Here is a 115,343-nt window from a genome sequence, read left to right as displayed (position 1 = left end):
TCTGCCAGACCCATGATTTCCTGTTTGAACTCCGGCGCCAGCATCCCGCTCATTGCCTGTTTGATTTCATCAATCAGGCTGTAGATAACGGAATAGTAACGCAGATCAACGCTTTCGCTTTCAATCAGGCGGCGTGCTGATGCATCCGCACGGACGTTAAAGCCGAGGATAATCGCGTTTGATGCCGCAGCCAGTGTGGCGTCAGTTTCGGTAATACCACCGACACCGGAACCGATAATTTTCACTTTGACTTCGTCAGTTGACAGTTTCATCAGTGAATCGGTGATAGCTTCACAGGTACCCTGTACGTCTGTTTTCAGAACGATGTTCAGTTCAGAAACCTTACCGCTTTCCATGTTCGCGAACATGTTTTCCAGTTTGGCTTTCTGCTGGCGTGCCAGTTTCACATCACGGAATTTACCCTGACGATAGAGTGCCACTTCACGGGCTTTCTTCTCGTCACGGACAACAGTCGCTTCATCACCGGCAGACGGTACGTTGGACAGACCCAGGATTTCCACCGGCATGGACGGACCCGCTTCGGTGATATCCTGACCCAGTTCGTTACGCATCGCACGGATACGACCGTATTCAAAGCCGCACAGGACGATATCGCCTTTGTTCAGTGTACCGCTCTGTACCAGGATAGTCGCGACCGGACCACGGCCTTTATCGAGGTAAGATTCAATAACCACACCGCTCGCCATACCGGCGCGCACAGCTTTCAGTTCGAGAACTTCAGCCTGCAGCAGGATAGCGTCGAGCAGATCGTCGATACCGGTCCCTTTCTTCGCGGAAACACTGATGAACTGAGTGTCACCACCCCACTCTTCAGAGAGAATGCCATACTGAGACAGTTCGTTACGTACGCGATCCGGATCGGCTTCCGGTTTATCCATTTTGTTCACCGCAACCACAACCGGCACACCCGCTGCTTTCGCATGCTGGATAGCTTCGATAGTCTGCGGCATCACGCCATCGTCCGCTGCAACCACCAGAACAACGATATCCGTTGCCTGCGCACCACGGGCACGCATAGAGGTAAACGCGGCGTGTCCCGGCGTATCCAGGAACGTGATAGCACCTTTATCGGTGGTCACATGGTATGCACCGATGTGCTGGGTAATACCGCCCGCTTCGCCGGAGGCGACTTTGGTGGAACGGATATAGTCCAGTAATGAGGTTTTACCGTGGTCAACGTGACCCATGATGGTCACAACCGGCGCACGTGGTTCAGCCTGTGCTTCACCCATGTCACGGTCGTTCAGGATCGCTTCTTCCAGCTCGTTCTCACGGCGCAGGATAACTTTGTGACCCATTTCCTCGGCAACCAGCTGTGCGGTTTCCTGGTCAATCACCTGGTTGATAGTCGCCATCGCGCCCATCTTCATCATGGTTTTAATGACCTGAGAACCTTTCACCGCCATCTTGTTGGCTAATTCACCAACAGTGATGGTTTCACCGATAACCACATCACGGGTAACCGCTGCAACCGGCTTGTTAAAGCTCTGCTGCAGTGAGCTGCCTTTACGCTGTTTCTTACCGCGCGGCAGTTGCGCGCGGGCTTCTTCGCGATCGGCTTTCTCAGAGTGACGGTTATTTTTCTTCTGGCGGACGTTTTTCGCGCCGCGGCTGCGGCCGCGGTTATCGCCTTCAACTTTCGCATCACTTTCATCTTCCGCTTCACGGGCGTGAGCAGAGGTGGTGGTGTGATAGTCCGCGCTTTCTGTTTCTTCGCTGACAGGAGCAGACCATTTCTCGCCGTTTTCTTCGGCCAGACGGCGCGCTTCTTCTGCAGCACGTTTTACTTCAGCTTCAAGTTTGCGCTGCTGTTCTTCTTCAGCTTTGCGTTTGATTTCAGCGGCTTCGGCTTCGCGGCGCACTTTTTCGCTGTTTTCCCGGCTATCCGCCGGGGCTGATTTCGCTTTATTTTCTTTCACGTTATTCTTTTCCGCTGCTTCACGCTTAGCCGGTTCTGCCGCTTGTTCAGTTACTTTCGCTGCTGCCGCTTCGCGTTTTGCCTTTTCTTCAGCCTCACGTTTGGCTTGCGCCTCTTGTTTAGCTTTTTCTTCGGCTTCACGACGGGCCTGCTCTTCAGCTTCGCGTCTTGCCTGCTCTTCCGCTTCACGCTGTGCCTGCTCTTCCGCGGCTTTTGCCTGTTCAGCGGCATCGCGGTTTACATATGTGCGTTTTTTGCGGACTTCAATATTAACCGATTTGCTCTTGCCACCGGTTACCGGAACACTCAGCGTACTGCGAGTTTTGCGCTGAAGTGTTAATTTACCCGGCTGACTTGCCCCGCCCTGTTCGCGGTTCAGATGGGCCAGCAGGGCCTCTTTCTCTTGCTGGGAAACGTTATCAGACGCCGTTTTTTTGATGCCGGCATCAGCAAACTGCTGTACCAGGCGCTCTACGGAAGTCTGAATTTCGTCTGCCAGTGATTTTACCGATTCTGTCATGCTGCTCCTTCCCGCTACAAATTAAGATGCATCGTCGCCAAACCAACAGATATTACGTGCTGCCATAATGAGTTCACCTGCTTTCTCATCATTCAGACCTTCGATATCTGTGAGGTCATCGATACCCTGCTCTGCGAGATCTTCAAGGGTACAAATACCACGGGAAGCCAGGGTGAATGCCAGTGTGCGGTCCATGCCTTCAAGGTTTAACAAATCATCCGCCGGTGTGGTACCTGACTGGCTCTCTTTCTGTGCCAGTTCGAGCGTTGTTAAAGCGGCTTTTGCACGTTCGCGCAGAACTTCAACGGTTTCCTCTTCGAGGCCGTCGATTTCCAGAAGTTCGCTGACCGGCACATACGCCAGTTCTTCCAGTGTGGAGAAACCTTCTTCCACTAATAAAGTTGCGAAATCTTCATCGATGTCGAGATGCTTAACAAAAGTTTCAATGGAAGCGTGTGCTTCCGCCTGGTGTTTCGCGTTAAGTTCCTCCGCAGTCATGACGTTCAGTTCCCATTTGTCATCACCACGATGTTTTTTCAGCAGTTGTGCAGCGAGACGCACATTCTGGCCGTTACGGCCAATGGCCTGTGCAAGGTTGCTGCTTTCAACAGCAACGTCCATTGTGCATTTGTCTTCATCGACAACAATGGATGCAACATCTGCCGGAGCCATTGCATTAATCACGAATTGCGCCGGGTTGTCATCCCACAACACGATATCAATCCGCTCGCCGCCCAGCTCACCGGAAACGGCCTGAACGCGGGCGCCGCGCATTCCCACACATGCCCCGACAGGGTCGATGCGTTTGTCATTGGTTTTCACCGCGATTTTCGCACGGGAACCGGGATCACGGGCAGCCGCTTTAATTTCAATAATCTCTTCGCCGATTTCCGGCACTTCGATTTTAAATAATTCGACCAGCATTTCCGGACGGGAGCGGGTCACAAATAATTGTGCACCACGGGCTTCCGGACGAACATCATACAGAACTCCGCGGATACGGTCACCCGGACGGAAGTTCTCACGCGGCAGCATATCTTCGCGCATAATGACCGCTTCCGCATTATTCCCCAGATCGAGAGTAATGTTTTCGCGGTTCACTTTTTTCACCACACCGGTGATGATTTCGCCCTGCTGCTCGCGGAACTGATCAACCACCATCGCACGCTCGGCTTCACGTACTTTCTGCACGATAACCTGTTTTGCGGTCTGAGTGGTGATACGGTCGAAGGTGACAGATTCAATCTGATCTTCGATATATTCGCCTAACTGAATGCCCGGCGTTTCATAATCAGCCGCTTCCAGTGTGATTTCACGGGTCGGCTGAGTGACTTCTTCTACCACCATCCAGCGGCGGAAGGTATCAAAATCACCGGATTTACGGTCGATTTCAACACGAACATCAATTTCCTGTTCGTATTTTTTCTTGGTGGCGGTTGCCAGCGCAGTTTCCAGAGCCTCAAAAATTTTCTCACGAGGAAGCGATTTTTCGTTAGAAACTGCCTCAACAACAGCCAGAATTTCTTTATTCATCCTAGTTGCCTCTTTTGAACTTTATATTAAAAGTGGGGTACCAGGTTAGCTTTCTGGATGTTGCCAAGTGCGAACACTTCGTCTTTGCCATCCACTGTAACCGTGATCATTTCACCGTCAACGGCTTTGATAATACCCTGCCATCTGCGACGGTTCTGCATTGCGATTCGTAACGTCAGTGAGACTTCCTCACCGGTAAACCGCTGATAATGTTCTGCCGTAAATAACGGACGCTCCATACCCGGAGACGAAACCTCAAGGTTATAAACGGTTGTAATAGGATCTTCAACATCAAGAACGGCACTGACCTGGTGGCTCACGTCCGCGCAATCATCAACAGTGATACCCTCTTCACTATCAATAAAAATACGCAGTGTTGACACGCGGCCGCGGATAAACTCCACGCCGACAAGCTCAAAACCGAGTGCTTCGACAGGTGCAGTGACCATCTCTGTTAATTTCTGCTCTAATGTGGACAAGACCACCCCCGGGACATAAAAAAAGGGCATAACGCCCAGTATCTCTGTTGACTGATAACAAAAAACCCCGAAATTTCGGGGCTTTATGCAACTGGACCCTGTGTACATCACACTTCTTAATCTTTTTTCCAAATCAGGGATAACGTAAGAGTTGTTGATACAATCAACATTGGAAAAAACGATTTGTTATAAAGAAGTGGTTGCGGGAGCCGGATTTGAACCGACGACCTTCGGGTTATGAGCCCGACGAGCTACCATGCTGCTCCATCCCGCGTTCGAAACGTGAAAAATTCTACGCTGATCACCTGCAAAACGCAAGTGTGAAACTAAATGGTGCCGAGGACGGGACTTGAACCCGTACGCCCGTTTTGTAGGCACTACCACCTCAAGGTAGCGTGTATACCAATTTCACCACCTCGGCACTGAACTGCTCTTTTTTACGGGACTGACTGATGGTGTGTATCAATCCCGTTTAAAACTTTCTACTTCAGACTTGCAACAATCAGCGCGGAATATCGCTGTTAGGAGCTGCTGGTGCTGCGGGAACATCTGTTTTCTGTTCTGTCTGCACCGGCTGAGCGAGATTATCAAACTTGCTGCCTGTACCGGTTTTATTGCTGGTCATATTGCCCAGGATTAAACTCAGTACAAAAAACAGTGTTGCTAAAATGCCTGTGGTACGGGTCATGAAGTTACCTGAACCCGAAGAACCAAACAGTGTTGCAGATGCGCCTGCACCGAACGAAGCACCCATGTCCGCACCTTTCCCCTGCTGCATTAAGATCATGCCGACTAAGGCGATCGCAACAAGCAAGAAAACGACTAAGAGAGCTGTATACATAAACGTGTACCTATTCCTCGTACGGTATACCGACTGATTCGGTATCAATCTGCACACTCACCGGTAAACCTGATTACCTTACTGAGCGGGTCAGAATACTAACCAAACAAACGCACGCGCGCAAGTCTATTTTGAGCCCGGCGCATCGGTTGCGGAAAAAAACAACAATAAGGTCCGGATTCTGACAGAGCCGGGGGAAAACCGCAATCAGTTTTTCCGGCTCTGCCATACACATCATAAATAATTACACGCGTTTCACCGCGTCTGCGATGCGGTTTGCCATTGCAGTGACCTGCGCTTCATCCTCCCCTTCCACCATCACACGGATCAGTGGTTCAGTACCGGATTTACGCAGCAGCACACGGCCTTTGCCGTTCAGCTCTTTTTCCACTTCCTGCGCCACACGGATGACTTCCTCGCTTGCCAGCGGGTCGTGCTGACCGGCAAAACGGACGTTCACCAGCACCTGCGGCAGCAATTTCATGCCGCTGCACAGATCGTGCAGGCTCATGTTGTTGCGTACCATGGCACTCAGCACCTGAAGACCCGCCACAATGCCGTCACCGGTGGTGGTTTTATCCAGCAGGATAATGTGGCCGGAGTTTTCCGCCCCCAAACGCCAGCCTTTTTCCTGGAGTTTTTCAAGCACGTAACGGTCGCCGACTTTCGCGCGCTCAAACGGAATACCCAGCTGTTTCAGCGCCAGCTCCAGCCCCATGTTACTCATCAGTGTGCCGACAGCACCACCGCGCAGTTGTCCCTGACGCAGTGCTTCGCGGGCGATGATAAACAGGATCTGGTCGCCGTCCACTTTCTCACCCAGGTGATCCACCATGATCAGGCGGTCACCGTCACCGTCAAACGCCAGACCGACGTGTGCGCCTTCAGCGAGAACACGTTCCTGTAACTGACGGACATCCGTTGCACCACATTTTTCGTTAATGTTGATACCGTTCGGATCACAGCCGATTGCAATGACTTCCGCGCCCAGTTCACTCAGGACGTTCGGTGCAATGTGATAGGTTGCGCCGTGTGCGCAGTCGATCACCATTTTCAGCCCGTTCAGGCTCTGCTCGTTCGGGAATGTGCCTTTACAGAATTCAATATAACGACCGGCGGCATCCACAATACGGTTTGCACGCCCCAGTTCGGCGGATTCCACACAGGTCAGTGGTTTTTCCATTTCGGCTTCAATCGCTTCTTCCACGTGATCCGGCAGCTTGGTGCCGTCAATGGAGAAGAATTTGATGCCGTTGTCATAATACGGGTTGTGAGAGGCGGAGATAACAATACCCGCTTCGGCACGGAAAGTTCGGGTCAGATACGCGACCGCCGGTGTCGGCATCGGGCCGGTAAATGAGGCGGATAACCCGGCGGCGGCAAGCCCGGCTTCCAGGGCGGATTCCAGCATATAGCCGGAAATACGGGTATCTTTACCGATAATAATTTTACGTGAGCCGTGACGTGCCAGCACTTTTCCGGCCGCCCAGCCCAGTTTGAGCACAAAATCAGGGGTAATCGGGCTGTCACCCACTTTTCCGCGGATGCCATCAGTACCAAAGTATTTGCGATCACTCATTGTCGTTTGTTTCCTTCGCTAAACGGGTTGCTTCCACCACTTTCATGGCCTGGACAGTTTCTTTCACATCATGGACACGGATAATCTGCACACCTTTCATCGCGGCAATCACCGCACAGGCCACGCTGCCGGCAACCCGTTCATCCGGGGGAATATCCATCAGCTGGCCAATCATAGATTTTCGTGACATACCGGCGAGAACCGGTAATCCCAGGTGATGAAACAGGTCTAATTTATCCAATAACTGATAATTATGCGCCAGTGTTTTCCCGAAACCGAAGCCCGGATCGAGAATTATGTGATTTTTTTCAATGCCGGCCGCCAAACAACGCGCCACCTGTGCTTCAAGGTACGTATATACCTCACGCACCACGTTCTGATAGTGCGGTGCCTGCTGCATGGTACGCGGTTCTCCCTGCATATGCATCACACAAACCGGCAGACCGCTCTGTGCCGCCGCCTGTAAGGCCCCCGGCTCACTGAATGACCGGATATCATTGAGAATATGAGCCCCTGCATTTGCGGCTTCGCGGATCACCAGCGCTTTTGAGGTATCCACTGAAATCCAGACATCTGACTCACGGGCAATCGCTGTCACAACCGGGATAACCCGCTCCGCTTCCTGCTCCGGACTGACTTCCGCCGCGCCGGGACGGGTGGATTCACCGCCGATATCAATGATCGTCGCGCCTTCCGCAATCATTTTCCGGGCATGTTCCAGTGCTTTGGCGGGGGTGTTATGTGTACCACCGTCTGAGAATGAATCCGGGGTCACATTGAGGATCCCCATCACCTGCGGCGTTGTCAGTGAAAGTGTCTGACCGCGTGCGGTAAGTTTCATAATCCGGCCTTCTTACTGTTTATTATTTCAATCGTGAGGTGATTGTAATGCCTGACTCCGGCGGGATAAAGATATAAAAAAACCCGGCAGATTTTCCGCCGGGTTTTTCACATTACTGCTTCATACCACTGAATGATGAATTATGACTGCTTGTTGTCGTCTTCAGACGGCGCAGCATTGTTGTCATCTGATGATTCAGGTGCTTCCTGAACCGGAACCTGGTTACTGCTTTCCGGCGGACGGGTATCCGCTTTCGGCTTGTCACCTTCCCAGCCCGCTGGTTCACGGACCGGCACACGGTTCATCAGATCATCAATCTGTGGTGCATCAATGGTTTCATATTTCATTAATGCATCTTTCATGGTGTGCAGGATATCGAGGTTATCCATCAGGATCTGACGCGCACGTTTGTAGTTACGCTCAATAATCCCGCGGATTTCCTCATCGATAGTCCGGGCAGTTTCATCAGACATGTGCTGTGCTTTTGACACAGAACGGCCTAAGAATACTTCACCGTCTTCATCCGCATACAGTAACGGCCCCAGTTTTTCGGAGAAGCCCCACTGTGTCACCATGTTACGGGCAATGTTCGTTGCCACTTTGATGTCATTGGATGCGCCTGTGGACACATTTTCCGGCCCGTAGATAATCTCTTCCGCCAGACGACCGCCGTACAGGGTGGAAATCTGACTTTCAAGTTTCTGACGGCTGGCACTGATCTGATCCCCTTCCGGTAAGAAGAAAGTCACACCCAGCGCACGTCCGCGCGGAATAATGGTCACTTTATGGACCGGGTCATGCTCCGGTACCAGACGACCGATGATCGCGTGACCGGCTTCATGGTAGGCAGTCGAGGCTTTCTGCTCTTCTGTCATCACCATAGAGCGGCGTTCCGCACCCATCATGATTTTATCTTTTGCTTTTTCGAACTCGACCATGGTCACAACGCGTTTATTACCGCGTGCCGCAAACAGCGCAGCTTCGTTCACCAGGTTAGCGAGATCCGCACCGGAGAAGCCCGGTGTACCACGTGCCAGCACAGACGGTTCAACGTCCGGTGATAACGGCACACGGCGCATATGCACTTTCAGGATTTGCTCACGGCCGCGTACATCCGGCAGACCGACCACGACCTGACGGTCGAAACGACCCGGACGCAGTAACGCAGGGTCAAGCACATCCGGACGGTTGGTTGCCGCGATAACGATAATACCTTCGTTACCTTCGAAACCATCCATCTCAACCAGCATCTGGTTCAGTGTCTGCTCACGTTCATCATGACCACCGCCCAGACCCGCACCACGCTGACGGCCGACGGCGTCGATTTCATCGATAAAGATGATACATGGTGCGGCTTTCTTCGCCTGTTCGAACATATCACGGACACGGGACGCACCCACACCCACGAACATTTCGACGAAGTCAGAACCGGAAATGGTGAAGAACGGGACTTTCGCCTCACCGGCAATGGCTTTTGCCAGCAACGTTTTACCGGTACCCGGCGGCCCCACCATCAGAATACCTTTCGGAATTTTACCGCCGAGTTTCTGGAAGCGGCTCGGCTCACGCAGATACTCCACCAGCTCGCCGACTTCTTCTTTGGCCTCATCACAACCGGCCACATCCGCAAAGGTGGTTTTGATCTGATCTTCAGTCAGCATGCGAGCCTTACTTTTGCCGAAGGACATCGCACCTTTACCGCCGCCGCCCTGCATCTGGCGCATAAAGAAGATCCAGACGCCGACTAACAGCAGCATCGGGAACCAGGAAATGAAAATGGTTGTCAGGATACCCGGCTCTTCCGGTGGTTCACCGACCACAGTGACGTTTTTGTTCAGCATGGTGTTAAGCAGCTGATTGTCCTGCATCGGCAGGTACGTCGTGTATTTGGAGCCGTCTTTTTTACTGACGTTAAGATCACGATTGGAAATACGGACTTCGCGCACCTGATCCTGTGCTAACTCAGTGATGAAGGTAGAGTAGTCCACCTTACGACTGTTTGAATCGCCTGGGCCAAAACTCTGGAACAACGACATCAGCACTACTGCGATGACCAGCCAGAGAATTAGGTTTTTCGCCATGTCACTCAAGGGATTAACCTCTTATTACATCTGTGTTAACAAATAACGCACAGGGTACTACACTTTCCACCCTGTCGCTACAATGTATACTTCACGCGATCGGGCCCGCGAAGCATCGGGTTTACGGATTTTCACTTTCGTGAACAGGGAACGAACCTCCCGGAGGTACTCGTCAAAGCCATCTCCCTGAAAGACTTTAACAATAAAACTGCCCCCCGGTGCCAGAACAGAACGGCACATATCAAGTGCCAGCTCAACCAGATACATCGCGCGCGGAATATCAACAGCCGGTGTTCCGCTCATATTTGGTGCCATGTCTGACATAACAACCTGGACTTTTTTATCCCCCACGCGCTCCAGCAGAGCATTGAGCACGTTTTCGTCACGGAAATCGCCCTGAAGGAAATCCACGCCGACGATGGGATCCATCGGTAACAGGTCACAGGCAATGACACGCCCGGACTGACCGATGTGATTAACAGCATATTGTGACCAGCCGCCGGGTGCAGCACCCAGATCCACAATAGTCATGCCCGGTCTGAAAATATTATCGCCCTGCTGAATTTCTTCGAGCTTAAACCAGGCACGAGAGCGAAGCCCCTTTTTTTGCGCCATCTGAACATATTTATCACTAAAATGTTCCTGTAACCAGCGCCCGGAGCTTGCTGAACGTTTTTTATTGGCCATTGTGTTTTCCGACTAACCTGTTATTTCTGACTCAGTTTTTTCGCATAACCGGACAAAAGTCCCGTTACCGCAGACAGTACTCCTCACCTAATGATGGTGATAAGCATGATATGGCGGTAGAATACACCGTTTTCAATAGTTATTAAGCAAAAAAAACGATGAACCTCACTAAAAAACAAGTCCAGCACCTGAAAGCGCTCGCTCATCATCTGAACCCGGTTGTCATGATTGGCAACAACGGGCTGACTGAAGGCGTACTCGCAGAAACGGAAGTCGCTCTTACACATCATGAGCTTATCAAAGTTAAAATCGCGGGCGAAGACCGTGAAATGAAAACCTTGATCGCTGATGCGATTGTGCGTGAAACCGGTGCTTACAATGTGCAGATTATCGGTAAAATTCTGGTGCTCTACCGTCCGTCGGAAGCCCGGAAGATCATTTTACCTAAATGATAATTGCATATTTATAAAAAAATGCCACCGGCAGATGATTTCTGACGATATCGTCCGGCCGGTGGCATTCCTTTCAGATTTTCTTCCTATCCCGGCAGCCTCAGCGCTCAGCCGCCCGAATGTAAAGTTCAGTAAAAACGCCTTTCACTGCATTTTTCTGATGAAATATCCGTATTGTGCTGTTTTTTTACGGCACTGCTTACAGGTATTCCACATTGATGACTTCATATTCCACTTCACCGCCCGGTGTCTGGATAACAACCACGTCATCCACCTCTTTGCCGATAAGGCCGCGGGCAATCGGGGAGTTCACTGACAGCAGGTTTGATTTGATATCAGCCTCATCATCACCCACGATGCGGTATGTCTGCTCTTCATCCGTTGCGACGTTAAAAACGGTCACCGTCGCACCAAAAATAATCCGGCCATTATTGGTCATTTTGGTGACATCAATCACCTGCGCATTGGAGAGCTTGGCTTCGATCTCCTGAATACGGCCTTCACAGAAGCCCTGCTGCTCACGGGCTGCATGATATTCTGCGTTTTCTTTCAGATCGCCGTGCTCGCGGGCTTCCGCGATATCAGCGATAATTTTCGGACGGCGCTCATTTTTGAGAAATTCTAATTCTTCACGCAGTTGGTCTGCGCCGCGTACCGTCATAGGGATTTGTTTCATTCTCTACCTCTGAATCATTCCTAAGTAATAGTCATATCATCCTGATTAAACGATAACAGTACCTTATGCGCCTTATGTGGCACACTACTATTAAGTAAAACCATGTAAATCTGCGCTGATACGGCCATCGCACTGCGGATGCTGTCAGCGCGGTTGACGCGTTGTCCGCGCGGGCTGAACTGAAATCCTGTTCCGGTATTCTATCCCGGAGCGCAATGCGGGTCATCGTTTACTTTTACCGGTCCGTGGCTTTAGTATAACGGGCTCTCACCCCGTATTGTGATGGATAGGTCGCTCAATGAATGTTTTTACCCGGCTCACGTATGCAATGGGATTGTCAGTATTACTGGCCGCCGGTGCGGCAGCCACCCCGGTCGAACAATATACCCAATATCTGCCTGCCGGTACAAACCTGGCAATGATTGCACAAAGGGTGGGTGATTCTCAGCCAATCGTGGAATATCAGGGGCAGCAGATGGCACTGCCCGCCAGTACCCAGAAAGTGGTGACGGCGCTTGCCGCATTGTTGCAGCTGGGGCCGGATTTCCGCTTTACCACCAGTCTGGAAACCAAAGGGCATGTTGAGGGCACCACCCTGAAAGGGGATTTAATCACCCGTTTTACCGGTGATCCGACCCTTACCCGTCAGCAGATCCGCAATATGGTCAATGAGCTGCGCAAAGCCGGGGTACAGGCCATTGACGGTGACCTGGTGATCGATATCTCTGCCTTTGCCAGTCATGATAAAGCACCGGGCTGGGTATGGAATGATTTAACCCAGTGCTTCAGCGCCCCGCCGGGTGCCGCGATCATCGACCGCAACTGCTTTTCAGTAACACTGCACCCCGGTGATAAACCCGGTGATACCGCCTATATCCGCACGGCGGATTATTATCCGGTCACGATGTTCAGTGAAGTCAAAACCCTGGAGCGCGGCTCTGCCGAAGGCCGTTTCTGTGAGCTGGATGTGGTGCCGGGTGAACTGAACCGCTATACCATCACCGGCTGTATGAATCAGCGCAGCGAGCCGCTGCCGCTGGCATTCGGTGTCCAGAACGGCGCAAGCTACGCCGGGGCGATCGTCAAAAATGAACTGATCCACGCCGGGATCACCCTGAGCGGCACTGTCCGCCGCCAGACCCACCCGGAACAACCGGGTACCGTGCTGATACAGACCCAATCCGCCCCGCTGCATGCCCTGCTGACCAAAATGCTGAAAAAATCCGACAATATGATTGCCGACGAAGTTTTCCGCACCATCGGGCGCAGCTATTATGGTGTGCCGGGCACCTGGCGTTCCGGCCAGCAGGCCGTCCGTCAGGTACTGAAAGAGAAAGCCGGTATTGATATGGGTAATACCGTGATGGTGGATGGCTCCGGATTATCCCGTCACAACCTGATCACCCCGGCGACCATGATGGAAGTGCTGCAGTTTATTGCCAAACATGATGATCAGCTGCAATTTATCAAAATGCTACCGCTCTCCGGTTATGACGGCACACTGCAATACCGTGGTGGTCTGACAGAAGCGGGCGTTAACGGCAAGCTCTCCGCCAAAACCGGTTCATTGCAGGGCGTCTATAATCTGGCCGGCTTCCTCACCACCGCCAGCGGACAGCGTATTGCGTTCGTGCAGTTTATTTCCGCTTATGCCGTCCCGCCTGCCCAGCAGCGCAGCCGCCGTGTGCCGCTGGTTCGCTTTGAAGGGCATTTGTATAAGGATTTATACCGGAATTACTGAGTTGCTGAAAACTAACGACAATAAAAAACCCGGCGTATTCACCGGGTTTTTCTTTGCTCAGGATTCTGACGATTACTTCTTCCAGATGAACTCGACACCTTCTTCGTCGTCTTCATCCCAGTCGTCGTCCCAGTCATCATCTTCTGCCTGATCAAGCTGCTCTTTGTGGTAATCGTCCCACATAAAGTCCACTTTCGCATCCGCAGCCGGGACTTCAGCAACCGCTTCGCGGGCATGGGTATTGAGGAATTCCATCAGATCCCAGCACAGTGCTTTCACGCCTTCGTGATTGACCGCAGAGATCATATAGAATTTTTCTTCCCAGCCGAGGGCATCGGCGATCGCCTGAGCGCGGGTTTTCGCTTCTTCCGGATCAATCAGATCGACTTTGTTGAAGACCAGCCAGCGCGGCTTCTCAGCCAGCTTCTCACTGTATTTTTCCAGTTCACCGACAATGATCTTCGCATTTTCCACCGGATCACTTTCATCCACCGGGCAGATGTCGATCAGGTGCAGCAGCACGCGGCACCGTTCCAGGTGTTTCAGGAAACGGATCCCCAGACCGGCACCATCAGATGCGCCTTCGATCAGTCCCGGGATATCCGCGACCACGAAGCTCTGTGAGTTATCCATCCGCACCACACCCAGGCTCGGCACCAGTGTGGTAAACGGATAATCCGCCACTTTTGGTTTTGCCGCAGAGACAGAACGGATAAAGGTGGATTTACCGGCATTCGGCATTCCCAGCATCCCGACGTCAGCCAGCAGCATCAGTTCCATCATGAGTTCGCGGGTTTCACCCGGGGTACCCATAGTGCGCTGACGCGGTGCGCGGTTAACAGAGGATTTAAAGCGTGCGTTACCCAGGCCGTGAAATCCGCCCTTGGCAACCATGTGACGCTGTCCGTGCTGCAACATGTCCGCCAGTATCTCATTGGTGGTCATATCGCGCACACGGGTGCCTACAGGCACGTTAATCGTGATATCGTTGCCCCGTTTACCGGTACAGTCACGACTCTGGCCGTTTTGACCCCGCTCAGCACGGAAGGATTTTTCAAAACGGTAATCAATCAGGGTATTGAGGTTTTCATCGGCCTGAAGGTATACATCACCGCCATCACCGCCGTCTCCGCCGTCTGGTCCGCCTTTCGGAATATATTTTTCGCGACGGAAGCTCACGCATCCGTTGCCGCCATCTCCTGCCACAACCAGGATTTTAGCTTCATCTACAAATTTCATTACTTTTCTCCGTAACGTTGCCGTGTCCGGACTACCGGTTCAGTATGACCCGGGATGACGTTTTACGCATATAAAAAGCCCTGCAAAAGGTTTGCAGGGCTTTCGGACTCGGTTAAGACGTGAAAAACTTATTCAGCTTCGATGCTGATGAACTTACGGTTTTTCGGGCCTTTAACTTCGAATTTTACTTTTCCGTCAGCTAACGCGAACAGAGTGTGGTCGCGACCGCAACCTACGTTGCTGCCTGCGTGGAATTTAGTACCACGCTGACGAACGATGATGCTGCCTGCTAATACAGCTTCACCACCGAAACGTTTTACACCCAGACGTTTTGCTTCAGAATCGCGACCGTTTCGAGTCGAGCCGCCAGCCTTTTTGTGTGCCATTGATCTGCTCTCCTATTAACTTAAGCGATACCGGTAATTTTAACATCAGTGAACCACTGACGGTGGCCCTGCTGTTTCCGGCTGTGTTTACGACGACGGAACTTAACGATTTTAATTTTATCGCCGCGACCGTGTGTAACCACTTCAGCTTTAATTTTAACACCTTCAACGACTGGAGCGCCGATCTTGATGTCTTCACCATTTGCAACCATCAGGACCTGGTCAAACTCAACAGTTTCACCTGTTGCGATGTCCAGCTTTTCCAAGCGAACGATTTGACCTTCGCTGACCCGGTGTTGTTTACCACCACTTTGGAAAACCGCGTACATATTAACTCCGCTTTCCGCACACCCCATAAAATTTGATTCTCAGAGTGCACTATAAAATTATTCACAATAGGGCGCGGATTTTACGCAAAAATGCCGCAAATGACAAGTGCTGAAAACGATCTAATGGTAAAAAAACGTCACTTTACAGATACCCGTTTATTTGCAGCTTTTTTACAGTACAATCATAAAATATAAAAAAACGCTGCTATCATAAACCATTACCTTTGATCGGGATGTCAAAAACAAGGTTAAAGCAAGTCATATGAACTCAGAACAAATAATCGCGCTGACGGCGGATGATATGGCCGCTGTCAATCAAAAGATTCAAAAACAGCTGACCTCAGACGTATCACTTATCAACCAGCTGGGTTACTACATTATCAGCGGCGGCGGGAAACGGATCCGCCCGATGATCGCTGTGCTGACCGGACGGGCTCTGGGCTATGACGGCGACAAACATATTCAGGTGGCAGCCCTGATCGAATTTATTCATACCGCCACCCTGCTGCACGACGATGTGGTGGATGAATCTGATATGCGCCGCGGCAAACAGACGGCCAATGAGGTGTTCGGCAACGCCGCCAGTGTACTGGTCGGGGATTTTATCTACACACGATCCTTTCAGATGATGACGGATCTGGATTCCATGCGTGTGCTGAAACTGATGTCAGAGGCGACAAACGTGATCGCGGAAGGGGAAGTGCTGCAGCTGATGAACTGCAACGATCCGGATATCAGCGAAGCGGATTACATGCAGGTTATTTACAGCAAAACCGCCCGTCTGTTTGAGGCCGCCTCACAATCTGCCGCGATCCTGGCCGGTGCCACACCGGAACAGGAAAAAGCATTGCAGGATTACGGCCGCTATCTCGGCACCGCGTTTCAGCTGATCGATGATGTTCTCGATTATGATGCGGATAACGCGACACTCGGTAAAAATACCGGGGATGATCTCGACGAAGGCAAACCGACACTGCCGCTGCTCCACGCCATGCACAACGGCAATGCAGAAGAATCCGCACTGATCCGTCAGGCCATTGAACAGGGTAACGGGCGTCATCTGCTGGAACAGGTTCTGGCAGCCATGAAGCGCTGCGGCTCCCTGACTTACACGTATAACCGTGCCGAAGAGGAAGCCGACAAAGCTATCGCAGCCCTGTCCGTACTGCCGGATTCACAGTACAAAGACGCGCTGGCTGGTCTGGCTCATATCGCCGTCCGCCGCTCCGCCTGATCACAGCGAAAAAAACGGGATCCGCGAGGATCCCGTTTTTTATTCCGGTTTTTCGTCCCGCTCCCGGCTGCCCGGAAGTTCCTGTGCATCAAGATGCTGGATGAGTTTGGCCAACCCTTCCCGCAGAATGAACGTAACAATTTTTTCCCGTTCCTCTCTGGTCAGCTGATAATAGGCTTCCACCCAGATCAGAAACGCATCCTGCCGTTTCGCCTGATAGCTGGCGCTGTTGTCACATGCATGCAGGATCGCCTGAACTTCATCCGGCAAACTATCGACACTGTATTCGACTGCTTTTCCCTGCACGCCGCGCTTGCGCCGCTGATGCCAGCCTTCCCGTCTCGCCATCAGGTTGACACCTTGAGGAGATGATGGCAAGCCCGCCAAACCAACCAATTCCTTCGCGGAATACCATTCTTTTTTCATCTTTTCTCCTGCAACCCATTTTCAGCAAAAAATCGGCAATTTCCGTGCTTAAACTGCGTGAATTTACCGGGCACTTTCCTAAAAATGACAACTGCTTTAGCTACACTGAATTTATTTAACAGCTTCCGGATTGATGCCGATTTTTACGAGTTCATTTGACAAACACAAGGATAAAACATCATCTTTTTGTGAATAATCGGCATATTTTATTACAACGACGGTAAGTACTGACAACATGACCGTCGGGCAGAAAATGAGATCCGGCTCAGTGCTGCTGTTGACGTATCACGCCTGATAACAGGTAAAAACCACTTTTGTTTCATCAACAAACTCCTTATGTTGAGTAAGTAATTGTGCTTACTTGATTCATTCCTTTGTGTTGCCGCCAAATGTTCATTTGGTTTCTTAATTCTGTAACAGAGTTCAAAAAAGATATTTTTAAGAAAAAATTTAAGAAAATATTTAGAAAAATAATGGTATTTTATTTTCTTAATAACGAATTGAATTCATCTTTAATGTAACGACAACTCGTTATTTATACCACTAACACAACATTAATCTGAAATAAAAAGGACGCAATATATGGATTCCGGTAAATCTGACTGGCACCCTGCTGATATTATTGCTTCGCTGAAAAAACGGGGGACAAGTATGGCTGCCTTGTCGCGCAATTCGGGACTCAGCTCCTCAACACTCGCCAACGCGATTGTCCGCCCGTGGCCGAAAGGTGAATGGCTCATCGCAGACTTTCTCGCCATTCATCCGTCAGAGATTTGGCCCAGTCGTTATTTTGATTCTATCACAGGTGAATTATTAGATAGGAAAAGAAGAATGAAGGTAACTAAGTAATTTCAATATATAATCATAAAAATAATAAAACCGCTAATAATGATTAGCGGTTTTATTTACGGGCCGAAAAAATAAATACAACTAATTAATAATTCAGCTGTTAATAAATTTCTCACCAAGAGCAATATCGGCTTTCAGCACATCCAGCATGCCGTTCAGCGCTTTCTCTTCGTATGCACTGAGTGAACCGATGTCCAGACGCTTCTCAACACCGTTCTTGCCCAGCAGCACCGGCTGAGCAAAGAAACGGGCGTATTTGCCGTCACCTTCGGTATAAGTGCATTCCACCACATTGCTCCCGCCCTGCATGGCGCGAACCAGTGACAGGCCGAAACGCGCAGCGGCCTGGCCCATAGAGAGCGTAGCGGACCCGCCGCCGGCTTTGGCTTCCACCACTTCCGTACCGGCGTTCTGAATACGTTTGGTCAGGCTGTCAATTTCCGCATCACTGAAGCTGACACCCGGGATCTGAGACAACAGCGGCAGAATGGTCACACCGGAGTGACCACCAATGACCGGCACTTCCAGTTCCTGTGGTTTTTTCCCTTTCAGTTCCGCCACAAAGGTGTTGGAACGGATAATGTCCAGCGTGGTCACGCCGAACAGGCGATTTTTGTCATACACACCGGCTTTTTTCAGCACTTCTGCCGCGATCGCCACCGTGGTGTTCACCGGGTTGGTGATAATACCGATTAATGCTTTCGGGCAGGTTTTGGCAATTTTTTCCACCAGATTACGGACGATCCCCGCATTCACATTAAACAGATCAGAACGATCCATGCCGGGTTTACGGGCCACACCGGCAGAAATCAGGACAATATCCGCACCTTCTAATGCAGGGGTAGGATCCTCTCCCGCGAATCCGGTGATCCGGACATCAGTCGGAATATGGCTGAGATCTTTTGCCACACCCGGTGTGACCGGTGCGATATCATATAAAGTAAGATCTGAACCTGAAGGAAGCTGGGTTTTAAGAAGAAGGGCGAGAGCCTGACCAATACCACCTGCTGCTCCGAGAACTGCAACTTTCATCCTGAGACTCCTTAACTTGGGACGGTTAGCACGATTGCGCATCGGGCGCGAATCCGTGCATGAGGGCTGTGAATACAATATTTTAACAGACTGATTGCATATTCACGCATTTAAATCTGTTTGTCTATTGTTATCCATTCTAAACAAATCGCTTATCTGTTAATGAGATAAGGAACACTATTTTGACAATTATTTTACTTTAAGCGCACTTATAGTCATGTGCGTTAATATACCGATGCGTAACTGATAACAACCTCATTTAATTAACAATATATTTACCTCCGGTGATAACCCGGTCAGAGCCATAAGCAATGTCAATTACGTGAGCTGATCACCCGTTTTGACCATTAATGCGGTTTCCCCCGGTCAGACCACAGGGTTTAATTTGCATAAAAATGCATTTTTCCGCATAATAATAAAGTTCGTATCCAAATTTGCAGGAAAGACTATGCGCGCACCTTCTAAACAGGAAGATCTGATCAAGGCGTTTAAGGCGCTGTTGAAAGAAGAGAAATTCAGCTCTCAGGGGGAGATCGTCACTGCCCTGCAGGAAGAGGGCTTTGAGAATATTAACCAGTCCAAGATTTCCAGGATGCTGACCAAGTTCGGTGCTGTCCGCACCCGTAACGCGAAAATGGAAATGGTTTACTGTCTGCCTGCGGAACTGGGCGTTCCGACAGCCACCAGCCCGTTAAAAAACCTGGTGCTGGATATTGATTACAATGACTCGGTGGTGGTTATCCGTACCAGTCCGGGCGCAGCGCAGCTGATTGCCCGTCTGCTGGACTCCATCGGTAAATCCGAGGGCATTCTCGGCAGTATCGCCGGAGATGACACTATTTTCTCGACACCGGCCAAAGATTTCACCACAGAACAGCTTTACGAGGCGATTCTCGCCCTGTTCGAACAGGAACTGTAATCCGCCGTCAATCATAAAAAAACCGCGTGGCACTGATGCACCACGCGGTTTTTTATGTCTTCTCAGATTACTTCAGCTTTTCCAGCAACTTATCGTGGATACCGCCGAAGCTGCCGTTGCTCATTACCAGGATATGATCCCCCGGCTGTGCATGTTCAGCCACCATATTGACCAATGTATCCTGGTCACCGGTCCAGTATGCCGGTTGTACACAGCGCTCGGTAATATCACTGACCAGCCACGGAATATTCGCCGGCTGGAAGATAAAGACTTCATCCGCACGCCCCAGCGCAGGCGCGATATCATCTTTGCTGATCCCCATTTTCATGGTGTTCGAACGCGGCTCCAGAACCACGAGGATGCGGGCCGTACCGCCGACTTTACTGCGCAGCGCCTGTAATGTGGCCAGAATCGCGGTCGGGTGATGCGCAAAGTCATCATAAACACTGATACCGTTCACCTCACCGCGCAGCTCAAGGCGGCGGCGGGCGTTGATAAATTTGCCCAGCGCACAGCAGGCTTCCGCCACCGGTACACCAACGTGATGTGCGGCAGCCACCGCCATCAGGGCGTTCTGCATATTATGCTCACCCACCAGTCCCCAGGTCACACGACCGCTGATTTCACCGTCATAGCGCACATCAAACTCAGCGCAGTCATTGGTGACTTTCTCTGCCTGCCAGCGGGCGTTGTCGCCGGTGTACTCTTCCTCACTCCAGCAGCCCATACTGAGCACCTGTTTCAGATTAGCATCCTGCGCCGGGGCGATAATTTTGCCGTCACCCGGTACCACGCGCACCAGATGATGGAACTGTTTTTCAATTGCGGCGAGGTTTTCAAAGATATCCGCGTGATCAAACTCGAGGTTGTTAAGCAGCAGCGTACGCGGGCTGTAATGCACGAATTTTGAGCGTTTATCAAAGAATGCACAATCATATTCATCCGCTTCGATAACAAAGAACGGGCTGTTACCCAACGTGGCGGAAACATCAAAGTTCCCCGGGACACCGCCGATCAGAAAGCCCGGCTGATAGCCGCAGTCTTCCAGAATCCACGCCAGCATACCGGCGGTGGTGGTTTTGCCGTGAGTCCCGGCAACCGCCAGCACCCAGCGCTCCGGTAATACATGGTCATGCAGCCACTGCGGACCGGAGGTGTAAGGGATCCCCTGGTTCAGCACCGCCTCAACACACGGGTTTCCGCGTTTCATGGCATTGCCGATCACCACCATATCCGGGCGCGGCGTCAGCTGAGCCGGGTCGTACCCCTGAATCAGTTCGATCCCCTGCTCTGTCAGTAAATCACTCATCGGCGGGTAGACATTCTGATCCGAACCGGTCACTTTGTGCCCCTGTGCGCGGGCCAGGATAGCCAGGCTGCCCATGAAGGTACCGCAGATACCGAGAATATGAATATGCATTATTTTTTATCCAATAGCATGACGTTGGTCACTATTCTAACCATCTCTCAAAAGAACTGAAACGGATTAGCCTATCAATTATGATTTTCTTTGGCTAAACTTGCACCCGCGTTTACGGGCAACCGCTTTCGTAATACTTTTATTTCACCCACTTCAGGACGTACGTCATGAAAACATTAGGCGAATTTATCGTCGAAAAACAGCAGGACTTTTCTCACGCCACCGGAGAACTGACTGCACTCCTCTCCGCGATTAAGTTAGGCGCTAAGATTATTCACCGTGATATTAACAAAGCCGGGCTGGTTGATATCCTTGGTACTAATGGTATCTCTAACGTGCAGGGCGAAGTCCAGATGAAACTGGATCTCTATGCCAACGAGAAACTGAAAGCCGCGCTGAAAGCCCGTGGTGAAGTTGCCGGTATTGCCTCCGAAGAAGAAGACGACATTGTTGTTTTTGAGGGCGGCCGTGCGGAAAACGCCAAATATGTGGTTCTGATGGATCCGCTCGACGGCTCATCCAACATTGATGTGAATGTGTCAGTCGGTACTATCTTCTCTATTTATCACCGTATCACCCCGCTGGGCCAGCCGGTCACCGAAGCTGACTTCCTCCAGCCGGGTAACCGCCAGGTCGCTGCCGGTTATGTGGTGTACGGCTCTTCCACCATGCTGGTTTACACCACCGGCAACGGTGTTCACGCCTTCACCTATGACCCGTCTCTGGGTGTGTTCTGCCTGTGTCAGGCCGATATGAAATTCCCGGAAAACGGCAAAATGTATTCCATCAACGAAGGGAACTACATCCGTTTCCCTGTCGGCGTGAAAAAATACATCAAATACTGTCAGGAAGAAGATCCTGCGACAGATCGCCCGTACACCACCCGTTATATCGGCTCTCTGGTAGCGGATTTCCACCGTAACCTGCTCAAGGGCGGGATCTACATCTACCCGAGCACCGCAAGCCATCCGAACGGCAAACTGCGCCTGCTGTACGAGTGCAATCCGATGTCATTCCTCGCGGAACAGGCAGGCGGTAAAGCGAGTGACGGTAAAAACCGTATCCTCGATATCATTCCGGAAAAACTCCACCAGCGTTCGCCGTACTTTGTCGGCACCCGCACCATGGTCGAGAAAGCAGAAAGCTTTATGGCGGAATTCCCGGACGAAAACGGGAAGTAACCAACAGTAAGAGAAGGAAAAGGCGGTATACCACCGCCTTTTTTTCGTTATAATATCCGCCACGCTATTTGTTCTGAAGATTAAGGAATCCGTTCATGAGCCTGAATAATGTTCCGGCAGGTAAAGAGCTGCCAGAAGATATCTATGTCGTTATCGAAATCCCTGCCAACGCAGATCCGATTAAATACGAAGTTGATAAAGAATCCGGCGCACTGTTTGTTGACCGTTTCATGTCAACCGCCATGTTCTACCCGTGCAACTACGGTTACATCAACCACACCTTATCTCTGGATGGTGACCCGGTAGACGTGCTGGTCCCGACGCCGTATCCGTTACAGCCGGGTTCAGTGATCCGCTGCCGTCCTGTCGGCGTGCTGAAAATGACCGACGAATCCGGTGAAGATGCCAAACTGGTTGCGGTTCCGCACACCAAACTGAGCAAAGAATACGATCACATCAACGATGTGAACGATCTGCCTGAGCTGCTAAAAGCACAGATCACCCACTTCTTCGAGCACTACAAAGATCTCGAAAAAGGCAAATGGGTGAAAGTTGACGGCTGGGAAGATGCCGCCGCCGCTAAAGCTGAAATCATTGCTTCTTTCGAACGCGCCGCGAAAAAATAATCCGCAGTCCGTTTCAGAGACAAAAAAAACCGCTGTTTTCACAGCGGTTTTTTTATTCACAGGGAAATCATTCGCTTTCCGGGTCTTCTGCCTCGTGCCGTTTCAGCCAGTCACCGCTGTTTATCTTCACCAGTCCGTCCACCGGACGCTGATATAAGTAAATCCAGGCACTGCCGTAAGGCGTTGAAACCAGTTCACGCCGGTAATCCTGACCATCTTTTTTTAATTCATCCAGCTCAGTCAGGATCGACGAGGAGATCCGGTACACTTCACATTCGATCGAACCGGTTCCCGGTACCACCGCAGGATAGTGTCCCAAATCATACAGGTCATAGCCTTCAAGCGTATATTCTCCCAGCAGGGCGGCATAGGTCATCCAATGATGGTTGCCCTGTTTCTGCCGCAAACTGCCATAAACGATCACTCGCATATATTAAAACTCAAACTGATAAAGCAGATCGATCGCCTGGTTAAGACCAGACACCGCTTCCAGATATAACCTGGGCATTAACCTATAGCGTAACGTTAAGGTTGCTAAAGAGTCAAATATACCGACACCATATTTTACCTGCAGATCATTGGTTATCTTACCGCTGACCACAACCTGCGACTTATCGCCCACGCCCTGGGTATCCAGTGCCAGATCCGAAATACCGAATGTTTCACCAATTTTTCCGACTAACTGCCCGCTTTGTGCCACCCCGAGACTGATAAGCATGGATGTCATCTGCGAACTGTCTGCATCACCGGAATCCAGCCCCTCACCACGCAACAGGTAAGAGAGCGCATTTTCCTGGGACATGGCCGGATCTGAAAATATTTCCACTTTCGGTCTGTCAGCAAGCCCGGTCACGCGGACACCCGCAATCACACCGTTGGCGGTGTTATCCGGGTTACGGATCGCTTCCAGATTAAGGAACGGCTGGTCAGCCGGACCGGAGAACAGGATCTGACCTTTGCGCACCAGCAGATCCTGCCCGTAAGCATGGAAGCGCCCTTGCGGAATATCCACCTGTCCGTTAAGTCCCAGTCCCTGTTTATCCTGAGCGACTTTCAGATCCCCGGTCAGTCTTGCTTTCAGGCCGAAGGCATCCAGCAGAACATCATCACCGATATGGATCCGCAGATTACTCAGGATCGGAATGCTGGTCTGTTTCTCACGGATTGGCTGTAAGTTGTCATCCAGCATCACTTCGTCGGATGTGGCGCTGACAGCGGAATCCGGGACTTCATGCACGGTAATCCGCGCCCACGGAATATTCACCGTCCCGTCCAGTTTCAGCATCGACGGTGTCGCCTCAAAGACCAGATCCGGGCTGACATCAATCCGGATCATCGGCGGCAGGGAAACGCGCAGTCTGTCACCCTGCGCGAAAATCTTCGCACTCCAGGCATCCATTCTGCGCCAGTCCGCGTTACCGCTGAGGTTGAGATACCCTTCCGGCGTTTTGATGTTTCCGCTCAGATCAGAACGGGCGCCATCGAAATTAACCGTCAGCCCGCCGGTCGTGATATCAAACGGCAGCAGACGACCGCTGACCGCGAGATCCGATAATCCCAGCTGACCAAACAGCAGCGGCGACGCGGCATTACCGCCCAGACGCAGGCCTGCATTCAGCCGTCCGGTGGCTTTATCGCCTTTGCCCAGCAGCGGTTTCAGCAGATCCAGCGAGATATTATCGATGCCGACATTCCCGCTCAGCTGGCGGCGTTTCTCCAGATCAGAAATCTGGACACTACCGTTAATCTTCCCGTTACCGGCGATAGCAATCAGCCACTGAAGATTGAGTTTGCCGTTCTTCATGGCGGCGGTCATGGTCAGGGTGTCAAATGCGACCGGCAGATTTGTGCCGTCGAGATTCTGCACCACTTTCACGCCGTTGCCTTTCAGAGATGCATCCACCACCGGCTGTGAACCGTCCGCAAACCAGCGGACATTGGCATTACCGCTGAATACACCGTCCAGCTGGGTATCCTGGCCGAGGAACGGTTTAATCATCGCCAGATCAAAACGTTCAAGGGCAACCGATGCATTACCGGAAGCCCCGGCAGTGATCGGTTTCGGTACACAGATTCGGGCATCCGGATTCACCCAGCAATGGGTGCCGATGGTCACTTCCTGTTTTTCATTCAGATAGGTCAGCGCCATTGCCTTGCTGAGTGACCACTCACCCACCGGTGTGTCAAAGCGGGTATTATTCAGCGTCCCTTTCCAGGTTTCGGTTTTGCGGTCAAACCCGCCGTTCAGCATCAGCTGTGCCGAGACCGGCTCGCCTTTCATGGTCAGTTTCAGCTGGTGCTGTGCTTCGGTGCCTTTGGCATTCAGGGTCAGATTGCTGATCACCAGATCAGCCTGTTTCAGCTGATTCACGGTCACATCCAGCTGACCTTTGATCTGCTCTGCGGAGGTGATATCCCCTTTGATTTTCGCATTCGCCACCGACAGATCGTTCTGCCATTTCAGGTTGCTGACGGCCAGATCGGCGAGGATCTGTGGTTTTTCCATATTACCGCGAACATTGAGCTTCCCTTTGATGGTTCCCGCCAGCCCCGGAACCAGGCCGCCGAGCGCCGGTGCATTGATATCCGCATCCAGCTTCCAGTTATCCGCCAGCTCGCCCCGCACGTCCAGTTTATTGTTGCCCAGCGCCAGTTTCAGATCCGGGATCGTCCACTGACCGCCCGCGTTACCTTTCACATTACCGCGCGCTTTCAGCGGATAGGTCTTCACTTTACCGTCAAGGGTGATATCCGGGATTTCAAGCTCCCAGTTACCGCCGTACAAACTGCCCCGGGTACTGATTTTGCCGTCCACTTTGGCCGGCCACTCCGGATAGGCTTTCGCCGTGTTCAGGCCGGAGAGCGTCAGGACAGCCTGCCAGCTGATGGCTTTCTGCCAGTCCGCCACCCCGGTCACTTCCGCAAAGCCCTGTAACGCATTCAGGCGCAGCCGGGTGAGATTGAGCTGTTCAGTATTCCCTTTCGCATCCAGGGTCAGCAGCGCAGGCGGGATGTCCTTTCCTTTGATATCCGAACGCAGGGAGAGATCGTAACCGCTCACTTTTCCGTTAAGGCGCAGTTTCACGCCATCAAGCTGATAATCCGCCTCACCGGTCAGCGGCCAACTGACTTTCTGACTCTCCAGGGTCAGCAGCAGCGGCAGATCGGCCTGCGTCAGGTTGGTCTGTGCATCCAGCGTGGCATTGACCGGCCCTTTCAGTGCCAGCACCAGTTTCAGCTCATCCAGCAGCCCGCCGTTCAGGGTAAGGTCGAGATCCTGCCCGCTGAATTCCTCAAAATCACGGACATGACCTTTCACCGACAACGCCACCGGCCATTTTTCACTGAGCGCCACTTCCCCGCTGACCACAATATTGCCCTGCGGTGCATCCGCAGACAGATCGCTGAGGGTCAGCACCTGACCTTTGTTAAACAGCGCCAGGTGCAGGGAATTGAGCGTTACCGGCGTATCACCGCTCACCTGCCAGTTCTCACCGGAAATACCTTCCACTGAAATATTCAGCGGCAGAATAACCTCCGGCAGTTCTGCCAGCATCGGCTGAGCAAAAATCTCACTGATGGTTTCACCTAACGGCTTCTCCGGTACATCCGTTGCCGGTGCCGGTTCTTCTGCCGCAGCCGGATCACTTTTCGGCAGCACAACGGAAAGGGCATTAATCACCGTGGGTTTCAGGGTCAGCTGGTCGCCCTGCCAGGTCATGGCGGTGCGGAAGGTGTCCAGATTTACCGCCATATCGTCCACGGTGACCTGTGTATTGGTCACGGAGAGAGAATCCAGGAATATGGTCAGTGGTGCATTCAGCTCCGTCAGCGGCTCTGACGGCGGGGTTTCTTCTGACGGCGGCAGTTTTGCCGTATCAACAGCAACCCGCGTGCCATCCGTGCTGAGGTTTTCAACGCAGAGTGTCATGTCTTTCAGGCAGCTCAGGCGCAACGCCAGGTTCACCTTATCCACGCTGACATCAATACCCGGCATGGTGTATTTCACCTGCTTCAGGGTCAGATTACGCAGATCCCCCTCAACCTGACCAATAGCCAGGCCGGAAACCACACGTGGCGCCAGATTCAGCGCAAAATGCAGGCCGGACTGTGTGCCCAGGACCCAACCGAGTGTGCCGCCAATCAGCAGAATGAGTACCAGCAGAATGATTGCCGGCCATTTCAGATACTTCAGCCATTTCATCAGAGTTCTGCCCCCAATCCGATATAAAACTGGATATTTTTCGTCTGGTCATCCCCGACCGGTGCCGCAAGGTCAAATTTGATCGGCCCGACCGGTGATGCCCAGCGTACCCCGACACCGGCACCGGTTTTGAAATTACTCCGCTTGATATCATTCACCACTTCACCGCTGTCCACAAATACCGCACCCCACCAGTCGCCGGTCACGTTGTACTGGTATTCCAGCGAACCGACCACCATCCGCGAGCCACCGGTCAGTTTGCCGTCAGCATCCTCCGGTGAGATTTTGTTGTAACGGTAACCCCGGATACTGCCGTCGCCACCGGCGAAGAAACGCAGATCCGGCGGGACCTTGTCGAAATTATTGGTTTCAATCCAGCCGAGATTGCCGCGCATCACAAAACGGTGCCCATCCCACGGTGTTCGTATCCAGACGTTACGGGCACGGAAAATGGAAAAATCCACATCCGAGCCCCACATTTCATTGGAAACATCCACTGAGTAGCGCTGACTGTCCCCCCACGACGGCATCATCCCGCCCCGCGAACGGACACGGCTGACATTCACCCCCGGATAGAGCAGCATAGTGGTGTTGGTGATATCCGCCTGGGTAAAGTGACTGAGACTCCAGCGCATATTGATACCGTACTGCCAGCCGGTGGATAAATCCCAGTTACGGGAAACACTGACTGTCGCGGTATCGGCTTTGGTATCGTTCAGATCGGTACGCTTATACCCGCCGGAGACGGCGTAGTACTGCTCAATCGGATTAACCTTCAGCGGGATACGGTATGAGGTATCAATGATCTGTTCCGGGGCGGACAGGCTGATACTGGAGGTCAGACTGTGGCCTCTTGAGTTCACCCACGGCTTATTCCATTTCGCCTGAACACGCGGCCCCACATCGGTGGCAAAACCGCCGCCCAGCTCAACGAAGTTTTGCGCACGCGGCGTAAATGAGGCGTCCATAGTCAGATAATCGCTGTTATCCTCCCGCGCTTTTGCAATGTCCGGGGTGACGATAGCGGACTGAAACCAGCCGGTTTCCGCCAGCAGACGGTTAAATTCCGCCAGCTGTTCCGAGGTGTAGTAATCGCCCTCTTTAAACGGTACCAAACCTTCCAGATAGGCATCGCTGATTTGCGAGCCCTGGTAATTCACTTTACCGAAACGGTATCGTTTGCCGCTGTTGAATACAAAATCCCAGTAAGCCGCATGACGGGAAAGCGCAATACCGAGCTGGCTTTTTTCCATCTCGGCATCAAAATAGCCGCGTTTTAAGGCAAGCCCGGATAATCCGCTTTTAAAACTTTCATACTCGCCGTGATTGACGACAGTCCCGGTTTCAGGTGTATTTTTAGTAATGAATTTTTTGAATGCGGGATCCGTTTTTGCCGCACCTTCGATATCCACGGTCACCCCGGCAATTTTAACCGGTTCCCCCGGGACGACACGGGCATACAACACCGGACGCGCAGGCGGTGCGTTGTCCTGATAATCAAAGGTGATCACCGGCTCATAATACCCCAGCGGACGAAGCCCTTCTTTGATGGCTTTTTCCACCCGGGCACGAAAACGGCCGTCAGCCACGACTTCATCGGTCGTGATAGTGGAAAGCTGGACTCTTGCATTTTTTTCAAGTTGCCCGTCGAGCCCTTCCACTTTTAAGCGAAGATTTGCACTATAGGCCAGAGGGGATGTGAGAGACACAGCGACAACACAAACAAGAGGGTACCGGATCACATCAACTCCTGAATTTCTGAGATTTGACTGAGATAAATGAAAATTATTTGAAGTTTACTATAGATACATAAGATAAATAACCTGAAATCTGCTGATAATGCACCGATTATTCTTAAACAGGAGCCACCGCAAATGACACAAAACACTACTCAATACCCGCAGGATACTGTTGTATCTCCTGTTTCTGCCGCCGATGCACTGCCTGACAGCGCCGTGGCACTGACCATCAGCCCGCGCCATACCGTAACCGGCCATGATGTGAACCATGTACCTGACGGCTTTGATACCGCGTATTTCGCCATGGGCTGCTTCTGGGGCGTGGAGCGCCTGTTCTGGCAGCAGCCGGGCGTATACAGCACCACCGCCGGTTATACAGGTGGCACAACAAAAAATCCGACCTATGACGGTGTCTGCACCGGCAACACCGGTCATGCTGAAGCTGTCCGCGTGGTCTACGACCCGTCCGTTATCAGCTACGCCGATCTGCTGCGTCTGTTCTGGGAAAACCACGACCCGGCACAGGGCATGAAACAGGGCGGCGATATCGGCTCACAGTACCGTTCGGCAATTTACACTCAGTCTGACAGCCAGCGCGTGCAGGCACTTGCCTCGCGTGAGCAGTACCAGCAGGCCATGAATGAGAATCACGACAGCCGCAGTATCACCACGGCTATCCGCCCGCTCGGGCCGTTTTATGTGGCGGAGGATTACCACCAGCAATACCTGGATAAGAACCCGGAAGGCTACTGCGGACTCGGCGGGATCGGTGTTTGCCTGCCGCCTTCGCTGAGAAACTAGCCGCTTTTCCCCTTCCGGTGCTATACTGCACATCCGCGCACAGACAAATTGGATGTTCTGTGCGCCTTTCTTTTTTAATATCCGATACTTACGCTCTATATATCTAAAATAACCGGTCGCCACGCATAATCAACAACAGCGCGCCCAGAGGCAATCGTGCCGGCCATTCGGAACTTATATGTTAAATAGTTTATTAATCGTCCTGTTACTGTGCGCGATCAGCGCATTCTTTTCGTTATCTGAAATATCACTGGCCGCCTCGCGGCGTATCAAACTCAAAGTCATGATTGACGAAGGCAATACCAATGCCGCCCATGTGCTCCGTTTGCAGGAAGCACCGGGGATGTTCTTCACCGTGGTGCAAATCGGCCTGAACGCCGTGGCGATCCTCGCCGGTATTGTCGGTGAATCCGCCTTTTCACCGGCGCTGCGCACCCTGTTCGGTAATTTTATGGCTGATGCCGCCGCACAGCAGCTCGGTTCAGTACTGTCATTTATCATTGTGACCTCCATGTTTATCCTGCTGGCGGATCTGACTCCGAAACGTCTCGGCATGATCAAACCGGAAGCGGTCGCCATCCGGATTGTCCAGCCGATGCGTTTTTGCCTGACGGTACTGCGCCCGCTGGCCTGGTTGTTTAACGGGTTATCCAATCTGTTCTTCAAATTATTCAAAATTCCGCTGGCGCGAAATGAAGATATCACCTCAGATGATATTTACGCGGTGGTGGAAGCGGGCGCGGTCGCCGGTGTGCTGCGCAAGCAGGAACACGAACTGATCGAAAACGTGTTTGAGCTGGAATCCCGTACCGTGCCGTCCGCCATGACCTCCCGTGAGAGCGTGGTCTATTTCGACAAGCAGGAAAACGAAGAGAGCATCAAAGAGAAGATCTCCACGCAGCCGCACTCGAAATTCCTGGTGTGCGACGGCGGGCTGGATCATGTGCTCGGTTATGTCGATTCCAAAGATCTGCTCAACCGCGTGCTGAACGGCCAGAGCCTGAATCTGCACGAAGGTGTCCAGATCCGCCCGGCACTGATGATCCCGGATACCCTGAGCCTGTCAGACACGCTGGAGAGCTTTAAGAATGCCGGGGAAGACTTCGCTATCATTCTGAATGAATACGCCATGGTGATGGGTGTTATCACTATCAATGACGTGATGATTACCCTGATGGGGGATCTGGTCGGTCAGGGACAGGAAGAACAGATTGTCGCCCGTGATGAAAATTCCTGGCTGATTGAGGGCGGTACCCCGATTGAGGATGTGCAACGGGTGCTGGATATCGACGATTTCCCGGATGACAGCAACTACGAAACCATCGCCGGGTTCCTGATGTACAAACTGCGCCGCATCCCGAAACGGACAGATTCCGTGAAATTCTCAGGCTACAAATTTGAAGTGGTGGATATCGATAACTACAAGATTGACCAGCTGCTGGTCACACGTATTGCGGATACACCGGTAATGCCGCGTCCGTCAGCGGCGGAAAGCAGTAAAGAGGGTCAGTCTGACGTGGCACACGGCGAACAGCACCAAAAACCGTAAAACTAACCCTTCTTCAATCAGTCAGGTATTGTGATTTATGCCAGCTGCGCCTGCAGCAACGATACCTGCTGATTAATTTCACTCATTGCACTCAGATGGCGTTTGTCTCTGATTTTCGGCGGTAAAATCTTGCCATAGTCAAATTCAAACGCGCCCATTCCCTGTATATACAGGCGGCCGCGGAATAAGGTTTTCACGTAGCGGGCGATCTGAGCCGGGTTGTAACGGGCGAAAATTTTCATCGTACTTATGTCCTCCCCTTTACCTTTTCTTTCATGCCTAAGGTATGACTCAATTCTACCACCCGGGTTCATTAATCAAATGATTTAATCACTATTTTTACATAAAATGACACTTCACTACGATTTACTTCACAAATCAGAGTGAAAATCGATCACTGTCACACTATAACAGCGGAATAATAACCTCATAATTACTATAAGTTTTATAAATAATGTGAGGCTGAAACACCGGGATTAGTGTCAGCAGATACGGAATGTAACAGGCGGGAAAAAATCAGTGTAATTTGCATAACCATGCAAATTACACTGTTATTCAGGAATAAAATGGCAGTCAGAAACTGCTGACGCGGAATCCCGGGTTTATCAGCGATTCACGCGGTGTATAGTCGAGCGTTTTTCCGCTCCAGTCCGTGATATGTGCCCCTGCAGCAAGAGCAACGGCGTGTCCGGCTGCTGTATCCCAGATGTGGGTCGGGTTGAAACGGGGATAGAGCTGGGCTTTACCTTCCGCCACCAGGCAGAATTTGAGGGATGAGCCGATAGCACGGGTTTCATGCGGCCCCAGCTGCTCCAGATAATCCGCCAGTTCCGCATCCTGATGTGAGCGGCTGATCACCACCATCGGCAGATCCGTGTTCACCACTTTGATCGCCATCCGCTGCCCGCCCCGCTCACGCCAGGCGTGTTTGCCTTCTGCCAGATAGAGCACATCCGGTACCGGGGCATACACCACGCCCATTACCGGTATACCGTCAGAAATCAGGGCAATATTGACCGTAAATTCACCGTTGCGGCTGATGAATTCTTTGGTGCCGTCGAGCGGGTCCACCAGCCAGTATTGTGTCCAGTGCTGCCGCTCAGACCATGGCTGCGGATCTTCCTCTGACAGCACCGGGATGTCCGGTGTCAGGGCTTTCAGTTCCTGCACAATAATGTGGTGCGCAGCTAAATCCGCAGCGGTCAGGGGGGAGTTATCCGCTTTGGCGGAAATGGTCAGTGTGTCGGGATGATGGTAGATATCCATGATTGCATCGCCCGCCCGCCGGGCCAGCAGACAAATTTGATTGAGCATCCTTCACCTCTTTCACAAAACGGTTAGTGAGTCGCGTAATCCTGTTCACGTCTCCGGAGACCTGAGTATAGAAATAAAAATGGCCGGTGAAAACCGGCCATTTCGCATATTCTGTTATTGCTGACAAAGAGAGATTACAGGATCTCCAGCAGCTCCACTTCGAATACCAGTGTGCTGTACGGCGGGATCGCTGCACCGGCACCGCGCTCACCATAAGCCAGGTTGCTCGGGATATACAGTTCCCACTTGGAGCCGACCGGCATCAGGGTCAGTGCTTCAATCCAGCCTGCGATCACGCCGTTTACCGGGAATTCAGCCGGTTCACCGCGCTGTACAGAACTGTCGAATACAGTACCGTCGATCAGACGACCGGTGTAGTGAACACGGACACGGTCAGTACGGGCCGGGATAGCTCCGTCACCCTGATTAATGACAGAGAACTGCAGGCCGCTTTCTGTAGTGGAAACGCCGTCTTTCTTCGCGTTTTCTTCCAGGAAACGTATCCCGTCTTTGACCAGTTCAGCCTGTTTTTCATTGCGGACAGCATCAGCACGCTCATGCATTTCACGCAGGGCACGATGCAGAACATCCACCGCCACCGCCGGCTGGTTATTTTCCAGTGCATCGGTGATACCGGCCAGGATAGCTTCCGGTACTAATCCGCTCAGCCCGGATTCCTGTAATTGCTGGCCGATTTGTAAGCCGATTCCGTAGCTTGCCTGTGCTTCCATCGTGTCAAAAGTCGGTTGTGTCATGAGAGATACCTGAGTAATAAGTAAGACAGACAAGCATAACAGCAGGATGTACCCCGGTAAACCCGATAATCAGTGAAAGCTGATGCAACACGGCGATTCCCGGAAAACAGCGCAATCAATTTATAAAACAGGACTAATTCCGAATAATTTCAGTAAGTCTGCTGCTACACTGGAACAATACCGGATGATAATGATTCATGCTGAACAGCGGGAGATTATGATGAGACTACTGCCAAAGCGCCATTTTTACGCTATCGCCGCCATTGCGCTGATTGTCATGCTGATCCTGTTTTTCTGGCCCGCTGCACAGAAACCACCGGTGACCGTTCCGCCTCAGAATATCACGCTGACGCCACCGGCTGATCCGCTGGGTGATCTGATCGCTGAGCAGACCGGCACACCACCGGAGACATCATCCGGTATCCCGGATTTGCCGCTGCCGGATAATCTCCCGCCCGGCGCACTGAATACCGAACCAGCCCCGCAACCGGAGACCACAACGCCTGCTGCTGAACCGCCGCCTTCTGCCCCTTCCGCCCCTTCCGCCCATTCCGCCCATTCCGCACCGGACAGACAGCTCGTGGCACAACAGTTTACGGTGAAAAAAGGTCAGACGATTGCGCAGGTATTCCGCAGCAAAGGTTTACCGGTGGATGATTTATTCCGGATGACCGCCGCTGAAGGCCCGCAAAAACCACTGAATCAGGTAGAAGCAGGGGATAAAATCCGGGTGATTTACGGGAAAGGAAAAACCATTTCAGAGCTGAGAATTGATAAGGCTAACGGGCAGTCCGCCACCTTTAAACGACAGAAAGACGGCAGTTACCGCCGCTCTTAATCTCTGTGTTTACCGCATAAAAAAAACGCTGGCCTGAGCCAGCGTCTTTCAAAGATGTTTACCGTGTAATCAGCGATTACTCAGCAACAATCTTCACATTCAGTTCTGCAAACACGTCGCTGTGAACCTGGAAGTGAACTTCGTGATCACCCAGAGTACGCAGAACGCCGTTTGGCAGACGAACTTCGCTTTTCGCCACTTCAACGCCTGCTGCAGTTACAGCATCAGCGATGTCACGGGTACCGACAGAACCGAACAGTTTACCTTCGTCACCCGCTTTGGAAGACAGAGTCACAACGCCCAGGGCATTGATTTTTTCTGCACGAGCGTGTGCTGCTGCCAGAACGTCAGCTAATTTAGCTTCCAGTTCTGCACGGCGCGCTTCGAAGAATTCGATGTTTTTCTTGGTTGCAGGAACTGCTTTACCTTGCGGTACTAAGAAGTTACGTGCATAACCAGATTTAACATTTACCTGGTCGCCCAGGCTGCCCAGGTTTGCTACTTTATCAAGCAGAATAACTTGCATTACCTTATCCTCTTAAAGTCATTAATGGACTGTGCCGATTACTGATGACGATCAGTGTAAGGCAGTAAAGACAGGTAGCGTGCACGCTTGATAGCACGAGCGAGCTGACGCTGATATTTCGCACTGGTACCGGTGATACGGCTTGGTACGATTTTACCACTTTCAGTGATGTAGTTTTTCAGCGTAGCGATGTCTTTATAATCAATCTCTTGAACGCCTTCTGCGGTGAAACGGCAGAATTTACGACGACGGAAATAACGTGCCATATGGCTAGTCTCCAGAATCTATCAATTCAATATGTTCGGCATGAAGAACCAGTTTCGATAATCCATTTCGCCCCTGATGGGTGCTGATGAATCCCTGAACGGTTATCTGACTGCCGACCGTTATACTGCGAGTAATGGTTTGGATCGTCTGTCCGCTGGCAACCACGGGCATTCTGCACCATGCCTGCCGGGTGAGTCCGGCTTCCTGCTGTTGTGAGCGGTGCTCAAGCACAAACTGACAATGCGGAATTCCGGCCGGGCTGACTTTCCGGATGGGTTCCCTGCACACTGTGCCGGATAACACCAGACGGTTAGCGGACACCGTTATTACTCTTCAGTTTCCTCAGCTTCATCATTTTCTTCAACGTCGTCAGACATGTCGCGCGGGCGACGTTCGTCTTTCGCTTTAACCATTGGAGAAGGTTCAGTCACCGCGTGCTTAACGCGCATAACCATGCTGCGGATAACGGCATCATTGAAGCGGAAAATAGTTTCCAGCTCGTCAATCACTTCCTGCGGAGCTTCAACGTTCAGCAGAACGTAGTGTGCTTTGTGCAGTTTGTTGATTGGGTAAGCCAGTTGGCGACGACCCCAGTCTTCGAGACGGTGGATCTGACCTTCTGCGTTAGTAATAGCAGTTTTATAACGCTCGATCATTGCCGGTACTTGTTCGCTCTGGTCCGGATGAACCATGAAGACGATTTCGTAATGACGCATTAGTAGTGCTCCTTACGGATTATTAGCCTCCTGTCCGGGCAACCGCAACCCTGAGAGGCAAGGAACTTGTTTAAGTGCGGCTGAAAAATTTGACGCATAACTATACTCATACCCGCCTCAAAAGACAAGGTAATAAGTGTGTGATGCGGGATTATTTTCCGCGCTGACGCACAGCCTCAAACAGGCAGACGCCTGTTGCCACCGAGACATTCAGGGAGGATACCGCCCCGGCCATCGGAATGCTGATCAGTTCATCGCACAGGTCGCGGGTCAGGCGGCGCATGCCTTCTCCTTCCGCACCCATCACCAGCGCCACCGGGCCGGTCATTTTGCTCTGATACAGATCATGAGTCGCTTCACCGGCCGTGCCGACAACCCAGATATTTTCGTCTTTCAGCTGGCGCAGTGTGCGGGCCAGGTTAGTGACACGGATAAGCGGTACACTTTCCGCCGCGCCGCACGCGACTTTTTTCGCTGTCGCATTCAGCTGTGCGGAGCGGTCTTTCGGAATGATCACCGCATGCACACCGGCGGCATCTGCGGTACGCAGACAGGCACCGAGGTTGTGCGGATCGGTCACACCGTCGAGCACCAGCAAAAACGGTATTTCATGCTCTGCCAGCAGATCAGGCAGATCCTGCTCCTGATACTGACGGCCGCCTTTGACTTTGGCAATAATGCCCTGATGAACAGCCCCTTCGGTCTGGCCGTCCATCCACTGACGGCTGGCCACCTGGACGCGGATACCCGCGGCTTCCAGAGCATGCACAACCGGAGTCAGACGGCGGTCTTCACGCCCTTTTAAGATAAAGACTTCAAGAAAACGGCTGGGATCACGCGCCAGCAGAGCATCCACGGCGTGGATACCATAAATAATTTCACTCATAACGTTCCGTTTGTTGCGGGACAATAAGCGTAATGAGGCGGTAACGCCTCATTACGGGAAGAGATAAACCAAAGGCGGTTACTTCGCGGCTTTTTTCTTCGCGCGTTTCGCCTTTATATTGGCCTCGATTTTTTTGGTCCGGGCTGATTTTTTGCTTTTCGGGGCTTTCGGGCCGTCCTCTTTTTTCTTCTTGCGGAACGCGCTGTCCGGTTCGAAGTTTTTGTCGCGGCGCGGATCCCCTTTCTTACCGTCCCGGCGCTTGTCCCCGCGTTCACCGGTTTTTGCCCGGGTTCTCGCGGTTTTGCCTTCATTACGGGCACGGCGGGTGGTTGAAATCAGCGCGAAATCAATGGTGCGCTCATCCATGTGTACTGCTTCCACCCGGATTTCAACTTCATCACCCAGGCGGTATACATTCGAGGACGATTCACCAATCAGACGCTGACCGACATTATCGTAGCGGTAGTAATCGTTATCAAGTGTTGATACGTGTACCAGGCCATCGATAAACAGATCATTAAGACGGACAAAGAAACCAAAGCCGGTCACGCTGGTGATAAGCCCGGTAAAGACATTCCCCACCTGATCCTGCATAAAGTCGCACTTCAGCCAGTCCGCCACATCACGGGTGGCTTCATCGGCACGGCGCTCCGTCATGGAGGTATGTTCACCGAGCTGGAGCATACTCTGCATATCATAATGCCATGCACCGGTCTGTGATTTCGCCTCGCCGCGCTCTTTTGCCAGCAGGTACTTAATCGCACGGTGCAGGCTCAGATCCGGATAACGGCGGATAGGTGAGGTAAAGTGGGCATACGCCGGTAACGCCAGACCAAAGTGGCCGCGGTTATCCGGATCATAAATCGCCTGTTTCATCGAACGCAACAGCATGGTCTGTAACAGCTCATGGTCAGGACGCTCCGCCACTTCCAGCATGACACGGGCGTAATCTTTCGGCTCCGGTGTCAGACCGCCCGGCAGCGTCAGCCCCAGCTCATTAAAGACGGTACGCAGATTGATGACGCTGTCTTCTTTCGGACGATCATGCACACGGTACAGCGCCGGTTCGTTGTTTTTCTCAACAAAGCGTGCCGCCGCAACGTTCGCCATGATCATGCACTCTTCGATCAGTTTGTGTGCATCGTTGCGCAGTACCGGCTCGATACGCTCAATGCGTTTTTCCGCATTGAAAATAAATTTCGCTTCTTCGGATTCAAAGGCAATCGCACCGCGCTCATCACGGGCTTCCGCCAGTGCTTTATAGAGTTTGTGAAGTTCTTCCAGGTGTTTGACCAGCGGCGCGTAGTGTTCGCGCAGCTCTTCATCCCCTTCGAGGATTTTCCACACTTTGGTGTAGGTCAGACGGGCGTGGGAACTCATTACCGCTTCATAGAAACAGTAACCGGAAAGCTTACCTTTTGCCGAAATGGTCATTTCACACACCATACACAGGCGATCAACCTGCGGGTTCAGTGAACAGACCCCGTTAGACAGCACTTCCGGCAGCATCGGCACAACCTGTGACGGGAAGTAAACCGAGGTTCCCCGGCTGCGGGCTTCGTCATCCAGCGCCGTCTGCGGACGCACATAATAGCTGACGTCAGCAATCGCCACCCACAGACGCCAGCCGCCGCCGCGTTTGGCTTCGCAGTGTACCGCGTCATCAAAGTCACGGGCATCTTCGCCGTCGATAGTCACCAGCGGCAGGTCGCGTAAATCAACACGGCCTTTTTTGGCGGATTCCGGTACTTCCTCGCGGATATCCGCGACCTGGCGTTCCACCTGTTCAGGCCAGGTGAACGGAATTTCATGTTTGCGCAGGGCAATATCCACCGCAATACTGGTGCCCATTTTCTCGCCCAGCACTTCAGTGATAACCCCGAGCGCCTGCACGCGCTTGCCCGGACGGCGGGTCAGTTCCGCCACCACGATATTCCCCATCCGTGCGCCGTTAATCGACTCTTTCGGGATCAGAATATCAAAGCACAGGCGGCTGTCATCCGGCACGACAAATCCCATGCCTTCTTCGGTAAAGTAACGGCCGACAATCTGGCCGGTTTTTGGCTCAACGACACGCACAACGCGTGCTTCGCGGCGGCCTTTGCGATCAGCTCCCATCACCTGAACCAGGATCACATCCCCGTGGATGCATAATTTCATCTGATCCTGCGGGATGTAGAGATCGTCTTTTTGTCCTTCGACACGCAGGAAACCGAAACCATCACGATGGCCGATCACGGTGCCTTTAATTAAATCAAGACGTTCCGGCAGTGCGTAGCACTGACGACGGGTAAAGACCAGCTGCCCGTCACGCTCCATGGCGCGCAGACGACGGCGCAGGGCTTCCTGAGCCTCTTCACCGCTGATCCCCAGTTCCTGAGCGATATCGTCGCGGCTCACCGGTTTGGTGTGGCGGCGGACGGTTTCAAGAATAAATTCACGGCTCGCGATCGGGGATTCGTATTTTTCCGCTTCGCGCTCACGGTAAGGGTCGTTTGATTGTTTTTCCACTGACATTGTATCCTCCGTGGTTTCTGAACGGCGTTATTCGTCCGTCAGTAACAATTTATAAAGATGCTGATTGTCCTGCACCATATCAGCGAGCGTGTGTTTATCCAGTTCCTGTAAGAACTCCCGGATGGCTTTATTCAGTACCGACTTCAGCCGGCAAGCCGGGGTAATGTGACAAAATTCACCGCTGCAGTTCACCAGTGTTAACGGCTCGAGCGCGCGGACAACCTCACCGATACCTATAGTATTAGCAGGTTTTCCCAGGCGGATCCCGCCATTTTTGCCGCGAATCGCCTCGACATAACCCAAATGGCTCAATTGGTTAATTATCTTGACCATATGGTTACGGGATACGCCGTAAACGTCCGTCACTTCCGTAATACTGGTCATTTTACCATCAGGAAGTGACGCCATATAAATCAGCGCCCGCAAGCCATAATCTGTAAAACTGGTTAACTGCACATTTTACCCCGGAAATTCTGTGAACCCGTACGGGGGAACACATGATAAGTAATGGATAATCATTATGTGTGTCTTTTGCTTATTAAGCAAAATTTGTCGTTAAAAACGCCGGGGTTCCTGTCATTACACAGTCAGAAATCCCGGCGTCAGAAAACAAAAGGCCGGACAAACATGCCCGGCCCTGACTGGTATCACCTGAACGATCTTATGCGTCGAACGGGTCGCGCAGGATCATCGTTTCAGAACGATCCGGACCGGTTGAAATAATATCAACAGGAACACCTGTCAGTTCTTCAATGCGGCGGATGTAATCCAGTGCAGCCTGAGGCAGTGCTTCGCGGGTCTTCGCCCCGAACGTGGTTTCAGTCCAGCCCGGCATCACTTCATAGATTGGCTCGATGCCTTCCCAGTTATCCGCAGCCAGTGGTGTGGTTTCAATGATTTCACCATTCGGTAAACGGTAACCGACACACACTTTCACTTCTTTCAGACCATCCAGCACATCCAGCTTGGTCATGCAGAACCCTGACAGGGAGTTAATCTGCACAGCGCGGCGGATAGCAATGATGTCCAGCCAGCCGCAACGGCGGCTGCGTCCTGTGGTCGCACCGAACTCCTGGCCTTTGGTACGCAGGTATTCACCGGTTTCATCAAACAGTTCGGTCGGGAACGGACCGGCACCCACGCGGGTAGAGTAAGCTTTGATGATACCCAGGACATAATCCACATAACGCGGACCTAAACCGGAACCGGTGGCAACACCGCCGGCAGTGGTGTTTGAGGAGGTCACATACGGATAGGTACCGTGGTCGATATCCAGCAGTGTACCCTGCGCGCCTTCAAACATCACCAGCTCACCGTTAACGGTGGCTTTGTACAGCAGATCAGACACATCCACAACCATACCGGTCAGGATATCCGCCACTGCCATGATTTCGTCCAGGGTTTTCTGATAGTCAACCGCAGGCTCTTTGTAGTAGTTCACTAACTGGAAGTTGTGATACTCAAGGATTTCTTTCAGTTTCTGAGCGAAGGTCTCTTTATCGAAGAGATCACCCACGCGCAGACCGCGACGGGCAACTTTATCTTCGTATGCAGGCCCGATACCGCGCCCTGTTGTGCCGATAGCTTTCGCGCCGCGTGCTTTCTCACGGGCATTATCCAGCGCAACATGATAAGGGAGGATCAGCGGACATGCTTCAGAAATCAGCAGACGCTCACGCACCGGAATACCACGCTCTTCCAGTGCAGTCATTTCTTTCAGCAGTGCATCGGGTGCGAGTACAACACCGTTAGCAATGATGCTGACGACGTTTTCGCGGAGAATACCTGACGGAATTAAATGCAGGACGGTTTTCTCACCGTTGATAACCAGAGTGTGACCCGCGTTGTGGCCACCTTGATAACGAACAACATACTTAGCCCGTTCAGTCAGCAAGTCGACGATTTTGCCCTTGCCCTCGTCACCCCATTGGGTGCCCAATACGACAACGTTCTTACCCATTTCGTTTTTACCTGGTTGCTTAAAAAAGGATTCTAGCATCTCATGACCGCCCTTTCAGCACTTTTTATCCACTTTATGAAAGTCACCTGATCAATGTCCATAATAAAGCCCGCCTAAGCGGGCTTTCTTCATCAGAGTGCGACCATCAGCATGCTGACGATTTTTCAGTACCGGTTATGCGGTTACCGGACTTACTGGCCTGAAGCCGGACGCAATGATGTCGGTGCCTTCATGTAACGGAAGAAATCCGTATCCGGGCTTAACACCATAATGTCGTTGCCATCGGGTTTGAAGCTTTGCTCATAAGCACGCAGGCTTCGGATAAACGCATAGAAATCCGGGTCCTGACTGAATGCATCCGCAAACAGTTTAGCGGCTTCCGCATCACCCGCACCACGCAGGGAGAGTGACTGGCGCTCCGCTTCGGCCAGGATTTCAGTACGGGTTTTATCTGCCACCGCACGAATCTTCATGGCTTCTTCCAGACCCTGTGAGCGGTGACGACGTGCCACAGCTTCACGTTCTGCACGCATACGCTGGAAGATAGCTTCGGAGACTTCCGCCGGCAGGTTAATCTGCTTGATACGGACGTCCACCACTTCGATACCTAACGCCGCCATACTGTTCGGATTCACCTGAGGCTGTGCGCCTTTGGTTTCTTCCTGAACACGCGCTGCCGCATCGGCAATAGCGTTATCAGCATCAGTTGCCTGCGGATCGTTACCGGAGCTCCCTTCGTTCAGTGCATTTTTGACTTCCGTCGTTAATGTACCGCGGGAATCCGTCACAATCTCTTTCACGCTCAGACGACCGAACTCAGAACGCAGACGGTCACTGAATTTACGCTTCAGCAGGTTTTCAGCCTGATTAATATTACCGCTGTTTGTTGCGAGATAATACAGGCTGAAATCACTAATCCGCCATTTCAGGTAAGAATCGACGATCAGGTCTTTGTTTTCGTTTGTCAGGAAACGGTCAGCCTGGATATCCAGTGTCTGGATACGGGCAGGCAGCATTTTCACTGTTTCAATAAACGGTACTTTCAGGTGCAGACCCGGTTCATAGACAATCGGTTTGTTCTCCGCATCACGCAGAACTTTACCAAAGCGCAGCACAATACCGCGCTCGGTCTGCTGAACGGTAAAGACAGACGCATACAGAACGCCTAAAACCAGAATAACAATAACGGCTAAATACTTACGCATGATTATTGTCTCCCTGTGCGTTCAGTGTTACCACGGATACCCGAACTGCTGAGATCATACGTGTTGTTGTATTCAGCGGGTACATTCGGATTCCGGGTGCTGTTTTGTGCCTGACGGCCTGCCGGTGCCTGTGTTGCCGGTGCGGATGATGACGAGGCAGCGGCTTTCGCCGGTGCAGTCTGAGAAGCAGCTCTCTGCTCACGCATAATCTGATCCAGCGGCAGCACCATCATGCTGTTGCTTTTATCATTGGCAATCACTTTACGGGTATTGCTCAGCACACGTTCCATTGTCTCAATGTACAGACGTTCACGGGTGATATCCGGTGCCGCACGGTATTCCGGCAGCATTTTCGAGAAGCTGGCCACTTCACCGCGCGCTTTCAGCACGATACTGGCTTTATACGCCTGTGCGCTTTCGATCATGCTTTGCGCGTTACCTTTTGCCAGCGGCAGAACTTCGTTCGAGTACGCTTCCGCTTCACGGATGGACTGCTGTTCGTTTTCACGCGCGGCAATCACGTCATCGAATGAGGCCTGGACTTCAGCCGGCGGACGGGCTTCCTGGAAGTTGACGTCGACAATCGCAATCCCCATTTTATAAGGTCTGATTGTCTCTTCGAGAACTTTCTGGGTTTCGTTACGGACCACGGTACGGTTCGCCGTCAGGATTTTCTCCATGGTGAACTTACCGATAACCCCGCGCACCGCACTGTCCATCGCCTGACGCAGACTGTTGCCCGGGTTGGTGACGCTGAAGAGATACTCTTCCGGGTTCACAACCTGGAACTGGACGTTCATATTGACGCGGACGACGTTTTCGTCAGCCGTTAACATCATGCCGTTGGTCGCCAGATCCTGGACGGTCGCCACATCAACCGCAGTGACGCGATCAATGAATGTCGGTTTCCAGTTCAGACCCGGCTGAACCACATGACTGAATTTACCGAAACGGGTAACCACGCCTCGTTCCGTTTCTTTAATCGTATAGAAGCCGGTTGCGGCCCAGACAACAACAATGGCGGCAATGGCGAGACTGATAATTCGTCCGCCGGCAAACTGTACCGGAGGACGATTGTTTCCGCCGGACTGCCCGTCATTATTATTTCCGCCTTTACCGCCACCCAGACCACCGAGTTTTCTGCTCATTTTCCGGAACAGATCGTCGAGATCAGATGCCCCACGGTTCCGGCCGCCTTTGTTACCGTCGGAGTTGCCGCCTTTATTGCTGCTCCCCCACGGGTCGCGGTCCTGTCCGTTATTACCGGGCTGATTCCACGCCATGCCTTCGCTCCACTCTTTTATGATCGGTTTTTCAGGGCTAAGAGCACAAAAACGCGCTCTCAATCAATATATTACGCCGCTGATAATCAGATAACGTAATCGGCTAACTGTTGTTCCTGCTTGCAGAGGCGGCGCCAGTCAACAATGGGCAGCCTGATTTCAAGGCAAATCCGGCCATCATCATCAAGCCACTCACGTTCAATCGCCTGAAGCTGATAAAAACGGCTGCGCAGACGGCCCTCCGAAGGAGGCAGACACAATTCCAGGTGTGCGATCTCACCGGAAAGGCGTTCCGTCAGCGCCCGGAACAACAACGGGATCCCTGCTCCGGTCTGTGCTGAAAGCCAGACCCTGACCGGCAGGTTATCCTCATTTCTGTCGATACGCGGTTCGAAATCGTCCAGCATATCGATTTTATTCATCACTATCAGAACCGGAATTTCATGTGCATCAATCTCTTCCAGAACTGTATTAACCGCATGAATATTTTCATCCACACGGTTATCCGCCGCATCCACCACATGAAGCAGCAGTGTCGCTTCGCGGGTTTCCTGCAGCGTGGCTTTAAATGCCGCCACCAGGTCATGCGGCAGATGGCGGATAAACCCGACCGTATCCGCCAGCACCACCGTGCCGACATCATCGACATCAATCCGCCGCAGGGTTGGATCGAGTGTCGCAAATAACTGATCCGCCGCATAGACTTTCGCATCAGTTATGTGATTAAACAGACTGGATTTCCCGGCGTTGGTGTAACCGACCAGAGACACCGTCGGAATATCCGCTTTGCTGCGCGCCTGACGGCCTTGTCCGCGCTGGCGTTCCACTTTTTCCAGACGCCCTGAAATCTGTTTGATTTTATCCCGCAGCATCCGGCGGTCGGACTCAAGCTGCGTCTCACCCGGCCCCCGCAGACCAATCCCGCCTTTCTGGCGTTCAAGGTGCGTCCAGCCGCGAACCAGACGCGTGGAAAGATGGCGTAACTGCGCCAGTTCCACCTGTAATTTACCTTCATGTGTCCGTGCCCGCTGGGCGAAGATATCGAGGATAACCCCGGTTCTGTCAACCACCCTGCACTGGCATAAACGCTCGAGGTTGCGTTCCTGCGCCGGACTTAAGGCATGGTTAAAGAGCACCACATCGGCGTCACTTTCCATGACAGCATCGGCAATCTCTTCCGCTTTACCTTCACCCGCAAAATATTTCGGGTGCGGGGCACTGCGGCTGCCGGTGACTATCTGAACAGGTGTCACACCCGCGGATGTCACAAGGGATTCAAATTCACTGAGATCATCAGTGTTCTTATCCTGTGAGAAAAACAGGTGGACCAGTACGGCCCGTTCACCGCCTTCATACCTGTCAAACAACGGCAGAACCTCTCAGGCTGAGTGAAAAACACGCAGGAAAAAACACAGGTAAAGTCTCCCTACCTATGTTTTCCCGCGATTGATAACTGCACACTGACTTATTCAGCGCCATCAGTATCCTGTTGCGCACCACCGTTACCGGCTGACTGGTGGTAATTGCTGCCGCCGGTCCCCGGGTTTGCGCCACCGCTGTGGTGAGAAACCGGACGGGAAGGTACGACGGTAGAGATCGCGTGTTTGTAAACCATTTGGCTGACCGTGTTTTTCAGCAGAATAACAAACTGGTCGAATGATTCGATCTGACCCTGCAATTTAATACCGTTGACCAGATAAATAGAAACCGGAACCCTTTCGCGACGTAATGCGTTCAGGAACGGATCTTGCAAAGATTGCCCCTTAGCCATTCTGTATTTTCCTTATTTTGTTGTTTTTTAAATGAAACCCAAACCGGGTTCGAAAAATAACTACTCAAAAACTTTCGTAACCCGTTAATTGTACACAATCAACGGCGCTATGCACGAAGAACCTGCATAACGGCTTTAAGAGATTGTTCAGGCTGTTCACTGTCAAGCCACTGAACGCCTTCCCAACCCCGCAACCACGTCATCTGCCGCTTGGCAAGCTGACGGGTGGCGCAAATGCCCCGATACACCATGTCATCATAACTGATTTCACCGGCCAGATATGACCACATCTGGCGGTAGCCGACACAACGGATCGACGGCAAATCCGGATGAAGATCCCCGCGCTGATACAGCGCACGGACTTCGTCCTCAAAACCGGCTTCCAGCATCATCTGAAAGCGCATCTCAATGCGCTGATGCAATATTTTACGGTCTGCCGGTGCAATGGCAAACTGATAAGCATTAAAGGGCAAATTTTCCCCGGCCGTTTCCGTCAGTTCTGTCATCGTTTTTCCGGAGATATAATAGACCTCCAGTGCCCGGCTGAGCCGCTGCGGATCATTCGGATGGATCCGCGCCCCGGCGACCGGATCAATCCGGCTCAGTTCATCATGGAGAACCTGCCAGCCTTCCTGTGCCGCCCGCGCCTCAATCTGTGCCCGGATTTCCGGGTCAGCGGACGGCAGCGGCGATAATCCTTCCAGCAACGCCTTGAAATACATCATGGTTCCGCCGACCAGCAGCGGAATTTTTCCCTGCGCGGTTATCTCATGCATTGCCGCCAGCGCATCACGGCGGAAATCGGCGGCGGAATAGGCCACTGATGGATCGAGAATATCAATCAGCCGGTGCGGGGCGAGGGCCAGCTCGGCAGCATCGGGTTTTGCGGTCCCGATATCCATCCCCTTATAAATCAGTGCGGAATCTACACTGATGATTTCCACCGGCAGGTGCTGACGCAGTTCAATCGCCAGCGCGGTTTTTCCTGAAGCCGTCGGCCCCATCAGAAACAGGGCAGCGGGTTTATGATGATTCTGTTCACTCATGACGTAATGCTGCAACGACCTCAGTTAAATCAATTAATTGCACTAAATCTGACGGCGGTCTGCGCACCAGTTGCGGGCACAGCCGTTCCACATCGGCCAGCAGCTGCACTGCCTGCGCTTTGCTCTGAACCGCCGGTTCACTGACCAGCATCTCTGCCAGCCGCGAGGCAATGGCGTTTTCATCCGCCTCCGGGTTATCAGCCAGAAAACGCAGTAATTCAGGGATAAGATGCGGTAAATTTTGCTGACGAAGCGGTAACGATACCGTACGAATCGTCGCTTTTCCACGGAAAACTGAGCCTTCTATGCCGAAAGTACGCAATACCCCGGCAAACCGCGTAAATGTCTCACACTCCTGTGCATTTAACGCCATCTGAAGCGGGATCATCAATGGCTGGGATTTCAGTCCCTGCTCTCCCGGGATCAGTTGCTGACAACGCAGATAATGTGATGCTTTGCTGAGGGAAAACAGCGCAATACCGGCATCTGTCTCAATTAACGCATAACACGGCGGATAAAGCGTAAGGATTTTACCAAAACTTACACGCTCACTTTTTTCCGTCACCGGCTCACTTGCGGCGCTGATCCGGTTTTCTGACAGAAAAGTACTTTTTTCCGGAAACAGCTGCGGCTTAGTTTCTGCCGGTGTCTGCATCAGTGACTGATATATTCCGGCTTCTTTCGGGCTGTATCCGGGTTTATCCGCAGAATATGCCGGTTTTCCGCTGCTGCGGCTGCTGTGAGACGCGCCGCCCCCGGTGGTTTCCCGGTGCGGCGGCGGTGTGAGTACGTCCTCACGCTCAAACATATTTTTACCGGCTGCCGCACGGTTTTCCGGCACATGCTGCGTCTGCGGCGCTGACGGATCCGGTTCAAACAGAGAGACCGGCTGCTCATGCTGTTTCAGCACACTGAGCACCGCCTGGTAAATAAAGTCATGCACCAGCCGCGCCTGATGAAAACGCACTTCATGCTTGGCCGGATGGACATTCACATCCACCTGACGCGGATCGATGGTCAGATAGAGAACATAAGCCGGTTGCTGATCGCCGCTCAGCCGGTCTTCATAGGCCTGACGGATGGCGTGGTTGATCAGGCGGTCACGCATCATCCGCCCGTTAACATAGCAATACTGTAAATCCGCCGGGCCGTTGTAATCTGCCGGTGAGGCCACCCAGCCGCGGATCTCCAGCGCTTCGTGAGTCCAGGTTACCGCCAGCGCCTGCTGCATAAAAGCCGTACCGCAGATAGCCCCGAGACGACGCTCCTGCTGATCATCCGCTTTAACCGGCCGGTACTGGCGCATCAGTTTGCCGTTGTGGGTGAGATTAATGGCCACATCAAAACGGGACAGCGCGATACGCCGCACCACTTCATCAATATGACCGAATTCGGTTTTTTCAGTACGCAGAAATTTGCGCCGCGCTGGCGTATTAAAAAAGAGATCCAGCACTTCCACGGTACTGCCCGCCGGATGCGCCGCCGGTTTCAGCGTCACGTCCATTTCACGCCCTTCGGCATACGCCTGCCAGGCTTCATTCTGCTCACGGGTGCGGGAGGTAAAGGTCAGGCGGGATACCGAGCTGATACTGGCAAGCGCCTCACCGCGGAACCCCATACTCATGATGGCTTCGAGATCGTCAAGTGTGGCAATTTTACTGGTGGCGTGACGGGCCAGCGCCAGCGCCAGCTCGTCTTTGGCAATACCGCAGCCGTTGTCACGGATACGGATAAGCTTTTCACCACCGCGCTCAATATCAATATCGATACGGGTGGCACCGGCGTCCAGGCTGTTTTCCACCAGTTCTTTCACCACCGATGCCGGGCGCTCAACCACTTCGCCTGCGGCTATCTGGTTTGCCAGCTGCGGCGGTAAAATCCGGATCGCCATAATTGCCCCCGTTCTCCTGTTATTTGGACGGTGCTGCCTGTAACGGATTCGCGGTAAAATATGCGCGTAATCCGCCGTGGATCGCGGCAGCGACCTGTTCCTGGTAAGTATCGGATCCTAACAGCTGTTCTTCAGTGCTGTTACTGATAAAGCCGGTTTCCACCAGAATGGACGGAATATCCGGTGAACGCAGCACCCCGAGGCTCGCGTGCTCCGGCGTGCTTTTGTGTACTTTGCCTATCTGGCGCAGCTGACGGATCACATCCTGCGCCACGGCATAACCGACGCGCTGAGAGTTACCGAACTGCAGATCCAGCACCGCCTGGCTGAGATACGGATCGGCACCGTTTGCCAGTGCATCACCGGCACCGCCGAGCAGTTCGGATTGTTTCTCGCTCTGTTCCAGCCAGTTACCTAATTCGTTGTTTGCCCGCCGGTTGGAAAGCACCCAGACTGATGAACCGGTCGCGGTGCGGTTTGGTGCGGAATCCGCATGGATAGACACCAGCATGTTGGAGCCGAATTTACGCGCCACTTCTGAGCGCCCGGCCACCGAGATAAAATAATCGCCGTCACGGGTCAGTACCGGTTTGAACATCGGGTCATCTTTCAGACGCTTTTCCAGCTTGCGGGCGATACTGATAGTGACATTTTTCTCTTTCAGCCCGTTCTGACCGATAGCGCCCGGGTCTTTCCCGCCGTGTCCGGCATCAATCGCCACCACGACCTGACGACTGTTTTTAGGCAGTTTGCCTGTCGGTACCACCGGAATTTTTGCCTGTGCCGGTGCGGCGGCCGGGGTGGTTGCTGCCGGAGCCGCACTGCCGCTGTTCATGCGCAGCGGTTTACCGGTTGTGGTGGTGACCGGTTGTACGGCAGCCACCGGGGCGGCGGTATAACTGTTTTTGCCGGTCAGGGTGATAGTCAGGCCGCTGCTATCCGCAGCATCACGGAAACTGTTTTTATCCGCCAGTTCCAGCACGATACGCTGATGCTGAGCATCCGGCGCGCGGCTCTCTCTGACCACTTTAATCAGCCCGTTATTCAGATTGATCGGCAGACCGGTAATTTTCTGCGGCTGACGGATGTCGATCACCAGACGCTCCGGGTCATGCAGCGGAAACAGTTTATATTGCGGTTTGCCGTCAAAACTGAGCTGTAATGTGCCCTGAGAGCCGTTGTTGCTCACATTGATGTTCGTCAGGGACGCCGCGTTTCCGGCTGCACTGAACAGCAGGCTCACGCTGAAAAACAGCGCCGTCAGCCATGAAACGGCAGCCACATCAGATTTCCGTGTCAGATATGCATTCATTATCGGTAATTCCTCACATCTCCGCTAACTTATCCAGGAGTTCTTCACCATAAGGGGAACGGGCGGCAAAACGGGCTTCCCGTCCTTCCCCATCATACCGTAAGTGCAATTCCAAATCTGCATCCGGCAGAAAACCGGCCCCTTTTTGCGGCCATTCGACCAGACAGACAGTGTTTTCCCCGAAATAATCGCGGATCCCCATAAACTCCAGTTCTTCCGGATCCGCCAGGCGGTACAGGTCAAAGTGATAGACCGGGCGCGGTGAAAGCTCATACGGCTCAACCAGGGTGTAAGTCGGGCTTTTCACATGGCCGGGATGCCCCAGCGCCTGAAGAAAACCGCGGCTGAAGGTGGTTTTTCCGGCGCCCAGATCGCCGAAAAGATGCAGGACAAATCCGCGCTGACTCTGCTGTGCCAATGCACGGCCGAGCGCGACAGTGGCAGCTTCATCTGCCAGCGTAAACAGACGTTCTTTCATTCTCGTTGTCGTCACAGGTTATTTTATTGAAATAATTGAGCGTGTAATCCGTTAAACATACCACATTCCGGTGATATACCTGCATAACGGCGTGCAGAAAAACGACAATAATGCACAGTTTTTGTGCCGGACGGTCTGTGATAAACTCCGCACCATTCACCATCACACCTGCAATGTAAGTAAACACTCACTAATGAGCACTCACCCTGATTTACACCAGCTTGCCACCCGGATCAAACAATGGGGACGCGAACTCGGCTTTCAGCAGGTCGGTATCTGCGATACGGATCTCAGTGCGGAAGAGCCGAAGCTGCAGGCATGGCTGGATGCGGGCTATCAGGGAGAGATGGACTGGATGGCGCGCCACGGCATGATGCGCGCGCGCCCTCATGAACTGCTGCCGGGTACGCTGCGGGTGATCAGTGTGCGGATGAACTACCTTCCGGCCAAAGCATCCTTTGCCGCTGTACTGCAAAACCCGGAACAGGGTTATATCAGCCGTTATGCGCTGGGGCGTGATTATCACAAGCTTCTGCGCCAGCGCCTGAAGCAGCTGGGAGAGCGGATTCAGGCTGAGTGTGATGAGCTGGCTCTGGATAATACCTTCAGTTACCGTCCGTTTGTTGACTCAGCGCCGGTACTGGAACGCCCGCTGGCAGCCAAAGCCGGTCTTGGTTGGGTTGGTAAGCACTCACTTATTTTAAACCGTGAAGCCGGTTCCTGGTTTTTCCTCGGCGAGCTGCTGATCAACCTGCCGCTGCCGGTTGATACCCCTGTTGAGGAACAGTGCGGCCGCTGTGTTGCCTGCATGACCACCTGTCCGACTCAGGCGATTGTCGCGCCTTATACTGTCGATGCACGCCGCTGCATCTCCTACCTCACCATTGAGCTGGAAGGCGCTATCCCCGAAGAATTCCGTCCGCTGATGGGAAACCGCATTTACGGCTGTGATGACTGCCAGCTTATCTGCCCGTGGAACCGTTTTTCACAACTGACAGACGAGGCGGATTTCTCCCCGCGCAAGCGGCTGCATACACCGGAACTGCTGGATCTATTCGCCTGGGATGAAGCCACTTTCCTGCGGGTGACAGAGGGTTCCGCTATCCGGCGCATCGGGTATCTGCGCTGGCTGAGAAACATCAGTGTCGCGCTCGGCAACGCACCGTATGAAGATAAAATTATTATTGCGCTGACAGAAAAAACCGGACTGGCTGACTGGCTTGATGAGCATATCCGCTGGGCAGTTACCCGTCAGTATGCAAAACGGGGTGAATCAGCTATTGAAATACAGACTTCACAACAAAAACGCCTGATCCGCGCCATTTCCAAAGGTTTACCGCGCGACGCCTGAACCCGCCTCATCATCCCGTTAAGTTATCCACAATGTTCAGTGTTGTGAATAATATAAAAAGACCTTGCCTATCAATGTGAAGAAAAAATACAAGAGCGCTGTCACACAATTCACATAAATTAAATTAACATATAAATATCAATATATTAAATATACGACCGTTCGGTATTTCGCGGGATTCTGTGATTCAGCCGTCAAAATCAGCCTGTGGATAACTCTGTGCAGAAAAGTGTGTCAGAACCGCCGGGATGTGAATAACATGCCCCGCTGCGCTGTGGATAAAAAATGACATCCGGACAAAAAAATTGTCCCTGTTTGACTTAATCACCCCATGAAAGGTGATGAAAAGCAGAAACTGACATAAAGATAGTGCAGAAAGTGCCGGTGGTAATCTTTCACTGTCTGAATAATCACCGCTGGTGATCGTTCATCTGCCCTTCGTCAGAGAGGGCGAAAATTCTATTTCACCACGCCGGGATTAGCAAGTCTTTTCCCTGTATTTACGAAAAAAAGTCATCTAACCGATTAAATTATCAGCAAAAGTTCAGTGTGTCCGGTTTTAGGCTGCGGATACCTGTGAGTGATGATTATTTGCACCGCACAGCAATTTTCCCGGCAGAACCGGTAACAGAAATCACGCAAAGGATTATTCAGAAAATAATGTTTGGGGGGACTGAAGAGAAGAAAAAGATTGGAGCGGGAAACGAGACTCGAACTCGCGACCCCGACCTTGGCAAGGTCGTGCTCTACCAACTGAGCTATTCCCGCATCACAACGGTATATATCCGGCTATCTGAAAATTGGAGCGGGAAACGAGACTCGAACTCGCGACCCCGACCTTGGCAAGGTCGTGCTCTACCAACTGAGCTATTCCCGCGTCACAACCGGTATATTACCTGACAATCTGCAAAATTGGAGCGGGAAACGAGACTCGAACTCGCGACCCCGACCTTGGCAAGGTCGTGCTCTACCAACTGAGCTATTCCCGCATATTTTGCAATTTGCCCGCACCGCTTTCGATTGAAAATCTATCTCGGTACGGGGAGCGCATTATACGAAAAATTCATTTTCTGGCAAGCCCTCCGGCGCGAAAAAATGAATTTTTTTGTTCAGATGCCGATAAAACCGGCAAATATGCTATAAAACACGCAATCCGAACTAATATTAACCGATCGGCGGCTGAAAATCAGCCCCCGTTTTTTATCACAGACGGATAAAGGTTTCGCGGTAGTAAGCCAGTTCCGCAATTGACTCACGGATATCATCCAGCGCCTGATGGGTGTTTTTCTTGGTGAAGCCGTCCAGCACTTCCGGCTTCCAGCGGCGGGCCAGCTCTTTCAGGGTGCTGACATCCAGGTAACGGTAGTGAAAATATTGCTCGAGAGCCGGCATATAACGGAACAGAAAACGGCGATCCTGACCGACGCTGTTACCGCAGATAGGAGAAACCCCCTGCGGCACCCACTGTTCCAGAAACGCGATAGTCGCCTGCTCGGCCTGTGCGTCAGAATACGTGCTGGCGCGGACACGTTCAATTAACCCGCTGGCACCGTGTGTGCGGACATTCCAGTCATCCATCAGGCCTAACTGTTCATCAGACTGATGTACCGCCAGAACCGGGCCTTCCGCCAGAATATTCAGGTTTGCATCCGTCACAATGGTGGCGATTTCGATAATCCGGTCACGTTCCGGGTCAAGTCCGGTCATTTCCAGATCGATCCAGATAAGGTTCTGTTCACTTTTAGCCATGTTGTATCCTATAGTTACCTGAGTATCCGCCTGTTTTTTGTTCACACGGATTGAATGATGACGGGTAAAATGAATGGTGTATCATAGCGCGTAATCCGCCCTGCCGCGAGTCACCCCGGCGGGCACTTTCTTCTTTACGTGGTGTCAAAACAGACGAGGTTTCGTTGGCTAAACAAAAACTTTCCAAAGGTCAGGTACGGCGTGTTCAGGCAAACCAGCAGCGCAAACTGCGCAAAGAGAACCGCCCGGAGCCTGAAGACAGCCTGTTCGGTGAGGCTCAGGAAGGACAGGTAATCAGCCGTTTCGGGCAGCATGCGGATATTGAAGCCGCAGACGGCTCGGTACAGCGCTGCAACCTGCGCCGCACCATCAAATCACTGGTCACCGGTGACCGTGTGGTCTGGCGTGCTGCATTGCAGAATAACGAAGAAGGCCGTGTTAACGGCATTGTTGAGGCGGTGCATGAGCGAGAGTCGGTACTGACCCGGCCGGATTTTTATGACGGTTTAAAACCGATCGCCGCCAATATCAACCAAATCGTGATTGTTTCCGCGATTTTACCGGAACTATCACTCAATATTATTGATCGCTATCTGGTCGCCTGCGAAACACTCGGTGTGGAACCGCTGATTGTCCTCAACAAAATTGACCTGCTGAATGACGAAAGCCGCGACCAGGTCAATGATTTAATGAATATCTATCGTAATATCGGGTACCGTGTGCTGGAAGTGTCCGGCCACACCAACGAGGGGATTGATGCACTGACGGCGGCACTTGCCGGACGTATTTCCATTTTCGCCGGACAATCCGGTGTCGGAAAGTCCAGCCTGCTCAATACATTGCTGCCGGAAAACGCCGATATCCTGGTGAATAACGTTTCTGATGTTTCCGGGCTGGGTCAGCACACCACCACCGCCTCACGGCTGTATCATTTCCCGCACGGCGGGGATGTGATCGACTCACCGGGAGTGCGTGAATTCGGGTTGTGGCACCTGACACCGGAACAGGTCACGCAGGGATATACCGAGTTCCGCGATTATCTCGGCGGCTGTAAATTCCGTGACTGCAAACACGGGGATGACCCGGGCTGTGCGCTGCGCGACGCTGTGGAGAACGGCGAAATCAGTGCGGAACGCTTTGAAAATTATCACCGCATTCTGGAAAGTATGGCACAGGTCAAGCCACGCCGTAATTTTACGGCCGGTGAAGACTGACAAGCGCAATAAGCACAGGTACAATAGCCCCCTTTTGTTCAGAATTCGCCGGAAAAACCGGCAGATAACAAACAATACCAGAGGTCGATGTGCTGGATACTCTTAAAATAAAATTACAATATTTGCTGCCTAAACAGTGTCTTACTCAGCTGGCAGGCCGCTTTGCCAACAAAAAACTTGGCTGGCTGACGCAGCTGGCGATCAAAGCATTCGCCAAAGCCTACAACGTGGATATGCAGGAAGCGAAAGAGAGCGAGTTTATCGCTTACAGTACCTTCAATGAGTTTTTTATCCGCGCGCTGAAAGAGGAAGTCCGTCCGATCGTGCAGGGCAGTGAAACCCTGGCGCTGCCGGCAGACGGCACCATCAGTCAGCTGGGGCTTATCCGTGACGATCAGATTTTACAGGCCAAAGGGCATAATTACACCCTGGAAGCCCTGCTCGCCGGAAACTGGCAACTGGCGGATCAGTTCCGCAACGGGCAGTTTGTAACCACTTACTTATCTCCGCGTGATTACCACCGCGTGCATATGCCGTGTGACGGTCATCTGCGCGAAATGATCTATGTCCCGGGCGATCTGTTCTCCGTCAATCCACTGACCGCCGCGAATGTACCGAACCTGTTTGCCCGTAACGAGCGTCTGATCTGTGTGTTTGACACGGATTTCGGCCCGATGGTACAGATTCTTGTCGGCGCCACGATTGTCGGCAGTATGGAAACTGTCTGGTGCGGTATGGTCACACCGCCGCGTGAAGGGATTGTCCGCCGCTGGACTTACCCGGCACACGACAGTGTCTGTGCGGTAAACCTGAAAAAAGGCGAAGAGATGGGCCGCTTTAAGCTCGGCTCCACCGTGATCAACCTGTTCCCGGCGGATACCGTTGCACTGAACAGCGCACTGGCAAACGGCGTTTCCACCCGCATGGGTGAACTGCTGGCCACCCGCATCACCGCAGATGATGCCGCCTGCGCGGAAGAAAGCCCTGTAAGTCCGTCACAACCGGACACCGCTGCCACTCACTGAGGACTCTCCCCTGTGCGCCTGATTATCTCATTTTTACTGGCGGTTTTTCTTTTCTCCCCGCTGACAGCGGTATATGCGGCATCGGACATCAACGAGCCGCAGATCCGCCAGGAACTGAAGCGGATTGAGAGCAGCAAAGATCCGAAAGATATTGAGATGGCGCAGGCGTTACAGGCGACCCTGAACTGGCTGGCAGACAGCAAAGCCGCAAATGAGCGGGCACAGAGCTATCAGGACACCATCGATAACTTCCCGAAGCTGGTCAGGGCGTTACGCCAGCAGTTGCTGGAAGAGAGTGATTCCCCGGCCAAAATTCTGACCACCCGCCCTATCAGCGACCTTGAGCAGCAGGTTATTCAGCTCAGCGGACAACTGCTGGAGCAGGGACGGCTGTTACAGCAGGAGCAGGACAAAAACCGCGAAATCAGCGATTCCCTGACTCTCCTGCCCCAGCAGCAGTCCGAAGCCCGCCGTCTCCTGAATGAAGCCACCTCCCGCCAGCAGGGACTGGCAACCCCGCTGACCCCGCTTGCCGAGGCTCAGGCCATACTGGCCGCCGCAGAAGTCCGGGCGCGCAAAGCAACGGTCAATGAGCTGGAACTGGCACAACTTTCTGCCAATAACCGCCAGGAACTGACCCGTATCCGTCTCGAACTGCTGCGTAAACGCTATCAGCGGCTGGATCTCGAACTTCAGCAGCTGCGCAGTGTGCTTAACGGCAAACGTCAGCAGAAAGCGGAACTGGCGCTGGAGCGCACCGAACTGCTGGCCGAACAGGCCGGTGATTTACCGCCGTACCTGAAAGAACAGATTGATATCAACCGCGAGCTGTCGCAGGTACTGAATGATCAGGCCGCGCACATGAGTGATATCGGGGAGATGCAGCGCCAGGCGGCGACCGATATCCAGAAAGCCCGCCAGGTGCTCAGCACTATTCAGGAGCAGGCACAGTGGCTGAACGGCTCAACCGCGCTGGGAGAAGCCCTGCGCGCCCAGCTCAGCCGCCTGCCGGATATGCCGAAACCGCAGCAGCTGGATAAAGAGATCACCGACCTGCGTGTTGAGCGTCTGAAATATGAAAATATGCTCGATGCCCTGTCCGGCAATAATAATGAGCCGGATACGTCACAGACAGCCTCTCTCCCGGCGGATCAGGCCTCGCTCTATCAGCAACTGATTCAGAACCGCAAAGAACTGCTCGGCTCCCTGCTCTCCGGTTACGATACCGAAATTCTGGAGCTGACCAAGCTCAAAGTGACCACCAGTCAGCTCAGTGATGTACTGATTGAAGTCCGCGACGACACCCACCGCTATCTGTTCTGGGTGGCGGATGCCACACCGGTTTACCTCAATTACCCGATTGAAGTACTGACCAGCCTGACCAAACTGCTGTCCCTGGATACCCTGGCGCAGCTCGGCGGTGCATTTAAAACCATGTTCTCGTGGCAGAACAAAGAGATTTCACTCTATATTATCAGCACCCTGCTGCTGGCGATTTTCGGCCTGAACTACCGCCGCCATTATCAGGCATTCCTGGACAGAACCAGTCAGCGCATCGGTAAAGTGACACTGGATCGCTTCTCTATCACGCTGCGCACTCTGTTCTGGTCTGTACTTGTCTCCCTGCCGCTGCCGGTGCTGTGGTCAGCTATCGGCTACGGGTTACAGAATGCCTGGCAGTACCCGATGGCAAAAGCGATCGGTGACGGTGTCAGCGCCACCACGCCGGTGCTGTGGCTGTTTATGTTCTGTGCGACCTTTGCCCGGCCTAACGGGCTGTTTATCGCACAGTTCCGCTGGCCGGAAGCCCGCGTTAAACGGGCAATGCGTTTCTATCAGCTTTCTATTTTTGTCATTGTGCCGCTGATGATGGCAATGACCACTTTTGAATATTTCAATGACCGGGAGTTCGCCCCGACACTCGGCCGCCTCTGCTTCCTGCTGCTGTGTGCCGCACTGTTTATCATTACCAGCAGCCTGCGCCGTGCGGGGGTTCCGCTCTATCTTGACCGCCACGGCAGCGGCGACAATGCCGTCAGCAAAGGGATGTGGTGGCTGCTTCTGCTGGCTCCGGTTGTGGCAGCGATTGCCGCTCTGCTCGGCTATCTCGCGACCTCACAGGCGCTGCTCGGCCGCCTGGAAACCTCGGTCGCCATCTGGTTTATGCTGCTGGTGATCTATAACATCATCACCCGCTGGATGCTGATCCAGCGCCGCCGTATCGCCTTTGAACGCGCCAAACAGCGCCGTGCTGAAATCCTGGCCCAGCGGGCAAAAAGTGATGATGACAGCGGCGTCAACAGCAATGCCAACAGCGCGGAAGGTGTGATTGATATTGAAGAGCAGGTCATTGACCTCGATACCATCAGTGCGCAGTCGGTCGGGCTGGTCCGCTCCATCCTGACCATGATTGCCCTGGTATCCTGTATTCTGCTCTGGTCTGAATTGCACACCGCCTTCTCCTTTATGGAAAATATCCGCTTGTGGGATGTCAGCAGCAGTATCAACGGCGTGGATACCCTCCAGCCCATCACGCTCGGCTCTGTCTTTGTGGCTATTCTGGTGATTATCATCACCACGCAACTGGTGCGGAACCTTCCGGCACTGCTGGAACTGGCGCTGTTACAGCATCTGGATCTGACACCCGGCACCGGTTACGCCATCACTACCCTGACCAAATACGCGATCACACTGGTCGGCGGAATTGTCGGCTTCTCACTGATCGGCATTGAATGGTCGAAAATGCAGTGGTTTGTTACTGCAATGGGTGTCGGGCTGGGCTTTGGTTTACAGGAGATTTTCGCCAACATTGTTTCCGGCCTGATGATCCTGTTCGAAAAACCGATCCGTATCGGCGATACCGTGACTATCCGTGACCTGACCGGCAGCATCACGCGCATCAACACCCGCGCCACCACGCTGACAGACTGGGACCGCAAAGAGATTATCGTTCCGAACAAAGCCTTTATTACCGAGCAGTTTATCAACTGGTCGCTCTCGGATACCGTCACCCGTATCGTCCTGACCATCCCGGTCCCGGCAGAAGCCAATCCGGAGCAGGTCACTATTCTGCTGCTGATGGCGGCACAGGACTCGGCAATGATTCTGGATACGCCAAATCCGGAAGCTTACCTGGTTGATTTACAACAGGGTATTCAGATCTTTGAACTGCGCGCCTATGCCGCTGAAATGGGGCACCGCCTGCCGGCGCGTCATGAGATCCATCAGAATATCCTGCGCAGCTTCGCGGAAAACAACATTATTCTGCCGTTCCCGCCGTTTGAAGCGCGGGTGGATATGGTGGGGAATATTCTGCGCAGCGGCACCAAAAACCTGTCGGGCCGTAACCCGTCACGGAAATCAGGGGCGTTGTGATATCACAGACAGTGATCCATACCGCCGTGGTGTGAACAAGTGCCGCGTCCTTTCGGGGCAGAATAAGAGCCGTCTCTGCAGACGGCTTTTATATTCGGGTCATAAGTAATATAACCGAATGCACCGATAATATCGTACATTTTTTCCGACAGAAGATGAGTAATAATCTGAATGCGGACAACCTGAACTTCAGATGTTATTTCTGAGATTCCTACTGACAATAAAACCATACTTTAATCGTCAACCAGAATATCTTTCACTTTTTCAGCTATTTTCTGATTTATTTACCTCATTTAATAACAGGTTTTTTTCATCGCCAGATTTATTAACCACTCGTTCGAACTGAGATAAACTATGTATTCAATCTGATAATAACGCTGATTTTAATATGCCGCTGTCCGGAGGCCTCATCCGGAAATGATCATTGCACATACCCCCAGTCGAAAAAGCAAAAAAACACATAAAAAAAATAAAAACTATCTTATTGATTTAACTTTACTTTTTAAGTAAAAACTCAGTAATAATACCATGATTTATTATTATATCTGTATCTGACACATATCCCTTTCAGGTATATTCTCAGGCAGAATTTAATTTTATGAAGTTAATTCAATTATCTACCCATAAACAAAGTGTATTTTTGCAAAAAATTTAAGGTGATGATAGAGTTTAATTAAACGCTATCATTTTTATACCGGCAACGACCAAACCTACAACCACCTTACAAGAAAAACGATATGGAAATTAAAAATATTTTAACGGATAGTGTCAAATCGCTTGGTATCATGGCATATATTGATAACTCAGAAAAAATGTTAGAGGAATTCAGTTGGTTGTATAAAAGCTGGATTTACAGTGGTTGTTATCATTCCTCTGATTTACTTATAGTACATCACCCGGAAGTGGAACAATTTTTACCTAAAGAACCTGGTGTTATTCTTATTCCGTGCCTGCCACACGCTACAGCAGGGACACCTTTTGAAGGCTATCATTATTTTAATTCAATTGGCTGTCTTTCAGGTGAACATATTGATGATATTGCAGCTCAGTATCCCTGGCTCCTGAGAACAGATGCAGATATCTTCCTCACCCCCAAACTGGCCGATTTTCGCCCCAATTTTCCTGTGCACGGACGGGGGAGATATCACATCGATGATGATTTCAAAGAAAAAATGCTGGATTTCTGCCAACGGCACGGCGTTAAACACTTTGGTCATTTCGGCTGCGGCAGTTCTCTGATGTCTTCCTCTGAACTCATGATTCCTTTTTTACGCCGCCAAATATACTGGTGCCGGCAATTAATGGATGAGTTTGGTAAAGACCCAAAAAACTGGGGAGAGTGGCCCGGCTGGTTTCGTGGAGTGACGACCATGTATGCCGCAGAAATAGCCGCAAATGAAGATTACTGGAACATGCTGTATAACGGGTATGAGCGCATTCTGGATATTTCATGCAGTGATAATTATCCGATTGATTCAATGACTTTTCATATTCATGCGGTGCATAACTCTAACTACTTTTCTAAATTTAAACTGCGTGACGGAGCGTATCAGTCAATAGATCCTGACACACTGGATCGCAGTATTATCCCGCAATATTGCCACTGGCTGGCGGTAGCATCAGTTGAACAGGTAAAACAGGAAGCGAATTATCCCTGGTAAGCCACCGGGGAGAAAATGTTCCCCTGAATGAAAAGGCCAGCCGGGTGTGATTAGCGCTTATTCAGGTAAAAACCGCCGGGATAATAACATCCGACGGTTTTTTGTGCAGCGGAATATAACACTTACTGCTGATATAACCGGCGCAGATAATGAGCAACCGCGTCATCCGCATTAGAGCCAATCACTTCCATCTCCGGCAGAATATCTTTCAGGCGCTGATGTGCTCCCGCCATAATGCAGCCTTTTCCGGCCATTTCCAGCATCTCGCGGTCATTCATACCATCACCGAAAGCAATACAGTCATTCAGGCGGTAGCCCAGAGATTCTGCTACCTGCTGCAGCGCTTCACCTTTTGAAACCCCCCCGGCCATCACTTCCAGGCAACTGCGCAGCGAGAAACTGACATTCACTCTGTTACCGAAACGCACACGGATTTTGGCTTCCAACGCGACAAGTTTCTCGTGGTCATCACAGGTGAAGTAGACTTTGCAGACCTGATCCACCGGAAAATCATTGCGGTCGAACAGCTCATACATAAAAACAGATTCCTGAAAAAACGCTTTCTGTTCCGGGCTTTCCCGGTTGATCATCCAGCCGTCACCCCGGTAATAGTTGGTGAGGATATCCGGATTATCAAACTCCATCAGGCACAGCTCGCGGACCACATCCGGGTCCACATCATGACTGAATACCAGTTCGCCTTTGGTGTTGTGTACCCGCGCGCCGTTGGAGGTGATCATAAACGCATCAATCCCCAGTGCATCACGGATCTGCGCCACATCCACATGATGGCGACCGGTGGCAAACACAAAATGCACGCCTTTATTGATGGTCAGCAGGCGGAGGGTTTCCTTGGTGTAGGGGGTTAAACTGTGGGCAGGTGATAATAACGTTCCGTCTAAATCTGAAGCAACCACATGATACATATGCAAATTCCTGAAAATTGATTAGTGGAGTCCGAAAAAATGACAAATCGCATTGAGCGCGACAGCGCGCAACGCGTCTTCTTCGAACAGGATCTCGTGATAAGCTCCCTCAAACGTCAGAGGCATATGTTCTTCTTCTTGTCCTGTCCGGGCTTTACGGCGGTTTTCGCAGAAAGCCAGCAACTCCCGATTGTCCACCACCTTATCTTCTGATGCCATCAGCACCATCAGCGGGGTGTTTATCTCTCCCGCCTGCGCAATTATTTTCTGCCCGATATCAATGCTTTCGCGTAACCAGTGATACGTGGGTCCGCCGAGACGTAAAGCAGGATAATCAGCATAACAGCGCAGGTAACGCCGGTACCGCGGGTAACTGTGGGTCAGCATGTTGATTAAAAACGGCAACGGCTGCCACTTCCCGGTTGATACCGCATACTCATTGCGTTCCGACGGCCGTTTATCGGCCCGGTTCACAATCATATTCGCCAGCCACATCGGCATCGGTAAATTGATGCCGAACATCGGGGCACATAATACTGCAGCACGGAAGGTGTCCGGCTCGCGTAACAGATAACCGCTCAGTATCGCACCGCCCATCGAGTGTGCCAGTGCATAGCGGTAAGCGTAATTTTTCTCCGCCAGCGCGATGCCGGTGAACTGAGAAAAATCATCAATATAGTCGTCAAAACGCTCGACATGGCCTTTTTGCGGATCATCCAGCATCCGCCCGGAAAGCCCCTGCCCCCGGTGATCCATAATAAAGACATCAAAACCGAGGTGGAAAAAATCGTACAGCACTTCCGGATATTTGACGTAACTTTCGCTGCGCCCGGAACTGATCACCAGCACTTTGTCATGGGCAGGATCAGTAAACTGCACATAACGGATAGTGACATCATCCGTGCCCTGAAATGTCCGCTCATCCCGCCGGTTCCAGAAATCAAGTAACGGACCGTTCACAAAGGCAGAATATTCCGCTTCGCGTTCCAGCCAGCTTGCTTTCAGGGTATCCGGTGGCAGCATAGGGTGCTCCTTTAGTCGTCAAATCCGGTGAGATGTTCGCGGATAAGGGCCATAAATGCATCGCCGAATCGTTCCAGTTTCCGCTCTCCGACGCCATTTATCAAGAGTAAATCATTTGCCCTGACCGGGCATTGTTCCGCCATTTCAATGAGTGTGGCATCGTTAAACACCACAAACGGTGGAATATTTTCCTCATCCGCAATGGATTTGCGCAGTTTACGCAGTTTTGCGAACAGTTTTTTATCGTAATTACCACCGTAACTGCGGGCAGTCTGACGCGGTTTGATATTCTGGATCCTCGGCACCGCAAGTTGCAGCGGCACCTCGCCGCGCAGAACCGGGCGGGCGGATTCGGTTAATTGTAACGCAGAATAATTGGCAATGTTTTGCGTTATCAGCCCTAAGTGGATCAGCTGACGCAGCACACTCACCCAGTGTTCCTGGCTTTTGTCTTTGCCGATGCCGTAAACCGCGAGTTTGTCGTGTCCGTATTCGCGGATCCGCTGGTTATTTGAGCCGCGCAGCACATCCACAACATACCCCAGACCAAAACGCTGCCCGGCGCGGTAGATACAGGACAACGCCTGTTGTGCCTCAACCAGCCCGTCATACTGTTTCGGCGGATCCAGGCAGATATCGCAGTTGCCGCACGGTGTCTGGCGGTTCTCGCCAAAGTAATTCAGCAATACCAGGCGGCGGCAGGTCTGCGCCTGGGCAAACGCTCCCATGGCATTCAGTTTGTGCTGTTCGATATCTTTTTGCGGCCCGGCCGGTTTTTCATCCAGACAGCGGCGCAGCCACGCCATATCCGCCGGGTCATAAAACAGAACCGCTTCCGCACTGACCCCGTCACGACCGGCGCGGCCGGTTTCCTGGTAATAGGATTCAATATTGCGCGGGATATCGAAGTGCGCGACAAACCGGACGTTGGATTTGTTAATTCCCATCCCGAACGCCACCGTGGCGACCACGACCTGTAAGTTGTCCTTGAGGAAGGCATCCTGAACCCATTCACGCTGTGAATTATCCAGACCGGCATGGTAGGCCGCGACACTCAGCCCGCGTTTTTGCAGACGGGCGGCAACATCTTCCACTTTATTACGGCTGTTACAGTAAATAATGCCGCACTGGCCTTTCTGACCACGGACAAACATCCACAGCTGATCAAATGCTTTATATTTTTCCACCAGCGTGTAGCGGATATTCGGGCGGTCAAAGCTGCTGATGTGGATCAGCGGATCACTGAGGCGCAGCCGCGAGCAGATATCAGAGCGCGTGGTGTTATCGGCGGTGGCTGTCAGGGCAATGACCGGCACACCCGGCAGATGCTGGCGAAGCTCGCCTATCGCGCAGTATTCCGGCCGGAAATCGTGTCCCCACTGGGATATGCAGTGTGCTTCATCCACCGCCAGCAACGACGGCTGCCACTGCTGTAACTGACGGATAAAGCTGCCCATCAGCAGGCGTTCCGGTGCCACATACAGCAGTTTGATGCGGTTATTGTGACAGCCTTCCAGTACCTTCTGCTGTTCCTGCGGGGTCTGCGCCGAGTTCAGATAACCGGCTTCCACCCCCAGCAGGCGCAGCTGATCGACCTGATCTTTCATCAGGGAAATCAGCGGTGACACCACCACTGTCAGCCCCGGCAGCATTAGTGCCGGAATCTGATAACACAGTGATTTTCCGCCGCCCGTCGGCATGACCACCAGACAATCGCGTCCGCCGGTGACGGTACCGATAATATCGGACTGTCCGGCACGAAATTGCTGATAACCAAAGACCTGGCGCAGGATAGCGTCAGCGTCGGGCAGGGTATTGATGACTTCGGCGGTAGACACGCAGCTCCTCAGGTGAAACAGAAATCCGGGCAGTGCATTCTGCCGGTAAAAAGATGCTTCTATGCTAGCTCAGTTTGCCATCAGATAACAGACTATCCGCACGGACGGTGATAATATTCGATCAGTGCTGAGTTTTTTTGCGTACAGCTGCTGGTGTAATTTTGTGATGCACGTTACACTTTCACATCTTTTTAACGTCTTTACCGCCATCCGGCGTATCGCAGGCGATCACATTTTACGAATAATTAATTAATGACGTGATTAATCACGCTGTAACTATATAATTTCAATATGATGTGATGACAATGCGCAACATGATCACACCGGCAGGTATCTTCTTTTCTTTTTCTTTCAGACTTGGACTATCATGAGCCAGCAACAGACCGTAAAAGGCGTCCTTTGTGCTCTCGGCGCTTACTTTATCTGGGGTATTGCCCCGGTGTATTTCAAACTGATCCAACAGGTGCCTGCGGATGAGATCCTGACACACCGGATTATCTGGTCATTCTTTTTTATGATCCTGCTGATCACCGTGTCACGCCAGTGGCCGCGTATCCGCCAGATTATCCGCCAGCCGAAGAAAATCATGATCCTCGCGCTGACCGCCTGTATTATCGCCTCAAACTGGCTGATCTATATCTGGGCGGTGAACCACAACCATATGCTGGAAGCGAGCCTCGGGTACTTTATTAACCCGCTGGTGAATGTGCTGTTCGGGATGCTCTTTCTCGGTGAACGTTTCCGCCGCCTGCAATGGTTTGCGGTGTGTCTCGCCTTTACCGGCGTGCTGATCCAGCTCTGGCAGTTCGGCACCGTGCCGGTGATCGGGCTGAGTCTGGCCATGACATTCGGTCTGTATGGTCTGCTGCGTAAAAAGCTGGGGGTGGATGCCCAGGCCGGTATGCTGGTAGAAACCCTGTGGCTGCTGCCGGTTGCCGGTATTTATCTGCTTTTCTTTGCCAACAGCGCCACCAGCAATATGACCATGAACAGCCTGACGCTGAATCTGCTGCTGATTGCCGCCGGGATTATCACCACCGTGCCGCTGCTGCTGTTTACTGAGGCCGCTAATCATCTGCGTCTCTCCACGCTCGGCTTCTTCCAGTATATCGGCCCGACCCTGATGTTTGTGCTGGCGACCACCGCGTATGGCGAGGCTATTTCCGCCGAACGGCTGATCACGTTCGCCTTCATCTGGGCAGGGCTGATTGTCTTTACCCTGGATGCGCTGTACACCCAGCGACACCGCTACAAAAAAGCGTGATATCCTGTAAGACAGCGCCGGATGTGCCGGTGCTGTCACCGGGAGGATAACGATGGACTGGATCACGCATCATCTGGCGGTACTGCACGACCACCCGCTCTGGCTGCTGGCCATTCTGTTTGTTATCGCCCTGAGCAAATCCACGATTATTCTTTCCTCCGTCCTGCCGCCCGCCTCGGTCATGCTGATGACGGTGGTGACGCTGGCATTTCCGGTCGTTCCGGTGGTGATTATCTGGCTGGTAATTACGCTGGGTGCCGCTTGTGGTTCGATGATTTCGTATTATCTGGGGCGTCTGATTGTCACCCGCAACTATTTTCCCGGGCTGATGGCGAAATACAAAACCGCCCTCGGCAAAGCCCAGGCGCGGCTTCAGACCAGCGGGCTGCTGATCCTGTTTACCTCACGGTTTATTGCGGTGCTGCGCTATCTGATCCCGATGGCGGCCGGCTTGCTGCGTTTCACACAAACCCGCGTGCTGGTGACCTGTCTGCTGTCCGCCGGGGTCTGGACCGCCCTTTACATGCTGATTGCAAAGGGCATTGAGTTTACATTTTTCTGAGGAAGGCGGTTACAGCCAGTTCTTGCGTTTGAAATAAAGATACGGCGCGAGTGCAGCGGCAACCATCACCCCGATCGCGGCAGGATAGCCCAGCGACCAATCCAGTTCCGGCATAAATTTGAAGTTCATCCCGTAGCTGGATGCCACCAGTGTCGGCGGCAGGAACACCACGGATACCACTGAGAAGATTTTGATAATGCGGCTTTGTTCGATATTGATAAAGCCCATTGCCGCCTGCATCAGGAAGTTCACTTTCTGGAACAGGGATTCATTGTGTGGCAGCAGGGATTCGATATCGCGCAGGATCTCACGCGCCTGCTCAAGCTGATTCGCGGGCAGACGGGTACGGCGGACCAGGAAGTTCAGCGCACGCTGGGTATCCATCAGACACAGACGGACTTTCCAGCCGATATCTTCCTGTTCAGCCAGGGCAGACAGGGCTTTATCAAACTCATCATCCTGTTTGCCTTTCATTATCGCCCGGCTGAGTGTTTCCAGATGACTGTAGATATTTTCGATTTCATCCGCGAGCTGCTCGATTTTGGTTTCAAACAGATCCAGCAGGATTTCGTAACCGTTGCCGTCCTGCATGGTCTGTTTGCGCGCGCGCATACGGTACAGACGGAATGCAGGCAGTTCCCGCTCACGCAGCGTGTATAAACGCCCGTCGCGCAGGGTAAATGCCACCGTGGAGTTTCCCGCGTGGTCGTCCGCATCTTCGTAATAGAAAAAGGAGTGGACGTGCAGACCGTCATCGTCCTCAAAGAAACGCGCGGAGGCTTCGATATCATCCAGTTCCGGGCTGGTTGCCAGTTCCTGGTTGAACTGGGTCTGGATCAGCTGCCGTTCATGCTCTTCCGGTTCCGAAATATCCACCCACAGCGCATCTGTCAGGGCGTCGCCCTCTTCTAAATCAAGACGTTGCAAACGCTTATTATCAACTTTAAATGCGCTCAGCATGGTGTGCGGCCTCCGGAAACGAAAGGAAAAGAAAAAGTGTGCGCATGTTATGCGCAGATGAAAAAGAGTGTCAACCGGTTATTCCCCGGTTAACACTTTACTCTGCGGGAAATCAGGGTTTTTCCAGTTTGGCGTAGGAGGCCACCAGCCATTTGATCCCTTCACCCTGGAAAGCTATTTGTAAGCGGGTATGCTCACCGTTTCCTTCCATATTGATGATAGTGCCCTCGCCGAATTTCGGATGACGGACACGCTGCCCGAGGGTGTAACCACTGTCATTGGCGGTGATCGGTGTGCCGAGCCGCTGATGGTTGACCGGGCGGGATACGGTGGCACGCAGGCGCACTTCCTCCACACACTCCGGCGGCAACTCACCGATAAAACGGGATGGCCGGTGATACACTTCTTTGCCGTACAGACGGCGGGTTTCGGCATAGGTCAGGGTCAGTTTCTGCATGGCGCGGGTCACGCCGACATAGGCCAGCCGCCGCTCCTCTTCGAGACGACCGCTCTCTTCCATCGACATCATGCCCGGGAACATGCCCTCTTCCACCCCGACGATAAAGACCTGCGGAAACTCCAGCCCTTTGGCGGAGTGCAGTGTCATCAGCTGGACGGCATCCTGATAGCGGTCCGCCTGACCTTCGCCGGATTCCAGCGCGGCGTGGGACAGAAATGCCTGTAACGGCGTCAGCCCTTCATCAGCATCCTGATAGCTGAACTGATTGGTTGCGGTGACCAGTTCCTCTAAGTTTTCGATCCGCGCCTGGGCTTTTTCCCCTTTTTCCTGCTCGTAGTGTGCCCGCAGACCGGAATCGCGGATCACGCGGTCAGTCTGCACATGCAGCGGCATGCCATCGGTTTCCTGTGCCAGCAGATTGATCAGTTCGAGGAAACGTCCCAGCGCGGAGGCAGCGCGTCCCGCCAGTGCTTTTTCTTCCAGCAGCACACCGCAGCTTTCCCAGAGGGTCAGTTCCCGCTCACGGGCAGTCTGACGCACCACGTCCAGTGTGCGGTCGCCGATCCCGCGTGTCGGGGTGTTCACCACGCGCTCAAATGCGGCATCGTCATGACGGTTTGAAATCAGGCGCAGATACGCGAGTGCATCTTTGATTTCCTGGCGCTCGAAGAAGCGCTGACCGCCGTAAATACGGTACGGTAATGCAGCCTGTAACAGTGCCTCTTCCTGTAAACGGGACTGGGCGTTGCTGCGGTAGAGAATCGCGCAGTCCGCCAGCGCACCGCCGTTCTCATGCCACTGTTTAATGCGCCCGACCACATAGCGTGCTTCATCCAGATCATTAAAGGCACAATACAGGGAGATAGGTTCGCCGTCCTCGCCGTCCGTCCAGAGGTTTTTCCCCAGCCGGTCGCTGTTGTGCGAGATCAGGGCGTTCGCCGCTTTCAGGATATTGTTGGTGGAACGGTAATTTTGTTCGAGGCGGATAGTGGTCGCGCCCGGGAAGTCTTTCAGGAAGCGCTGGATGTTTTCCACCTGCGCCCCGCGCCAGCCGTAGATAGACTGATCATCATCACCGACAATCATCACTTTGCCGGTATCACCCGCCAGCATACGCACCCAGGCGTACTGGATGCTGTTGGTGTCCTGGAATTCGTCCACAAGGATATTGGTAAAACGGTCGCGGTAGTGCTGTAAAATCGCCGGTTTGTTGAGCCACAGTTCATGTGCGCGCAGCAGCAGTTCGGCGAAATCCACCAGCCCGGCACGATCACAGGCTTCCTGATACGCCTGGTAGATCCGCAGCCAGGTGGCTTCCACCGGGTTGCCGTAGCTCTCAACATGCTGAGGCCGCAGCCCCTCATCTTTTTTGCCGTTGATATACCAGCAGCCCTGCTTGGCCGGCCACTGTTTTTCATCAAGGTTCATGGCTTTGATCAGGCGGCGGATCAGGCGGATCTGGTCGTCACTGTCGAGGATCTGAAAATCCTGCGGTAATCCGGCATCAAGATGATGCGCGCGCAACAGGCGGTGTGCCAGACCGTGGAACGTTCCGATCCACATCCCCCCCTCACTGGTGCCGACCAGCTCTTCAATACGGTGACGCATTTCCGCCGCCGCTTTGTTGGTAAAGGTCACTGACATCACGGAAAACGGAGACGCATTCTCCACTGCCAGCAGCCAGGCGATACGGTGCACCAGCACCCGGGTTTTTCCGGAACCGGCACCCGCCAGCACCAGCATGTTTGAGCGGGGAGCCGCCACCGCTTCGCGCTGTTTATCATTAAGGCTTTCAAGCAGATAAGAGACGTCCATAATTTCCATCAGTGTTTTGTGCGGCAGCGCCGCGAAAGAAAAAGCGGCTTCCGGACAGCCGGATCCGGAAGAACTGGTTTTTTATACAGATAAAATTATAACAGTCCGGTTAAAGAATCCAACTGTGTAATTTCAATATGCGGCAGCAGGCGGGTTTCCGGGTCGTGATAAACATCGCGGCCGTCGAGGTTGATCCAGCAGGCCTGCATACCGCTGCACAGCGCACCTTCCACATCGGTATTCAGGTTATCACCGACATGCAGAATATTTTCTGCCGGGAGAGCCAGCCGCTGCGCCGCCGTGCGGTACATATCGCAGAACGGCTTGGCGCGCCCGTCAGGACCGGCTTTGAGAATAAAAGCAAAATAGTCCGCCAGCCCGCATTTCTCCGGTTCCATATTGCCGTTGGTGATCGCCACCAGCGGGATTTTTGCCGCCAGCGCGGTCAGCGTGTCATGCGTGGACTGCGGTACATCAATACGGCTGCGCCACTGCGCAAAATGCGCCATCACCGCATCCGCCCCGGCCTGAGCACGGGCGGCGGTATAGCCGTAATGCAGGAAAAAGGTGCGCCAGGAGAGCAAACGCCAGCGGCTGACATCATGGAAAATCGCCGGCTGCTGACGACGGATCCGGTCACGGAACACATTAATATAGTCAGCCGGTAAGTCACTGAAACGCGGATCATACTGACGGATAAACGCAATGACCTCCTCCTCGGTTTTATCCATCACCGGACGATTATCATACAGCGTATCGTCAAGGTCGAACGTCATGGCGCGGACAGGTGAAAGGGGACGGTAAAAACGCATTACGGTTTTCCTCGTTTGGCCCGCGGATGGGCAACATCATACACATTGGCAAGATGCTGAAAATCCAGATGGGTATAGATTTGCGTGGTGGACAGATTAGCATGCCCCAGCAATTCCTGCACGGCGCGCAGGTCGCCGCTGGATTCCAGAATGTGTGTCGCAAAGGAATGGCGCAGCTTATGCGGGTTCAGATGGCTGTTCAGCCCCTGATGCAGACCCCAGTATTCAAACCGTTTCTGCACATTACGCGCTGAGATCCGCTTACCGCTTTTGGTGGAGATAAATACGGCCCGGTCTTCCGGGTCATACAGTTCACGCAGCGGCAACCAGCGTTCCAGACAAGACACCGCTGTTTTGCCGAGCGGCACTTTGCGCTCTTTGCTGCCCTTCCCCAGCACCCGTACTTCACCGGTGGCCAGATCAAAATCCCCGGTATTCAGCCCGACCAGTTCAGATAGACGCAGCCCCGCACCATACATCACTTCCAGCATGGTACGGTCACGCACGGTCAGCGGATCATTACTGCTGATATCCATCAGCCGGGCAATGTCATCCACATCCATATTTTTCGGCAAATGCCGCCCCTGTTTCGGGGCACTGACCGCTTTCGCCGGATTGGCGGGCAGCAGGCCGTTACTGACCTGCCAGTCAAGAAATGAGCGCAGGGCAGAAAGACGCAGCGCCAGACTGGCGGGCTGCAGCCCGTTGCGGCGGCTTTTTGCAGCCAGCATCCGCACGGTTGCCGGTTCCAGCTGTGCCCAGCTGCGGAGTTTGCTGCTGACCATCATGTCCGCCAGCGTGGTGAGCTGACGGCGGTAATTGGTAATCGTGACCGGACTTAACCGGCGCTCCACCCGCAGATACTGCAGAAACTGCTCTGCCGTGACCAGCAGGTCATCCGCCGTGCTGTCTGTCATGCCAGTTCCACCCAGCGTTGCAGCAGCTGCGGCAGGAAATACGCGATATGTTCCAGCATCGCTGTGCCCATATCCTTCTGATAGTGCTGCTTATCACGGCTGACAAAAATCACCACACCGAGATCATGCTGTCCGCCCAGCAGCGATACCGCCGCTGAGCCGACAAACGCACTGTCCGGCAGCAGCAGCTGAATTTCAGGGGCCGTCAGCTGCCCGAGATAATGGTTGTGGTCACCGAAACGGGAGAGGCGGATGGTTTCAAAGTGTGCGCGGGACAAGGCCAGATCCTGATGACGGAATGGCGCGCCCAGCCGCCAGCTGTCGGTAAACAGACGGATTTTGGCATGGCTGAGTTTCAGCCCTTTCGCCCACTGATTCAGGCGTTCGGAAAAATCATCAAGAGAAGTGGCAGCGGACAATGACGCCAGCAGTTTCAGCAGACGTGAAAACAGGTGCTCATTTTCACGGGCCTGTACCATCAGCTGCATCAGATCACCGGTCAATGTGCCGATCCGCTCACGCTGGCGTCCGAGCTGCCATTCCACCAGCGAGATCGCACCTTTTACCGGGTGCGGGATGGTCATCTCCGTGAGCTGCGCGGCATTGCGGATGAAAAAATCCGGATGTGCTTTCAGATACGCCAGCACTGTCGCATCATCCGGCTCTCCGGAAGCGGCGAATACCGCGGTATCCTGTTGACTGTCCATTGCTATTTATCCTCTTTATGATGATTAAAGATGGATAACACCATCATATACATGCGTGGCCGGGCCGGTCATAAACAGGGGTTTTCCCTCCCCTTCCCAGCTGATAAACAGAGTGCCGCCGGGTAAATCCACCTGTACATTCTCTGCCAGCAACCCCTGGCGGATCCCGACAGAGACCGCCGCGCAGGCACCGCTGCCGCAGGCCTGTGTTTCACCGACACCGCGCTCATACACCCGCAGACGGATATGGTCACGCGACAGGATCTGCATAAAGCCGATGTTTGCCCGTTCCGGGAAACGCTCGTGGCTTTCCAGAACAGGGCCGATAACCTCAACTTCCGCCGTTTCCGTACTTTCCACCTGGATAACACAGTGCGGATTGCCCATCGACACCACACCACACAGAACAGTGCGTTCGGCGGCGCGGATAATATAGGTTTTCTCTTCTTTGACCGCACGGAACGGTACCAGCGCCGGTTCAAACACCGGCACACCCATGTTCACGCGGACATTATCATCATCGGCGATCGTGAGCACCATACGCCCGGATTGCGTGCTGACACGGATATCCCGCTTGTTGGTCAGCCCTTTCAGGCGGACAAACCGGGCAAAACAGCGTGCGCCGTTACCGCACTGCGCCACTTCACTGCCGTCAGCGTTAAAGATGCGGTAGTGAAAATCCAGTTCCGGGTCATAGGGGGCCTCCACCACCAGCAGCTGATCAAAGCCGACACCGGTGTGCCGGTCTGCCAGACGGCAGATAAGCTCCGGAGAAAAATAGATATTCTGGGTGACGGCGTCCACCACCATAAAATCATTACCCAGGCCGTGCATTTTGGTGAACTGCATGTTCAGATCCTGTTTGCGCCTCAGTAACCGGGAGTTATCCGGTGATCATTTTTGCGTTTTGCCGGTCTCAGCGTTGTCAGCCGGCACAGCAGACTGCTCTGCGGCAGGAGCGCTTTTCGCGGCGGCAGGCTCTTCCGGCGGGAAGTAAAGCGGGCCTTTCAGTCCGCAGCCGGACAGGGTCAGCAGCATCACGGCGGATACCGCACAGATCATTTTTTTCTTCATTTACAGTCATGCCTGTTAATCATCAGTCAATACCCTCTATAATCGCAGTTAGATGTCGAAAAGCAAATAGGAAATGACAATGAACGATACAGAATTTCATCAGACAGCGGATACACTGCTGCAGGATATTGAAGCAAAATTAGATGATTACGACGGCGATGCGGATATTGACTGCGAAACCAACGGCGGCGTGATGACACTGAGTTTTGAAAACGGCTCAAAAATTATCATCAACAAGCAGGAAGCATTTCATCAGATCTGGCTGGCGGCGCGCAACGGCGGCTATCATTTTGATCTGAAATCAGATAAATGGATTTGTGACCGCAGCGGCGGCGAGCTGTTTACCATGCTGGCACAGGCCATCAGCGAGCAGAGCGGCGAACCGTTCAGCTTCTGAAAATCAGACTGACGGCACAGAGCCTGTGCCGTCGCATGTCAGCCGCGTTGCCCGGCGGCCTGATACTGTAACGGCCGGACATCCGCCCGGAAATCCGGATACGGGGTATCACGCGGCTCTTCCGTGACCGGCGGGGAGAACATCGTGCTGTGGAACGGCGTGACCTGTGTTTTACCGTCCGTTTTCAGGATTTGATAAAACTGCGGCAGATTAAAATTGATAAAACTGGCACCGTATGTAAAGCGATCATGGGAAGAGGAATAGAACCGGCTGACATCCCGGATCAGATCTTCTTTACTACCTTCACAGCCGGAATAGATTTCCACCCGGTTTGATTCATCCAGCACATAAATATTGAAGCCGTTATCATCACGGTTTTCAAAGAAGAACTGAATAATCCCCTCGCTGGCATAGCCGTCCACCACATCCGGCAGATGACCGGTTTCCGTGCTGATTTTCACCGGAAACCCGCGCAGCTTGTTGTTGGAAATCGCGCCGTAAAATTCCACGGCATTTTCCAGTTTCTGCACCGAGACGTTAAGGCGCTCAAAGAACAGCCCCCAGGTCTGACCGGCCAGGCGCAGCGCCTTAAAGCGGCCCGGATCCTGACGGTTGGTGGTCAGGCGCAGCTCAATACATTCGGAAACCAGCTGGCGGATGCGGGTGCTGATCAGCCCGCGCAGATGGCGGCTGTAGCAGAACACTTCCACGCCGGACGGTGGTGCGGCATCCTGGTGCATCTTGCCGAGAATGGTTTTCAGTGCTTCCAGCACAGATTGCTCACCGCTGAAATGCAGTGTGCGCACTTCATTCCAGGAGTTGCGGTACAGCAGATCAATACTGCCGACCAGGCATTTCTGCTCCTGACCGAAGCTGAACACATCCAGCTTACTCATATCGAAATGCACGACCTGCTCGGCGAAACCGGCGGTCGGATCCTGCTCCAGATTGACAATAATCGCCAGATGGCGGATTTCGCACGGGCTGTACAGCGCACGCGGGGTCGGGGCCGGCAGACGGATAGGGAAATTCTGTGATACATCATGCACCAGCTCGTGCAGTTTCTGTTCGTCGCAGTGCGACTCACCGTTATGAATATAGACGCGGGTTCTGTCTGTCAGCAGGCCGTTGAAGTAAGTCCAGGAAACCAGCTTATTCAGATAGCGGTTATATTCCAGCGGCTGATGGCCGATGATGGTATGGATTGTCGGCGCCTGATTATACAGATACCAGCCGCTGCGGTTGGCCCGGCCCGGCGGGACATAGATAAAGGTCAGATTCTCTTCTGACAGATCCGGTGAAATCTGCGGGTTGACCAGGGTGACTTTCCCGGGCAGTGCCTCGAACGCGGCATACAGTTTCCGTGTCAGCACGCCGATATCCTGCGGGCTGGCACTGACACTCAGATTATTACGGCGTGCAAAGCGGATAAGGTTGCGGTAGCTCTGCATCATGGTATCGAGCAGCTCATTATGTGCATCCCGCACCTGCTCAATTTTCCACGAATTCCGGCGATCCAGCACCGCCAGCCGTTCCGGGGACCATCCCCAGCCTTTCACCATCTCAGACAGCACCTGACAGCGCCAGCCGCAGCAACCGCAGGAGGCGCGTTCACTGACATCCGCAGGCGGTTTCTCACAGACTTTCAGGTAGAAACAGCGGCGGATCAGATCAAGACGGGTTTCATCATTGATAGCTTTCAGATAACGGGTGACACGGTCGAGCATCATTGCGTACGCATCCAGACCGTGATGAACAATCTCACCGGCATGCAGATGCTTTTTAAACTCGGTCGCCAGAAGCTGCCCGTTCGGGTAATCCCACGAGTACGCTTCCAGCAGTAAACTTTTGATCACGGCTTTATACGGGGAATCCACACTCTTATAAAGCTGCCACAGGCTGGCACCGAAATACTCTTCCGCCGACAGTTCGCCCAGTCCGCCCAGATCCAGCCACTCGTTCGGGGTTAAGACACCCTGCGCATAAAGGGAAAGAACATATTCATCATAGTGATGTTCTTCTTCTGCAGGAACCATGGTCCACAGCAGGCGCTTACCGGCCATCCGCACGGCGGTCCGGTAAAATTCATCAAGCAGTAAAATATGCTGAGTTGAGCCGCAGTCCTCACCGTTGAGGCTGCCGCTGGCATTATGACGGAAACGGTTTTCATCGATCAGGAAGAAGGTGACATCGATACCTTTTGCCGCCGCCCATTCTTCAATCAGTGTGCATTTGCGGCGCAGATTTTGTTTTTCATCGTGATCAAGCCAGGACTGATGACAGACCCAGATATCGAGATCAGAAGAGTGGCTTTGCCCGACAGATGAGGTACTGCCCATGGAATAAATACCGGTGATCGGCAATTCCCCGCCGGTATTGCATGGCAGGCACCCGCCGTGCTGACGGGAAAACTCCGCCAGCCAGTGTGACTGGTCATCATCGGACGCCCAGAAACAGACACCGTGCGGTACATTACCCGGCACATAGCCCGGCATATCCGGATGGTGATGATGCAACAGTACCGGCAACAGACTGTACACATCTTTAAACGCACGACTCATCCCGATGGTCGCGCGCTCTGATCTGAGCTGATTTATTGCATCCAAACGCTGCTTGAGTGTTTCAATATAAAGATACAAAGGATTCGCCTGATTTTATTTCATGTAACTGGAAACGACCTGATGCCCGGCTTTATACGTATATGAATACAGACTGATAATGTAATGCTGAAAAATGATAAGAATCGAACCAAAGTTAAATTGCCGGAAACGTGATCAATCTAACACCTTCGGGACAAAGGGTAAAGCTTCGCACTAAAAAAGGCACGATTACACAAAGTTGTTATCACCCGGATAACTAGTTGTAAAATATATATTTTCGTTGAAAATCACCGTGATACACACAAAAAATCTAAGGAAATATCCGGGAAATTCTGTGCGCACCTGCTTTTGCCTGTTTTTTAACCAAAAATGTAATGCGGCTTACTCATACCGGGTGTGTTCATTTATTTTAATTATGCTATGAAATAGTTATTTAAATTAAACCTGATTAATTAATATATTTCTTATAATTACAAAATATTTTTATTATTTAAAATATGTTTTAATTATTTACTGACAGATACCGGCCGCCGGACTGAGACTATTTATTCCTGATCGTCTTTTTTCGTTGTTATCTGCCGGGCAGGTCTCGTCACGTAACTGGAAAAATAATCAGCAAAATGATAAAACAAAGGCAGTTTTTCTTATTTTTCCGGTCGGGTTTCGCCTGAAAAACACCGGATAAAAAGACAAGGATCCCTGACAATTATCATGACCACTCACTCTCTGCGTATTGCCACCCGCCAAAGCCCGCTTGCACTGTGGCAGGCTGAATTTGTCAAACAGGAACTGGAACAGCATCATCCGGGACTGCACGTCGAACTCGTCCCGATGGTCACCAAAGGTGACATTATTCTCGACACGCCGCTGGCGAAAGTCGGCGGTAAAGGGCTGTTTGTCAAAGAACTGGAACTGGCATTACTGGAAAAACGGGCGGATATCGCCGTGCACTCCATGAAGGATGTCCCGGTCGATTTCCCGGACGGACTGGGGTTAGTCACTATCTGTGAACGGGAAGATCCGCGTGATGCTTTTGTTTCCAACCATTATGACAGTGTGGATGCCCTGCCGCCCGGCAGTATCGTCGGTACCTCCAGTCTGCGCCGTCAGTGCCAGCTGCGCGAACGCCGTCCTGATCTGGTGATCCGCGATCTGCGCGGCAATGTCGGTACCCGGCTGGGTAAACTGGATAACGGCGACTATGACGCCATTATCCTGGCCGTTGCCGGGCTGAAACGCCTGAAACTGGATGAACGCATCCGCTGTGCGCTGCCGCCGGAAGAGTCCCTTCCCGCCGTCGGTCAGGGTGCGGTCGGGATTGAGTGCCGCCTGGATGATGAACGCACCCGCTCTTTGCTCAGCGCCCTGAATCACGCGCAGACCGATATCTGTGTCCGTGCCGAACGCGCCATGAATACCCGGCTGGAAGGGGGATGTCAGGTACCGATCGGCAGTTATGCTATCTGGCAGGGGGATAAAATCTGGCTGCGTGCGCTGGTCGGCGCACCGGACGGCAGTGACATTGTCCGCGGGGAACGCCTGTGCGACCCGCAGGATGCCGCCGCTGCCGGGGTTTCTCTCGCAGAGGAGCTGCTGGATAACGGTGCGCGGGCTATCCTGACGGACGTCTATCAGGGGCACGCGCCTGCATGACCATCCTGGTCACCCGTCCCTTTCCGGCCGGTGAAACCCTGGTCAGCGCCCTGCGCTCACGCGGGCAGAGAGCCCTTTCTGCCCCGCTCATCCGTATCTCCCCGGGACATGAACTGCCGCTGCTGATCGCCAAAACAGCGGCACTTTCTCCCGGAGATGCCCTTTTTCTGCTGTCAAAGAATGCGGTTTATCACGCAAATGAACAGCTTATTCAACAGAATTACCTGTGGTCTGATAAGCTTTGCTATTATGGAATTGGTCAGTCAACCGCAAACTGTTTTGAACAACTGACCGGATTACCCGCCGCCTTTATGCCCGGCGGGGAAACCAGCGAGCATCTGCTGACCCTGCCGGACTTACAGGATATGACCGGCCGCCGCGCACTTTTGCTGCGCGGTAACGGCGGCAGAGAACATCTGGCACAGACGCTGCGCGCACGGGGGGCAGTGGTGGATTACTGTGAATGCTACCGCCGCGAACCCGTAAATTACGACGGCGGGGAATGCGCCCTGTTGTGGCAGCAGCAACAGGTTCAGACGCTGGTGGTGACCAGCGGCGAAATGCTGCACCTGCTGCGGCAGCTGATACCGCCCGCGCACCTCGGCTGGCTGCTGCAATGCCGGATTATTGTTGTCAGTGACAGACTGGCAGCTATCGCACAATCACTGGGCTGGCAGGAAATTGATGTCGCCGCCGGTGCAGATAATGAAGCCTTACTTCAGGCTCTTCAATGAACAGACATGGGATGCCACGAATGACGGAACACGAGAAAAAACCCGGATCGGCCGATGTACCTGAAACACAGGATGCCGTAACCAATACCGATCCGCAGGCAGAGAAAAAAGACACGGCTGCCGGGAAAAATGCGGCCGCGAAAAACGTCACTGATAAAGCAGCGTCTGAGAAGAAGCAGGCGGAGACGCCGGCTGCGGACAGTAAACCGGCAGATACCACAGCAAAACCGGCAGCGGAGGAAAAACAACCGGCCGGTTTTCTGCTCGGTGCGATCGCACTGGCGGTTATCCTGCTGGTCGGCGGTGGTGTCTGGTATGCCTCGCAGGCCGGTACACAAGCTCTGTCAAAAGACCTGGCAGCAGAAAATGCACAGCTGAAATCTCAGGTGGCGCAGTTGCAGCAGACGCAACAGCAGACACAAAAACAGATGCAGGAATTTAAGGAATTTATCGCGCGGCAGTCTGCACTCAGCACACAGCAGCAGCAACAGGAAGCCGCCCTGAAACACGAGCTGGAGTTACTGCGCAGCCGTATCACCGTGCTGTCGAGTACCGATGTGAAAAGCTGGCTGCTGGCTCAGGCGGATTTCCTGGTCAAAATGGCAGAACGTAAATTGTGGAATGACCAGGACGTGGTCACCGCCATGGTGCTGCTGAAAAATGCCGATACCAGCCTCGCCGAAATGAATGACCCGAGTCTGCTGGATGTGCGCACCGCGCTGCGTAATGATATTACGGCACTGTCCGCCGTCAGTCAGATCGATTTTGACGGCACAATCCTGCGTCTGAACCAGCTTGCCGGTCAGGTGGATAATCTGCGTCTGGATGACGGCAGCCGTGACGGTGCGCCGATGGACAGCAGTGACAGTGAAGGGCTGACGTCTTCGGTTGCGGACTGGCGCACTAACCTGACCAAAAGCTGGAAAGGGTTTATGAGTGATTTCATCACCATCCGCCGCCGTGACAACACCTCGGCTCCGCTGCTGGCACCGAATCAGGACATTTATGTCCGTGAGAATATCCGCGCCCAGTTACTGATCGCCGCTCAGGCGGTGCCGCGTCACCAGGAAGAGAGCTACAAACAGTCACTGGATGCGGTCTCCACCTGGGTCCGTGCCTATTTCTCAGATAACGACCCGGCCAACACCGCCTTCCTGGCCGAAGTGGATGCCCTGGCCGCCCAGCCGATTTCAATGAGTGCGCCGGACAGCCTGACCAGCCAGCCACTGCTGGATAAACTGGTACAGACCCGTATCCGCCGTCTGCTCAACGATGAAACCCCGCCACCGGCACCGGCGGCACCGCAGCAGGCAGCACCGGCTGCTGCACCGGCGCAACCGGCAGCAGCACCGAGACAGGAGGGATAACAGATGTTTAAAGTCTTTATTCTGTTTCTTATCCTGATTGCCGGGATTATTGTTGGCCCGCTGATGGCCGGACATCAGGGTTATGTCCTGATCCAGACCAATAATTTTGATATTGAAACCAGTGTCACCGGCCTGATCATCATCTTCCTGGTACTTCAGGCGGTTCTGATGCTGCTGGGCTGGTGCTGGCGCCGCCTGAAAAACGGCAGTTCCCGCACACTCGGCTGGTTTGGCGGTCATAAACGTAACCGCGCCCGTGCGCTGACCAACGATGCGCTGCTCAAACTGGCGGAAGGGGATTTCCGGCAGGTGGAAAAATTACTGAGCCGCAGTGCGGATAACGCAGAGCAACCGCTGGTCAACTATCTGCTGGCAGCAGAAGCGGCACAGCAGCGCAGCGATAATCTCCGCGCCAATCAGTATCTGGAGCGGGCTTCCGAGCTGGCGGGGCGTCATCAGTTACCGGTGGATATCACCCGCGCCCGTATTCTGCTGAGCCGCAATGAAATTCCGGCGGCAAGAACCGCTATTGATAATCTGCTGGAAGTTGCACCACGCCATCCGGAAGTATTGCGTCTGGCGGAACAGGTGTATGCGCGCTCCGGTGCCTGGAAATCCCTGATCGCTATTCTGCCGCAGATGAAAAAATCCGGCGAATTTACGGATGAACAGATCGAACAGACTGAAATCCGCGCCTGGCTCGGTATGATGCAGCAGGTTGCGGATCAGGACGGCAGCGATGCACTGCGCCACTGGTGGAAGAACCTCAGCCGCCATCTGCGCCACAACCCGGAGATGGCCGTAGCGGCGGCGCAGCACTTTATCGCCGGTAATGATATGGCGGATGCCGAAGCGGTGGTGCTCGACGGACTGAAGCGTCAGAAAGATCAGCGTCTGCTGATGCTGCTGCCGCAGATCCGGACAGACAATCCGAAAGCCATCCGCAAGGTACTGAACCAGATGCAGAAGGAAGATGCGGATCAGCCGCTGCTCAACAGTACCCTCGGGCAGTTAGCCATGCAGGAAACACGCTGGGAAGATGCGGAAAAATACTTTAAATCTGCCCTGAGCAGCCGTCAGGACACGCATGATGCCGCCTGGCTGGCCGATGTGCTGGATAAGCAGAAAAAGTATGAGGAATCTGCCATGGTCCGCCGTAATGCTCTGCTCAATACCCTGACATTACCGGATGAAAAAACGCCCCGCGAATAAGTACAGGCGGGTTATTTTTTATCACACAGAGCCAATCCTGCCGGATTGGCTTTTTTATACCGGCACATCATTAAAAGGGATTGACGGAACACGTTATTGATGGCAAGAATAAGACATAAAAAAACACCTATCGCGGAACGATAGGTGCATAAAATACAATCAGGTCTACAGACGGATGGTGCCTCACTCAACGTTACGTCCTGTTGCTGATGTAAAGATTTCGGGATCTTTTACATCGATAACCCGGACAATAGGCACCGAATTTAGCTCTGCGTCATCTCCGGGTTTATGAAGCTTACGCAAACATAAGAAATGAGATGAGCATCTACACCCTGATATAATGCACAAGACGTGCCAACTTTTACGCCCTCTCAATTTCCCGCGGTTCCCGTGGGTTTATTTTTTTTATCTGCCCTTCCGCTTACCAATCACTGATGTAATTCTGTCCGCAGTGTCTCTGTTTTGCGACGCTTTATGACAGCATTATTAAAATATTTATATATCAATAGATTAAATGTCTCATTTTAACGACAAGCATTATGCTCTTTGTCGCCGGATCTATACAATATCCATAACACAATGATTTATATCGAAATTGTCAGATACCATCAATAGCGGTGGTTTCACGGAAAACGCCTATGTTTTTGTCTGCCTGAACACCCCATCAGCATCAGCACAAACGAAACAAAAATCAGCGGCGGAACGGCAGCGGGAAGAAAAGCAGGACAGGAAAAAACAGAAACCGCAGAAACGAAAAAGCCCCGCTGTAAGCGGGGCTTTCTCTGAATATGGTCGGCGAGATAGGATTCGAACCTACGACCCACTGGTCCCAAACCAGTTGCGCTACCAAGCTGCGCTACTCGCCGAAAGGCTGACTTGTCATGATGATGGTGCGAAGGGGGGGACTTGAACCCCCACGTCCGTAAGAACACTAACACCTGAAGCTAGCGCGTCTACCAATTCCGCCACCCTCGCAGGTTCATCACTACAGTCATGTTACATGTTATTAAATGGGGTGGCTAATGGGACTCGAACCCACGACGACTGGAATCACAATCCAGGGCTCTACCAACTGAGCTATAGCCACCATAACATCGCAACATTTTACTACTTACAACAACGAAATACTATACCGTAACTCTTACACGCATAATGGCGCGCCCGACAGGATTCGAACCTGAGACCTCTGCCTCCGGAGGGCAGCGCTCTATCCAGCTGAGCTACGGGCGCTTTGCGCCGTTGCGGGAGAGGATAGTACGGATTTCTCATCCGTCTGTCCAGTGCTTTTTTTCACAAATGTATTGTTTGCTCAGTCTTTGCCCGCTTTGCTGATAAAGAGAGCATTTTCCCGCAAAAAGCCGCCCGGACAGGGGCAATTATAATTTATTACCGTAGTAATAACCCAGAAATTTCAGCAGTTTTAACTGACGGCGGAAACGGGTCGGTTGTGATAGCAGGCGGTAGAGCCACTCCAGCCCCATGTTCTGCCACACCTTCGGCGCACGCTTCACATGACCGGTAAAGACGTCATACGTACCGCCCACGCCCATATACAGGGCATCCGGGTGGATCTTACGGCAGTCGCGCATAAAGATTTCCTGTTTCGGCGAGCCCATTGCCACCGTCACGATTTTTGCGCCGCTGTCGCGGATGCGCTCAAACAGGGCATCACGCTGTTCTGCGGTAAAATAACCATCCTGCGTGCCCGCCAGATTGACATTCCACTGTGCTTTCAGTTTGGCTGCGGTTTCCGCCAGCACTTCCGGCTTGCCGCCGACCAGAAACACCGGCGTATTTTCCTGCCCGGCACGTTCCATCAGCCCTTCCCACAAATCCGCCCCGGCAATCCGCGCGACATCCGCCTGCGGGTATTTGCGGCGGATAGCACGGACAATGCTGATCCCGTCCGCATACAGATATTCCGCGTTGCTCAGCAGTGTGTGCAGCGCCTCATCCTGTTCGGCAGTCATGACTTTCTCGGCATTAATGGCCACCAGTGTACCGGTTCTGACCTGCCCGTCCTTACACAGATAATCCAGAAAATGCGCCTGATTCCGGAAACCCTGAATCGGGTGGTTACGGATAGAATACTGCGGGATATTTTCCGCGCTGCCGGCATCAGAAGATAACGGTTCCATGCTAATTCCTTACGATGAAAGACGGGTGCGTTTGCCCTTGGAAATCACATAATGGCGGATAAGCCCGGCCGTTTCGAACAGCCAGTACAGTAATTTCGCCACCACCAGACAAAAGCCGAAAATAAGACAGAAAAACACCACGCGGGAAACGAATGAATCCATTCCTTCACGGGCCAGCACAATCATGTTAAATATCGCGCCGAAACAAAATGCATGCAGAATGGCCGCTTTGTAACGGTTTGTCTCCCGTTTGCCCAGCTCATACAGCCAGTCGAACCATTTGATTATCAACCCGACCACCACTGCACCGAGCGGAATAAACCAGAAGCCGCCCATCACCACCAGCGAGCCGATCAGGGTCGGTGAAATCGCCAGCCCGGAATGGTTGTTCAGCACTTCCCAGGTAAAATAGTTTGCCGCATTCAGTACGGTATCCGGCCGGTCCGGCCACAGCCAGGACGGGATAAAGACATAGAAGTCACGGATAATCGGTGCCAGCCCCTGGAACTCAATTTTGTCGTAGTTATTCAGCAGCAGGCCGAGGTTTTCCCACGGTGAGAAGGTATCGCGGGTCAGATAGAGGAACGTGTAAAACGCCTCTGCCCCGCTGACATCCAGGCTGTAGCGTTTGAGTGCCAGCCAGAACATCCCCACCACGCCGAAGACCCCGGCGCTGACCAGCATCCACAGCGAAATCCAGCCGCGCACAATGCCGATAAACAGAAACAGCGCAAACGCGATAATGATGTTGGCACGGGTACCGCCGACAATCACATAGGTCATAATCCCGAACGCCACCGTGGTGATCAGGAAGAAAATCCAGCGCCGGAATGTCGGTTTCAGGAAGAATACCACCAGCATCGCCGGGATAAAGAAGTAGAAAAAGCGCTTTAAGGCCACGCCGGTGACCTGGCTCGAGAAAATCTGACTGTAGGTTTTCAGTTTAAACAGCAGCAGCCCGTTTTCCATAAAGAAAATACCGGCGGTCGCGACAGCAATCGCCGCCAGCAGCAGCCAGGTAAGCCGGGTTTCTGTTTTGTTCATAGAAAACAGCGGTGTGCCGCTGTAAACCGCGTCAGGTCTGCGCAACCGGGTTTTATACGCCACATAATAAATGGCATAGAAACTGACTGACGCCAGCAGCGCCTGCAACAGCGCGGACGGCGGCACCACCTGCACATCAAACTGGAACACCAGCGCAAAGGTAAACGGGAAGCCGAAAAAGAAGGTCAGCAGATAGAGCATGGAGAAAAAGATATTAAAACTGAAGCGGACCCGGCGGAATTCCCGGTAGGTCAGCAGCAGAATAAAGGCCAGCGAAATAAACCAGACGGCAAACAGCCCGATGAAATCAAACTGACTCATGCCTGTTTCTCCTGCGCGGCAGCCAGTGCCTGCTCCCAGCCCTGCACAAAGTTTGGACTGAAAAAGGCAATTTTTTCCCGGTCAAGGGCGAACAGCTGCTCCCGCGCCTGCGCCACCACATCCGGTGTCACGTCATCACCGTAAAACAGCACCGGCACCTGCTGCTCGGTCATATCCTGCCAGAACGGGTTCTGACGGCTTATCACAAACGGAATACCGAACTGGATCAGCAGACACAGTGTGCCAATCCCCTGCTGGCGGTTAAAGATAAAGTAACCGAGATCGCATTGTTTCAGCAGATTCAGATAGATATCAAAATCCATTTTGTCTTTCAGGATCTCCGTCTGCTGCTGAGGGAACAACTGCTGTGCGAAAGCATCCACTTCGGCAATATAGTCACTGTTGTTTTCCGGATAACCCATCGGGATGATAATTTTCACCTTATCGCCGAATTGCTCATGAATGCGCGTCAGCGCCTCTTTATGGCGGTTTGAGCGGTCACCCGAGTTACCCAGCAGGATCATCATATTATCGTCACCACGCGGCTCAGGCGGCGTTAAAACCGTCAGAGAGGGATCCATCCGCGTCGGAAAATAGAGCAGGTCAGCCGGGATCTTCGGGCAGAACTGAGCAAAATAGTTTAAATCACCGCGCGTACCGAACACATGGCCGACCCGCTTCTGTGCCAGGCGGCGCAGATGATAAAACAGTCTGAATTTCAGCTGACGGGAATCCTCATACAGATCCGCGCCCCAGATATGCCAGTAAAACTGATGACGTTTAATTTTTCCTGACAATAATGCCAGCCAGATCAGGGCATTAAACTGACCGTGGAAGAAAAAGCGGCACTGCCGGTCACGTTTTGCTTTCGCGGTGACGGCATTCGCCAGGCTTTTTTTATCCGGCCAGACATCCAGTTCCAGGTTGGGATATTGCGCCAGAAGCTGCCCGGCGGTGGAAACAACCATAAATTCAGGCATTTCCTCACGCGGCAGCTGCGGTGCCAGCACATCATTGAAGAAGCGCAGCACGGTCTGGTTATGATGCGGGATATCAGATCCTAAAACGTGAATTAAAGTTGTCATGCTCGCCTGCAATAGATCAGAAATACGCTACAACACAAAAGGAAGTAGATAATATATGTCAGCATATAGGCCTGTGCCGCGCCGACGGCACCGTGTGCCGGAATCAGCCAGTACGCGGACAGCGTCAGTAAAGCAAACTGGGTCACTTCCGTCAGGATATAAAACCGCAGTGCGGCTTTGGCAATCACCAGATAACCGAAAACGTAAGCGCCCACTTTCAGGACATCACCGACCAGCTGCCAGGCAAACAGGTCACGCATGCCGGTAAACTTATCTGTGAACAACAGCCAGATAGCAAAATCGCGCAGCAGCCAGACCATAAAGCTGGCCGCCGCCACCGCCGGTAGCACAAATTTCAGCGATTTGATGATCTCACGGCGGATATCACTTTTTGCCTGTAACCGCGATAACGTCGGCAGCAGATAGACAGAAAACGACGCGGTAATAAACTGGAGGTAGGCATCCGAAATACTGGTCACGCCGCCCCATATCCCCACTTCCTCCCAGCTGTAGCGGGAGGCCAGCAGGTTCCGCATCATGATATACGCCACCGGCAGTGTGACAGCCGTCATCAATGCCATCAGGGTGAATTTCCCCAGATGGGAGGCAATCGCCCGATCCCAGGCCGGTTTCAGCTCGGAAAGCGGGAAATGGCGGCGGCGCAGCAGCATAGCAAACGCCGGAATAATAATCAGCGCCGGCACCAGCGCAAGCCCGGCCAGTGCGCCGTCATAGCCCCACCAGCGCTGGCAGAGATAATACGCGGTGACACCGATCAGACTGCCCGCGATAAGCGCCAGCGCATTGCCGGACGCATCCCGGTATCCTTTTATAATCGCGAGAAAATAGTTGGCGTAAGCAATACCCATCTGGATAAAGGCCACCGCCGCAACAACATCCTGATAAGCGTCATTGCCGTCAAACAGTGCCATGCTGATCGGCCTGCTGAACAGCAGAAACACAATCGCCAGCAGTGTCGAGAACACCAGAATCAGGGTGGAGGACGTGCCTAATACCGCGCGGCGTTTTTCCGCATCATCACGGTGCTCGGCGATATACTTGGTCACGCCGTTAAAAATACCGGCGCCTGACAGTACTCCCAGCACCGTAATCAGCTGGCGGAAGTTCAGGGCCTGACCGATACCGGACGGGCCGAATGTCAGCGCCATTAATTTAATGACCAGCAGCCCCGCTCCGATTTTGATCAGGGTGGAGCCGGCGGTCCAGACAGAGGCTTTGGCTAAGGACATACTACGCGAAGAAGCCCTTAATCAGGTGGATAACGCGCTGCTGCTCGTCTTCTGTCATGTTGTAGAACATCGGCAGACGTACCAGGCGCTCGCTTTCACGGGTGGTAAAGATATCCTCACCGTCAAAACGGCCGAACTCCATACCCGCCGGGCAGCTGTGCAGCGGCACATAGTGGAATACGGTCAGCACGTCATTGGCTTTCATGTATTCGCTGAATGCGGTGCGCTCTGCCACATCTTTCAGTTTGATGTAGAACATATGCGCGTTCTGTTCCAGATTTTCCGGAACAACCGGCAGGGTCAGCAGGCCATCCTGCGCCAGCGGGGTCAGGGCATCATAGTAAATCTGCCAGAATGCCAGACGGCGCTCGTTGATTTTTTCCGCTTCTTCCAGCTGTGCCCACAGATAGGCGGCCTGTAAGTCAGACATCAGATAGCTGGAGCCGATATCACGCCAGGTGTATTTATCGACCTGACCGCGGAAGAATTCACTGCGGTTGGTGCCTTTCTCACGGACAATTTCCGCACGGCCAATCATTGCCGGATCGTTAATCAGCGTGGCACCCCCCTCACCGCCGGAGGAGTAGTTTTTGGTCTCGTGGAAGCTGTAGCAGCCGATATGACCGATAGAGCCCAGCGCGCGCCCTTTGTAAGTTGACATCACGCCCTGCGCGGCATCTTCCACCACAAAGAGGTTATATTTCTTCGCCAGCGCCATGATGATGTCCATTTCACAGGCCACGCCTGCATAATGCACCGGTACAATCGCTTTGGTTTTATCGGTGATAGCCGCTTCGATTTTAGTTTCATCGATGTTCATGGTGTCCGGACGGATATCAACAAACACCACTTTCGCACCGCGCAGCACAAAAGCGTTGGAAGTGGACACAAAGGTATAGCTCGGCATGATGACTTCATCACCCGGCCGGATATCCAGCAGGATTGCCGCCATTTCCAGTGAGGCGGTACAGGACGGGGTCAGCAGAACTTTGGCGCTGCCGAACCGTTTTTCCATCCACTCTTCGCATTTTTTGGTGAACGAACCGTCACCGCACAGCTTGCCGCTTTGCATGGCCTGCTGCATATATTCAACTTCAGTGCCGACTACAGGTGGTTTATTAAATGGAATCATTGCATCCTCGGTATAACCAGTAGGCAGTGCTGTCAACCGCACCACCGCTTTTTGTATAAAGGCGCATTGCCGCAAGATTACTGAGTTGTGTTGCCACCCGTAATACCCGGCAGTGATGTTCTGCACACCACTGTTGCGCCGCCGACATTAATGTCAGGCCGATACCCTGACCCTGATTGCCCGGCAGTACCGCCAGCAGCCCGATACGGGCGCTGTGTTCATCTGTCTGACGGAGAGTGACAAACCCGGCAATCTCATTGTTTTTATTGCGGATCAGCAGACAGTCTTTATCAAATGTCCCGCGTACCGCTTTTTCCGCCCACACCGCATAAAACCGGGCGCTGTCATCCGGCTGATACCACGGCGCACGGAAACGGCTCTGACTGAAAACCTGTGCCGCTGCCTGTTTTATCACCGGGATATCCGTTTCATCCGCATAACAGAGTGTACTGTCAGACATTGCATTTTCTGTGCCACTCTTAAGTGACAATGCAAAATCCACCTCACTTTCCGCGAGGGAAAAGCCGAGTGCCGATAAACCGTCCAGTGCCGCGTTATCCCCGGCACTGATTTTGGCCTGCACCAGGTCATACGGCACAAAATCTGCCTCAGACAAGGGTGCTGCATCCGGGGAAAATGCCAGTTTTGCCGTTTTCAGGGCAAAAAAGTCACTTTCCCAGACGAGATGCTCAATACTGGCGCGGACGGACATGGAGTAAATTCTTCAGATACTGACCATAACCGGTCTTCGCCAGCTGACGGGCGGATTCTGCCACCTGTTCGTCATTCAGCCAGCCGTTGCGCCAGGCAATCTCTTCCAGACAGGCAATTTTAAAGCCCTGACGTTTTTCAACGGTCTGCACAAAAGTGCTGGCTTCAATCAGGCTGTCATGAGTGCCGGTGTCCAGCCAGGCAAAACCACGGCCGAGCAGCTCAACATTCAGTTCACCGCGCTCCAGATACATCTGGTTGATACTGGTGATTTCCAGTTCGCCGCGCTCAGACGGCTTCACCTGTTTGGCGATATCAACCACCTGATTATCATAGAAATACAATCCGGTAACTGCCCAGTTGGATTTCGGCTGTACCGGTTTTTCCTCAATCGACAGTGCGCGGAATTCATCATCAAATTCCACCACACCGAAACGTTCCGGGTCCATCACCTGATAGCCGAATACCGTTGCGCCGTGTGTCCGGGCCGCCACGCTTTTCAGTTTCGGACTGAACGCGTGACCGAAGAAAATATTATCGCCCAGCACCAGACTGCAACTGTCATCACCGATAAATTCCTCACCGATGATAAAGGCCTGTGCCAGGCCATCCGGTGACGGCTGTTCGGCATAGCTCAGAGAGATACCAAACTGATCACCGTTACCCAGCAGACGGCGGAATGACGGTAAATCTTCCGGCGTTGAGATGATCAGAACATCGCGGATCCCGGCCAGCATCAGCACGGACAGCGGATAGTAGATCATCGGCTTGTCGTAAATCGGCAGCAGCTGTTTTGACACCCCGCGGGTAATCGGGTGCAACCGTGTTCCGGAGCCGCCCGCCAGAATAATTCCTTTCATACCAGCCTCTTACTTATCCTGACCCAGTCCCAGACGCTGTCCGGCATACGAGCCGTCCTGCACCCGGCGCCACCAGGTTTCATTATTCAGATACCATTCCACCGTTTTGCGGATACCGGATTCAAAGGTTTCCTGCGGACGCCAGCCCAGGTCACGCTCAATTTTATCAGCATCAATCGCATAACGCAGATCATGCCCCGGGCGGTCTGTCACATAGGTGATAAGGTCGCGGTATTGCGCGACACCAGCCGGCTTCTGCGGGTGCAGTTCTTCCAGCAGCTCGCAGATAGTTTCCACCACCTGAATATTTTTGCGCTCGTTATGACCGCCGATATTGTAGGTTTCGCCAATATTTGCCTGCGTTACCACGGTATACAACGCACGGGCGTGATCATCCACAAACAGCCAGTCGCGGATCTGCTCACCTTTGCCGTAGACCGGCAGCGGTTTACCGGAAATCGCATTGAGGATCACCAGCGGGATCAGTTTTTCCGGGAAGTGGTACGGACCGTAGTTATTTGAACAGTTGGTGATCACCGACGGGAAGCCGTACGTCCGCTGCCAGGCGCGCACCAGATGGTCACTGGAAGCTTTGGACGCAGAATACGGGCTGCTCGGTGCATACGGTGTGGTTTCCGTGAAAAAGCCGTCAGGCCCTTCCAGGTCACCGTACACTTCATCAGTGGAGATATGGTGGAAACGGAATGCGGATTTTTTCTCCGCATCCAATGCCGTCCAGTAATGGCGCGCCGCTTCCAGCAGTGTGTAAGTGCCCACAATGTTGGTTTCGATAAACGCCGCCGGGCCGTCGATAGAGCGATCCACATGACTTTCCGCCGCCAGATGCATGACGGCATCCGGCTGATACTGTGCAAACACGCGGTCAAGCGCCGCGCGGTCACAGATATCGACCTGTTCAAAGGCATAGCGCGGGTCATCCGCCACCGGTGCCAGTGATTCGAGGTTACCGGCGTAGGTCAGTTTATCCACCACCACCACACTGTCAACAGTGTCACTGATGATATGACGAACAACCGCAGAGCCGATAAAACCGGCTCCGCCTGTCACTAAAATACGTTTCAACGCCATACTCCTTTGGTGTCGATAATCCATTTCTGCGGGATCTGGCTGCCCGGGATGCCTTTGAACGGGGTGTGATCCACCAGCAGCAGAATGATATCCGCATCCGTAATGGCTTTTTCGATGGAGACCAGCTCTGCCAGACCCTTCAGTTTGTTCGGCAGTTCATGAACGTTCGGCTCGACCGCCAGCGTTTTCCCTGCATGCCACTCAGCCACCATTTTGGTCACCTGAACCGCCGGGCTTTCACGCAGATCGTCGATGTTTGGTTTGAATGCCAGGCCAAAGCAGGCAATAGTCACTTCATTGGCACGTTTGCCGGTTTCTGTCAGGCAATCAGCAACCGCTTGTTTTACCTGATCAATCACCCACAGTGGTTTGCCGTCGTTGACCAGACGGGCAGTGTGGATCAGACGGGCCTGTTTCGGGTTCTGCGCCACGATAAACCACGGGTCAACCGCGATACAGTGACCGCCGACACCCGGACCCGGCTGTAAAATATTCACACGCGGATGGCGGTTTGCCAGGCTGATCAGTTCCCAGACATTGATGCCCTGGTCAGCACAAATCAGTGATAATTCATTCGCAAACGCAATGTTCACATCGCGGAAGCTGTTTTCGGTCAGTTTGCACATCTCCGCAGTACGTGCGTTAGTGATGACACACTCACCTTCCAGGAAGATGTTATAGAGTTCACTGGCGCGTTTTGATGATTTTGGTGTCATCCCGCCGACCACACGGTCGTTTTTAATCAGTTCAACCATCACCTGACCCGGCAGTACGCGCTCGGGACAATAGGCGATATCGATATCCGATTCTTCACCCGCCTGCTGCGGGAAGGTCAGATCAGGACGTGCTGCTGCCAGCCACTCTGCCATCTGCTCAGTCGCACCGACCGGCGAGGTGGATTCGAGAATAATCAGGTCACCTTTTTTCAGTACCGGGGCGATAGATTCCGCCGCAGACTGCACAAAAGCCAGATCCGGCTCGTGATCACCTTTAAACGGTGTCGGTACCGCAATCAGGAACGCATCAGCAGGCTGAGGTTTGGTGAAGGCTTTCAGGAAACCGCCTTCCACCGCTGTTTTCACAACCGCGCCCAGGTCCGGCTCCACAATATGAATTTCACCACGGTTAATAGTATCAACCGCATGCTGGTTCACATCCACACCAACCACATTCTTCTGACGGGAGGCAAATGCTGCCGCTGTTGGTAAACCGATATAACCCAGACCGACAACAGAAATAGTTTCAAAACTCATAATGTCACCTGATTGTTTTTCAATGCTTCAAGAATACGCTGGCACGCTTTTCCGTCCCCGTAAGGGTTATGTGAACGGCTCATCTCATGATAAGCCGACGGATCGGTCAGCAATCGCGTTACTTCACGAACGATAGTGCCGGTTTCGGTGCCGACCAGACGAACAGTCCCGGCGTCAACCGCCTCCGGACGTTCGGTGGTATCACGCATCACCAGAACCGGTTTACCTAATGACGGTGCTTCTTCCTGAATGCCGCCGGAGTCGGTCAGGATCATATAAGCATGGTTCATAAGGTAGACAAAAGGAAGGTAATCCTGCGGACTGATCAGCACAATGTTGCTGATATCATGCAGGATCCGTTTTACCGGCTCACTGACATTCGGGTTGAGGTGAACCGGGTAGACAATCTGGACTTCCGGATGGGTCGTGGCAATTTCCGCCAGCGCGTGACAAATCCGCTCAAATCCGCCGCCGAAACTCTCACGGCGGTGACCGGTAACCAGAATCATTTTTTTGCTGCTGTCGATAAACGGATACTGTTCATCCAGTTGTGCCAGCAGGGCTTTGTCCTGCATGATGCGGTCGCGGACAGCAAGCAGGGCATCGATCACCGTATTGCCGGTGACGAAAATATGGTTGTCGCGGATACCTTCATGCAGCAGGTTTTCGCGTGAATTTTGTGTCGGCGCGAAATGGTACATTGCCAGGTGTCCAGCAATTTTGCGGTTGGCTTCTTCCGGCCACGGTGAATACAGATTGCCGGTGCGCAGACCCGCTTCCACATGCCCCACCGGGATCCGCTGGTAAAACGCCGCCAGGCTGGTTGCCATGGTGGTTGCGGTATCGCCGTGAACCAGAACGACATCCGGTTTAAAGTCGGCCAGAACCGGCTTTAACCCCTCAAGAATACGACAGGTAATATCTGTTAAATCCTGCCCCGGGCGCATAATATTGAGATCATAATCCGGTGTGATCTCAAAAAGGTGTAATACCTGATCCAGCATTTCACGATGCTGCGCGGTCACACAGACTTTTGCCTCAAAAGCCTGATCCGCTGCCAGCGCATGTACCAGCGGCGCCATTTTGATGGCTTCCGGGCGGGTACCAAATACAGTCAATACTTTCACTGAGAGTCTCTTTTATTTTATATGATATCCGGCTTTCCGGCCGGTGACGGTTTCCCGCCTTAAAACAGGCCGGGAACAGTGCCCCGGCCGGTTGTTCTGCCGCTGCCGTTACGGACGGCGGCGAACCAGTGCCACCCCGGCACCGGTCAGTGCACCAATAAAGCCCCACATAATCATCATGAAGGCACGGCGCGGGCTGTCACGTTTTACCGGCTCGTCCGGGGTTCGCAGATAGCGGTAGGCACGGAAGTTATCTTCCAGCGCCGGGCCGACATTCAGCGTTGACAGCATGGCAATGTTTTGCTCGTAGTCTTTGTCAAACTCCGGCCCGGCGGCTTCCAGTGTCTCCAGGCGCGCCTGCAGCATCGGTGTGCCTAACAAAAACAGCTGGGAGGATGGCAGTTCGTCAGCAGGTATATCTGTCCGGCTGCGGCTGATCCCCTGTTTCTGTGCGGCCGCGATAGCATTTTTCAGCTGTCCGGTTTCACGCTGATACAGCGATTCCGCCACCATCTTCTGGCGTTTGACCAGTGCTTTCAATGACTGAGTGCGGGTCGCCCAGGCACCTTTCAGCTCATCGTTAAGATTCTGAGCCGCACGCGCATTGGCGAAATCCACATACTGACTCAGCAGTTTCGCCGAGTCCGCTGCCGATTCCGCTGTCAGGGTCAGCGTATCATTCACCAGTTTTTTCGTGTCATCACGCGGGGTCAGCGTGATGTTGTTGATCATTTCGTCCAGCAGTGCCGCATCCGCTTTGGCATCATTTTCCATACGGGATTTGTAGTAATCCGTCTGTAACCAGAAATCGCGGCGGGTATCGTAAGAGGCCGCCTGGGTAATAAACTCCTGGTAAGCCTCATTCGGGATCGGCAGCAGTGCGGAAGATTCCTGCGCGGCATTCAGATGCGTGTCCAGATTGCGCATAAATTGCTGCTGGGAATAATATCCGCCTAAATTATTAACGGTCGGATAGTCAGTGATCGCCGTGGAATTCCACTTCTGCTGCATAAAATAACTGGCACCTAATGCAACCAGCGCAAACACAACCGCCGTCCCGGCAATCCATAATTTTCCGCGCCATAACGACATAAATAACGCACGGATATCTAATTCCTGGTCATACTGCGTTTGTTGCGGGTCCGGAGTATTTTCTGAACGCATATCAACATGTGCCTCTGTGGTTAAAAATTTAGTGTGTGACCGATTTACGACGCATACGGCGTCTGTGGCGTTTGATAAAACGAGCCACTTTCCAGGCGCGTTTTATGCAGTAGCCGTACATAATAAAAGCAAGCAAGAACAGTGCCAGCATTACCCATTCAGGGACAAAGCTGAGTATCTGTCCGGTAATACCGATAGCCGCTAATACGGCTGCAGCAAGGGTTATCACCACAAAGGATTCGCGGGACGTAAACCCGGAACGCATAATCAGATGATGAATATGCTGGCGATCCGGTGAAAACGGGCTCATCCCTTTACGCAGACGGCGGTACATAATCGCCACCATATCCATCAGCGGAATAGCGATCACCCACAGTGCGGTCACGGCATTAATCGCATGCGGCTCCCCGCCCTGTGAGGCTGATGTCAGCAGCCAGATAATAGTGAACCCGATCAGCGTACTGCCCGCATCACCCATAAAGACTTTAAAACGGCGGCCGAACAGCCCGAGGTTAAAACAGATATACGGCAGAATGGCAGCGATAAAGGTAAAGCACCAGAATGCCAGACCGCTGTTACCGCTCAGGGCAAACAGGATCCCCAGCGCGCCGAAAGAGACACAGGAAAGCCCGCCGAGCAGACCGTCGATACCATCCACCATATTGAACGCATTCACCGCGCCCCATACCGCAAACAGTGTCAGCACATAGCTGAACGGCCCGAGAGTCAGCTCCCACGGCCCGAATGCATGACCCAGGCTGTCAATTTTCAGGTTGGCAAACACCATCATAATGATAGCAACCACCGCCTGAACACCGGCCCGCAGTTTCACACTGAGGTCAAACCGGTCATCGAGCGCCCCGACCAGCACCAATGCACCGGCGCACCCGAGATATATAAATTTATGCGCAATAAACTCATCACTGATGAGGAAAGCAAAGCAGACACTGATAAAAATAGAAATTCCGCCGACTAACGGGACCAGTCCCTGATGCTTTTTGCGGTAATTGGGTTTATCCACCAAACCGACAGCGACGCCGGCCTTACGGGCTGCAAAGACCGTCGCGGTGGCGAACACAAATATGATTAGGAGTTCAGTTAACATAGTGAGATTCACAACAACCCTTTCAGATATTTTTATTATCCCTGCCGGCCGACATCACCGTGCAGAACCTGCCATTACCAGGCAAATAATACATGCAAGAAACATACCATGCCCTGTAAAACGGGCGCTCCGTGCATAACCGGTAAAAAAAAACGCCACAATACATGCGGCGTTAGTTATAAAGTGTCGTCGAAAAGCTACGAGCGTTTCATGAAGTCGAAGAACTCTTCGTTGGTCTTCGTCATCGCGAGTTTGTTAATCAGGAACTCCATCGCATCAATCTCACCCATCGGATGGATAATTTTGCGCAGGATCCACATTTTCTGCAGTTCATCCTGAGTGGTCAGCAGCTCTTCTTTACGTGTACCGGAGCGGTTGTAATCAATCGCCGGGAAGACACGTTTTTCTGCGATCTTACGGGACAGGTGTAATTCCATATTACCTGTACCTTTAAATTCTTCGTAGATAACTTCATCCATCTTCGACCCGGTATCAACCAGTGCGGTCGCGATGATAGTCAGACTTCCGCCCTCTTCCACGTTACGCGCGGCACCGAAGAAACGCTTAGGACGATGCAGGGCGTTGGCATCCACACCACCGGTCAGTACTTTACCGGAGGAAGGAACGACGGTGTTGTAGGCACGGGCCAGACGGGTAATGGAGTCGAGCAGGATGATGACATCTTTTTTATGCTCAACCAGACGTTTGGCTTTCTCGATAACCATTTCCGCGACCTGAACGTGACGCGCTGCCGGTTCATCAAAGGTGGACGCGATAACTTCACCTTTAACCAGACGCTGCATCTCGGTCACTTCTTCCGGACGTTCGTCGATCAGCAGAACCATCAGCACACAGTCAGGGTAGTTATGCGCGATATTAGCCGCGATATTCTGCAGCAGCATGGTTTTACCGGCTTTCGGCGGTGCCACAATCAGACCACGCTGACCACGGCCGATAGGAGCGGCGAGGTCAAGCACACGGGCGGTTAAATCTTCTGTTGAACCATTACCACGCTCCATACGCAGACGGCGGTTTGCGTGCAGCGGTGTTAAGTTTTCAAACAGGATTTTACTGCGGGCGTTTTCAGGTTTGTCGAAGTTGACTTCGTTAACTTTCAGCAGGGCAAAATAACGTTCGCCTTCTTTCGGCGGGCGGATTTTACCTGAAATGGTGTCACCGGTACGGAGGTTAAAACGGCGGATTTGGCTGGGAGAAACGTAGATATCATCAGGGCCTGCGAGGTATGAACTGTCAGCAGAACGGAGGAAACCAAAGCCGTCCTGCAATATTTCCAGCACACCGTCACCGAAAATATCCTCGCCGCTCTTCGCGTGCTGCTTGAGGATAGAGAAGATGATGTCCTGCTTTCTCATACGGGCCAGGTTTTCCAGCCCCATATTTTCGCCGAGAGTAATCAGCTCTGATACCGGCGTATTCTTTAATTCGGTAAGATTCATAATGGTGGGTTCTTTGACTCGGGGTGTATCTCGAATTATGAACGTGAATAATACGGTAACGTTATCGCTACCAGGTTAATTTTTTACAAAACCGATTTTCACTGTTAATACGAATATTTTTGCATTTCCAGGTAATCGTCTGCAAGGCTGACTGTGAACACCCGGCACAGGGCAAGATGTGATGCACATCCTATTTGGGAGAACAAATTGGGTGACATTCCCGCAAATTAGATTTATCTCCGAGGGATAACCGGACACCGGGACCGGGATATCGGATACCTTGATGTATCCGGAGATAACAGACTTTCAGACACTACAGAGTTGTCAGTATGCTATGCTGTCTGAGGAGCTTCAGCGATACCTGATCAGCTGGCGCTAACTTATCATGCTTCAGAGAAGACGTCCAGCGGGTGAACAAGGATTAATTCACGTTCCCGCGGGACATCTTAACGACAAATGCTGAAACCGGCTATCAGATATTGTTATCGATAAAGGTTTTCAGCTGGGTTTTGGATACCGCACCAACCTGCGTTGCCTTCACCATGCCGTCCTTGAACAGCAGTAATGTCGGGATACCGCGGATGCCGTATTTTGGCGCTGTCTGCGGGTTATCATCAATGTTCAGTTTTGCGATAGTGATTTTCCCTGCATATTCGTCGGCGATTTCGTCTAGAATAGGGGCAATCATTTTACACGGGCCACACCAGGCTGCCCAAAAATCAACGAGCACAGGGCCGTTTGCTTTTAATACGCTTTGTTCGAAAACGGAATCAGTCAGGTGAATAATTTTATCGCTCATTGTTCCACTCCAAAATTTGTACGATACCCGATTAGTCTACCATTATTTAATGATAGGATTTACCTATTTCAGCGAATAGACTTCCGTAACGCAACATTAAACTGATATTCTACCTAAATATGAGCAAAACACATTTAACAGACAAGAAGTTTTCTGACTTCGCCTTGCATACTAAAGTGGTAGAAGCGCTTGATTCTAAGGGCTTTTATAACTGCACGCCTATTCAGGCGCTGACACTTCCCCTGACGATCAACGGCCGGGATGTTGCAGGACAGGCACAAACAGGAACAGGGAAAACGCTGGCATTTCTGACGTCAACGTTTCATCATTTACTTACCCATCCGGCACCGGAAGGCCGCAAAATCAATCAGCCGCGTGCGCTGATTATGGCCCCGACCCGCGAACTTGCGGTACAGATCCATTCTGACGCCGAACCACTGTCTCAGCTTACCGGGCTGAAAACCGGCCTGGCTTACGGCGGTGACGGCTACGACAAACAAATCAAAGTGCTGGATGACGGCGTCGATGTGATTATCGGCACCACCGGGCGCTTAATCGACTTCGCCAAACAGGGCCGTATCGACCTGAGCGCCATTCAGGTTGTGGTTCTCGATGAAGCAGACCGTATGTACGATCTCGGCTTTATCAAAGATATCCGCTGGCTGTTCCGCCATATGCCGCCATGCGCCGAGCGTATGAACCTGCTGTTCTCCGCGACACTCTCCTACCGTGTCCGTGAGCTGGCATTTGAGCAGATGAACAACCCGGAATACATTGAAATTGAACCGGAACAGCGTACCGGTCACCGGATCAAAGAAGAGTTATTCTATCCGTCCAATGAAGAAAAAATGCGTCTGCTCCAGACACTGCTGGAAGAAGAGTGGCCGGATCGCTGCATTATTTTCGCCAATACCAAACACCGCTGTGAAGATATCTGGGCACACCTGGCGGCTGACGGCCACCGTGTCGGCCTGCTGACCGGCGATGTGGCGCAGAAAAAACGTCTGCGTATTCTCGAGGATTTCACTCACGGTAATCTGGATATTCTGGTGGCAACGGATGTTGCAGCCCGTGGTCTGCATATCCCGTCAGTGACTCACGTCTTTAACTATGACCTGCCGGATGACTGTGAAGATTATGTTCACCGTATCGGCCGTACCGGACGTGCCGGGGAAAGTGGTCACTCCATCAGCCTGGCCTGTGAAGAGTACGCACTGAACCTGCCTGCGATTGAAGAATATACCGGTCATCCGATTCCGGTCAGTAAATACAACAGCGATGCGCTGCTGACTGATCTGCCGGTACCGAAGCGCCGCCGCCGTCCGCCGCGCACCGGAGGTGGTCAGAACCGCCGCAATATGCCGCGCCGCAACAGCAACGGGCCGCGTCATAACAATAACCGCACCAAACGCTGAAGGCCGCCATGCTGAGATCGTCTTCACTTTATGCTGCCATCGATCTGGGTTCCAACAGCTTTCATATGCTGGTGGTACGGGAGATCGCGGGCAGTATTCAGGTACTGTCACGGATAAAACGCAAGGTTCGTCTGGCAGCCGGGCTGGATAAAGAGAATATCCTGTCTCCGGCAGCGATGGCCCGCGGCTGGCAGTGTCTGCGCCTGTTTTCCGAACACCTGCAGGATATCCCGGATTCCCAAATCCGCGTGGTGGCAACAGCGACCCTGCGCCTGGCTAAAAATGCCGGTGAATTTCTGGAAACAGCGGCGGAGATCCTCGGTCATCCGGTCACCGTTATCCGGGGTGAGGAAGAAGCACGTCTGATTTATCAGGGCGTTGCCCACACCACCGGCGGGTCGGATAAACGTCTGGTGGTCGATATCGGCGGCGGCAGTACCGAACTGGTGACCGGCAGCGGCACCAAAACCACGGAACTGTTCAGCCTGGAAATGGGCTGCGTCACCTGGCTGGAGCGCTATTTTACCGATCGCTCCCTGACCACAGAGAATTTCGCCGGTGCCGAACAGGCTGCCCGCGATATTATCGCCCCTGTCGCCCCGGCACTTCTGGCGCAGGGCTGGCAGGTGTGTGTCGGCGCATCCGGCACCGTTCAGGCACTTCAGGAAATTATGATTGCTCAGGGCATGGATGAACAAATCACCCTGCCGAAACTGCAGCAGCTCAAACGCAAAGCGATTGAGTGCGGCAAACTGGAAGAGCTGGAAATTGAAGGGCTGACGCTGGAGCGGGCACTGGTGTTCCCGAGCGGGCTGGCTATTCTTATCGCGATTTTTGAAACGCTCGGCATTGACAGCATGACACTCGCCGGGGGAGCACTGCGTGAAGGGCTGGTCTACGGCATGCTGGAATTGCCGGTAGAGCAGGACATCCGCACCCGGACACTGAAAAATATTCAGAAGCGTTTTCAGATAGATGCCGACCAGGGCAAACGGGTCCGCCAGTTAGCGGATCACTTTTTTCAGCAGGTGGCAACTGCCTGGCAGCTGGATATCCGCTGTCGTGAACTGCTCAGCAGCGCCGCACTAATCCATGAAATCGGGCTGAGTGTTGATTTCCGCAAAGGCCCTGAACATGCCGGTTATCTGGTCAGTAATCTGGATTTACCCGGTTTCACACCGGCACAGCGCCGCCTGTTAGCGGTACTGCTGCGTAATCAGAGCGGCCCGTTAGATATCCATTCTCTCAATCAGCAAAATGCACTGACGCCGCGTGAAGCCGGTTGTCTGTGTCGTCTGCTGCGTCTGGCGATTATTTTTGCCAGCCGCCGCCGTGATGACACCCTGCCGTCGCTGCGTATCCGTGCATCTGCCGAAGGGCTGATTGTCACACTGCCGGTCGGCTGGCAGCAATCGCATCCGCTGCGCGCAGAAGCATTACAGCAGGAAATTCAGTGGCAGAGTTATGTGCAGTGGTCACTTATGCTGGAAGAACAGAAACCATCCACCCTCGGCTGACAGATAATAAGCCCTGATTATCCGTTTTCGGACATTATCAGGGCTTTAATTTTATGAGCCTTTTCAAAGTGATCCAACTTACGGGTCATAATCCACCACGTAGCGGCTTCCATCAGTAATTCCGGATCATCATTTTTATTGGCAAAAAACGCGTAAAACGATAAACCTGTATTTTCACCTTTTTTCAGTATCTTATCATCACATACCGCGATCATTTTTGCTCTGAGTGATTCCCTCATCCGTTTTCTTCCTTTTTCTTTGCCAGCATCGCCTTCAGCCCGGCCACACCGCGCAGCCCGGCCTGTTGTTTCTCTTCGGCGGTTTTCACCACTTTTTTGCCGTCATCCCAGTGCAGATCATCCTGCGGCAGTTCATAGAGAAACCGGCTCGGTTCAGGGCGGATCAACTCGCCGTACTGGCGGCGCTCACGGCACAGGGTAAAAAAGAGGGATTTCTGCGCACGGGTAATCCCCACATAGGCCAGACGCCGCTCTTCATCCACATTATCCTCATCGATACTGGACTGATGCGGCAAAATCCCCTCTTCCATCCCCACGAGGAAAACATACGGAAATTCCAGCCCCTTAGAGGCATGCAGTGTCATCAGTTGCACCTGATCCAGCTCCTCTGCTTCCTCGCCGCGCTCCATCATGTCGCGCAACGTAAAGCGGGTAACCACCTGTGCCAGCGTCATCGGCTCGTTGAGATCATCCCCTTCCAGCATTTCCGCCATCCAGCTGAACAGCTGATCGACGTTTTTCATCCGCATCTCAGCGGCTTTCGGACTGGCGGACGTTTCAAAAAGCCAGCTCTGATAATCCAGGCCGTGCAGTAAATCACGCACCGCGATCAGCGGCTCGCGCTCAACCAATTTTTCCACTTCCGCCAGCCAGCCGGTGAAATTCGTCAGCGCCGCCAGCCCCTGACCGGACAGTGTCTGCCCCAGTCCGAGGTCAAAACTGGCCTGATACAGGCTTTTGTCCCGCGTATTGGCCCACTCACCCAATTTCTGGATAGTAGCCGGTCCTATTCCCCGGCGCGGCGTGTTCACGATACGCAGGAAAGCACTGTCATCTTCCGGATTGGTCAGCACACGCAGGTACGCCAGCAAATCCTTAATTTCCGGACGGGAGAAGAAAGAGGTTCCGCCGGAGATCCGGTACGGGATCCGGTTTTGCATCAGCATTTTTTCAAAGATCCGCGACTGATGGTTGCCGCGGTATAAGATCGCGTAATCTTTATAATCGGTCTTATTGATAAAATGATGGGCGATCAACTCCCCGACCACCCGCTCCGCTTCATGATCTTCATTATTCGCGGTGATCACTTTCATCGGATCTCCATACCCGAGGTTTGAAAAAAGCTGTTTTTCAAATACATGCGGGTTATTGGCGATCAGGATATTCGCTGCATTCAGAATACAGCCGGACGAGCGGTAATTCTGCTCCAGCTTGATCACCCGCAACTCCGGAAAATCTTTACTCAGCTGTACCAGGTTTTTCGGTTGTGCGCCACGCCATGAATAAATTGACTGATCATCATCACCCACAACGGTAAAATACGCGCGTTTACCGACCAGCAATTTCACCAGCTGATACTGACTGGTGTTGGTATCCTGATACTCATCCACCAGCAGATAACGGATACGCTGCTGCCAGCGCTCACGCGCCTGTTCATCACGGGCAAACAGCAGGGTCGGTTTGGTGATAAGATCATCAAAATCAAGCACATTACAGCTGTTCAGATGCAATTCATAACGGCGGTAACACTCAGCAAACGTATGTTCACGCTCTGATCGCGCCAGCCCTTTTGCCTGTTCCGGCGTCAGCAGGGCATTCTTCCAGTTCGAGATCTGACTGACCAGTTGTTGCAGTAACTCTTTATCTTCTTCCAGATGATCAAACGTCAGCTCTTTAAGCAACGCGAGCTGATCCTGATCATCGAACAGGGAGAAATTACTTTTCATCCCCAGTGCTTTGTATTCCCGCTTGATAATCTCCAGCCCCAGGGTATGGAATGTGGAGATCATCAGCCCTTTGGCCTCTTTGCGCCCCAGGGTTTGTGCAACACGCTCTTTCATTTCCCGCGCGGCTTTGTTGGTAAAAGTCACCGCCGCAATCTGGCGCGGCTGATAGCCGGTATTGCGGATCAGATGGGCAATTTTATTGGTGATCACACGGGTTTTGCCGGAGCCGGCACCCGCAAGCACAAGGCACGGCCCCTGAACATACTCAACGGCCTGCTGCTGGCCGGGATTTAATTTCATACGCGCTGTTAACTCGACTCAATACTGGAACAGAAGGGAATTGTAGCAGAAAGGTACAACAGAAGTGTAACCGGACGTCGCCCATTAAAACGGAAAACGGCACCCGCAGGTGCCGTTTTATCATTAAACGATTTTGTTATCAGCCGCCGACTGCGATACGTTTCATATCCGTCATATAGCCGCGCAGGGTTTTGCCCACAGTTTCAATCGGATGCTGGCGGATCGCTTCATTGATATCACGCAGCTGTGCGTTATCCGTGCCGTAATCTGCCCCGGATTTACCCAGGTCGCCCGGCTGCAGTGATGCCATAAAGTCTTTCAGTAACGGCACGGCTGCGAAGGAGAACAGGTAGTTGCCGTATTCTGCGGTATCGGAGATAACCACGTTCATTTCATACAAACGCTTACGGGCAATAGTGTTGGCGATCAGCGGCAGTTCATGCAATGATTCATAATAAGCAGATTCTGCAATGATCCCCGCGTCAATCATAGTTTCAAATGCCAGCTCAACACCGGCTTTCACCATTGCGACCATGACAACTCCGTGGTCAAAATATTCCTGTTCACTGATTTTCTGCTCAGAATCCGGATAGTTTTCAAATGCCGTCTTGCCGGTCTCTTCACGCCATGTCAGCAGATTTTTATCATCATTTGCCCAGTCTGCCATCATCGTTGAGGAGAAATGACCGGAAATGATGTCATCCATATGTTTTTCAAACAGGGTCTTCATCTGTGCTTTCAGGGTTTCAGACAGCTGATAAGCACGGACTTTTGCCGGGTTGGACAATCTGTCCATCATCAGTGTGATCCCGCCCTGTTTCAGTGCTTCGGTAATGGTTTCCCAGCCGTACTGGATCAGCTTACCCGCATACGCCGGGTCAGCCCCGTCAGCAACCATTTTGTCATAACAAAGCAGTGAACCGGCCTGCAACATACCGCAGAGGATAGTCTGCTCGCCCATCAGGTCAGATTTCACTTCTGCAACAAAAGATGATTCCAGAACACCGGCACGATGGCCGCCGGTCGCCGCAGCCCAGGCTTTGGCAATCGCCAGGCCTTCACCTTTGGCATCATTTTCCGGATGAACTGCAATCAGTGTCGGAACACCAAAGCCGCGCTTGTACTCTTCACGCACTTCCGTTCCCGGACATTTCGGTGCCACCATCACAACCGTGATATCAGGACGGATGGTTTCGCCGACTTCGACAATATTGAAGCCATGTGAGTAACCCAGTGCCGCACCGGATTTCATCAGTGGCTGAACCGCTTTCACCACCGCAGAGTGCTGTTTGTCCGGCGTCAGGTTAACCACGAGGTCAGCCTGCGGGATCAGGTCTTCATACGTGCCGACGGTAAAACCGTTTTCGGTGGCACGACGCCATGAGGTGCGCTTCTCATCGATCGCTTCCTGACGCAGCGCATAAGCGATATCCAGTCCGGAATCGCGCATGTTCAGTCCCTGGTTCAGCCCCTGCGCACCACAGCCGACAATCACCACTTTTTTGCCTTTGAGATACCCCGCCTCGTCCGCAAATTCTTCGCGTGCCATAAACCGGCATTTGCCTAACTGCGCCAGCTGCTGGCGCAAATTCAGTGTATTAAAATAATTCGCCATGGTGACTCCGTGTATTGTGTTTGCTCAGATTGCTGTCTTCGCAGCACTGATTTCGTTATTTACCGGGGTGATATACCCTTTATTTATAATGACTATATGTCATGATTTTCATTGCTTAAATTGATATATTCACAAGATAGTGATGCAATTTATGCAACGTACTGACTAAAACATAATCCCCTGAGAGGTTGTGATGGATATCCGGGAACTCAGACTGTTTTTACATCTTGCGGAGAGCTGCCATTTCGGCAAAACCGCGGCTGCCATGTATATCAGCCCGTCGACACTCTCACGGCAGATCCAGCGCCTGGAAGAATCCCTCGGGCATCCGCTGTTTCTGCGGGATAACCGCACTGTTCAGCTGACAGCCGCCGGGGAACAGCTGAAAAAATTTGCGCAGGAAACGGTGCTGCAATACCAGCAGCTGCAACATGCGCTTAATCACCAGAGCCCGTCACTGACCGGTGAATTACGTCTGTTCTGTTCCGTCACCGCCGCATACAGCCATCTGCCGCAGATTCTGGATCAGTTCCGAGCAGAACATCCGCAGGTGGAAATCAAGCTGACCACCGGAGACGCGGCGGATGCAGTGGAAAAAGTGCAGTCACAGGAAGCCGATCTCGGTATTGCGGGTAAGCCGGAAAAACTGCCGGATAATGTCCGCTTTCACCAGATAGGCGAAATCCCGCTGTCACTGATAGCGCCCGCGCTGCCGTGCCCGGTCAGACAACAGGCGGTACAGCCGGTGCCCGACTGGGAAAATATCCCGTTTATCATTCCAGAGCATGGCCCGTCACGTAAACGGATTGATTTATGGTTTAAAACTCACCGGATTCAGGATCCGCAGATTTATGCCACGGTGTCCGGCCATGAAGCGATTGTGTCGATGGTGGCACTGGGCTGCGGTATCGCGCTGATCCCGAATGTGGTGGTGGAAAACAGCCCGGACGCAATCCGCAGCCGGATACTGCAACTCGATAATATTTCGATGGCCGCGCCGTTTGAGCTGGGTGTCTGCACACTGAACAAGCGGCTGCATGAGCCGCTGATCAGAGCCTTCTGGCAACTACTGCCGCGCCACCCCGGATAACTGCGGGGCAAGGAAACGGGTAAATGCGGCGTTACCGGTTTCATCGCGGAAGTCATAACCAAGTGCATTCAGATGCTGCTCAAACTGCACATCCCCTTCCTGTATTTCAAACGCCGCCAGTACGCGGCCGTAATCCGTGCCGTGGCTGCGGTAATGGAAAAGCGTGATATTCCAGTGAGTACCGAGTGTTTCCAGGAATTTCAGCAGTGCGCCGGGCGCTTCCGGGAATTCAAAACTGAACAGCCGCTCCTGCAACGATGCTGACGGACGCCCGCCCACCATGTAGCGGACATGCAGTTTCGCCATTTCGTCATCGGATAAATCCGTCGCACTGAATCCGGCGGCGGAAAGGCCATCCAGAATCGTCTGCCGTGCGCCCGGACCTTCATCGGCACGAACGCTGACAAATACCGATGCTTCATCTGAACTGCTGTAGCGATAGTTAAACTCTGTCACCACACGCGGGCCGAGCGCCTGACAAAACCGCAGGAAACTGCCTTTCTCTTCCGGAATCGTCACCGCGAACACACCTTCGCGCTGCTCACCCAGTTCACACCGCTCTGACACATAGCGGAGCACATGGAAATTCACATTGGCACCGGACAGCACATGCGCCAGATTTTCTCCCTGAATATTGTGCTGCTGAATGTATTTCTTCATTCCCGCCAGCGCCAGTGCCCCGGAAGGCTCCGCCACTGCCCGCACATCATCAAACAGATCTTTCATGGCTGCACAGATGGCGTCACTGTCCACTGTGATCACATCATCCAGATACTGCTGACACAGACGGAAGGTTTCATCACCAATCCGTTTGACTGCCACACCTTCGGCAAACAACCCGACTTTCGGTAATTCGACCGGATGTCCGGCATCCAGCGCGGCTTTCAGACAGGCAGCCTCTTCCGCTTCCACCCCGATCACTTTAATATCCGGCATCAGGTGTTTGATAAATACCGCCACCCCGGCGGCCAGTCCACCGCCGCCGACCGGCACAAACACCCTGTCGAGCCGGGCATTCTGCTGCAGCAGTTCAAGGGCAATCGTAGCCTGACCGGCGATCACCGACGGATGATCGAACGGCGGGATAAATGTCATGCCGAGAGAGGTTGCCAGTTCAAGCGCATGCGCTTTAGCCTCATCAAAATTAGCGCCGTGGAGAACCACTTCACCGCCGAACCCGCGAACCGCATCTACTTTGATATCCGCCGTCGCCACCGGCATCACAATCAGGGCTTTCACCCCGGTTTTCCCGGCAGATAACGCCACGCCCTGAGCATGGTTTCCGGCTGATGCCGTCACCACGCCACGCCGTTTCTGTTCTTCTGTCAGCTCCGCAATCATGGCATACGCGCCGCGCAGCTTAAAACTGTGCACCGGTTGTCTGTCTTCCCGTTTCACTGAAATGGTATTGCCGAGCCGCGCGGACAGCTTCGGCATCAGTTGCAGCGGCGTAACCTGAGCGACATCATAAACAGAGGCGCTGAAGGCCGCTCTCACATACTCAGCCGCTGACGGCTGAGCAGACAATGGTTGTTTTGCGGTCATCCTTAACCTCCGAGTTTACTTTTATCCCGCACTGCGCCTTTATCGGCACTGGTCGCCAGCAGCGCATATGCGCGCAGCGCAAAAGAGACCTGCCGTTCACGGTTCTGCGGTGACCAGGCTTTTTCACCCCGGGCTTCTTCCGCTGCCCGGCGTGCTGCCAGTGTCTGCTCATCCACGTTCAGTGAAATCTGCCGTGACGGAATATCAATGGCGATCGTGTCCCCGGTCTGAACCAGCCCGATCAGTCCGCCGTTGGCTGCTTCCGGCGAAACATGGCCGATGGACAACCCGGAAGTACCGCCGGAGAAACGTCCGTCAGTGATCAGCGCACAGCTTTTTCCCAGGCCCATTGATTTAAGATAGGTCGTCGGATACAGCATCTCCTGCATCCCCGGCCCGCCTTTCGGCCCTTCGTAGCGGATCACCACCACATCCCCGGCAACAACCTCGCCGCCCAAAATCGCTTTTACCGCATCATCCTGACTCTCATACACTTTTGCCGGTCCGGTAAAGGTTAAACTCCCCTCATCCACCCCGGCGGTTTTCACAATACAGCCATCTTCGGCAATATTGCCGGACAGTACCGCCAGCCCGCCATCCTGGCTGTAGGCATGGGTTTTGCTGCGGATACAGCCATTTTCACGGTCATCATCAAGGGACGGCCAGCGGCAATCCTGAGAGAATGCTTTTGTTGTGCGGATCCCGGCAGGCCCCGCGGAATACATCTGTTTTACCGCAGCATCTTTCGTCAGTGTAATATCATATGCCGCCAGCAATTCCGGCAGGGTCATCCCCAGCACATTGCTGACTTCCCGGTGAAGTAACCCGGCGCGATCCAACTCGCCCAGGATGCCGATTACCCCGCCGGCGCGATGCACATCTTCCATATGGTATTTCTGCGTACTCGGCGCGACTTTGCATAAATGCGGCACCGCACGGGAGAGACGATCAATATCCGCCATGGTGAAATCAACCTCCCCTTCCTGCGCTGCCGCCAGCAGGTGCAGAACGGTGTTGGTTGAACCGCCCATGGCAATATCCAGAATCATGGCGTTCTCAAATGCCGCTTTGGTGGCGATATTGCGCGGCAGAAAACGGATATCATCCTGTTCGTAATATTTTTTGGTGATTTCCACAATCCGGCGTCCGGCACTGAGGAACAGATTTTTACGATCGGCGTGGGTTGCCAGCAGCGAGCCGTTACCCGGTTGGGATAAACCCAGCGCTTCGGTCAGACAGTTCATTGAATTCGCGGTAAACATACCGGAACAGGAGCCGCAGGTCGGGCAGGCAGAGCGTTCGATTTGTTCACTGTCGGCATCAGAAACTTCGGGATTTGCGCCCTGGATCATGGCATCCACCAGATCCAGTTTGATGATCTGGTCAGACAGTTTGGTTTTACCGGCTTCCATCGGGCCGCCGGACACAAAAATAACCGGGATATTCAGGCGCAGTGACGCCATCAGCATCCCCGGGGTGATTTTGTCGCAGTTAGAGATACACACCATGGCATCCGCACAGTGCGCATTCACCATGTATTCCACGGAATCGGCAATAAGTTCGCGTGACGGCAGAGAATAAAGCATCCCGCCGTGCCCCATCGCGATCCCGTCATCCACAGCAATGGTATTGAATTCTTTGGCAACGCCACCGGCGGCCTCAATTTCCTCTGCCACCAGTTTACCCAGATCCCGCAGGTGAACATGACCCGGAACAAATTGTGTGAATGAGTTAACAACCGCGATAATCGGTTTGCCGAAATCGGCATCTGTCATTCCTGTCGCACGCCATAATGCGCGCGCACCCGCCATATTTCGGCCATGTGTGGTTGTCGCCGAACGGTACTGAGGCATTGTAATCTCCCGTGTTTGCAAAAATCAGGCGGGGAACGACCCGCCTGTAAATCGGTTTCGTTATTATGGATTTACCGGATCTAACCAGCCCCATTTGTCTTCTGTTTTCCCGGTGAACAACCCGAAGAATGCCTGCTGGATCTCTTTGGTGACAGGACCGCAGCGACCAATACCCACCTGAATGCCGTCAACACTGCGTACCGGTGTAACTTCCGCCGCGGTACCGGTCATAAAGACTTCATCCGCCAGATAAAGTGATTCGCGGGATAGCGTCTGCTCGCGGATTTCATAACCCAGCTCTTTTGCCAGGGTCAGAATCGCATCACGGGTAATACCCGGCAGTGCGGAAGAGGTAAACGGCGGTGTGAAGATAATGTTATTTTTCACTTCAAACAGGTTCTCGCCTGCGCCTTCAGAAATATAACCGTGTACATCCAGCGCAATCCCTTCCTGATAACCGTGACGGCGGGCTTCACTGCCGACCAGTAACGAGGACAGGTAGTTACCGCCGGCTTTGGCTGCGGTCGGAATCGTGTTCGGTGCAGCACGGTTCCAGGATGACACCATCGCATCAATCCCGGCATCCAGTGCTTCCTCACCCAGATAGGCTCCCCACGGGAATGCCGCGATGATGACATCGGTTTTATAGCCCTGCGGCGGGTTAACCCCCATGCCGACATCCCCGATAAAGACCAGCGGGCGGATATAACCACTTGAGAGGTTATTTTTGCGCAGCGTGGCGCGGCAGGCTTCCATTAATTCATCAACGGAATATTCCACCGGCATACGATAGATTTTGGCGGAATCATGCAGGCGTTGCATATGTTCGCGATGACGAAAAACGACAGGGCCCTTATGAGACTCATAACAGCGGATCCCTTCAAAAACAGAGGTTCCGTAATGCATAGCATGACACATAACATGCACTTTTGCCTCTGCCCACGGAACCATCTCATCATTGAACCAAATAAAATCAGCTTTTTTTGTCATTGTAATTTTCCTTTATACTGCACAGCTAATATGTTGATAATTTTGTGTATTTTTTGTGAGGACTTCGACATCCGCCACATCCGCCAGCTTAACTAACTGTGTACAGAGCAGCGCCGGCGACCGCAGGCTTGAAACTGTTAACTCAATGTTTACATTATCACCTTCGGAACCTTTCGCCAGATCCATTTTCATGGCGCAGACGTTAAATCCGCGGTGGCGGACAACCCGCAGAACCCGTTCCAGGATTTCCGGGCATGAACGAGCCTGAATGGCTAACTGATGCTGCATCATAATGCGCTCTCCAACATATGTTCGTTACCCGCGCCCGGCGGTACTAATGGCCAGACGTTATCTTCTTCACGGATGGCGACATGTAATAAATACGGGCCCTGATGGTGTAACAGGGTCTCAATTGCGGACGGCAGCGCGGATTTTTCCGTCACCCGCTGTCCCGGGATATCAAACGAGCGGGCCAGAGCAACAAAATCAGGATTGTCATCCAGCACCGTCTCGCTGTAACGTTTATCGAAAAACAGTTCCTGCCACTGGCGCACCATGCCGAGACGCTGATTATCCAGCAGCAGGATTTTGACCGGCAGGCGTTTGCGTTTGATGGTGGTCAGTTCCTGCACATTCATCATGAAAGAGCCGTCACCGGACACACACAGCACCGTTGCCTGCGGGCGGGCAATCTGTGCGCCGATCGCCGCCGGTAAACCAAACCCCATCGTGCCCAGACCACCGGAAGTCAGAAAATTTTCCGGGCCGTCAAAGGTCATATGCTGCGCTGTCCACATCTGGTGCTGACCGACATCCGTTGTCACCACACAATCTGCCGGTTTGGCTGCGGAGACCTGAGATAACAGCAGCGGTGCATAAATACTGTCACCGGCATGTGAATAATCCGGAGCATATTCCGCGTTCATGGCCTTCACCTGATGCTGCCAGGCCGATAATGACAGCGGCTGTGACAGCAGCGGCAGAACCTGTTTCGCATCACAGGCAAGAGAAACATGTGTCTGCCGTAATTTATCCAGCTCGGCAGGGTCGATATCCACATGGATCACCTTTGCATGCGGAGCAAATGCGTTCAGTTTACCGGTCACCCGATCATCAAAACGGGCTCCGACCGCAATCAGCAGATCCGCCTCCTGAACTGCAAGGTTCGCTGCTTTTGCCCCGTGCATCCCGAGCATCCCGAGGTAATACGGATAATCCGGAGATACCGCCCCCAGCCCTTTCAGGGTACTCACCGCCGGCATACCGGTTTCATCCAGAAACGCCCGCAGCTGTGCAACTGCGCCTGACATACCGACACCACCACCGGCATACAACACCGGCTTCCGGCTTTCCCGCATCAGCTGCCGTGCACGGGAGAGCGCCGTCGGTGACAGCGGTTCTGCATCATTCACCGGCAAAAAGTACGGGGTAAATTCACTAATCTGTAATTGAATGTCTTTCGGGATATCAATGAGTACCGGCCCCGGACGGCCGCCTGCGGCAATCGCGAAAGCCTCGGTAATAATTCGCGGCAAATCAGTAATTGATTCAACCAGGAAGCTGTGTTTTGTGCATGACAAAGACAGCCCCAGCACATCGATCTCCTGAAAGGCATCCGTACCAATCAGTGATGAACCTACTTGTCCGGTGATGGCAACAACCGGTACTGAATCAAGCAGTGCATCCGCCAGCCCGGTGATAAGGTTTGTTGCCCCCGGCCCTGATGTTGCGATGCATACCCCTGTTCTCTGCCCTGCCCGTGCATAGCCGATTGCCGCCATAACCGCCCCCTGTTCATGACGGCAGAGCACGTGCTCCACACCACCGTCATACAGCGCGTCATAGATCGGCATGATCGCTCCGCCCGGGTAGCCGAACACAGTGTCAACGCCCTGTGTTCGTAGTGCCTGCACTAACCACTGTGCCCCGTTCATGTGTGACTCCTTAGTCCGCCGTTTTCTATCAGTGAAAAATCATAATTTTAAGGTTAAAAAAAACCCCGCGCCTTTCGGTGCGGGGTTCTCGTGAGATCCTGGCTCGTATCAGCCATTTTCGTATCCGAGTGCAGCCCCGCACGGTGGGATAATAATCACCACCACGCTCACGATAATTAGGCTGATAACCCGGACAATCTTATTCATGGATAAATTCTTCTGTCTGCCGTATTCAGTTGGTCTCTTTATTTTAGAGTTATCATGTTATCGAATTCCTGACAACGGCTATTTGTCTTTTTTTTAACAACAAGAATAAAAATCCATATAATTCAGCTAACTGCCTTTTTAATTAAAATATTTCACTGCCATTTACTAATCCGACAACATCCTTCTCTGTCAAAATCGTCGCTTCCGGAACAACACCGGAAAAACAAAACATTCTCCGGTACAATTTACTTTTCCCCCTCGCGTGACGTCTCCTGAATACGATGAAAAGCGTGACAGATTTTTTATTCTGAAACCCGGAAATTAATTCCCTGTTGTTCTGTTTTCCGCACAACACGCAGAACAGAAATCACTTTTATGCAACATACATAAAATCTGTCGATATACATTGTAAAAAACAGAATTTTGCTGCGAAATGATGCAAAAAATCACCATCATGATAATTCGTTTATGTAACTGCAGGATGACCTGATGTCATTTGCCATTGTTTATACCCGTGCCATGATCGGGACAGAAGCACCGCTGGTCACGGTCGAAGCACATATCAGTGCCGGGCTGCCCGGATTAACACTGGTGGGATTACCGGAAACCGCGGTTAAAGAGTCGAGGGATCGCGTCCGCAGTGCCCTGATCAACGGTGGATTTGAATTTCCGGCAAAGCGGGTCACGATCAATCTTGCCCCAGCTGATTTGCCCAAAGAAGGCGGGCGATATGACTTGCCTATCGCTGTTGCCATACTCTCAGCTTCAGAGCAAATAGATGCAAAATTAACAGAAAATTATGAGTTTTCGGGGGAGTTGGGCCTTTCGGGAGAACTCCGGTTCTGCCGCGGGATATTACCGGCAGTACTGGCTGCCCGTCAGTCCGGAAGACAGGCTGTGGTATCAAAACAGCATAATGATGAATTATGTATCCTTCCCGCAGGTTCGGCGTTGATGGCAGATAATTTACTGCAGATCGCTGCTTTTTTTCATCAGCAGCAGGAATTAAATGAAAACATCCATCTGACGGGAAAAACAGAAAATGATAGCGGTACAGGTATCGATGATATTACCGGACAGCAACACGCCAAACGGGTTCTGGAGATCAGCGCAGCCGGCGGGCACAATTTACTTCTGCTCGGCCCGCCCGGTACCGGAAAAACCATGCTGGCCAGCCGGCTGGGAACACTGCTCCCGCCGTTAACCGCACAGGAAGCTCTTGACGTGGCGATAATCCGGAGCCTGACCCAAACCTCATCAGAACCCAATAAATGGCCTCAGCGTCCGTTCAGAGCACCACATCATACCGCATCCTCTGCGGCACTCACCGGTGGCGGCAGTATTCCGCTGCCGGGAGAAATATCACTGGCACATCACGGCATCCTGTTTCTTGACGAACTCCCTGAATTCTCCCGTAAATCCCTGGACTCCCTGCGTGAACCGCTTGAATCCGGAGAAATCATTATTTCCAGAGCCAAAGCAAAAGTATGTTTCCCTGCCCGTATACAACTCATTGCTGCGATGAATCCCAGCCCGACGGGCCATTATCAGGGCATACATAACCGCAGCGGCCCTCAGCAGCTTCTGCGTTACCTTTCCCGTATCTCAGGACCGTTTCTGGACCGGTTTGATTTATCGATTGAAGTGCCGATGCTGCCCCCCGGCACATTAAGCCGGACAGACAAAGATCCGCCGGTTCATGAGCAGGTAAAAGCACGGGTACAATCCGCACGCAAACAACAATACCGCCGTAACGGGCAGGGAAAACTGAATGCGGGACTGTCAGGCAAAGAAACAGAGGAAGTGTGTGCACTATCAGCACAGGATGCCCGTTTTCTTGAGGATTCCCTGACACAACTTAATCTGTCTGTGCGGGCATGGCACCGTATACTGCGCGTCAGCAGAACGATAGCTGATCTGCGGGATGAAGGAGGACAGGTGTCACGAAAAGATATACTGGAAGCACTCAGTTACCGGGTAATGGACAGATTAATCCATAAACTGCAGCAGGCGGTCTCTTAAAAAGAGAAAGGGGCACGAATGCCCCTTTTAACTTATTATTTCTGATGATATTAATCATCTGTGTCGGTATAGTCTTCCGACGGATCGATCTGAGGTTTACCACCGGACAGCGTGTGGAAGCGTTTTGGTTTGCGAATACGCTCCAGATACTTAATCCACACTTTTTCTTCTGCTGTTTCCGGCATACGCTCACCACGGCATACAGAAACAAACTGTTTTTCTTCGTCCGTCTGGGGGGCGCGTTTACCCATATCCAGTTCGTTGAAAGCAAAACCATGGCGCTCAAGTAACTGAGCTTCTTTTATGGTGAAATGACCATGGCGTGAAAAACCACGAGGATAATGTTTATTATCAAAAAAACGATTAGTCGTGATAAAGCTTTCTGCCATCTGACACACTCCTAATTCTCTACTGACATACTCTTTATGGCGCGGAGTATTAGATAGCATTAGGATTCTGTAAAACAAAATATTTAAATCTTAACGACAAAAATTTTTGGAGATACCAGTGGATACAGAATTACTGAAAACCTTTCTGGAGGTCAGTAAAACCCGTCACTTCGGGCGTGCGGCTGAATCCTTATACCTTACACAATCTGCAGTCAGCTTTAGGATCAGACAGTTAGAGACAAATCTCGGGGCAAATCTTTTTACCCGCCACCGGAATAATATCCGCCTGACCGCAGCAGGCGAGCGGTTAGTACCTTATGCCGAAGCGCTGATCAATACCTGGCAACTGGCAAAACAGGAAATTAATCATGCCTCCGTACATAACCCGCTTTCCATCGGAGCGACGGCATCATTGTGGGAAGCTTGTCTGACCCCCTGGCTCGGACGGACCTACCAGTCACACGCAGATCTGCGCCTGGAGACCAGAATTGCATCCCGTCAGTCTCTGGTAAAACAATTACATGCACGCGAACTGGATTTACTGATCTCTACTGAGCAGCCTAAAATGGATGAACTGAAAAGTGAAATTGTCGGTGAAATCACACTTCAGCTGTTCAGCATACAGTCACTGACGGCAGAGAACTCTCCGGGTCTTATCCGCCTGGAATGGAGCGCCGACTTTCAGCAACATGACGAGGCCGTTTTTGCCCGCTGCCAGTCTCCGGTGCTGACAACATCGTCTGCTTTTCAGGCAAAACAATTATTGTCAGTGACATCATCCGTTGCATATTTACCGGCACACTGGAAAAAAACGTTTCCGGAGCTGAAACCTGTGAATGATGACCTGATTACAAAGCCTCTGTATGCTGTCTGGTTGCAGAACAGTGATCAACAGGGGCTTATCGGGCAATTAATCGCAATACCGGTATAACACCGGTTACGGATGATTTTAAAGATAGGTAGGGCGGTAACTATTGCACTGAAGGGAGTGGTCGCAAAAAAGAAAGGAAATTCGGCAGGATACAACACATAAGAAGGCGAAATTCAGATAATAAAAAACCCAGTTCATAACGAACCGGGCTATTAATAAATAAAGATCTTTAGTTATTACTTATCAAGTAAATGGCAGGGGCGGAGAGGCTCGAACTCCCAACACCCGGTTTTGGAGACCGGTGCTCTACCAATTGAACTACGCCCCTAA

General features: G+C 52.7%; 100 protein-coding genes and 10 tRNA genes (1 of these 110 running past the window's edge). 27 read left to right on the top strand and 83 right to left on the bottom strand.

What is annotated here, in order from left to right:
• The 10 genes from infB to rlmE form a co-directional block, all read right to left on the bottom strand.
• Positions 1-2,459, bottom strand: the 5' portion of a protein-coding gene (infB, locus tag ACF8OF_RS19190) for a translation initiation factor IF-2 (RefSeq protein ID WP_279800527.1). Its footprint begins 274 nt before the window's first position; 2,459 of the gene's 2,733 nt are visible here — the first part of the coding sequence; the start codon lies at positions 2,457-2,459; the stop codon falls past the left edge of the window.
• Between the two features lie 21 nt (positions 2,460-2,480).
• Complete coding sequence (nusA, locus tag ACF8OF_RS19185) at positions 2,481-3,992, bottom strand: transcription termination factor NusA (protein ID WP_004234558.1); 1,512 nt, start codon at positions 3,990-3,992, stop codon at positions 2,481-2,483.
• A 26-nt stretch (positions 3,993-4,018) separates the two neighbouring features.
• Entirely contained in the window at positions 4,019-4,471 is a 453-nt protein-coding gene (gene rimP, locus ACF8OF_RS19180; protein ID WP_004241392.1) for a ribosome maturation factor RimP, read from the bottom strand.
• 197 nt (positions 4,472-4,668) lie between these two features.
• Positions 4,669-4,745 (bottom strand) — tRNA-Met (locus ACF8OF_RS19175).
• 57 nt (positions 4,746-4,802) lie between these two features.
• A tRNA-Leu gene (locus ACF8OF_RS19170) sits at positions 4,803-4,892 on the bottom strand.
• 81 nt (positions 4,893-4,973) lie between these two features.
• Positions 4,974-5,312 (bottom strand): preprotein translocase subunit SecG, encoded by a 339-nt coding sequence (gene secG, locus ACF8OF_RS19165; RefSeq protein WP_025152374.1) that lies wholly within the window; start codon positions 5,310-5,312, stop codon positions 4,974-4,976.
• Between the two features lie 244 nt (positions 5,313-5,556).
• Positions 5,557-6,891: a phosphoglucosamine mutase gene (glmM, locus tag ACF8OF_RS19160; RefSeq protein WP_274371271.1), complete on the bottom strand. Its 1,335-nt coding sequence runs from the start codon at positions 6,889-6,891 to the stop codon at positions 5,557-5,559.
• Positions 6,884-7,732, bottom strand: a complete 849-nt coding sequence (gene folP / locus ACF8OF_RS19155; protein ID WP_279800525.1) for a dihydropteroate synthase — start codon at positions 7,730-7,732, stop codon at positions 6,884-6,886. Before folP ends, glmM begins: the two co-directional genes overlap by 8 nt.
• Before the next feature lie 140 nt (positions 7,733-7,872).
• Positions 7,873-9,822 carry an ATP-dependent zinc metalloprotease FtsH gene (gene ftsH / locus ACF8OF_RS19150; RefSeq protein WP_025152371.1) on the bottom strand — a complete coding sequence of 650 codons (1,950 nt, stop codon included), beginning with the start codon at positions 9,820-9,822 and terminating at the stop codon, positions 7,873-7,875.
• Positions 9,823-9,870: 48 nt separating this feature from the next.
• Entirely contained in the window at positions 9,871-10,500 is a 630-nt protein-coding gene (gene rlmE, locus ACF8OF_RS19145; RefSeq protein WP_279800524.1) for a 23S rRNA (uridine(2552)-2'-O)-methyltransferase RlmE, read from the bottom strand.
• Positions 10,501-10,658: 158 nt separating this feature from the next.
• On the opposite strand from rlmE, the gene yhbY reads away from it, so the two are divergent.
• On the top strand, positions 10,659-10,952 hold the full coding sequence (gene yhbY, locus ACF8OF_RS19140) for a ribosome assembly RNA-binding protein YhbY (protein WP_004234544.1): 294 nt from the start codon (positions 10,659-10,661) through the stop codon (positions 10,950-10,952).
• Between the two features lie 199 nt (positions 10,953-11,151).
• Here yhbY and greA read toward each other — a convergent pair whose 3' ends face one another.
• Positions 11,152-11,628 (bottom strand): transcription elongation factor GreA, encoded by a 477-nt coding sequence (greA, locus tag ACF8OF_RS19135; RefSeq protein WP_015422313.1) that lies wholly within the window; start codon positions 11,626-11,628, stop codon positions 11,152-11,154.
• Positions 11,629-11,956: 328 nt separating this feature from the next.
• Between greA and dacB the strand changes: the two genes are divergently transcribed.
• Positions 11,957-13,369 carry a serine-type D-Ala-D-Ala carboxypeptidase gene (gene dacB / locus ACF8OF_RS19130; protein ID WP_274371290.1) on the top strand — a complete coding sequence of 471 codons (1,413 nt, stop codon included), beginning with the start codon at positions 11,957-11,959 and terminating at the stop codon, positions 13,367-13,369.
• A gap of 72 nt (positions 13,370-13,441) precedes the next feature.
• On the opposite strand, the gene cgtA is transcribed toward dacB, so the two are convergent.
• The 3 genes from cgtA to rplU form a co-directional block, all read right to left on the bottom strand.
• On the bottom strand, positions 13,442-14,608 hold the full coding sequence (cgtA, locus tag ACF8OF_RS19125) for an Obg family GTPase CgtA (protein WP_025154529.1): 1,167 nt from the start codon (positions 14,606-14,608) through the stop codon (positions 13,442-13,444).
• Positions 14,609-14,736: 128 nt separating this feature from the next.
• On the bottom strand, positions 14,737-14,994 hold the full coding sequence (gene rpmA, locus ACF8OF_RS19120; protein ID WP_004241388.1) for a 50S ribosomal protein L27: 258 nt from the start codon (positions 14,992-14,994) through the stop codon (positions 14,737-14,739).
• 20 nt (positions 14,995-15,014) lie between these two features.
• The gene (gene rplU, locus ACF8OF_RS19115) at positions 15,015-15,323 is read right to left on the bottom strand and encodes a 50S ribosomal protein L21 (protein ID WP_004241383.1); all 309 of its coding nucleotides are present in this window, start codon (positions 15,321-15,323) and stop codon (positions 15,015-15,017) included.
• 262 nt (positions 15,324-15,585) lie between these two features.
• Between rplU and ispB the strand changes: the two genes are divergently transcribed.
• On the top strand, positions 15,586-16,557 hold the full coding sequence (ispB, locus tag ACF8OF_RS19110; protein ID WP_025154530.1) for an octaprenyl diphosphate synthase: 972 nt from the start codon (positions 15,586-15,588) through the stop codon (positions 16,555-16,557).
• Between the two features lie 39 nt (positions 16,558-16,596).
• On the opposite strand, the gene ACF8OF_RS19105 is transcribed toward ispB, so the two are convergent.
• Positions 16,597-16,983: a DNA-binding protein gene (locus tag ACF8OF_RS19105; RefSeq protein ID WP_262859305.1), complete on the bottom strand. Its 387-nt coding sequence runs from the start codon at positions 16,981-16,983 to the stop codon at positions 16,597-16,599.
• A gap of 582 nt (positions 16,984-17,565) precedes the next feature.
• On the opposite strand from ACF8OF_RS19105, the gene ACF8OF_RS19100 reads away from it, so the two are divergent.
• The gene (locus tag ACF8OF_RS19100; protein WP_025154532.1) at positions 17,566-17,832 is read left to right on the top strand and encodes a helix-turn-helix transcriptional regulator; all 267 of its coding nucleotides are present in this window, start codon (positions 17,566-17,568) and stop codon (positions 17,830-17,832) included.
• 93 nt (positions 17,833-17,925) lie between these two features.
• On the opposite strand, the gene mdh is transcribed toward ACF8OF_RS19100, so the two are convergent.
• Positions 17,926-18,864, bottom strand: a complete 939-nt coding sequence (gene mdh, locus ACF8OF_RS19095) for a malate dehydrogenase (RefSeq protein WP_262861159.1) — start codon at positions 18,862-18,864, stop codon at positions 17,926-17,928.
• Between the two features lie 448 nt (positions 18,865-19,312).
• On the opposite strand from mdh, the gene argR reads away from it, so the two are divergent.
• Positions 19,313-19,783, top strand: coding sequence for a transcriptional regulator ArgR (gene argR / locus ACF8OF_RS19090; protein WP_004234524.1), 471 nt, complete (start codon positions 19,313-19,315; stop codon positions 19,781-19,783).
• Positions 19,784-19,850: 67 nt separating this feature from the next.
• Here the strand turns inward: argR and mpl are convergent, their stop codons facing one another.
• Complete coding sequence (gene mpl, locus ACF8OF_RS19085; protein WP_392497396.1) at positions 19,851-21,203, bottom strand: UDP-N-acetylmuramate:L-alanyl-gamma-D-glutamyl-meso-diaminopimelate ligase; 1,353 nt, start codon at positions 21,201-21,203, stop codon at positions 19,851-19,853.
• Positions 21,204-21,370: 167 nt separating this feature from the next.
• On the opposite strand from mpl, the gene fbp reads away from it, so the two are divergent.
• Together fbp and ppa are read left to right on the top strand one after the other, a co-directional pair.
• Positions 21,371-22,384: a class 1 fructose-bisphosphatase gene (gene fbp, locus ACF8OF_RS19080; RefSeq protein WP_045138781.1), complete on the top strand. Its 1,014-nt coding sequence runs from the start codon at positions 21,371-21,373 to the stop codon at positions 22,382-22,384.
• 95 nt (positions 22,385-22,479) lie between these two features.
• Positions 22,480-23,010, top strand: a complete 531-nt coding sequence (gene ppa, locus ACF8OF_RS19075; RefSeq protein WP_025154536.1) for an inorganic diphosphatase — start codon at positions 22,480-22,482, stop codon at positions 23,008-23,010.
• Positions 23,011-23,077: 67 nt separating this feature from the next.
• Here the strand turns inward: ppa and ACF8OF_RS19070 are convergent, their stop codons facing one another.
• Genes ACF8OF_RS19070 through ACF8OF_RS19060 form a run of 3 tightly spaced genes read right to left on the bottom strand, consistent with a single transcriptional unit; the run spans position 23,078 to position 28,956 of the window.
• Positions 23,078-23,440 carry a gamma-glutamylcyclotransferase gene (locus ACF8OF_RS19070; protein ID WP_025154537.1) on the bottom strand — a complete coding sequence of 121 codons (363 nt, stop codon included), beginning with the start codon at positions 23,438-23,440 and terminating at the stop codon, positions 23,078-23,080.
• Positions 23,441-23,443: 3 nt separating this feature from the next.
• Positions 23,444-27,214 carry a translocation/assembly module TamB domain-containing protein gene (locus ACF8OF_RS19065; RefSeq protein WP_392497395.1) on the bottom strand — a complete coding sequence of 1,257 codons (3,771 nt, stop codon included), beginning with the start codon at positions 27,212-27,214 and terminating at the stop codon, positions 23,444-23,446.
• Complete coding sequence (locus tag ACF8OF_RS19060) at positions 27,214-28,956, bottom strand: autotransporter assembly complex family protein (RefSeq protein ID WP_274371261.1); 1,743 nt, start codon at positions 28,954-28,956, stop codon at positions 27,214-27,216. The genes ACF8OF_RS19065 and ACF8OF_RS19060 overlap by 1 nt, the downstream gene beginning before the upstream one ends.
• Before the next feature lie 132 nt (positions 28,957-29,088).
• Here ACF8OF_RS19060 and msrA point away from each other — a divergent pair, with 132 nt between their 5' ends.
• Both msrA and ACF8OF_RS19050 read left to right on the top strand, forming a co-directional pair.
• Positions 29,089-29,754 (top strand): peptide-methionine (S)-S-oxide reductase MsrA, encoded by a 666-nt coding sequence (gene msrA, locus ACF8OF_RS19055; RefSeq protein WP_262861153.1) that lies wholly within the window; start codon positions 29,089-29,091, stop codon positions 29,752-29,754.
• Between the two features lie 178 nt (positions 29,755-29,932).
• Positions 29,933-31,303, top strand: a complete 1,371-nt coding sequence (locus tag ACF8OF_RS19050) for a hemolysin family protein (RefSeq protein WP_392497394.1) — start codon at positions 29,933-29,935, stop codon at positions 31,301-31,303.
• Positions 31,304-31,338: 35 nt separating this feature from the next.
• Here ACF8OF_RS19050 and ACF8OF_RS19045 read toward each other — a convergent pair whose 3' ends face one another.
• The 3 genes from ACF8OF_RS19045 to fklB all read right to left on the bottom strand — a co-directional run bounded on the left by ACF8OF_RS19045 (position 31,339) and on the right by fklB (position 33,372).
• A complete protein-coding gene (locus tag ACF8OF_RS19045) occupies positions 31,339-31,545 on the bottom strand; it encodes a DUF1107 domain-containing protein (RefSeq protein ID WP_004234508.1) in 207 nt (68 codons plus the stop codon).
• A gap of 331 nt (positions 31,546-31,876) precedes the next feature.
• Positions 31,877-32,617, bottom strand: coding sequence for a 3'(2'),5'-bisphosphate nucleotidase CysQ (gene cysQ / locus ACF8OF_RS19040; RefSeq protein ID WP_025154542.1), 741 nt, complete (start codon positions 32,615-32,617; stop codon positions 31,877-31,879).
• A 134-nt stretch (positions 32,618-32,751) separates the two neighbouring features.
• Positions 32,752-33,372, bottom strand: a complete 621-nt coding sequence (gene fklB, locus ACF8OF_RS19035; protein WP_262861150.1) for an FKBP-type peptidyl-prolyl cis-trans isomerase — start codon at positions 33,370-33,372, stop codon at positions 32,752-32,754.
• Positions 33,373-33,589: 217 nt separating this feature from the next.
• Between fklB and ACF8OF_RS19030 the strand changes: the two genes are divergently transcribed.
• Positions 33,590-34,210, top strand: a complete 621-nt coding sequence (locus tag ACF8OF_RS19030) for a LysM-like peptidoglycan-binding domain-containing protein (protein WP_392497393.1) — start codon at positions 33,590-33,592, stop codon at positions 34,208-34,210.
• A 76-nt stretch (positions 34,211-34,286) separates the two neighbouring features.
• Here the strand turns inward: ACF8OF_RS19030 and rplI are convergent, their stop codons facing one another.
• The 16 genes from rplI to tsaE form a co-directional block, all read right to left on the bottom strand.
• Positions 34,287-34,736: a 50S ribosomal protein L9 gene (gene rplI / locus ACF8OF_RS19025; protein ID WP_025154545.1), complete on the bottom strand. Its 450-nt coding sequence runs from the start codon at positions 34,734-34,736 to the stop codon at positions 34,287-34,289.
• A gap of 38 nt (positions 34,737-34,774) precedes the next feature.
• Positions 34,775-35,002 (bottom strand): 30S ribosomal protein S18, encoded by a 228-nt coding sequence (gene rpsR, locus ACF8OF_RS19020; protein ID WP_004234502.1) that lies wholly within the window; start codon positions 35,000-35,002, stop codon positions 34,775-34,777.
• Positions 35,003-35,006: 4 nt separating this feature from the next.
• Positions 35,007-35,324, bottom strand: a complete 318-nt coding sequence (gene priB, locus ACF8OF_RS19015; protein ID WP_045139169.1) for a primosomal replication protein N — start codon at positions 35,322-35,324, stop codon at positions 35,007-35,009.
• Positions 35,325-35,329: 5 nt separating this feature from the next.
• Positions 35,330-35,719: a 30S ribosomal protein S6 gene (gene rpsF, locus ACF8OF_RS19010; RefSeq protein ID WP_046894253.1), complete on the bottom strand. Its 390-nt coding sequence runs from the start codon at positions 35,717-35,719 to the stop codon at positions 35,330-35,332.
• A gap of 151 nt (positions 35,720-35,870) precedes the next feature.
• Positions 35,871-36,605: a 23S rRNA (guanosine(2251)-2'-O)-methyltransferase RlmB gene (gene rlmB, locus ACF8OF_RS19005; RefSeq protein WP_392497392.1), complete on the bottom strand. Its 735-nt coding sequence runs from the start codon at positions 36,603-36,605 to the stop codon at positions 35,871-35,873.
• Between the two features lie 78 nt (positions 36,606-36,683).
• Positions 36,684-39,122: a ribonuclease R gene (gene rnr / locus ACF8OF_RS19000; protein WP_392497391.1), complete on the bottom strand. Its 2,439-nt coding sequence runs from the start codon at positions 39,120-39,122 to the stop codon at positions 36,684-36,686.
• A gap of 27 nt (positions 39,123-39,149) precedes the next feature.
• Positions 39,150-39,578 carry a nitric oxide-sensing transcriptional repressor NsrR gene (gene nsrR / locus ACF8OF_RS18995; RefSeq protein ID WP_004241364.1) on the bottom strand — a complete coding sequence of 143 codons (429 nt, stop codon included), beginning with the start codon at positions 39,576-39,578 and terminating at the stop codon, positions 39,150-39,152.
• A 205-nt stretch (positions 39,579-39,783) separates the two neighbouring features.
• Positions 39,784-41,082 carry an adenylosuccinate synthase gene (locus ACF8OF_RS18990; RefSeq protein ID WP_046894249.1) on the bottom strand — a complete coding sequence of 433 codons (1,299 nt, stop codon included), beginning with the start codon at positions 41,080-41,082 and terminating at the stop codon, positions 39,784-39,786.
• A 191-nt stretch (positions 41,083-41,273) separates the two neighbouring features.
• Positions 41,274-42,287, bottom strand: a complete 1,014-nt coding sequence (gene hflC / locus ACF8OF_RS18985; protein ID WP_046894248.1) for a protease modulator HflC — start codon at positions 42,285-42,287, stop codon at positions 41,274-41,276.
• Positions 42,288-42,289: 2 nt separating this feature from the next.
• The gene (hflK, locus tag ACF8OF_RS18980; protein WP_279798899.1) at positions 42,290-43,570 is read right to left on the bottom strand and encodes an FtsH protease activity modulator HflK; all 1,281 of its coding nucleotides are present in this window, start codon (positions 43,568-43,570) and stop codon (positions 42,290-42,292) included.
• An 86-nt stretch (positions 43,571-43,656) separates the two neighbouring features.
• Positions 43,657-44,937: a ribosome rescue GTPase HflX gene (gene hflX / locus ACF8OF_RS18975; protein WP_262882585.1), complete on the bottom strand. Its 1,281-nt coding sequence runs from the start codon at positions 44,935-44,937 to the stop codon at positions 43,657-43,659.
• Positions 44,938-45,035: 98 nt separating this feature from the next.
• Positions 45,036-45,341 carry an RNA chaperone Hfq gene (hfq, locus tag ACF8OF_RS18970; protein WP_004241361.1) on the bottom strand — a complete coding sequence of 102 codons (306 nt, stop codon included), beginning with the start codon at positions 45,339-45,341 and terminating at the stop codon, positions 45,036-45,038.
• Between the two features lie 107 nt (positions 45,342-45,448).
• On the bottom strand, positions 45,449-46,387 hold the full coding sequence (gene miaA, locus ACF8OF_RS18965; RefSeq protein ID WP_262882584.1) for a tRNA (adenosine(37)-N6)-dimethylallyltransferase MiaA: 939 nt from the start codon (positions 46,385-46,387) through the stop codon (positions 45,449-45,451).
• Positions 46,380-48,278: a DNA mismatch repair endonuclease MutL gene (mutL, locus tag ACF8OF_RS18960; protein ID WP_262864326.1), complete on the bottom strand. Its 1,899-nt coding sequence runs from the start codon at positions 48,276-48,278 to the stop codon at positions 46,380-46,382. The genes miaA and mutL overlap by 8 nt, the downstream gene beginning before the upstream one ends.
• Before the next feature lie 19 nt (positions 48,279-48,297).
• The gene (locus tag ACF8OF_RS18955) at positions 48,298-49,590 is read right to left on the bottom strand and encodes an N-acetylmuramoyl-L-alanine amidase (protein WP_279798903.1); all 1,293 of its coding nucleotides are present in this window, start codon (positions 49,588-49,590) and stop codon (positions 48,298-48,300) included.
• 13 nt (positions 49,591-49,603) lie between these two features.
• Complete coding sequence (gene tsaE / locus ACF8OF_RS18950) at positions 49,604-50,068, bottom strand: tRNA (adenosine(37)-N6)-threonylcarbamoyltransferase complex ATPase subunit type 1 TsaE (RefSeq protein ID WP_024474246.1); 465 nt, start codon at positions 50,066-50,068, stop codon at positions 49,604-49,606.
• A 193-nt stretch (positions 50,069-50,261) separates the two neighbouring features.
• Here tsaE and queG point away from each other — a divergent pair, with 193 nt between their 5' ends.
• Entirely contained in the window at positions 50,262-51,419 is a 1,158-nt protein-coding gene (gene queG / locus ACF8OF_RS18945; RefSeq protein ID WP_392497390.1) for a tRNA epoxyqueuosine(34) reductase QueG, read from the top strand.
• A 692-nt stretch (positions 51,420-52,111) separates the two neighbouring features.
• On the opposite strand, the gene ACF8OF_RS18940 is transcribed toward queG, so the two are convergent.
• From ACF8OF_RS18940 to orn, 4 genes are all read right to left on the bottom strand, one after another.
• Positions 52,112-52,187: transfer RNA gene (locus ACF8OF_RS18940), tRNA-Gly, on the bottom strand.
• 33 nt (positions 52,188-52,220) lie between these two features.
• Positions 52,221-52,296 (bottom strand) — tRNA-Gly (locus ACF8OF_RS18935).
• Between the two features lie 36 nt (positions 52,297-52,332).
• Positions 52,333-52,408, bottom strand: a tRNA-Gly gene (locus ACF8OF_RS18930).
• 214 nt (positions 52,409-52,622) lie between these two features.
• Complete coding sequence (gene orn / locus ACF8OF_RS18925) at positions 52,623-53,168, bottom strand: oligoribonuclease (protein ID WP_262863049.1); 546 nt, start codon at positions 53,166-53,168, stop codon at positions 52,623-52,625.
• Positions 53,169-53,332: 164 nt separating this feature from the next.
• On the opposite strand from orn, the gene rsgA reads away from it, so the two are divergent.
• The 4 genes from rsgA to ACF8OF_RS18905 all read left to right on the top strand — a co-directional run bounded on the left by rsgA (position 53,333) and on the right by ACF8OF_RS18905 (position 60,443).
• Positions 53,333-54,382 carry a small ribosomal subunit biogenesis GTPase RsgA gene (gene rsgA, locus ACF8OF_RS18920; RefSeq protein WP_262883870.1) on the top strand — a complete coding sequence of 350 codons (1,050 nt, stop codon included), beginning with the start codon at positions 53,333-53,335 and terminating at the stop codon, positions 54,380-54,382.
• 89 nt (positions 54,383-54,471) lie between these two features.
• A complete protein-coding gene (gene asd, locus ACF8OF_RS18915; protein WP_262883869.1) occupies positions 54,472-55,407 on the top strand; it encodes an archaetidylserine decarboxylase in 936 nt (311 codons plus the stop codon).
• Between the two features lie 12 nt (positions 55,408-55,419).
• Positions 55,420-58,782 (top strand): miniconductance mechanosensitive channel MscM, encoded by a 3,363-nt coding sequence (gene mscM, locus ACF8OF_RS18910; protein ID WP_392497389.1) that lies wholly within the window; start codon positions 55,420-55,422, stop codon positions 58,780-58,782.
• Between the two features lie 737 nt (positions 58,783-59,519).
• Positions 59,520-60,443: a hypothetical protein gene (locus tag ACF8OF_RS18905; protein ID WP_279798912.1), complete on the top strand. Its 924-nt coding sequence runs from the start codon at positions 59,520-59,522 to the stop codon at positions 60,441-60,443.
• 122 nt (positions 60,444-60,565) lie between these two features.
• Here the strand turns inward: ACF8OF_RS18905 and yigL are convergent, their stop codons facing one another.
• From yigL to recQ, 3 genes are read right to left on the bottom strand one after another with little or no spacing between them, the layout of a single operon-like run.
• Positions 60,566-61,369 carry a sugar/pyridoxal phosphate phosphatase YigL gene (gene yigL / locus ACF8OF_RS18900; protein WP_262883228.1) on the bottom strand — a complete coding sequence of 268 codons (804 nt, stop codon included), beginning with the start codon at positions 61,367-61,369 and terminating at the stop codon, positions 60,566-60,568.
• Between the two features lie 21 nt (positions 61,370-61,390).
• Positions 61,391-62,392, bottom strand: a complete 1,002-nt coding sequence (pldB, locus tag ACF8OF_RS18895) for a lysophospholipase L2 (protein WP_080694392.1) — start codon at positions 62,390-62,392, stop codon at positions 61,391-61,393.
• 11 nt (positions 62,393-62,403) lie between these two features.
• Positions 62,404-64,230, bottom strand: a complete 1,827-nt coding sequence (gene recQ, locus ACF8OF_RS18890) for an ATP-dependent DNA helicase RecQ (protein ID WP_262860418.1) — start codon at positions 64,228-64,230, stop codon at positions 62,404-62,406.
• Positions 64,231-64,597: 367 nt separating this feature from the next.
• On the opposite strand from recQ, the gene rarD reads away from it, so the two are divergent.
• Positions 64,598-65,494 (top strand): EamA family transporter RarD, encoded by an 897-nt coding sequence (rarD, locus tag ACF8OF_RS18885; RefSeq protein ID WP_025154634.1) that lies wholly within the window; start codon positions 64,598-64,600, stop codon positions 65,492-65,494.
• A gap of 52 nt (positions 65,495-65,546) precedes the next feature.
• On the top strand, positions 65,547-66,056 hold the full coding sequence (locus ACF8OF_RS18880; protein WP_072872209.1) for a DedA family protein: 510 nt from the start codon (positions 65,547-65,549) through the stop codon (positions 66,054-66,056).
• 9 nt (positions 66,057-66,065) lie between these two features.
• Here the strand turns inward: ACF8OF_RS18880 and corA are convergent, their stop codons facing one another.
• From corA to ACF8OF_RS18845, 7 genes are all read right to left on the bottom strand, one after another.
• Positions 66,066-67,016 (bottom strand): magnesium/cobalt transporter CorA, encoded by a 951-nt coding sequence (gene corA / locus ACF8OF_RS18875; RefSeq protein WP_025154632.1) that lies wholly within the window; start codon positions 67,014-67,016, stop codon positions 66,066-66,068.
• 112 nt (positions 67,017-67,128) lie between these two features.
• Positions 67,129-69,300, bottom strand: a complete 2,172-nt coding sequence (gene uvrD / locus ACF8OF_RS18870) for a DNA helicase II (protein WP_262860419.1) — start codon at positions 69,298-69,300, stop codon at positions 67,129-67,131.
• Between the two features lie 86 nt (positions 69,301-69,386).
• On the bottom strand, positions 69,387-70,103 hold the full coding sequence (gene yigB, locus ACF8OF_RS18865) for a 5-amino-6-(5-phospho-D-ribitylamino)uracil phosphatase YigB (RefSeq protein ID WP_262868435.1): 717 nt from the start codon (positions 70,101-70,103) through the stop codon (positions 69,387-69,389).
• Positions 70,103-71,020 (bottom strand): tyrosine recombinase XerC, encoded by a 918-nt coding sequence (gene xerC, locus ACF8OF_RS18860; protein ID WP_274371367.1) that lies wholly within the window; start codon positions 71,018-71,020, stop codon positions 70,103-70,105. The genes yigB and xerC overlap by 1 nt, the downstream gene beginning before the upstream one ends.
• Positions 71,017-71,727: a DUF484 family protein gene (locus ACF8OF_RS18855; protein WP_279798923.1), complete on the bottom strand. Its 711-nt coding sequence runs from the start codon at positions 71,725-71,727 to the stop codon at positions 71,017-71,019. The genes xerC and ACF8OF_RS18855 overlap by 4 nt, the downstream gene beginning before the upstream one ends.
• A 24-nt stretch (positions 71,728-71,751) precedes the next feature.
• The gene (gene dapF / locus ACF8OF_RS18850; protein ID WP_025154627.1) at positions 71,752-72,576 is read right to left on the bottom strand and encodes a diaminopimelate epimerase; all 825 of its coding nucleotides are present in this window, start codon (positions 72,574-72,576) and stop codon (positions 71,752-71,754) included.
• A gap of 45 nt (positions 72,577-72,621) precedes the next feature.
• Positions 72,622-72,801 carry a lipoprotein gene (locus ACF8OF_RS18845; RefSeq protein WP_262860423.1) on the bottom strand — a complete coding sequence of 60 codons (180 nt, stop codon included), beginning with the start codon at positions 72,799-72,801 and terminating at the stop codon, positions 72,622-72,624.
• A gap of 79 nt (positions 72,802-72,880) precedes the next feature.
• Here ACF8OF_RS18845 and cyaY point away from each other — a divergent pair, with 79 nt between their 5' ends.
• Entirely contained in the window at positions 72,881-73,198 is a 318-nt protein-coding gene (gene cyaY / locus ACF8OF_RS18840; protein ID WP_025154625.1) for an iron donor protein CyaY, read from the top strand.
• Positions 73,199-73,236: 38 nt separating this feature from the next.
• Here the strand turns inward: cyaY and ACF8OF_RS18835 are convergent, their stop codons facing one another.
• Positions 73,237-75,837 carry a class I adenylate cyclase gene (locus ACF8OF_RS18835; protein WP_262883222.1) on the bottom strand — a complete coding sequence of 867 codons (2,601 nt, stop codon included), beginning with the start codon at positions 75,835-75,837 and terminating at the stop codon, positions 73,237-73,239.
• 672 nt (positions 75,838-76,509) lie between these two features.
• Between ACF8OF_RS18835 and hemC the strand changes: the two genes are divergently transcribed.
• From hemC to ACF8OF_RS18815, 4 genes are read left to right on the top strand one after another with little or no spacing between them, the layout of a single operon-like run.
• Positions 76,510-77,451: a hydroxymethylbilane synthase gene (hemC, locus tag ACF8OF_RS18830; protein ID WP_262860426.1), complete on the top strand. Its 942-nt coding sequence runs from the start codon at positions 76,510-76,512 to the stop codon at positions 77,449-77,451.
• Positions 77,448-78,185 (top strand): uroporphyrinogen-III synthase, encoded by a 738-nt coding sequence (gene hemD, locus ACF8OF_RS18825; RefSeq protein WP_392497388.1) that lies wholly within the window; start codon positions 77,448-77,450, stop codon positions 78,183-78,185. Before hemC ends, hemD begins: the two co-directional genes overlap by 4 nt.
• 20 nt (positions 78,186-78,205) lie before the next feature.
• Entirely contained in the window at positions 78,206-79,552 is a 1,347-nt protein-coding gene (gene hemX, locus ACF8OF_RS18820) for a uroporphyrinogen-III C-methyltransferase (protein WP_392497387.1), read from the top strand.
• Between the two features lie 3 nt (positions 79,553-79,555).
• Complete coding sequence (locus tag ACF8OF_RS18815) at positions 79,556-80,764, top strand: heme biosynthesis HemY N-terminal domain-containing protein (RefSeq protein ID WP_392497386.1); 1,209 nt, start codon at positions 79,556-79,558, stop codon at positions 80,762-80,764.
• 789 nt (positions 80,765-81,553) lie between these two features.
• Here the strand turns inward: ACF8OF_RS18815 and ACF8OF_RS18810 are convergent.
• The 18 genes from ACF8OF_RS18810 to trxA all read right to left on the bottom strand — a co-directional run bounded on the left by ACF8OF_RS18810 (position 81,554) and on the right by trxA (position 97,299).
• A tRNA-Pro gene (locus tag ACF8OF_RS18810) sits at positions 81,554-81,630 on the bottom strand.
• A 22-nt stretch (positions 81,631-81,652) separates the two neighbouring features.
• Positions 81,653-81,739 (bottom strand) — tRNA-Leu (locus ACF8OF_RS18805).
• Between the two features lie 36 nt (positions 81,740-81,775).
• A tRNA-His gene (locus ACF8OF_RS18800) sits at positions 81,776-81,851 on the bottom strand.
• Positions 81,852-81,917: 66 nt separating this feature from the next.
• Positions 81,918-81,994 (bottom strand) — tRNA-Arg (locus tag ACF8OF_RS18795).
• A gap of 146 nt (positions 81,995-82,140) precedes the next feature.
• Positions 82,141-82,902 (bottom strand): lipopolysaccharide N-acetylmannosaminouronosyltransferase, encoded by a 762-nt coding sequence (gene wecG, locus ACF8OF_RS18790; protein ID WP_262860429.1) that lies wholly within the window; start codon positions 82,900-82,902, stop codon positions 82,141-82,143.
• 9 nt (positions 82,903-82,911) lie between these two features.
• Positions 82,912-84,267 (bottom strand): ECA oligosaccharide polymerase, encoded by a 1,356-nt coding sequence (wzyE, locus tag ACF8OF_RS18785; protein ID WP_108655919.1) that lies wholly within the window; start codon positions 84,265-84,267, stop codon positions 82,912-82,914.
• Positions 84,264-85,352, bottom strand: a complete 1,089-nt coding sequence (locus ACF8OF_RS18780) for a TDP-N-acetylfucosamine:lipid II N-acetylfucosaminyltransferase (protein ID WP_279798937.1) — start codon at positions 85,350-85,352, stop codon at positions 84,264-84,266. The genes wzyE and ACF8OF_RS18780 overlap by 4 nt, the downstream gene beginning before the upstream one ends.
• Positions 85,349-86,602, bottom strand: a complete 1,254-nt coding sequence (gene wzxE, locus ACF8OF_RS18775; protein WP_392497385.1) for a lipid III flippase WzxE — start codon at positions 86,600-86,602, stop codon at positions 85,349-85,351. Before wzxE ends, ACF8OF_RS18780 begins: the two co-directional genes overlap by 4 nt.
• 1 nt (position 86,603) lies before the next feature.
• Positions 86,604-87,734, bottom strand: coding sequence for a dTDP-4-amino-4,6-dideoxygalactose transaminase (gene rffA, locus ACF8OF_RS18770; RefSeq protein ID WP_279798939.1), 1,131 nt, complete (start codon positions 87,732-87,734; stop codon positions 86,604-86,606).
• Complete coding sequence (gene rffC / locus ACF8OF_RS18765; protein ID WP_392497384.1) at positions 87,721-88,446, bottom strand: dTDP-4-amino-4,6-dideoxy-D-galactose acyltransferase; 726 nt, start codon at positions 88,444-88,446, stop codon at positions 87,721-87,723. The genes rffA and rffC overlap by 14 nt, the downstream gene beginning before the upstream one ends.
• The gene (gene rfbA, locus ACF8OF_RS18760; protein WP_392497383.1) at positions 88,424-89,305 is read right to left on the bottom strand and encodes a glucose-1-phosphate thymidylyltransferase RfbA; all 882 of its coding nucleotides are present in this window, start codon (positions 89,303-89,305) and stop codon (positions 88,424-88,426) included. The genes rffC and rfbA overlap by 23 nt, the downstream gene beginning before the upstream one ends.
• Before the next feature lie 9 nt (positions 89,306-89,314).
• On the bottom strand, positions 89,315-90,394 hold the full coding sequence (rffG, locus tag ACF8OF_RS18755) for a dTDP-glucose 4,6-dehydratase (protein ID WP_392497382.1): 1,080 nt from the start codon (positions 90,392-90,394) through the stop codon (positions 89,315-89,317).
• Positions 90,385-91,647: a UDP-N-acetyl-D-mannosamine dehydrogenase gene (wecC, locus tag ACF8OF_RS18750; RefSeq protein ID WP_072872224.1), complete on the bottom strand. Its 1,263-nt coding sequence runs from the start codon at positions 91,645-91,647 to the stop codon at positions 90,385-90,387. Before wecC ends, rffG begins: the two co-directional genes overlap by 10 nt.
• Positions 91,644-92,774: a non-hydrolyzing UDP-N-acetylglucosamine 2-epimerase gene (gene wecB, locus ACF8OF_RS18745; protein WP_392497381.1), complete on the bottom strand. Its 1,131-nt coding sequence runs from the start codon at positions 92,772-92,774 to the stop codon at positions 91,644-91,646. Before wecB ends, wecC begins: the two co-directional genes overlap by 4 nt.
• 108 nt (positions 92,775-92,882) lie before the next feature.
• Positions 92,883-93,938, bottom strand: coding sequence for an ECA polysaccharide chain length modulation protein (wzzE, locus tag ACF8OF_RS18740; protein ID WP_262860437.1), 1,056 nt, complete (start codon positions 93,936-93,938; stop codon positions 92,883-92,885).
• Between the two features lie 28 nt (positions 93,939-93,966).
• On the bottom strand, positions 93,967-95,043 hold the full coding sequence (gene wecA / locus ACF8OF_RS18735) for a UDP-N-acetylglucosamine--undecaprenyl-phosphate N-acetylglucosaminephosphotransferase (RefSeq protein ID WP_392497380.1): 1,077 nt from the start codon (positions 95,041-95,043) through the stop codon (positions 93,967-93,969).
• A gap of 197 nt (positions 95,044-95,240) precedes the next feature.
• The gene (gene rho, locus ACF8OF_RS18730; protein WP_004234397.1) at positions 95,241-96,500 is read right to left on the bottom strand and encodes a transcription termination factor Rho; all 1,260 of its coding nucleotides are present in this window, start codon (positions 96,498-96,500) and stop codon (positions 95,241-95,243) included.
• A gap of 472 nt (positions 96,501-96,972) precedes the next feature.
• Positions 96,973-97,299, bottom strand: a complete 327-nt coding sequence (gene trxA / locus ACF8OF_RS18725; RefSeq protein WP_025154607.1) for a thioredoxin TrxA — start codon at positions 97,297-97,299, stop codon at positions 96,973-96,975.
• Between the two features lie 119 nt (positions 97,300-97,418).
• Here trxA and rhlB point away from each other — a divergent pair, with 119 nt between their 5' ends.
• Positions 97,419-98,714 (top strand): ATP-dependent RNA helicase RhlB, encoded by a 1,296-nt coding sequence (rhlB, locus tag ACF8OF_RS18720; RefSeq protein ID WP_279798953.1) that lies wholly within the window; start codon positions 97,419-97,421, stop codon positions 98,712-98,714.
• An 8-nt stretch (positions 98,715-98,722) separates the two neighbouring features.
• Positions 98,723-100,231 (top strand): guanosine-5'-triphosphate,3'-diphosphate diphosphatase, encoded by a 1,509-nt coding sequence (gene gppA / locus ACF8OF_RS18715; protein ID WP_392497379.1) that lies wholly within the window; start codon positions 98,723-98,725, stop codon positions 100,229-100,231.
• A 17-nt stretch (positions 100,232-100,248) separates the two neighbouring features.
• On the opposite strand, the gene ACF8OF_RS18710 is transcribed toward gppA, so the two are convergent.
• From ACF8OF_RS18710 to ilvC, 3 genes are all read right to left on the bottom strand, one after another.
• Positions 100,249-100,470: a DUF6500 family protein gene (locus ACF8OF_RS18710; RefSeq protein ID WP_046894206.1), complete on the bottom strand. Its 222-nt coding sequence runs from the start codon at positions 100,468-100,470 to the stop codon at positions 100,249-100,251.
• Positions 100,467-102,497, bottom strand: a complete 2,031-nt coding sequence (rep, locus tag ACF8OF_RS18705; RefSeq protein WP_036418223.1) for a DNA helicase Rep — start codon at positions 102,495-102,497, stop codon at positions 100,467-100,469. The genes ACF8OF_RS18710 and rep overlap by 4 nt, the downstream gene beginning before the upstream one ends.
• Positions 102,498-102,636: 139 nt before the next feature.
• Positions 102,637-104,112: a ketol-acid reductoisomerase gene (gene ilvC / locus ACF8OF_RS18700; protein WP_262883210.1), complete on the bottom strand. Its 1,476-nt coding sequence runs from the start codon at positions 104,110-104,112 to the stop codon at positions 102,637-102,639.
• A gap of 193 nt (positions 104,113-104,305) precedes the next feature.
• On the opposite strand from ilvC, the gene ilvY reads away from it, so the two are divergent.
• Positions 104,306-105,202, top strand: a complete 897-nt coding sequence (ilvY, locus tag ACF8OF_RS18695; protein ID WP_392497378.1) for an HTH-type transcriptional activator IlvY — start codon at positions 104,306-104,308, stop codon at positions 105,200-105,202.
• Here the strand turns inward: ilvY and ilvA are convergent.
• From ilvA to ilvL, 6 genes are all read right to left on the bottom strand, one after another.
• Entirely contained in the window at positions 105,179-106,747 is a 1,569-nt protein-coding gene (ilvA, locus tag ACF8OF_RS18690; protein WP_392497377.1) for a threonine ammonia-lyase, biosynthetic, read from the bottom strand. The two genes, ilvY and ilvA, sit on opposite strands and share 24 nt — an antisense overlap.
• Before the next feature lie 2 nt (positions 106,748-106,749).
• A complete protein-coding gene (ilvD, locus tag ACF8OF_RS18685; protein WP_392497376.1) occupies positions 106,750-108,600 on the bottom strand; it encodes a dihydroxy-acid dehydratase in 1,851 nt (616 codons plus the stop codon).
• A gap of 63 nt (positions 108,601-108,663) precedes the next feature.
• Positions 108,664-109,590 carry a branched-chain amino acid transaminase gene (locus tag ACF8OF_RS18680; protein ID WP_262860444.1) on the bottom strand — a complete coding sequence of 309 codons (927 nt, stop codon included), beginning with the start codon at positions 109,588-109,590 and terminating at the stop codon, positions 108,664-108,666.
• A 12-nt stretch (positions 109,591-109,602) separates the two neighbouring features.
• Positions 109,603-109,881: an acetolactate synthase 2 small subunit gene (gene ilvM, locus ACF8OF_RS18675; RefSeq protein ID WP_123567648.1), complete on the bottom strand. Its 279-nt coding sequence runs from the start codon at positions 109,879-109,881 to the stop codon at positions 109,603-109,605.
• Entirely contained in the window at positions 109,878-111,524 is a 1,647-nt protein-coding gene (gene ilvG / locus ACF8OF_RS18670; RefSeq protein ID WP_392497375.1) for an acetolactate synthase 2 catalytic subunit, read from the bottom strand. Before ilvG ends, ilvM begins: the two co-directional genes overlap by 4 nt.
• A 108-nt stretch (positions 111,525-111,632) precedes the next feature.
• Positions 111,633-111,731 (bottom strand): ilv operon leader peptide, encoded by a 99-nt coding sequence (gene ilvL, locus ACF8OF_RS18665; RefSeq protein WP_079549161.1) that lies wholly within the window; start codon positions 111,729-111,731, stop codon positions 111,633-111,635.
• 489 nt (positions 111,732-112,220) lie between these two features.
• On the opposite strand from ilvL, the gene ACF8OF_RS18660 reads away from it, so the two are divergent.
• Entirely contained in the window at positions 112,221-113,753 is a 1,533-nt protein-coding gene (locus ACF8OF_RS18660; protein ID WP_392497374.1) for a YifB family Mg chelatase-like AAA ATPase, read from the top strand.
• A gap of 50 nt (positions 113,754-113,803) precedes the next feature.
• On the opposite strand, the gene ACF8OF_RS18655 is transcribed toward ACF8OF_RS18660, so the two are convergent.
• Positions 113,804-114,142 carry a DUF413 domain-containing protein gene (locus tag ACF8OF_RS18655; RefSeq protein WP_004234373.1) on the bottom strand — a complete coding sequence of 113 codons (339 nt, stop codon included), beginning with the start codon at positions 114,140-114,142 and terminating at the stop codon, positions 113,804-113,806.
• 118 nt (positions 114,143-114,260) lie between these two features.
• On the opposite strand from ACF8OF_RS18655, the gene hdfR reads away from it, so the two are divergent.
• A complete protein-coding gene (gene hdfR / locus ACF8OF_RS18650; RefSeq protein WP_274371389.1) occupies positions 114,261-115,073 on the top strand; it encodes an HTH-type transcriptional regulator HdfR in 813 nt (270 codons plus the stop codon).
• A gap of 192 nt (positions 115,074-115,265) precedes the next feature.
• Here the strand turns inward: hdfR and ACF8OF_RS18645 are convergent.
• A tRNA-Trp gene (locus tag ACF8OF_RS18645) sits at positions 115,266-115,341 on the bottom strand.
• Between the last annotated feature and the right edge of the window lie 2 nt (positions 115,342-115,343).

Source organism: Morganella sp. TYF_1, from assembly GCF_043105645.1.
Classification (GTDB): Bacteria; Pseudomonadota; Gammaproteobacteria; order Enterobacterales; family Enterobacteriaceae; genus Morganella; species Morganella morganii_B.
This window is presented reverse-complemented; position numbering and strand designations above follow the sequence as displayed.

Coding starts and splice junctions, on each gene's coding strand:
- nusA (WP_004234558.1), bottom strand. CDS start 3,992: ATGAATAAAGAAATTCTGGCTGTTGTTGAGGCAGTTTCTAACGAAAAA.
- secG (WP_025152374.1), bottom strand. CDS start 5,312: ATGTATACAGCTCTCTTAGTCGTTTTCTTGCTTGTTGCGATCGCCTTA.
- glmM (WP_274371271.1), bottom strand. CDS start 6,891: ATGAGTGATCGCAAATACTTTGGTACTGATGGCATCCGCGGAAAAGTG.
- folP (WP_279800525.1), bottom strand. CDS start 7,732: ATGAAACTTACCGCACGCGGTCAGACACTTTCACTGACAACGCCGCAG.
- rlmE (WP_279800524.1), bottom strand. CDS start 10,500: ATGGCCAATAAAAAACGTTCAGCAAGCTCCGGGCGCTGGTTACAGGAA.
- yhbY (WP_004234544.1), top strand. CDS start 10,659: ATGAACCTCACTAAAAAACAAGTCCAGCACCTGAAAGCGCTCGCTCAT.
- greA (WP_015422313.1), bottom strand. CDS start 11,628: ATGAAACAAATCCCTATGACGGTACGCGGCGCAGACCAACTGCGTGAA.
- dacB (WP_274371290.1), top strand. CDS start 11,957: ATGGGATTGTCAGTATTACTGGCCGCCGGTGCGGCAGCCACCCCGGTC.
- cgtA (WP_025154529.1), bottom strand. CDS start 14,608: ATGAAATTTGTAGATGAAGCTAAAATCCTGGTTGTGGCAGGAGATGGC.
- rpmA (WP_004241388.1), bottom strand. CDS start 14,994: ATGGCACACAAAAAGGCTGGCGGCTCGACTCGAAACGGTCGCGATTCT.
- rplU (WP_004241383.1), bottom strand. CDS start 15,323: ATGTACGCGGTTTTCCAAAGTGGTGGTAAACAACACCGGGTCAGCGAA.
- ispB (WP_025154530.1), top strand. CDS start 15,586: ATGAACTCAGAACAAATAATCGCGCTGACGGCGGATGATATGGCCGCT.
- ACF8OF_RS19105 (WP_262859305.1), bottom strand. CDS start 16,983: ATGAAAAAAGAATGGTATTCCGCGAAGGAATTGGTTGGTTTGGCGGGC.
- ACF8OF_RS19100 (WP_025154532.1), top strand. CDS start 17,566: ATGGATTCCGGTAAATCTGACTGGCACCCTGCTGATATTATTGCTTCG.
- mdh (WP_262861159.1), bottom strand. CDS start 18,864: ATGAAAGTTGCAGTTCTCGGAGCAGCAGGTGGTATTGGTCAGGCTCTC.
- argR (WP_004234524.1), top strand. CDS start 19,313: ATGCGCGCACCTTCTAAACAGGAAGATCTGATCAAGGCGTTTAAGGCG.
- mpl (WP_392497396.1), bottom strand. CDS start 21,203: ATGCATATTCATATTCTCGGTATCTGCGGTACCTTCATGGGCAGCCTG.
- fbp (WP_045138781.1), top strand. CDS start 21,371: ATGAAAACATTAGGCGAATTTATCGTCGAAAAACAGCAGGACTTTTCT.
- ppa (WP_025154536.1), top strand. CDS start 22,480: ATGAGCCTGAATAATGTTCCGGCAGGTAAAGAGCTGCCAGAAGATATC.
- ACF8OF_RS19070 (WP_025154537.1), bottom strand. CDS start 23,440: ATGCGAGTGATCGTTTATGGCAGTTTGCGGCAGAAACAGGGCAACCAT.
- ACF8OF_RS19065 (WP_392497395.1), bottom strand. CDS start 27,214: ATGAAATGGCTGAAGTATCTGAAATGGCCGGCAATCATTCTGCTGGTA.
- msrA (WP_262861153.1), top strand. CDS start 29,089: ATGACACAAAACACTACTCAATACCCGCAGGATACTGTTGTATCTCCT.
- ACF8OF_RS19050 (WP_392497394.1), top strand. CDS start 29,933: ATGTTAAATAGTTTATTAATCGTCCTGTTACTGTGCGCGATCAGCGCA.
- ACF8OF_RS19045 (WP_004234508.1), bottom strand. CDS start 31,545: ATGAAAATTTTCGCCCGTTACAACCCGGCTCAGATCGCCCGCTACGTG.
- cysQ (WP_025154542.1), bottom strand. CDS start 32,617: ATGCTCAATCAAATTTGTCTGCTGGCCCGGCGGGCGGGCGATGCAATC.
- fklB (WP_262861150.1), bottom strand. CDS start 33,372: ATGACACAACCGACTTTTGACACGATGGAAGCACAGGCAAGCTACGGA.
- ACF8OF_RS19030 (WP_392497393.1), top strand. CDS start 33,590: ATGATGAGACTACTGCCAAAGCGCCATTTTTACGCTATCGCCGCCATT.
- rplI (WP_025154545.1), bottom strand. CDS start 34,736: ATGCAAGTTATTCTGCTTGATAAAGTAGCAAACCTGGGCAGCCTGGGC.
- rpsR (WP_004234502.1), bottom strand. CDS start 35,002: ATGGCACGTTATTTCCGTCGTCGTAAATTCTGCCGTTTCACCGCAGAA.
- rpsF (WP_046894253.1), bottom strand. CDS start 35,719: ATGCGTCATTACGAAATCGTCTTCATGGTTCATCCGGACCAGAGCGAA.
- rlmB (WP_392497392.1), bottom strand. CDS start 36,605: ATGAGTGAAATTATTTATGGTATCCACGCCGTGGATGCTCTGCTGGCG.
- rnr (WP_392497391.1), bottom strand. CDS start 39,122: ATGTCAGTGGAAAAACAATCAAACGACCCTTACCGTGAGCGCGAAGCG.
- ACF8OF_RS18990 (WP_046894249.1), bottom strand. CDS start 41,082: ATGGGTAAGAACGTTGTCGTATTGGGCACCCAATGGGGTGACGAGGGC.
- hflC (WP_046894248.1), bottom strand. CDS start 42,287: ATGCGTAAGTATTTAGCCGTTATTGTTATTCTGGTTTTAGGCGTTCTG.
- hflK (WP_279798899.1), bottom strand. CDS start 43,570: ATGGCGTGGAATCAGCCCGGTAATAACGGACAGGACCGCGACCCGTGG.
- hfq (WP_004241361.1), bottom strand. CDS start 45,341: ATGGCTAAGGGGCAATCTTTGCAAGATCCGTTCCTGAACGCATTACGT.
- miaA (WP_262882584.1), bottom strand. CDS start 46,387: ATGAGTGAACAGAATCATCATAAACCCGCTGCCCTGTTTCTGATGGGG.
- mutL (WP_262864326.1), bottom strand. CDS start 48,278: ATGGCGATCCGGATTTTACCGCCGCAGCTGGCAAACCAGATAGCCGCA.
- ACF8OF_RS18955 (WP_279798903.1), bottom strand. CDS start 49,590: ATGAATGCATATCTGACACGGAAATCTGATGTGGCTGCCGTTTCATGG.
- tsaE (WP_024474246.1), bottom strand. CDS start 50,068: ATGAAAGAACGTCTGTTTACGCTGGCAGATGAAGCTGCCACTGTCGCG.
- queG (WP_392497390.1), top strand. CDS start 50,262: ATGAGCACTCACCCTGATTTACACCAGCTTGCCACCCGGATCAAACAA.
- orn (WP_262863049.1), bottom strand. CDS start 53,168: ATGGCTAAAAGTGAACAGAACCTTATCTGGATCGATCTGGAAATGACC.
- ACF8OF_RS18905 (WP_279798912.1), top strand. CDS start 59,520: ATGGAAATTAAAAATATTTTAACGGATAGTGTCAAATCGCTTGGTATC.
- yigL (WP_262883228.1), bottom strand. CDS start 61,369: ATGTATCATGTGGTTGCTTCAGATTTAGACGGAACGTTATTATCACCT.
- pldB (WP_080694392.1), bottom strand. CDS start 62,392: ATGCTGCCACCGGATACCCTGAAAGCAAGCTGGCTGGAACGCGAAGCG.
- rarD (WP_025154634.1), top strand. CDS start 64,598: ATGAGCCAGCAACAGACCGTAAAAGGCGTCCTTTGTGCTCTCGGCGCT.
- ACF8OF_RS18880 (WP_072872209.1), top strand. CDS start 65,547: ATGGACTGGATCACGCATCATCTGGCGGTACTGCACGACCACCCGCTC.
- corA (WP_025154632.1), bottom strand. CDS start 67,016: ATGCTGAGCGCATTTAAAGTTGATAATAAGCGTTTGCAACGTCTTGAT.
- uvrD (WP_262860419.1), bottom strand. CDS start 69,300: ATGGAAATTATGGACGTCTCTTATCTGCTTGAAAGCCTTAATGATAAA.
- yigB (WP_262868435.1), bottom strand. CDS start 70,103: ATGCGTTTTTACCGTCCCCTTTCACCTGTCCGCGCCATGACGTTCGAC.
- xerC (WP_274371367.1), bottom strand. CDS start 71,020: ATGACAGACAGCACGGCGGATGACCTGCTGGTCACGGCAGAGCAGTTT.
- ACF8OF_RS18855 (WP_279798923.1), bottom strand. CDS start 71,727: ATGGACAGTCAACAGGATACCGCGGTATTCGCCGCTTCCGGAGAGCCG.
- dapF (WP_025154627.1), bottom strand. CDS start 72,576: ATGCAGTTCACCAAAATGCACGGCCTGGGTAATGATTTTATGGTGGTG.
- ACF8OF_RS18845 (WP_262860423.1), bottom strand. CDS start 72,801: ATGAAGAAAAAAATGATCTGTGCGGTATCCGCCGTGATGCTGCTGACC.
- cyaY (WP_025154625.1), top strand. CDS start 72,881: ATGAACGATACAGAATTTCATCAGACAGCGGATACACTGCTGCAGGAT.
- hemC (WP_262860426.1), top strand. CDS start 76,510: ATGACCACTCACTCTCTGCGTATTGCCACCCGCCAAAGCCCGCTTGCA.
- hemD (WP_392497388.1), top strand. CDS start 77,448: ATGACCATCCTGGTCACCCGTCCCTTTCCGGCCGGTGAAACCCTGGTC.
- hemX (WP_392497387.1), top strand. CDS start 78,206: ATGACGGAACACGAGAAAAAACCCGGATCGGCCGATGTACCTGAAACA.
- ACF8OF_RS18815 (WP_392497386.1), top strand. CDS start 79,556: ATGTTTAAAGTCTTTATTCTGTTTCTTATCCTGATTGCCGGGATTATT.
- wecG (WP_262860429.1), bottom strand. CDS start 82,902: ATGGAACCGTTATCTTCTGATGCCGGCAGCGCGGAAAATATCCCGCAG.
- wzyE (WP_108655919.1), bottom strand. CDS start 84,267: ATGAGTCAGTTTGATTTCATCGGGCTGTTTGCCGTCTGGTTTATTTCG.
- ACF8OF_RS18780 (WP_279798937.1), bottom strand. CDS start 85,352: ATGACAACTTTAATTCACGTTTTAGGATCTGATATCCCGCATCATAAC.
- wzxE (WP_392497385.1), bottom strand. CDS start 86,602: ATGTCCTTAGCCAAAGCCTCTGTCTGGACCGCCGGCTCCACCCTGATC.
- rffA (WP_279798939.1), bottom strand. CDS start 87,734: ATGATTCCATTTAATAAACCACCTGTAGTCGGCACTGAAGTTGAATAT.
- rffC (WP_392497384.1), bottom strand. CDS start 88,446: ATGTCCGTCCGCGCCAGTATTGAGCATCTCGTCTGGGAAAGTGACTTT.
- rfbA (WP_392497383.1), bottom strand. CDS start 89,305: ATGAAAGGAATTATTCTGGCGGGCGGCTCCGGAACACGGTTGCACCCG.
- rffG (WP_392497382.1), bottom strand. CDS start 90,394: ATGGCGTTGAAACGTATTTTAGTGACAGGCGGAGCCGGTTTTATCGGC.
- wecC (WP_072872224.1), bottom strand. CDS start 91,647: ATGAGTTTTGAAACTATTTCTGTTGTCGGTCTGGGTTATATCGGTTTA.
- wzzE (WP_262860437.1), bottom strand. CDS start 93,938: ATGCGTTCAGAAAATACTCCGGACCCGCAACAAACGCAGTATGACCAG.
- wecA (WP_392497380.1), bottom strand. CDS start 95,043: ATGTTAACTGAACTCCTAATCATATTTGTGTTCGCCACCGCGACGGTC.
- rho (WP_004234397.1), bottom strand. CDS start 96,500: ATGAATCTTACCGAATTAAAGAATACGCCGGTATCAGAGCTGATTACT.
- trxA (WP_025154607.1), bottom strand. CDS start 97,299: ATGAGCGATAAAATTATTCACCTGACTGATTCCGTTTTCGAACAAAGC.
- rhlB (WP_279798953.1), top strand. CDS start 97,419: ATGAGCAAAACACATTTAACAGACAAGAAGTTTTCTGACTTCGCCTTG.
- gppA (WP_392497379.1), top strand. CDS start 98,723: ATGCTGAGATCGTCTTCACTTTATGCTGCCATCGATCTGGGTTCCAAC.
- ACF8OF_RS18710 (WP_046894206.1), bottom strand. CDS start 100,470: ATGAGGGAATCACTCAGAGCAAAAATGATCGCGGTATGTGATGATAAG.
- rep (WP_036418223.1), bottom strand. CDS start 102,497: ATGAAATTAAATCCCGGCCAGCAGCAGGCCGTTGAGTATGTTCAGGGG.
- ilvC (WP_262883210.1), bottom strand. CDS start 104,112: ATGGCGAATTATTTTAATACACTGAATTTGCGCCAGCAGCTGGCGCAG.
- ilvY (WP_392497378.1), top strand. CDS start 104,306: ATGGATATCCGGGAACTCAGACTGTTTTTACATCTTGCGGAGAGCTGC.
- ilvA (WP_392497377.1), bottom strand. CDS start 106,747: ATGACCGCAAAACAACCATTGTCTGCTCAGCCGTCAGCGGCTGAGTAT.
- ilvD (WP_392497376.1), bottom strand. CDS start 108,600: ATGCCTCAGTACCGTTCGGCGACAACCACACATGGCCGAAATATGGCG.
- ACF8OF_RS18680 (WP_262860444.1), bottom strand. CDS start 109,590: ATGACAAAAAAAGCTGATTTTATTTGGTTCAATGATGAGATGGTTCCG.
- ilvM (WP_123567648.1), bottom strand. CDS start 109,881: ATGATGCAGCATCAGTTAGCCATTCAGGCTCGTTCATGCCCGGAAATC.
- ilvG (WP_392497375.1), bottom strand. CDS start 111,524: ATGAACGGGGCACAGTGGTTAGTGCAGGCACTACGAACACAGGGCGTT.
- ilvL (WP_079549161.1), bottom strand. CDS start 111,731: ATGAATAAGATTGTCCGGGTTATCAGCCTAATTATCGTGAGCGTGGTG.
- ACF8OF_RS18660 (WP_392497374.1), top strand. CDS start 112,221: ATGTCATTTGCCATTGTTTATACCCGTGCCATGATCGGGACAGAAGCA.
- ACF8OF_RS18655 (WP_004234373.1), bottom strand. CDS start 114,142: ATGGCAGAAAGCTTTATCACGACTAATCGTTTTTTTGATAATAAACAT.